The sequence below is a fragment of the Stenotrophomonas sp. 1L-E-5-B-C3 genome, assembly GCF_057292075.1.
Genome location: NZ_JBXAWS010000014.1, coordinates 1 through 112,184 on the forward strand (window position 1 = coordinate 1; position 112,184 = coordinate 112,184).

The window sequence follows — 112,184 nt, forward strand, 5'->3', positions numbered from 1 at the left end:
GGGTGGGTGTGGGGGGGTTGGGGGGGGGTTTTGGTACCAAATGGAAGGGGGGCGCGGCGGGGTGGGGCTGGCCCCGTCGCTCCCACCCCCAGGGGGGCGTCCCCCCCCGCTACCCCAACATCAGAACGCCGGCAGCACCGCGCCCTTGTACTTGGACTCGATGAATGCCTTCACCTGCGGGCTGGTCAGGGCCTTGGCCAGCTTCTGCACGCGGGCGTCGTCCTTGTTGTCCGGGCGTGCGACCAGGAAGTTCACGTACGGCGAATCCTTGCTCTCGATCGCCAGTGCATCCTTGGTCGGGTTGAGGCCGGCATCCAGCGCGTAGTTGGTGTTGATCAGGGCCAGGTCGACCTGGTCCAGCACGCGCGGCAGCATCGCCGAATCCAGCTCACGGAACTTCAGCTTCTTCGGGTTGGCGGTGATGTCGCGCTGGGTCGACAGTGCGTTGGCCGGGTCCTTCAGCTCGATCACACCAGCCTTGTGCAGCAGGATCAGCGCGCGGCTGTTGTTGCTCGGGTCGTTCGGGATCACCACGTCGGCGCCTTCGCGCAGCTCGGCCAGCGACTTGATCTTGCGCGAGTACGCGCCGAACGGCTCGATGTGCACGCCGATCACCTTCACCAGATCGCTCTTGCGATCGCGGTTGTAGGCATCCAGGTACGGCTCGGTCTGGAAGTAGTTGGCATCCACCTGCTTCTGCACCAGCTGGTCGTTGGGCTGCACGTAGTCATTGAACACGCGCACGTCCAGGTCCACGCCTTCCTGCTTGAGGATCGGCTTGACCACCTCAAGGATCTCGGCGTGCGGCACGGCCGTGGCGGCCACCACCAGCTTCTGCGAAGGCTCGCCGGACTTGCCGCAGGCGGTCAGGGCCAAGGCAGCGGCGAGCAGGGGCAGCAACAGGGTCTTCTTCATGGGCAAAAGGGTTCTCGGGGGGAGGGTCAGGAGTTGTCGTAGTTGCTCAGGGCAAGCTCAAGCAGCGCCTTGGCCTGCTCGCGCAGCATCACCGGTTCGACGATCTCGGCATCCGAGCCGTAGTGCAGCACGTCCATCAGCAGTTCGCGGGAGACGCTGTACGGTACCTTCAGCTCATAGCGGCCGTCGGCCAGGAAACGGCCCTGCTGCTTGGAGTGCCAGTGTTCGTCGGCCACCCAGCGAGCGGCCTTGGCGCTGAACAGGATGGTCGCCCAGCCCTTCGGTGCACCGGAGAAGATGCCGTAGCTGGCGCCGAGCTGTTCGTCGAGCTCGCTGTCGGCAACGTCGCGGGCGGTGTTGTCGACTACCCGCGCCTTGTGGATGCGGTCCACGGCGAAGCTGCGCAGGGCCTCGCGGTCGTGGTCCCAGGCATCCAGGTACCAGTTGTCGCGATAGTGGGTCAGGCGCTGCGGCGAAACGGTGCGCTTGGTCGGCTCGTCGGTAGAGCGTGCGCGGTACTCGAACGCCAGCTGGCGGCGCTCCAGCACGGCCGAGGCCACGCTGCGGAAGCTGCCCTCGTCGAACTTGCGGCCACGGTGCGGGATCACCCGCACACGGTCCACCGGCCAGTTGGAGACGCCGGCCTGGGCCGCCAGCAGGCTCTCGATGCGCTGTTGCAGCGGTGCCAGCACCGAGGACAGCACGCCGCCGCCGGTCCGTGCCAGCAGGTGCTGCGAGGCCAGCAGGGCGTGCAGCTCCTCCGAGCTCAGCCACAGGCCGGGCAGCTCGAAGCGGTCACTCTCGTCGGCCTGGTAACGGAAGCCGGCCTCGCCGTCGCCCTCGATCGGTGCCATCAGCGCATCGCGCAGGAAGGCCAGATCGCGGTAGACGGTGGCACGGGAACAACCGAGCTTGTCCTGCAGGGTCGCCACCGTCACCGGATAGCGCGCGGACTTGAGCAGACGATGCAGGGCGGTGATGCGTTCGTATCGGTCCATACCCCCGATTATGTCCGAGTCGCGGGTCTTGTGTGGGACGTTTGGGCTATCGTGGGCGCCCCGCCCCATGGAACACCCGATGCGCCGGTTGCCTGCCCTGCCCCTGCTGGCCTGCCTGCTGCTGGCCGCCTGCGATCGCGCACCGGCTCCGGCCGGCACTGAAGCCGCCGTCCCAGCCGCCGTCCCTGCCTCCGATCCGGCGCAGGCCGTGCTGGCGGCCAGCCAGCGCTTCGCCGCCCTGCGCAGCTTCCATGCCGAACTGGAGGTTCTGGGCGCGCCGCAGCCGGTACGCAGCGCCATGGACTTCGTTGCCCCCGACCGATTCCGGCTGCAGACCGCGGCCGGGCCGCAGACGATCATCGGCGACACCATGTTCCTGCAGGCCGACGGCGGGGTCCGCCAGGTCCCGACCCCGCCGGGCCTGCTCGAGCAATGGCGCAACCCGCTGCCGGCCGATGCCCTGCCCGCCGACCTGCAGGCCGAAGACCTCGGCGGCCAGTCGCTGGATGGAGTCGAAACCCGTCACTACCGGTTGCGCGGCACCCAGCCCGGCGAACGCCTGGAGTACTGGGTGGACGCACAGGGCCTGCCACGGCAGATCGTACGCAGCGGCAGCAGCAACGGCCGCAGTTTCCAGCTGCGCCTGCGCTATTCGCGCTTCAACGACCCGGCATTGCGCGTCGATCTACCCTGAATGGGCGGTGGCAGGAACGTTTCCTGAAGCGGGTTTTGGATCGATTCGGACCGCCATCACGCTTCCAGTATCATCACCGGCTGTCAACCGCTTCGGAGAAGCCCCGATGTCCCTGCGTGTGTCCCTGCTGATCCCCCTGCTGCTGTGCGCGCCGCTTGCGTATGCGCAGGATGCCTCCGAACTGGCGGCGATGTCTTCGCCGTGGAGCGGCAGCGGCGGCGAGCTCGGCTTCGCCTCGGCACGCGGCAACAGCAGCACCGAGAGCTTCAACGGCCGCCTGCGCCTGCGCTATACCGACGGCGACTGGGTGCACAGCATGGACCTGGCTGGCCTGCGTTCCAGCTCCAAGGTGACCGAGACCCGCGACGACGGCTCCACCAGCCGCCGCAACAACACCACCGCCAACCGCTACACCGGCAGTGCCGGCAGTGCGCTGCAGCTGGGCGAGCACCGCCAGCTGACCGCGACGGTGCGTACCGAGCGTGACGACTTCGCCACCTACGACCGCCAGAGTTCGTTCGGTCTGGGTTACGGCACCCGCCTGTGGAACACCGAGCGCTTCTCGTTCGACGCGCAGATCGGCCCTGGTGTGCGCCGCACCCACAGCACCGAGGACGACCGCACCCGCACCGGCATGATCGGCCGCGGCCTGTTCGACATGAAGTACTCGCTGACCGACAACACCGACCTGGTCAACACCCTGCTGGTCGAATCGGGTTCGTACAACACCTTCGGCCAGAACGACTTCGGCGTCTCGGTGAGCATGAACGAACATCTGGCGCTGAAGGCCGGCTGGCAGGCGCGTTACAACAGCGACGTAGCCGCAGACAAGCGCAAGACCGATACGCTGACCACGATGAACGTGGTCTACAAGTTCAAATAAGAAACGGGCGCCAAAGGCGCCCGTTCTTCTTTCGGTAGTGCCGGCCGCTGGCCGGCAACTGCATTCAATCGGGGCACGAGGTTGCCGGCCAACGGCCGGCACTACCTGCGATGCCTCAGACGTTCAGCAGTTCGCCGGCACCGGCATCCAGCAGCATCTTCGCCACGCGCTGGCCCAGTACTTCCGGGTCACTGGCCGGGCCGACGGCCTCGGCGCGCACCGCGCGGCCATCACTGGCACTGCCCACCAGTCCCTGCAGGTGCAGATCCTGCCCCTGCCACTGCGCGATCGCCGCCACCGGCACGTGGCAGCTGCCATGCAACGCACGGTTCATCGCCCGCTCGGCTTCGACGCAGGCACGGGTCGCCGCGTCATCCAGGCCGGCGAACAGCGCCATCAAGCGCGCATTGCTGCCATCACATTCCACCGCAACCGCGCCCTGTGCCGGCGCCGGCAGCCACTGCGGCGGTTGCAGGCGGGCAACGATGCGCTCGCCCAGCCCCAGCCGTTCCAGCCCGGCCACGGCCAGCACGATGGCGTCGTAGCCGCCGTTGTCGAGCTTGGCCAGGCGGGTGTTGACGTTGCCACGCAGGTCCAGCAGCTGCAGGTCCGGTCGCAGCGCGCGCAGCTGCGCCTGCCGACGCAGCGACGATGTGCCAACCCGCGCACCGATCGGCAGCGCATCCAGCGAGGCGTACAGGTTGGAAACGAAGCCATCGGCCGGATCGTGGCGGGTCAGCATCGCCGGCAGCGCGAAGGGTTCGTCCAGCTCCATCGGCACGTCCTTCAGCGAATGCACGGCGCAGTCGGCCTCGCCACGCAGCATCGCCAGCTCCAGCTCCTTCAGGAACAGGCCCTTGCCACCGATGGCGGCCAGCGAACGATCGAGCACCTCGTCACCGCGGGTGCTCATCGGCACCAGTTCCACATGCAGGCCGGGGTGGGCCTGGCGCAGGCGATCGGCGACGTGTTCGCTCTGCCAGAGGGCGAGCGGGCTCTTGCGGGTGGCGATGCGGACGGTTTCCATCCGGTCATTATCGCGCCTTCGGCGCGGATACGGCCAACGGCGGAGCCCCTCGTGGATGACCGTCGTGAAAGCAACAGCCGCGCTTGGCCGGGTGGGTGGGTCGCGCAGGGGACGCTGCAAGTACGTCCTTGTAAGCTCGTAGGCGCCATCCATGGCGCCTGCGCCCCTGCGCAACCCACCCACCCGGCCCCTGACAGTTTCCGTGTGCGCCAGCCACGGAAGATCAAAAAAAAGAGCAGAAGCAGAAGCAACTGCCGACGGCTTCCGGGGTCAGATCCCTTTTCCGCAGGAAAAGGGATCTGACCCCTCTTCCCAAGCCGATAACAACAATGCTTTTGCTGTCCGATGCAGTGGAGAACGAGAGGGTGGGGCCGGGGTGGGGTTGCGGGACCGTTGGCGCCATGGATGGCGCCATCGAGCCCCCATGGATGGGTTTACGGCGTGTCCCGCCACCCCACCCCGTTCCGACCCAGCACGTAAGAACAACGAGCCGACCAACCTGCTGTTGATGTTGATGTTGATGTTGCTGTTGATGTTGATGTTGCTTCAGACGTTGCTCGTCAGCAGTCGCGGCCGCAGGCCGCGCGGAACCTACAAATGCCGCAGTTCTTGCTTCAGCGTCGCCACGCAGCGGCGGCTGACTTCCAGCGGTTGCTTGCCATGCCGCAGCACCGCCTGCACCTGCCCACCCGTGCCACGGCGCAGCTCGACCAGTTCGTGGCGCGCCACCAGGCAGTTGCGATGGATGCGGATGAAGCGGCTGGCGAACTCTTCTTCCAGCGACTTCAACGACTCCTCGATCAGGTCCTCGCCGCGCGCGTGGTGCACCACCACGTACTTCTCTTCGGCCTGCAGGTAATGGATGTCGTCCAGCGGAATCAAGCGCAGGCTGCCGCGCAGGCGCGCGCACAGCATGCTGCGGGCCTGCTGCCCGCGGTGGTCCTGCGGCTGGCCATCACGGCCGGCCAGGAACGTGCGTGCACGTGCGATCGCTGCCGCCAACCGCTCGGCACGAACCGGCTTCATCAGGTAATCAATCGCGGCCGCCTCGAACGCCGACAGCGCATGCGCATCGTAAGCAGTGCAGAACACCACCGCCGGGCGCGGCTCGAAGCTGGCCAGGTGGCGGGCGGCTTCCAGGCCATCCAGCCCGGGCATCGCGATATCCAGCAGGACCAGGTCCGGCTGCAGTTCCGCGCACGCGTGCAGGGCCTGCTCGCCGTTGCCGGCCTCGGCCACCACATCCACGCCGTCCTGCGCTGCCAGCAGGCTGCGCAGGCGCTCGCGTGCCAGCGGTTCGTCATCGGCGATGACTACCCTCACGATCGTCCCCTCACTGGATCGGCACTGTCACCTGGCAGGCATAGTAGCCCTCGCTCCAGCCGGCCGTCATCCGCGCGGTGCTGCCGAAGCGCCAGGCAAGGCGATGGCCGATGCTGTGCTGGGCATGACCCGCGCCCCGCGCCAGGGCCAATCCCGGGGCCTGCGGGTCGGGCGCCGGATTGCGCACACGGATCTGCAGCTCATTGCCCTCGCGGACGAGCTGCAGTTCGATGGTGCCGCCCTCGGGCAGGCGCGAGATGCCGTGCAGCACGGCATTCTCCACCAGCGGCTGCAGTACCAGCCTCGGCAATGGCAGGTCCCAGGGCAGCGGCTCGTCGCGCTGCCAGCGCACCTGCAGGCGCTCGCCCAGGCGCAGCGATTCAATCGACAGGTAGCGCTCGGCCAGCTCGCATTCGTCGCGCAGGGTGGAATCACCCTCGCCCGCCCCCAAGGCTGCGCGGAACAGATCGGACAGGTCGAGCACCGCGCGCTCGGCCACTGCCGGGTCGCGATGCAGCAGGCTGGCGATCAGGTTCATGCTGTTGAACAGGAAATGCGGGCGGATCCGTGCCTGCAGCGCATCGGCCTGCGCGCGCGCGTTGGCCTGCACCTGTGCGGCCCAGCGATCACTCACATAGAAGTAGCGCAGGGCCAGTGCGGTGATCAGTGCGGTGGTTGCGGCGCTGCCGAGGGTGAAGCGCCAGAAGCTGATGCCATGGGCGAAGTTGTCCCCCAGCACCGCATACAGGGCGTGCACGATGCCGGCGCAGACCACTGCGATCAGCGCCGCCAACGCAATCGCCGCGACCGCGCCCAGCAGCTGCGGCAGCTTCGACAGCGCCTGCCGCAGCAGGCACAGGCTGGCGGTTACCGCCAGCGCCAGCCACAGCGCGAAGCCACTGGCCGACAGCAGTTCGCCAAAGGTCCAGTGGCGGCTGCCGTCGGGCGCCAGGGCCAGCACCACCACCACCAGCTCGGCCAAGCCGAGCATCGCCGCCAGCCGTGGCAGGCGGCACAGTTCCGGCATCCACGGCGGTGTGCTGGCCGGAGGCATGGCTCAGGCGGCGCCCAGGCGTTCCTGCAGCCAGTCACCCAGCGCCTGGATTTCTTCGGCGCAGATCTGGTGGGCCATCGGGTAGCTATGCCATTCCACCACCAGGCCCAGCGACTGCAGTGCCTGCGCGCTGTGCGCAGCCACTGCCTGCGGAATCACCGGATCGGCGCTGCCGTGGGCCATGAACACCGGCACCTGCACGGCACCTTCAATACGCTTGGCGGTCTCGGCTTCGGGCAGGTAGGTGGACAGCGCGATCAGGCCAGCCAGCGGCGCGGTACGCGACAGCGCGGCGGTGAGGATGACGGCACCGCCCTGCGAGAAACCGGCCAGGAAGATCTTCTCCGGTGCGATGCCACGTTCGATCTCGCGGGCGATCAGCGCATCCAGCTGCAGCACCGATTCCTGCACGCCGGTCATGTCGGCACGCGATCGGAAATCCATGCCGACGATGTCGTACCAGCCGCGCATCGGCACGCCGTTGTTGATCGTGATCGGCCGCACCGGTGCATGCGGGAACACGAAACGCAGCGCCGGCCAGTGCGGGCGTACCAGTTCCGGCACGATCGGCGCGAAGTCATGGCCATCGGCACCAAGGCCATGCAGCCAGATCACCGACCACTGCGGCGAAGCGCCGGTTTCCTGTTCCACCGTTTGCAGCATGATGCGGCTCCTTCAAGTTCGAGCCGCATTATGCCGCTGGCGCAGAGGAATCAGTACAGCGGCGGTTGCTCGGCCGCTTCCCGGCGCAGCTGGGCGGCGCGCACCAGTACCGGTGGCGGGATGTTCTCCTCGGGGATATCGAGCAGGCCAAGGCGGTGCAGGAAGGCGCCCGGGCCACGCGAGGACGTAAGTGCCACCACCGGAATGGCCAGCACCATGCCGATCACCACCGGTGCCATCCACGCCGCCAGCGATGGCGACACCGCCCACGCCAGCACGCCCATGAAGGCACCGAACACGCCCAGGCCACCGTAGCCGCGGATCAGCGCCATCCAGGATATGCCGCCGTCGTCGCGCTGCTGGGCGTCCCAGCCCGAATCGCGGCCGGACAGCACTTCGGCCACGCCACGCGACTGCACGTACATCACCACCGGCGCCATCAGTGCGGCCAACACGGTCTCCACCAGCATCGACACGAATGCACGGATCGCGCCGCCGCAGCCGCGCCGGTCGACCGGGTCCAGCAGCATCGCCAGGTACCCCAGCACCTTGGGCATCAGCAGCACCGCCATGGTCGCGGCGAACAGGCGTACCACCTGTTCCTCGTCCTGGGCGCGCCAGTACACGCTGGGCGACAGGTGCAGCAGGGCGTTGAAGTCGATGCCCTCCTGGAACAACGGGATGGCGATGCCGATCAGCATCAGCATCGCCCACATCGGCGCGGTGAAGTAATGGCCGATGCCGATCAGCATGTGCACGCGGCTGATCCAGTGCAGGCCGCGGCTGCCCACCACCTTGCCGTGCTGCAGGTTGCCCTGGCACCAGCGGCGGTCGCGCACCAGCATGTCGGTCAGGGTCGGCGGACCTTCCTCATAGCTGCCGCCCAGGTACGGCACCATGTGCGCGGCCCAGCCACCCCGACGCATCAGCGCCGCTTCGACAAAATCGTGGCTGAGCACATGGCCCCCGAACGGCTTGCGTCCCGGCAGCGCCGGCAGGCCGGCCTGATCGGCGAAGGCGCGCGTGCGGATGATCGCGTTGTGGCCCCAGTAGTTGCTCTCGGCGCCGTGCCACCAGGCCACGCCGCGGGCGATCACCGGCCCGTACACGCGGCCGCCGAACTGCTGCATGCGGGCAAACAGGGTGCGGCCACCGATCACCGAAGGCAGGGTCTGGATCAGGCCAACGTCGGCGTTGTGTTCCATGCCGGCCACCAGGCGCACGATGCTGTCGCCGGTCATCAGGCTGTCGGCATCCAGGATCAGCATCTGCGGGTAGGCGCCGCCGAAGCGGCGCACCCAGTCGGCGATGTTGCCGGCCTTGCGCGCGCCGTTGTCACTGCGGCGACGATAGAACAGCCGCCGCTGGCCGTCGGGCACGCGCTCACGCAGCTCGGCGAACACCTGCTCCTCGGCCCGTGCAATGTCCTCGCGGCGGGTATCGCTGAGCACGAAGAAGTCGAAACGTTCCAGCTGCCCGGTGGCCGCCACCGATTCGTAGATCGCCTGCAGGCCGGCCAGCAGCCGGCGCGGGTCCTCGTTGTAGGTCGGCATCAGCAGCGCGGTGCGGCTGTGCACGGTCGGCAGCGGTTTGTCCGGGTCGATGCCGAGGCGGTAGCCACGGTCGAACACGGCGGTCAGGAAGCCGGCCACGGCGCTGGCGAAGGACAGCGCGATCCAGGCGAACAGGCCTACGAACAGCACCAGCAGGCACGCTTCCAGCACGCTGATGCCGTTGCCCGACAACACCCGCCACATCATGCGCGTGGCCACGGTGGTCATCACCGCGGTGCCGCCGAGGATGTACAGCCGGCGCAGGCCGATCATGCGCGGCGAGGTGCGATGCCTGCGGACTTTCAGCTCGCCTTCGCGCAGGGTCTGCTCGGGCATCTGCAGCGGCGATTCAGCAGGCAGCAGCGCCCAGCCGGCGTCAAGCCGGGGCGTATCCGCTTCCGCGTGGATGGTCTGCACCCCCATCGCCGCCTACTCCGCGCAGTCGGCACGGCCGGCCATCCCGGCCGGGCTGCATGCACGAAGGTTCCCGGCGCGCCTTCCCGGCGCCCGCACTTGTCCTGGCTGTGCCGGCCTGTGGCCGCACAGTCGATGTCTGTCACTACCGGAACCCACACGATCTCCAACGGGGCGGAATCGAAAATGCGGCGCCAGTCTAGGGCGCTGGATGTAAGCCGCGCGCGAAGGTGTACGCCGGGATTTACCCCCATTCAGCAAACAGCAGGCGATCTCCGGGCGGGACAGCCGGATGTCGCTTGATCGCCCCAGGTACTGGATCGTAACAAACGCGAACGGTTATCATTTCATTAACCAGGCAGGTCACCGTCCTCACACGGTCGAGACCCACCCAGCTGCGCCGGTCCAATCCGCGCGCCCAACGACCCATGGAAGGGGGCTGCCTGCTGTCTGCGTGCGCCTGCTGCTTCCACCGGGTCTCCCTCCTCCGATGGAAGCCGTCATGTCCCTGTCGTCCCACCTCCGTAGCGCGCGCCTGTCGCGTACCCGCCTGGCCACTGCCCTGTCTGCCGCCTGCCTGCTAGCCCTGCCCGGCCTGGCCGCCGCCGAAGCCAGCGCCGATGCCTCCACCAAGGACCTGGATACCGTGGTGGTCACCGCCTCGGGCAACCAGCAATGGATCAAGGATGCCCCGGCCAGCATCAGCGTGATCAGCCGCGAGGACATCGCGCGCCAGCCGGTGCATGACCTGGCCACCCTGCTCAGCCGCGTTCCGGGCGTGACCGGTGGCCTCAGCGCCGTTGGCGAACAGTCCAAGATCAAGCTGCGCGGCATGCCGTCCAACTACACGCTGGTGCTGGTGGACGGCAAGCGGATGGGCAGTTCGGCCTCGACCAACTATCGCCCCGATCTGGGCCGCCAGGATCTGAACTGGATCTCGCCCGACCAGATCGAGCGCATCGAAGTGGTCCGCGGGCCGATGTCGTCGCTGTACGGCTCCGACGCCATGGGCGGCGTGATCAACATCATCACCCGCCGCATCGGCGACGAATGGAACGGCAGCGCCACCCACAGCTACACCCGCCCGGGTGACGGCAAGCGCGGCGACACCCAGCAGATCGGCGCGACCTTCTCCGGCCCGCTCGGCGAGCGTTTCGGCCTGCGCATCGGTGCAAACAGCATGCGCCGCGATTCGGACCAGTCCAATGGCGGCGTCTACGGCAATGCCTATGCCGGCGAGAAGGACCGCAATGTCGACGCACTGCTGCAGTGGAAGCTCAGCGACGCGCAGGAACTGTCGCTGGAAGCCGGCCACGGCGTGCAGCAGTCCTTCATCGATGCCTCGCTGGAAAAGCAGGACGAAGGCGCCTGGGGTGCCAGTGAACTCAAGCGCAGTTCGCTGGCGCTCAACCACGATGGCAAGTGGAACTTCGGCAACTCGAAGATCAGCGCGTACTGGACCGAGTACAAGAATGACATCGGCGCCACCGGCCGCTCCGAGGCGACCGACACGATCATCGAAGGCAGCCTGACCACACCGTTCACCCTGGGCGTTGAACACCAGTTCGCCGTGGGTGGCCAGTGGAAGCGCCAGGAACTGACCAACACCGATACCATCGGCCGCGCGCCGATCGACTACGCCGGCAACGCGGTCAACGGCTCCGACCTGCAGGTGGATACCTGGGCGCTGTTCGTCGAGGACGAGCTGAAGCTGCACCGCACGCTGGCCCTGACCCTGGGCGCGCGCCTGGACCACCATGAGAAGTTCGGCGGCCACGTCAGCCCGCGTGCGTACCTGGTCTGGCATCCGGCCGAACAGTGGACGATCCGCGGTGGCGTCTCCAAGGGCTTCCGTGCGCCCAGCCTGACCGAGAACTCGCCCAGCGCGGCCACCCAGTCCGGCGGCCGTGGCTGCACCTCGCTGATCCCGCTGGGCTATACCCGTGGCGGCTGCTACATGGCCGGCAACCCGGACCTGGATCCGGAAACCAGCACCAACCGCGAGATCGGCATCAGCTTCGACAACGACCTGGTCGATGCCGGCCTGACCTACTTCCATACCGACTTCAGGAACAAGATCGAATACGCACCGCTGGGCAAGTTCAACGGCATCTGGTGGACGCGCATGAGCAACGTGCAGCGCGCGCGTACCAGCGGCATGGAAGGCAACCTGAACTTCCGCTTCGGCGAGCACTGGCGCTGGCGCACCTCGGCGACCTGGATGAAGGAAGCCAAGAACCTGACCACCGGCAGGAACCTGATCGATACCCCGGAGTTCTCGGGCTACTCGTCGCTGGACTGGACGCCCAACACGACGTTCTCCAGCAGCCTGTCGGCGCAGTACACCGGCAAGCAGACCGGCACGGCGACGACCTTCCTCAAGGCCTACACCCTGTATGACCTGACCGCCGCCTGGAACGTCAACGAGGTACTGACCCTGCGTGGTGGCGTCAGCAACCTGGCCGACAAGAAGCTGTACGCGGAGGGCTCCACCGACTACTTCGTGGCCGGGCGCAGCTACTTCCTGAGCATGACCGCGCGCTTCTGACCGGCGACGCGCGCCGCGATCGCGCTGGCGGCGGGCCAGCGCGATCGGCGGTGTTGCGGGTTACTCGCTTTCCAGCGCGGCCGGTGCCGCGTTCTGCGTGGCCGCCGTGCGCGCACGGTCCATTGCCACCGCCAGTTGCTGGCGTGCGAGCAGTTGTTGTGCCTGCACCACTTCAGGTGTCGGCAGGAGCACCGGTCCCGGTGCGTTTTCCGGTGTAGCAGGTGTGGTCATGCAACCTCCATGGACATCCCGCCGCTGCCCGGATCCAGCTGGGGCGGCGGCGGAACTGCGCACCCTATCCTAAAAACAAGGCGGGTGGGTGACGGTGCGGCGCCCCGCCGCAGGCCCATACATGCCGGACGCGTCACATTTTTGACGGCCAAGGGTAGTTTCCTGAACCGGCGGCCTCGTATCATGTAATCGTTTTCCTACAAGGACGTAATCGTCAATGAACGCAGTCGACCTCACCCGCTTCAGCCCGAAGTGGCAGTTCCGCTTCAACTTCTTCCAGCAGCACGGCGCTCCCAAAGAGCCGGGATTCAAGCAGGCCTGGAAGGCGCTCTCCTTCGGCGACCGCCTGAAGATCAACATCAATTTCTTCGCGTTCTTCTTCGGCTTCATCTACCTGCTCATCCTGGGCATGTGGCGCAAGGCGCTGGTGGTGATCGGCATCGGCATCGTGCTGGGCATCGTCTCCCTGTTCCTGCCGGACGTCGTCGCGCGTCCACTGTTCATTGCCATGAACTTCCTGGTCGCCGCCAGCACCAACTACAGCTACTACCTGGAGCAGGTGAAGGGCAAAGCCAGCTGGAACCCCTTCGAAGGCATGTTCTGAGCGATTGCGGTTGCCGGACCCGGTTCCGGCATGCCAGCAAGCTGAAACAAGGACGCCCGGCCTTTGCCGGGCGTCCTCATTTGTGCGGGCTGTGGCTCAGGCCGCGTAGCGTGCCACGGCTACCGGCTCGGCCTGCAGACGGAAGCGCGATACTGCCACCGCCAGCTGTTCGGCCTGCTCTTCCATCGCGCGTGCAGCAGCACTGGCTTCCTCCACCAGCGCAGCGTTCTGCTGGGTGGTCTCGTCCATCTGCACTACGGTCTGGTTGACCTGCTCGATGCCCGCCGACTGCTCGCGTGACGCCGCCGAGATCTCGGCCATGATCTCGTTCACTCGACCGACCTGGCCGACGATTTCCTGCATGGTGCGGCCCGCACCGTGCACCAGCTGCGCACCGGCACCGACCTGTGCCACCGAGACGTCGATCAGCTCCTTGATCTCCTTGGCCGCGCCTGCCGAGCGCTGGGCCAACGCACGCACTTCGCTGGCGACCACGGCGAAGCCACGGCCCTGCTCACCGGCGCGCGCCGCTTCCACTGCCGCGTTCAGTGCCAGGATATTGGTCTGGAACGCGATGCCATCGATCACCGAAATGATCTCGGCAATGCGCTGCGAGGAGGCCTCGATCTGTTCCATGGTCTGCACCACCTGGCTGACCACCTGCCCACCCTCACTGGCGACACCTGCTGCGGAGCCGGCCAGGGTGTTGGCCTGAAGCGCGTGGTCGGCATTTTGGCGCACGGTGGAGGTCAGTTCTTCCATCGAAGCGGCGGTTTCTTCCAGGTTGGCGGCCTGCTGCTCGGTGCGACGCGACAGGTCACTGTTGCCGGCGGCAATCTCACCGGCGGCCAGGCGGATGCTGGCGGCCGACTGCTGGATCTGGCCGACGATCCGGGTCAGCTGCTGCACGGTACTGTTGGCATCGTCGCGCATCACTGCGAACACGCCGCGGAAGTCGCCCTGCATGCGCGCGCTGAGGTCACCAGCGGCAATCGCGCGCAGCAGCGTCGACAGCTCGGCCAGGTTGTGGTCGCTGACCTCCATCATGGTGTTGAGGGTTTCGACCATGCGGCGGAAATCGTGGTCGAAGCGCAGGGCGTCGCCGCGCACCGCGAAGTCACCGGCAGCGGCTGCAGCAGCCAGCTGCTGGATCTGATCGTTGATCGCCGCCAGATTGCTCTTGGTGGTGGCCATCGCGGCGCTGAACACTGCCTTCTCGCCCGGCAATGCTTCCATGTCCACGCTGAGGTCGCCCACTGCGTAGCGCTGCATCACCTCGACCAGGCGCTGGGTGACCGCATTGCTGGAGGCCACCAGCTGGTTGCTGTCGGCCACCATGCGGCCGTACTCGCCAGGGAATACAGAGGCGTCCATGCGGTAGCTGAGCTCGCCGGCATCGTGGCGACGCGCCATTTCGGACTGCGCGGCCATCACCGACTGCAGCTGGCCGCGCATGCCCTGCATCGCCTCCAGCAGGCGCCCCACTTCGTCATTGCTGCGCGTCGGCAGCGCACTGTCCAGCTTGCCGGCGGCGACGTCAGAGGCCACGCGCACCGCTTCGGCCAGCGGGCGGATCGCCAACCGGCGCAGCAGCACGTAGACACCTGCGCTAAGGGTCAATGCGGCCACCACGCCGACCAGCAGGGTCAGCCACAGCAGCTGGCGCGCCTCTGCCACGATCACCGCATGCGGCATCACCACGCCCAGCGCGAAGCGCTGCGGGGCATCGCCCACGCGCAGCGGCACGTACACACGCACATTGCCGGCTGCGTCCGGGGTGAAAGCTTCGAAGCGACGATCGGCAGCGATGTCGGCCAGCATGCTGCGGGTCAGTGCATCGCTGCGCGGCTTGCCGATTTCAGCGGCATTGGCCGAGGCCAGCACCACGCCATGGGGTGAGAGCAGCTCGACGCGGCCGGCGCCCATCGGCGTCAGCGTGGCGAGGTGCTTCTGCAGCGCGGCCAGCGAGAAGTCGACGGTAAACACGCCGAGGAACGTACCGTTTTCGACGATCGGCGTGCTCAGCGTGCTCATCAGCACCTGCTGGCCGCCGATGTCATAGGCATAAGGCTCGCTCACCTTCGCCAGCTTGTCGCGGCTGGGCACCATGTACCAGTCGCCGGAGCCGCTGGCGGTCTCGGTGTAGTCGGTCATCGTCGACTGCTGCGGCTTGCCATCGTGCCAGGCCCAGTAGCTCATGTAACGACCGGTGGCATCGTGCGCCTCGGTGTCGACGAATTCGGCATCCTTGCCATCAAACGCATCGGCTTCCCACATGGTGCTCTTGCCCAGCCATTCAGGATGGGTACGCAGCTGTTCGCCGAGCACGGCGGCCAGGCTGGCGCGGTCGGGCGCGTCACCACGCGCACGCTGGGCCAGCACGGCCTCGACCATGGCATCGTTGCTGGCGAAAGCCGTGCCAAGGTCGGCCGCGACCTGGCGTGCCTCGGCGGTGGCTTCGCTGGCCATGGTCTGGCGCGAGGCATTGACCAGGCTGGCGCTGGCTTGGCGATAGATCAGGAACGCGGTCAGGCCGAAGCACAGCAGCGCGATCACGGCGGTGCCGAGCATCAGCTTGTGGGCGATGCTGCCCGGGCGGCGGGCGGCGACGGAGCGGGAAGAAGGCATGGAAGGATCCGCAAGGCAGTTCAGGACGACCGGCACCGCGAGGGCACCGCGCAGGCGCGCGATCCATCGCGCAGGCCACCGGTCGCCGGGCCGGGCCCAGCGCAGGAAGCGCACCGGGTTAGCGGCCGCCCGCCAACGAGGTTGAGGTGGCCCGCCCGCACATTCCTGAACGCACTCAGGAACAGCTCAGCAAGCTGTCAGCTGCCGCCTCATTCGGCCACGCGGTCCTTGATCCACTGCGCCCTCGGCAACACCTCGATGCTGCCGGCGGCGTACTGCTGCAGCACGTCATCGGGGCCGAAGCGCGGTTGCCAGCCCAGCAGGCTGCGGAGGCGCGCGCTGTCGTAGACGCGGTCGATGCTCAGCGGCAACGGCCAGCCCCGGCGTTCGAACTCGGCCAGCAGCTGCGGCGCACGCCGGGCCAGCACCCTGCGCGGTTGGGTCGCCAGCTCAAGGCAATCCTCGCGCAGGAACGGTGTGGGTGCGCAGGCAATGTAGCGCGCGAAGGCAGCGCCCTCATCGTGCAGCAGCGCGGCATGCGCACTGGCGACATCCCGTGCGTCGATGCCGCGATGCAGGCGGAACATCGCCATACGCTCGGGCGGCTCCGGAAAGCAGCGACCCATGCGCAGTACACGCACACTGAAGTCCGCGCTCGCCGCCGCTTCGGCCAGCGCCTCGGCCTGCAGCTTGCTGCGGTGGTAGATGGTGCGTGGCAGCGGCTCGGTGTCTTCATCGATCCAGCGGCACCCACCAGCCACCACCGCATGGCCGTACAGCGCGGTGGTACTGGTCAGCACGAAGCGACGGGCACCGGCCTCCCGGGCCGCCGCCAGCAGGTGCCGGGTCGCATCCACGTTGATCTGCTGGAACACCGCATCCGGCACCAGGCCCACGTGCGGCGCATGCAGGGCGGCGGTGTGGATCACCGCGTCGACACCCTGCACCGCGCGTACGACCGCCTGATGATCGGTGACATCGGCGATGATGCGCGTCGTTGCGAACGGGCTGCGATCCAGCCCCACCACTTCATGGGCAGCGGCCAGGGCGCCGAAGATCGCACGCCCGATCCGCCCGGAACTGCCGGTCAACAGAATCTTCATTGAGTCCATTCACTCGAAGCGCCCGGGAACTACCGGGATGTTTCGATTCTAGGCACCCCGCATGTCGTCTGCGATAGGGCACGGTTGCAATTGTGCGTTCATCTTGACGATGTCGACGTGGCCAGCAACTGCCGTGCGACGAACAGTGGATCGTCTCCGCCGGCGACATCAGGCGTGACCCCGGCGCGTTCCCAGTTGCCGCCGGTACGGAGATTGATCGGTTGCCGGTCCGGAATGCTGATCTGATAGCCATCCGGCAGCAGCACAGGATCATCGAACATATGTGCGGCACCGCCACTGCGGCTGCCAACGATGCGCGCGCGACCCAGCGCCTGCAACGAATAGGCGACGTATTCGGCAGCCGAGCCGGTACGGCGGTCGATCAGTACCACCAGCGGCTTCAGGTACGCCGGCAGGCTCGCCGGTGGCAACGGCACCGGCGTACGTCGGCCACGCTGATCCAGTGCCTGCACCTGGGTGATGTTCGCCTCCAGCAAGGTACGCACCAGCAGGTCGGCGCTGCCGTCATCACCACCGCCGTTCTGGCGCAGGTCCAGCACCAGGCCATCGGTGTCGGCCAGCAGGGTGAAGGCAGCCTCCAGCTTCGGACGGGCCAGATCGAGCGGATAGAAGGTACTCAGCCGCAGGTAACCGATATTGCCCTCCAGCACCTTCACCTCGCGCACGCCGGCACCGTTGGCGCGGGCGTCGGCGCGCCAGGCCATCAGCCAGTCGTCCTGTCCGGCGTGGGCATCCACCCGCTCGACGTGGAAATGGCCATCGAATACGTCCAGGTCCTGGTTCAGGCGCGCGCTGAAGGCCTTCGGATCCGCACAGGTATCGGCGTAGCGCTGTTCGTTCGACCAACCACGCAGGGCATCGGCGATGCGGGCACCTTCCACCGCGTCCAGGTACTGCGCCTGTATCGCCGTGGCCGCCGCCTGCAGCACCGCATCCTGTGCCGGGCAGGAGGCTGCAAGCAGTGCGCCAAGCATCCACGAAACCGCCATGCCCCACCCCGCATTGATGATATGTAAGTGCTTATATATCATCGCGACCATGGATCTCCAACATGCCACCCTGGGCACCCTGCTGCGTGCCCTGCTCGATCAGCTTGACCCGGCCGTCGAGCAGGCCTATCGCGATCTGCAACTGGACTACCGACCCCGCTACACCCCGGTACTGCGCACGCTGGTGGCGCAGGGGCCCTGCCGGATCAAGGACCTGGCACTGGCCTGCGGGCTCAGCCATTCCGCACTCAGCCAGACGGTTTCAGCGATGGTGCGCGACGGCTGGCTGCACTCCGCCGTTGGCGAAGACAGCCGCGAGCGCATCCTGCAGCTGAGCCCGCATGCACTGCAGGCGCTGCCGGCGCTGCAGGCGCAGTGGCAGGCGACGGCGCGCGCGGCACGCAGCCTGGACATCGATCTCGGGCAGTCGTTGGAGCAGGTGCTCCGCGACACACTGCAAGCGCTTGAGCAGCGGCCCTTCGCGCAGCGCCTGCGCGATGGGCGCGTGCGCTGACGCGCTTACTGCTCCGCCGCCATCTCGATCTCACTGAGGAAGGTCCAGCTGCCATTGGCCCACCGAAGCTCCAGCGTGCGGCACTGCGCGGCCAGCGGCGCAGCGTTGCCCAGCACGTATTCCTCTTCGGTCGAACCGCTCAGCCCGGCCTGGGTGAATGGCGCCGACAGCATGCCGATCTTCACGGCGGCGGCGCCCGGCTCGGCACACATCACCTCCACGGCTGTCGGCGTGACGATGCCCCACCCCGGGCGGGTCATCGTATGCAGGCCGATCCAGTCCACCCGCCGGCGCTGGCCAAGATCGATGGTGATGGCGACGTTGCCATGCACGCCCACCCAGCCGGCATCCATCGGATTGCGCGGGTCGCCAACCCGGCGATCGAACAGCTCGTGGCCTGTGCTGTCGGGATAGTTCGCATCCGGCGCCACGCTGTAGCTGTAGGTGGTATGCACCGGATCGACGACGTATGAGGCACCCAGGCCGTACAACCCGCGGTAAGTGTTCATCATCCGTGGCGCTTCGGCATGGCCCTGGCCAGGGCCAACCACCTCGGACATGTGGAACTGGCTGAGCCAGGCAACGCGCTTGCCAGCCGAACGTGCACTCCACAACTGCTGGTTGATGCGCTGCACCGAGGCAGACCGGTAGGCGCCGGACAGCCCGTTGCCGGTATCCAGGAACAACGGACTGCCATGGTTGAACAGTTCGATGTCAGCCCACAGACCGCTGGCACCCAGCGCCGCCGACAGCGCCTGGTAATACGCCTCGGTGGAATGTCCCGGACGATCCCACTGGAACAACCTGGCATGCGAGGCCGCACCGATGCCGTCCTGCCATATCTGCACGTCCACGCCGGTGGCCGTGCGGAACTTCGCCGCAGCGCTGGCCACATTGGCCGGATCGATGCTGGATGACGCCAGGTAGGGCGCGACCATCACTGGCCTGGATGGCGTACTGGCTTTGAGGGCAGCAACGATCGCGCGGTAGAAGGACGCGCGGTCGGCAGGTACCTGTGCAGGCTCATCGGTGATGTACCAACCCGCGAAGGCCGGATGCGAACCGTACTGCTGGCCCAGCTGGGCCAGCGACTGCGCTGCATCCTGCGCCACCGCCGTCGCGTTCTGGCCCTGCCAGAAGGTGGCGCATTGCCCCGAGCTGTAGGTGGTGCCGACCACGACCTCCATGCCGCGCGCCGCCGCAGCATCGAGCACTGTGCCGAGTTTGCCGGGGAATCCAGCGATCCATTCGAAATCCTGCGCGCCGCTGGCGCATCCCACGCCAGCGCGCGTGGCACGGGTCTGGCCGAGGATGATCGTGTCGTTGCCCAGGTCCTGCAGCTCGTCCAGGAACAGCGGCAACTGCGCGGCCGGCAGCTGCTCATCGCTGGCCGAATAGCCAACGTGGACGAAGCTGCCGGTCAAAAGGTTACTGCCTGCATGGGCCGGCGCGGCACATGCGAGCAATACGATCAATCCAATCCTGTTCATTCTGTACGTCCCTGTCGTGGCCAAGTGAGTGGCGTCGTTGCCCATCCTAGCAACAGCGGCCGGCACCCCGCCGCGATCACCGGCACGGCTGCGCAATCGCCTACTTCCGCTGCGCCCGCGGCAGCGCGCGCCCAACGCCATTTCAAGCGGTTGATTCATTCAGCTGCGTGATCGAGCCTGCGCGCACCTTCCCCTTGGAGTTCCTCTCATGCGCACGCCACCGGCACCACTGAGCCTGGACGAACGCAACCGCCGCTGGGCCCTGGCCCGCGACATCATGGCCAGTGAGCAGCTCGATGCGCTGGTCGTGCATGGCGATCGGGAAGCCGCCGCCCCCGCCGGCTTTTCCCCGGACTGCTATTTCACCAACGATCGCCCAGGCTCGATCGTGGTATTCGTCGGCGACGAGCCGCCACGGGTATTCACCTTCGCCTCGTTGATGATCGCCGACCACCTCCAGGCCGGCCTGCGCGGCGACCTGCAATGGATCGCGCCCGAGCAGCTGTGGGTAGGAAAGTCCGGTCAGGAAGTCGGCCGCTGGCTGCAGCACTGTGGCCTGCACAACGCCCGTATCGGCGTGCTCGGGCTGGAACCATACCCGCCGTTCTACTTCGATGGTGCCATGCCTGCCCGCACCCTGCAGGGCATGCAGGCCGCAGTACCGGCGGCGCAGTTCGTACCGGTCTACCGTGCGTTCTTCCAGCGCGCCTCGGTGAAGAGCCAGGAAGAACTGGCACTGATCGCTCATGCTGCCTGGATCGGCGAATCCATGAGCGAGGCACTACGCGCCACCGCCCGCCCGGGGGTCTCCGAAGCCGAGCTGGTCGCCGCAGTCACCGCCACCTGCTTCGCGCTGGGCGGCTACACCGCCGAAGTACTGCTTGGCTCCGGGCCCGAGTATGTCGGCTGGGGGCCGCCCGCCTGGCAGTACCGTGCACAGGCGCCGCGCGTGCTGCGCGATGGCGACCTGGTGCTGTCGGAGATCTTCGCGCTGTATGGGCTGATGGAAACGCAGCATCAGGCTGCCGTCGCGATCGGCGAAGTACACGATGACATCCATCGCGCCGCTTCCGTGGCACGGACCAGCTATGAAGCCGGCCTGTCCACACTGCGTGTGGGCAACACCTTCGGCGATGTCGTCGATGCGATGGAAGCACCGCTGCTGGAAGCAGGAGGCTGGCATGTGCACCCGCTGGTCCACAGCCTCAATCCCTACGGGCCCGTTGGCTTCGGCCGTGCGCCAGGCATCGAGGTGTTGCCGGAGGCCGCGCGCTATGCGCACATCACGCCACTGCCGACGGTGGGGCGCGAGCTCCCGTTGCAGGCCGGCATGTGCTTCGCCTTCGAACCCAACTGCGCGTTCGGCCGGCACATGGCCAACATCGGCGGCACGGTCATCGTCGGCGAGCACGCCGGCGTAGCCCTCAACGACAACTCCACCTGGTTGATGCAGGCCGATGCCTGAGTTCATCGCGCACCTGCAGACACCGGCGCGACGGCGGGCGGCTGAGACACGCAGCGAACAGACCCGGACCCGGTTGCTGCAGGCTGGACTGCAGTTGTTCAGTGCACTGGGAGTGGAAGGCGTGCGCACCCGTCAACTGGTGGATATTGCAGGCTGCAGCCAATCCGCCATTCCCTACCACTTCGGCGGCAAGCTGGAACTGTATGCCGCCGTACTCAGGCGCGCCGCACAGGCCATCGCTGAACAGCTGCCGCTGCCCGCGGTACCACCCGCCGGTCCACGCCAGGCCGCACAGCAGCTGCAGCGGCTGATGCGGGCATTCGTGCACGCGCTGCTGGCTGCACCCGATGCAAGTGCGCGGACCCTGTTGCTGGCCCGCGAGCAGATCCAGCCGACGGCCGCGTTCGCCCGTGTCCACCATGAGCTGTTCGGGCCTCTGCATGCGGCATTGGCCGAATGCGTCGCTCATCTTCGAGGCGCCGATGCATCCAGCATGGAGACGGTGCTGCGTACCCACGCACTGCTCGGCCAGGCGATCGTCTTTGCTGTCTCGCACGGCGCCCTGCAGGCGCGGCTTGGAGAAACGGCAGCGGCAGCCGACGTGGAGACAATTGCAGCCATCGTCGGCGGTATGGCTCTGGCCGCAGCCCGGGCGGCGCCAGCCTGAATGGCCATAACCGTCAACCGGATGCGCAGGCCAGGTGAAGGTGGCCTCGAGAATGGCGACCTGGACTTAGCGTGCCATGCCCAAGGATGGGCACCGTCGCCGACTGCGGCGACGCCCACGCAACGGGAGACGTCACATGGCTGACCAGCAACACGGCACCTCCAGTCGGGGTTTCGCCTCGATGGACCAGGGCAAGCAGCGTGAGATCGCTGCCAAGGGTGGACGCGCTGCGCATGCGTCCGGCAACGCACATGAGTTCAGTCCCGCTGAAGCGCGCGTCGCAGGTCGCAAAGGCGGCGAAGCGATCAGCCGTGATCGACAGCACATGGCTGCGATCGGTCGCGAAGGCGGGCATGCGCGCCACGCCAATACGCGGCAGCAGCAGCAAAGCGAGTCCACGACAACGGCAGATGACCCGAAGCGTCAGCAAGGATGAGTAGCCCGTAGTCAGGCCTGCAACCGCCGCCGATGCAGGCCGATGGCCGCCAGCAGCGCCATGGCACCCGCCACGGCCATCGCCCAGCCGAAGCCACTGGCCATCGCGCTGCGGTACCAGGCCAGCATCTGCGGCGTGGACACCATCGAGGTGGGCCGCAGGATCAGCGCGCGCGCCTGCTCGGCTACCCCTGACTGCCCTGCGGCTCGCGCGGAGCTGGCGAACTGCTGCACCGCGCGCACACTCATCAGGCTGCCCAGCAAAGCGATTCCCAGGCTCATGCCAGCTTGGCGCAATGCGTTCATCGTGGCCGAGGCAATACCCGCGCGCTCGGGGGGTACGCTGGCCATGACCGCCATGCCGGTGGCCGGCACCGCCAGGCCCATTCCAACCCCAAGCAGCATCAGCAACGCATTGGCGCGACCCTGCGACGTATCCGGTTCGAACGTCGTCATCGCCAACAGCGCCACCCCGGTCAGGACATAGCCCAACACCAGTGCGGTGGCCAGGCCGATATGGGTGACCAGCCGGCCGAACAGCAGCGACACCGCGCCCATCAGCAGGAACTGCGGGACCAGCTGCGTCCCCGCCAGCACCGCCTCATGGCCCTGTGCCTGCTGGAAGAACAGCGAGAGGAAGAACAGGCTGGCATAGGCGGTGAAGCCCAGCACGAACGAAGCCAGGTTGAGCATGCCGAAGCGCCGGCTGGCGAACAGGTCCAAGGGGAGCAGAGGGCGCGCCACACGACGTTCGACGACGCCAAACGCCATCAGCCCGGCAATGGCGATACCCAGGGCCAGCAGTGTCCCTGGCACCATCAGTCCGTGTTCGCCGATGGCGATCAGGCCGTAGCTGAGCGCGCCCAGGGCAACGATGCTGAGCATCTGCCCGGCCGGATCCAGTGCAGCGTGCTGCGGATGCCGCCGTTCTGGAATGGCCCAGGCCCCCAGCACGAGCGCCAGCAGGCCCAGCGGCAGGTTGATCAGGAAGATGCTCGGCCAACCGGCACGCTGCACCAGCACGCCACCGAGCATGGGTCCCAGTACCAGGGCCAGCGCACTGAACGCCGACCAGCCACCGATCGCGCGCGCGCGCTGGCGCGGATCAGGAAATGCATGACTGAGGATCGGCATCGCGCTGGGAATCAACAGCGCACCCGCGACGCCCTGCACCGCGCGCCCGACCACCAGCATCGACAGGCTGCCGGCGCAGGCGCAGAGCAACGAGCCCAGGGTGAAGGTCGCCACGCTGAGCAGCCACATCCGCCGATGGCCATAGCGGTCACCGAGCGGACCGGCCGACAGCATCAGCGCTGACAGCGCGATCGCATAGGCGTTGATCACCCACTGCAGGCCGGCCATGTCGGTCCACAATGCCAGCTGCAGGGTCGGCAGGGCGACGTTGACGATGCTGATGTCCAGCGAGGCGAGGAACGTGCCGAGATAGGCCGCCAGCACCAGGGCCGGCCGTTGGAAGCGATGCATGTACGGATCCCGCGGAGGATGTGCGCGCATCGTAGCCACTGACTGACCGTCGGTCAATGACTGACGGTCAGTCGCCTGCACAGGGCAGCTAGAATGGTGGCCGCCGCACCCGGATCACGCCCACCATGCAGACCCCAGCTGTCGCCAGGCCGCGCACCAAGCCCGCCGAAACCCGCCAGGAAGAACTGATGGACGCCGCGCAGGCGCTGTTCCTGTCGCAGGGCGTGGAAGCGACCACCATCAGCGACATCGTCGCTGCCGCCGACGTGGCCAAGGGCACCTTCTATACCTACTTCGCCTCGCGCACCGAAATCCTGCAGGCGCTGGCGCAGCGCTATACGCGGCAGTTCATGGAGGAGGTCGACCTGGCCGTGCAGCAGCAGCCCGCCAATGATGGCGTGGCGCGCCTGCGTGCCTGGATCCGCGCCAACATCGAGCTCTACGTGCGTACCCACGCGCTGCATGATGTGGTGTTCGCCAACCACCACCATCACCAGCGCGGCAATGCCGAACGCAGTGCGATCCAGCAGCAACTGCTGGGCATCCTCGAAGCAGGCAACGCCGCAGGTCTGTGGCAGCTTCCAGCGCCCAAGGTCACCGCCTCGTTGATCTATGCCGGTGTGCACGGCGCCACCGACGACCTGATCGCTGCACCGGCACCGGATGCCGATGCCTTCATCGCCGCCGTGCAGGCCGATTGCCTGCGCATGGTCGGCGTGCAACCGACCGGTGCCAAACGGCGCTGACGGACTTTCTGCCGCTCAGGTGTGGGCGAGGATGTTCAACAACCGCCCGAACGGATCGCGGACGAAGAAGCGGCGCACGCCCCAGGGTTCATCGGCGGGGCCGTACTCCAGCGCAATGCCGGCCGCGTGCATGCGATCCAGCACCTCCTGCAGGTTGTCCACTTCGATCGACAGGTCCGGCACCGGGGTTCCGGCGCCGCCTTCGCTGGCGAAGCTGACCTGTGCCAGCGCACTGCCCTGGCCGCCATGGGTGATGATCCAGCCGTGGTCCATCAGCACCGGCATCCCAAGCAACTCGCCATAGAAAGCGGCCGCGCGCGATGGATCGGGCGTGGCAATGTTTGCGACGACGCGTTTGACGGCCATGACACGCTTCCGTTGGAAAGGACGCGTCGAGACTGCCCGACCTTGCACCCAAACAGAAGAGCCCCGTCGGTGACGGGGCCCCACGCACGGCTCAAACGGCGCGACTCACACGCCCATGCACAGGTCGACCACGCAGGTGTTGTACGCCTGCTGGCATTCACCGGCGTCGGCACCACTGGCCAGGCACATCTGATACGCCCGCCAGCACGGCTTGTCGCAGGGCTCGACCGGTCCTGCCACCGCCACCGAACCGGTACATGCCAGCGCGAACACCGCTACTGCGATCATTTTCCTGAAAGCACGCATCGACATCACTCCTTGATAAGCCTGGTGAGCCCAGGCCGGCTCACGGTAGCGAGGCGGCCGAGAGATGGAGTGAACGCTCACGTCACGAAACATTAATCTGTTCATTAAATTTCCTTCACATCACTGGGGGTGATCGTCGCACTGCGGGGTTAACGGCCTTGTTGTCCGTCAATCAAGGAAGTTGTCTGATGAATCACCCGCTGTATGGCCGTTCGTCCCACTCCCGTTCCCCGCGCAGCCGCTTGGCGCTGGCAGTTGCCAGTTGCCTGTTGTTGGCTGCTGCCACGCCCGCCACCGCCAGCGCATCACTCGACACCTGGCAGCAACAGCGCCAGTTGCAGGCAGCTTGGGCGCAACCGGCCACTTCGGCGATCCCTTCCTCAACGGCTCAGTTTCCGGTTGCAGCACCCACAGCGGCAACCAGCACCACGGCGACCCTCGGCAATCCGGGCGACCCGGCCAGTTGGCGCACGGACGAATTCAACGCCGACTGGGGTTTGGCTGCGACCAACGCCGACCATGCCTATGCGCGTGGCCTGACCGGTACCGGCATCCGCCTGGGCGTTTTCGACAGTGGCACAGGCCTGGACCACCCGGAGTTCGCCGGCAAGAACCATCGCGGCCTGCGTCTGGCCGATGTGCTTGCCGATGGCAGCCTGTGCGACCGCGAGGTACTCGACGGCCCGGATGCCTGCTTCACCAGCGACGGCAACCAGGTTGCTATCGATTACACCCTGATTGATCCGGCCTACAGAGACCTGCTCAATCGAAACGGCTACTTCGAGGGTCCGGGCTACAACGTGCACGGCACCCATGTATCCGGAACCATCGCCGCCAACCGCGATGGCAATGGAATGCACGGCGTCGCGTTCGGCGCTGACCTCACCGTAGCCCGCCTGTTTGCCAACAGCGTGAACTACCTGACCGTCGTCGAGCGGGATGGCGGACTGTACCTGGACAGTAAGTCGGTTGCCGCGCTGGGAGCCTCCGATTCGATCTTCCCGCAGCTGTACGCACAGCTCAACGAACAGCACGTACGCGCAGTCAACCATAGTTGGGGCCTGACCAACGAACCGGACACCGCCGAGAAACTCGACTTCTATCTGTCGCATCCGGATCTTGCGGACAGCCTCGGCGCGATAGCAGAAGGCTCACGTGCCCGCGGCCTGATCCAGGTATGGGCTGCGGGAAACACCGACTCGGTCAATCCCTCACCAGAGCAGGCACCGATAGCAGGCATGTATGCATCGATGCCACGCGCCTTCACTGACATCGAGCCGTACTGGTTGGCCGTAGTCAACGTCAACCAGGCCCTGGAGCTGAGCAATCGCTCGATGCGCTGCGGCCTGGCCGCAAACTGGTGCCTGGCCGCGCCGGGTTCGAACATCAATTCGACCGTCTATGGCGAAGACTCGGTCATTGATGCCATCCCCCGCGAGGACAATGGCAATGTGATCCTCGAGGTCTCCGGTCAGGCCCCAACTTATGCCTACGGGAACCTGAGCGGCACCTCCATGGCGGCACCCCATGTAACCGGCGCGCTGGGCCTGCTGTTCGAGCGCTTCCCCTATCTGGACAGTGCGCAGGTCCGCGACGTGCTATTGACCACCGCGCGCGATCTTGGCGCACCAGGCATCGATGAGATCTATGGCTGGGGCCTGATGGACCTGCGCAAGGCCATCGAAGGCTACGGCTCGCTGCGCGTGGATACCAACGTGGTGATGAACCAGAAGGCCGGTGGCCTGAAGGTGTGGGAAGGCGACGCCTGGGATGACTGGACCAACGACATCGGCGGCGCTGGCAAGCTGACCAAGTCCGGCATCGGCTGGCTGCGCCTGAGTGGCGACAACAGCTTCAACGGCGCGGTACTGCAGGACGGCACGTTGGAATTGAACGGCACCAACACACTCACGTCAGCGGTCGAGGTCCAGGGTGGCCAGTTCCTGCTCAACGGTTCGCTGGTTTCCACCGCCTTGAACACCACTGGAGGCGTGAGCACGGTCAGCAGCAGCGGCCTGCTGAAGGACAGCAACCTGACCGTCGATGGCGGCGTGGTGTCCTTCAACGGCACGCAGACCGGCGGCACCACCACGGTCGGTTCGAACGGCCTGTTGAAGGGCATCGGCACACTGGGCAACACCCGTGTGGACGGCATCATCGCGCCCGGCAATTCGATCGGCACGCTGACCATCAACGGCAACTACGTGCAGGGTGCAACCGGCGTCTATGCCGCCGAACTTGCCCCGGGCGGCCGCAGTGACCAGTTGCACGTAACCGGCACCGCCACTCTCGGCGGTACCCTGGTCGCACTGCCGGAGCCGGGTACCTACTACCTCGGCGAGCAGTTCAATTTCATCCGCGCCGACGGCGGTGTCAGCGGCCAGTTCGCGAAAACCGATTTCAGCGCGTTCTCGCCGTTCCTGCAGTTCAGCCTGGCCTACGGTGCCAATGGCACCCGCATCGACGTGGCACGCGGCGCCTCTCTGGCCAGTGCTGCTGCCACGCCGAACCAACGCGCAGTGGCCACCAGCGCCGATGGACTGGCGATCAACCAGGGCCTGCCCAAGCCGCTGACCCAACTGTTCCCGCAACAGGTAGGTGGCGTGCTCGACGGTCTCAGCGGCGAACTGCATCCGGCCACGGCACTGGCCCTGGTCGAGGGCAGCCGCTACGTGCGTGATGCCGCGCTGTCGCGCCGTGCCGGTACCACCGCGCCAGGTGCCGACGCGGGCGATGCCACCGGCGCCTGGGTGCAGGCACTCGGCGGCAACAGCAAGCTGGATGGCAACAGCAACACCGCCCGCACCGAAGCCAACAGCAACGGCCTGTTGATCGGCATCGACCGCGAGTTCTCCGGCTGGCAGGTGGGCGTGCTGGCCGGTACCGGCCGTACCGACGTGAAGCAGCAGGAGCGTCGTGCCAAGTCGAAGATCGACAACACGCACTTCGGCGCCTACGCCAGCCACAACTGGGGCGGCTTCGGCCTGCGCGGCGGTGTGGCCTGGAGCAAGCACGAGGTGAAGAGCACGCGCGACGTGGCGTTCGCTGGCTTCAGCGACAGCCTGAGCGCACGCTACGACGCCCGCACCCGCCAGGCCTTCATCGAAGCCGGTTACCGCTTCGGTGGTCCGGAAGCCGGGCTGGAACCGTACCTGCAGGTTGCGCGCGTGGAAGTGGACCTCAAGCGCATCAACGAACGCGGTGGTGCGGCCGCCCTGCAGGGCAAGGTGGATGACACCGCAACCACGATCGCTACCGCTGGCCTGCGCTTCGACAAGGGCCTGAAGGCCTCGTTCCAGCAGGACAGCTGGCTGCACCTGCGCGGTGGCGTGGGCTATCGCCGCGCCTCTGGCGACCGCAGCCAGGTGGCCAACCTGGCCTTCGCCAACAGCAGCAGCACCTTCGCGGTCGAGGGCGCACCAATTGCCGACAACGCCGTGGTGGCCGAGCTGGGCCTGTCGGCATGGCTGACCCCGCGGCAGCAGCTGGAGCTGGGTTACAGCGGCCAGTTCGGCAGTGAAAGCCGCGACCATGGTGCCAATGCACGCTGGTCGGTCCGCTTCTAGTTCAAGGCACGTGTTCTCTTGATGGATTGGGGCGGCCTTGCGGCCGCCCCTTTTTTGTCCGCCGCCGGCCGCTATGCGCCACGTGGCAGGCAGCTTGCGGCCAGCAGGCTGGCCAGCGGCAACAGCAGCCCACAGGCCACCAGCGGCCACACCGTGTCTCCCGGCAGCAGCACGGTAGCCAACGTCCCCACGCCGGCAACGATCACGCTCTGCAGGGCGTAGTAGAGCGCCACCGCCATCCCCGAGGCATCGGCGAAATCACGCAATGCGCCGTTGGCAGCCACCGATACCACCATCACCAGGCCCACTGCGATGCCCCACATCGGCAGCACCACGCTGGCGAACGACGGTGGCGACAGCGTCGCCAGCGCCATCAACAGCGCGCCGCCGATCATCACCCACAGCCCACGCAGGAAGGTCCCGCGTACCTGCCAGCGGGCGATGAAGCGCTTCGCCAGCCGCGCGCTGAGAATCATCACCAGCGCCACCGTTGCGAACGCCAGGCTGAAGGACAGCGGCGAGTACTGCATGCCTCCGACCAGGATGCGCGGGGCGATCGAGAAGAACACGAAGAAGGTGCCCATGCCCGCACTGAACCCCAGCGTGTACACCCAGAAGCTGGTGCTGCGGAGGATGCGCTGCAGCACCGGGCCTGGCGCGTGACTGCACGGCGGACGGGTCTCCTGCCAATGGCGTTGCGCGCGCAGGCCGGCGATCAGGCCGAGCACGCCCAGCAGTGCGAAGATCGCGCGCCAGCCGAATGCGCCTGCCACCAACGCACCAAGGATCGGACCGAGCGCTGGCACGAAGGCCAGCATCGAGGCAAACAGCCCATACAGCGAAGCACCCTCCGGCGTATCGGCATAGACATCACGCACGGTGGCAAAGGTCGCCACCAGCGCCGCCGATGCACCGATCGCCTGCACGGTACGCCAGGCCAGGAACGCCGCACCGCTGCTGGACGCCGCCAGCGCCAACGACGCGACAGTGAACAGCAACGCCCCCAGCAACAGCACTGGCCGTCGCCCGATGCGATCGGACAGTGGACCGAACACCAACTGGCCCACGCCGAGCGCCAGCAGGTAGGCACTGAGCGTCAGTTGCACCAGCACCGGCGAGGTGCCCAGCGCGCGTGGCATTGCAGGAACCACAGGCAGGTAGATATCCATGGCCAGCGAGGCCAGGAGATCGAAGGGGGCCATCAGCGCGATGGCCGACGGCAGGGAATGGGCCCAACGTGGGGCCTGTCGATTGAACATGGGGAGTCTCCGCCCAGAGTGAATCCGGCGGTGATCCATCCACTTCGCGTGCATCGCAGGGATGATCACCGCAACAACGTCTGCATCGTTGTTGCGGCTCAGCGAACTGTCTGCGGACCGTTCCCGTTGTTCATGGCGCCATCGAATACCTGTACAGGTGGCGCAAGTGTAGCAACCACCGGCAAGCGGCCGCAGCGGTCAGCCCAGCGGCAGCATGTCGATGCGCCTGCATGGCGTCTGTTTCACCTGTTCGATCAGGCGCCGCACCACCGGCGAGGTCTCGGCCTGGCGGTACTGCACGGCAATGGTCGAAACGATGGTCGGCCCGGCCAGCGGCAGATAGACCATGCCCGGCAGCACCAGCGTGCGTTGCAGCACCGATGGCACGATCGCCACCGAACCGACACCGACGGAAACCTCGGCCAGCACCGCTGCCAGATGGCCGGGCTGCGAACGGATGCGTGGAATGAAGCCGCCCCGTCGCGCGACCTCCATCGCGCCGGCCGGCTGTTCCGGCATCACGAACCCTTCCCTGGCCAGCGCCGCCGGTCGCACCGGACTCCGCGCCTGCGCCAGCGGATGGGTTTCCGGCAAGGCCACGCAGAACTGGTCCTCGACCAGGGTGTGTTCACCGAAACTGTCGGGCACATCCATCGGCGGCCGGCAGAACACCACGTCCATCCGGCCTTGCTGCAGCAGCTCCGGCAGCACGCCCATCGGCCATTCGCTCACCTGCAGGTCAACGCCGGGATAGCGGTCGCGGAACCGGCTCAGCTGGTCCTGCAGCGCGCCGGCATACAACGCCGAGCCCACATAACCGATCTCGATCTTGCCGATCTCGCCGCGGCCAGCCCGCCGGCCCACGGTTTCGGCCTGCTCGAACCGGCGCAGCACGTCACGTGCTTCGGCCAGGAACACCTCGCCTGCCGAGGTCAGCGCCGCCTCCCGACGTCCGCGCTCGAACAGGCGGGTCCCGAGCCGGCGCTCGATGTCCTGGATCTGCACGCTCAGGGTCGGCGTGGCGATCCCCAGCCGCAGCGCCGCGCGGCCGAAGTGCAGCTCCTCGGCCAAGGTGACGAAGTACTCCAGGTGACGGCGTTCCATGGGCGGCGCTTCGTTAGGCAAAACCTAACGTACCGGGAAAACACCGAGAATGAAACAAACACCGATCGCTGCTGGAATGCCTGTCCTCTCCCTCTTGAGAGCGACCGGTGCCGCCCTCCCCTACCCCTTCCCCCGTGCCACGCAGGCTGCCCGACCGGGTCCTGCTGGTGGCCTCGCTGGGCTGCACGATGACCGTGCTCGAGACCAATGCAGTGGCGGTCGCACTGCCCGGCATCGCGCGTGACCTGCATGCCGGGTTCGCGGATATCGAGTGGGTGATCAGCGCCTACATCCTGTCCTTCACTTCGCTGCTGCTGCCGGCCGGTGCCATCGCCGACCGTTGCGGCCGCCGCCGCGTGCTGCTGATCGGCATCACCGTGTTCGCCCTCACCTCTTTGCTGTGCGCGTTGGCGCCGACCGCAGCATCGCTCTACCTCGCACGGGCGCTGCAGGGCGTGGGTGCCGCATTCCTGCTGGCGCCGTCGCTGTCGATCATCGGCCACACCTTCCACGAGGGGGCCGCCAAGGACAACGCGTGGGCATTCTGGGGCACGGCGATGGGCATGATGATGGTGCTCTCGCCGTTGATCGGTGGCGCGCTTTCCACACTGTGGGGCTGGCGCGCGGTGTTCATCGCAATCCTGCCGTTCCTCGCCCTGCTCGGCTACGGCGCGCTGCGCTGGATACCGGAATCCTCCGACAGCGTGCTCCGCCCGCTCGACCCGCCCGGCATCGCCACCTTCAGCCTGGCGATCTTCGGCATCGTGCTGTTCCTGGTGGAAGGCCTGGCGCAGGGCTGGGGCGCTGCAACGGCGTTGACCGGGCTGGCCCTGGCCTTCGTCATGGCGACCGCCTTCGTCATCGTTGAGCGGGCACGGCCGCATCCCATGGTGGATCTCGGACTGCTGGCCAGCCCGCGCTTTGTCGGCGCGCTCATCGCCATGGTCGGCTACTCGGTAAGCGCCCAGGTGATGGCCTCGATGCTGCCGCAGTATCTGCAGAATGGCATGGGGCTGGGCGCGTTGGCCGCCGGTGTCGGCATGCTGCCGTTTGCTGCGGCGATGCTGCTGTTCCCTGCGATCGGCCGGCGGCTGGGCCGCCACCTGACGAGCCCAGCCGTGCTGGCCATCGGCCTGTCGATCACCGCCGCCGGCAACGCCGTGGCCGGCCTCGCCGCGTGGCAGCAACGGCCATGGCTGGCATTGCTCGCGATGGTTGTGATCGGTGCCGGTGGCGGCATCCTCAATGGCGAGACCTCCAAGGCCATCATTGGTGCGGCACCGCGCGACCGCGCCGGCGTGGCCTCCGGCATCAGCGCCACCACGCGCTTCGTCGGCATCCTGCTGGGCTTCACCATCCTTTCCAGCGCACTGAGCCTGGGCATCCGCACCGCGTTGGCGGCGGCGGTGCCACCCGGCGACGTGCGGCCGATGGCCGATGCGATCGCCACCGGTACATTCGCCGGCTCACACACCGCGACGTTCGCACAGGCGATCTACAGCCACGGCTTCGCCAGCGCCCTGTGGACCTCGGCTGTCGCCGCAGCGCTGGCCAGCCTGGCGGTGGCACTGCTGGGACGCCCACAGCAGAGCCGCGCAGCACGCGCCTCTGCTTCACGCCGGGAGCCACACACATGCGACTGAACCTTCCACTGATCCTGCTTCTGATCGCACTGCCGGCCACCGATGCGCTGGCGGTGCCAGCCCCGCCCCTCGGTACACCGCCGCGCGATGCACTGCTCAAGCAGATCGACATGGGCATGGCCAATGCCGTGGCGTGGGAATACGCGTTCAATGCCGTTGCGTCCTGCGATGTCGCTCGGCTGGACCACGCGCTGCGCGAGCTGCATGGCAACCACCCCGTGCAGATCCAACCGATGCTGGACGCCGGCTACACCGCAACCTATCGCTCGGCCGAGCCCTATCCCCGCCTGCAGGACCGGCTGGCGGCACTGCGCGATGCCGAAATCACCTGCATGGCCATTGCCAACAGTCGCAGCCATGCCAGCGTCGTCGACAGCGCCGCTGCGCTGCTGGCGTACATCGCCGATCAGCCGCTGTAGCGACGCGATCGATGTCCAGCGGTGTACGCAACAGGAGCCTTTCCCCACGTGCAGCACGCGGCCATGATTTCCGCCGCCGCTACCGCCTGACCTGCGCAGCACTGGTCGCGATGGGCGGCCTGCTGCTGGCACGCGCGGCCGATGTACAGATCATCCACCATCGTTTCTACCTGCGGCAAGCCGAAGCGCGGATGCTTCGGCACCATCCCCTGCGTGCCCATCGCGGCACGCTCTACGATCGCCATGGCGCCGTCATCGCCGGGTCAGCGCCGGTGGCTTCGCTGTGGATCGACCCCAGGGAATTCTTCGATGCATCCGGGTCGGTCGAAGCACTGGCAACGGCACTGGACGCTGATGCCACCGCGCTGGCCCGCCTGCTCGCGCGCGACCGAAAGCGGCGCTTCGTCTACCTGCCCGGCTTCCGCCGGGGTGATCCAACGAGCTTCGAAGCTCTGCTCGCCAGGGCTCCCGCCGGAGTGCACCTGCAGCGGGAGTTCAAGCGCTTTTACCCGCAGTCGGATCTGTTCGCGCAGGTCATCGGCATCACCGATATCGAAGGCCGTGGTGTGGAAGGACTGGAACGGATGTTCGAGGCGCGATTGGCGGGCCGGGCGGGCTACCGCGACGTCATCATCGACCGCAAGGGCCGCCCGGTGGAGCTGCGCGACCGCGGCCGTCCTGCGCGCGCCGGCGAGGACATCGTGTTGTCGCTCGACAGCCGCATGCAGTACACCCTCCATGCAGGCCTGGGGCCGGCGGCCCAACGCCACGGCGCTGCGGCCGCCAGCGTGGTCGTGCTGGAAGTCGGTAGTGGCCAGGTCCTGGCGATGGTCAACTGGCCCACGTACAACAGCAACAATCCCGGCGCGGGGCCGATCGACGCCCACCGCAACCGCGCCGTCACCGATGTATTCGAGCCCGGCAGCACGGTGAAGCCATTCACGGTGGCTGCGGCGCTCGATGCCGGCGTGATCACCACAACCAGCACGTTCAACACCCATCCCGGCTGGATCCGCAACGGACGCTTCACCACTCGCGACTACCGCGACCTGGGTGTACTGGATACGACCGAGGTACTGAAGAAGAGTTCAAACGTCGGCATCTCGTTGATCTCGCGTCGCCTCAGCAGCGACCAGCTTCACGACATGTTCGCGGCCCTGGGGGCCGGGCACCCGACCGGTAGCGGCTTTCCCGGAGAGCGCAGCGGTACGCTGGCCGATACGCACGCCTGGAGCGGCACCAGCAAGCAGACCATGGCCTATGGCTACGGCCTGTCGATGACCACGCTTCAGCTGGCCAATGCCTACGCCACGCTGGCCAACCATGGCGTGCGTGTGCAACCAACGTTCGAGCTAGGGCGCTCACCGGTCCGCACACGGGCGATGCCTGCACATGTTGCCGAGCAGGTACTGTCGATGCTGGCAACCACCTCCGGACCGGGCGGCACTGCGACCCGTGCGCGCATCATCGGCTACCCGATCGCGGGGAAAACCGGCACCGCGCGCAAGGCCAGTGCCGGCGGCTATGCACGCCGCTATACATCGCTGTTCGCCGGCCTCGTTCCCGCAGACCATCCGCGCTATGCGGTCGCCGTGGTTGTTGACGATCCGGATGCGCGGCTGGGGGGCTATGGCGGCGGCGCCGTCGCTGCACCGATCTTCAGCGAGCTGATCGGCCGCTTACTGCATTTGACGGACATCGCACCTGAAACGCGGGATTGAGCCGCCTGCTGCAAAGATGGCCGGAGCGGCAATGCCGCCCCGGCCGTGACGGCCCCGGGGAGAAGGCCGCCAGTGAGCGTCAGGCCGCCTTCATGGCGTGCTTGCGGGCGCGCATGACGTTGTGGCATTCCTGCACTTCCGGAAGTAGCTGGGTCACTTCCTGGCGCACGGCCGGCGGCAGCTCGTTGTCCTTCAGCACATCCTTGAACGCGCCAAGCAGACGATCTTCGGATTCTTCCAGTTCGGCCACATAGCCGTAATTGGTGTCGCCGAAGGCCGCACGCACCTTGCCGTAGAACTGCTGCATCGAACCGACCATGGTGCCGTGCTCGGCCGGCTTGCCGCCGCTGGCAGCAACCGAGCTGCTCAACGCCGAGACGATACGACCCTTGACGCCGGCGATGCGGGTGAACAATGCCGACAGCTCGGCATCCTTCACCTTGGTCGCGGCTTCTTCATAGAACGACTTGCCGTCGCGGGCGATCTCGATCAGGTCGTTGAGGCGATGTTCAATGGTGGACTGGGTGCTCATGGAGTCGCTCCTGTGTGCTCGAAAATCTGTGGGGAATGGCAGCGCGATTGCGTTGCCTTCGACCCCACTGTGGAGGGTGTGCCGTGGCTGTCGGGTGAGTACGGATTGATGTGCACATCACCACGTTCAACGCGCGCTGACTTCTTCATGCGCAGGCTCATTTCCATTCACGGGGAATGAGCGAATCGACGTCGATTCACCAGGGCGCGATGATGATGACCAACGCGACCAGCAGCACGATCGCCAGTACAAGCAGCAGCACATGCCTCTGCCGCCAACTGGGTTTTGGCTTTCCAGGGGTATTCACTACGCGTCTCCTTCGATCTGCAAAAGGTGCGCAGACACACTGATGCAAAGCAGCATGTGCACGCGTAGAGATTTCGTGCAGGGCCCGTGCATGAATGCAGGATCCCGCGCGCGACGATAACGCGTCCATAACGTAATCAGGATGTAAACGGAGTGTTAGGTTCCTTCCGATTCCGCACAGCGGAGTTTCAGATCGGTTTCCACGCAGCCATGCACGAAACCCATTCAACTGGATTTGGAGAGAGCCAAATGCATTACAAGTACACCCTGCTTTCACTGGCAGTGGGCACCGCCCTGGCGGCCACCTGGTCGCCGGCCGCACATGCCCAGGATGGCAGCGAGAAAACACCGAAGAACCTCGATCGCATCCAGGTCACCGGCTCGGCCATCCGCAGCGTCGACATCGAGACGCAGCAGCCCATCATCGCCATCACCCGCGCGATGATCGAACAGCAGGGCTTCACCACCATTGCCGACCTGCTGCAGAACCTCACCTCCACTGGCGCCCCGACCATTTCGCGTGCGCGCGCACTGGCTTCCGGCGAGAACGTCGGTGGCTACTACGTGAACATCCGCAACCTGGGCGCCACCCGCTCGCTGGTACTGGTCAACGGCAAGCGCCTGGGCGCCACCACCGGCGGCTACCAGGATCTCAGCCAGATCCCGATGAGCGCGGTAGAGCGCATCGACGTACTGAAGGACGGCGCCTCTGCGCTGTACGGCTCGGATGCGATCGCCGGCGTGGTCAACATCATCACCCGCAAGAACTACGAAGGCCTGGAAGTGTCCATGCAGCATGGACAGTTCAGCCAGGGCGACGGCAAGGACAGCACCTTCTCGCTGGTCACCGGTGCACGTGGTGAACGCGGCGGTTACACGCTCGCGCTGGAGTACCAGAAGTCGGACCCGGTGTTTGCCCGCGACCGTGAGTTCTCCCGGTACGGTGGTGCTGGCCCCAACTACCCCGGCGCGGACTGGAGCAACATCAGCCAGAACGGTTCGTGGTGCGATCCGGCCCTGTACAAGTGCAACACCGGTGATGCGGTGTTCAAGACGCTCAATCGTGGCGGCAACCCGAAGAACCCGAACGACTACCATCCGATCACGCCGGCCGAGTTCGCCAACGGCAACGAGCAGATGCACCTGCAGACCGGCATCGAGCGTCGCTCGCTGTTCCTCAGCACGGACTACGCGCTGACCGAGCAGATCAAGTTCACTGCCGATATCGGCTACAACGAACGCACCACCGACCAGCAGATTGCAGGTTACCCGTACCAGTCGACCAAGTTCGGTACGCCGCTGGATGCGGCCAGCGTGTTCAATCCCATCGACCACAGCATCGCGTTCAATCGCCGCCTGTGGGAGGTGCCTCGCACCACCGAAAGCAAGCTGAAGTCCCTGCGCGTCGCGCCCAGCCTGTCCGGCTACTTCGAGCTGGGAAGCAAGGCGTACGACTGGGAAGTCGGCGCGCTGTTCAACCGCAATGAAGTTACTAAAACGGGCCGTGGCGACATGAGCCTGATCGCTTCCCGGCAGGCGTTGGGGCCCTCCTACCTCGACGCCAATGGTGTGGCCCGCTGTGGTACGGCGGCATCGCCGGTCTCGGGCTGCCTGGCTTGGAATCCTCTGCTGCCGTTCGGGGTCGCGGGGGCTGGCTCTCTCTCCGATCCCGAGCTGCAGCGCTTCCTGTTCCCTACGTTCAACGATACCGGCATCACCAAGACCCGCAGCTACTTCGCCAACATCTCAGGACCGGTGATCGAGCTTCCCGCCGGCGACCTGTCCGTCGCCCTGGGCTACCAGTACCGCAAGGAAGAGGGCCGCTTCGTGCCCGATGCCTTCGCGCAGTCGCGGCAGAGCACGGCGCTGGGTGCCTCCACCACCGCCGGTGATTACAGCCTCAACGAGTTCTTCGCCGAAGTAAACGTGCCGGTGCTGCGTGACCTGCCGTTCGCCAGGGAGCTGACCGTGAACCTGGCCACGCGCTATTCCGACTACAGCAACTTCGGCAGCACCACCAATTCCAAGGCCAGCTTCGCCTGGCGCCCGATCGAAGAGCTGATGATCCGCGGTACCTTCGCCGAAGGCTTCCGCGCACCGAGCATCTCCGATCTGTACGGCGGCCTGGGCACCAGCTTCGAGACGTATGTCGATCCCTGCGGTACCGGCGCCACCAACAGTGTCAACGGCAATGCCGCCTGCAACGCGGCGGGCGTACCGCTGGGCTACCAGCAGCTGAACCAGAGCCTGAAGCCCTGTGCCAGCTATCCCTGTGCCACCCCCGACGAGTTCACCACCGGCTCCAATCCGAAGCTGCGCCCGGAGGAGTCCAAGAGCAAGACGGTGGGCGTGGTCTGGAGCCCGCGCTGGGTCGATGGCCTGGACATCAACCTCGACTGGTACAGCTACAAGATCACCAACATGATCATCCAGGACAGCGTCGACCGCATCCTGCGTGACTGCTACGTGCTGGGTAATGCCTCGCGCTGCGGAAGCGTAAAGCGCGCCGGTGATGGCCACATCACCAGCATGTTCTACGGCCTCGCCAACCTGGGCTCGATGGAGACCGAAGGCTGGGATCTGGGCATCCGCTATCGCCTGCCCGAGTTCTCCTTTGGCCGGTTCACCATCGACCTGCAGAACAGCTACGTCTCCAAGTACGACGAGCAGAACCAGAACTCGGCTGGCGACACGATCATGATGGGCCGGATCGGCCAGCCGGGCATTTCCCGACTGCGCTCGAACCTGGGCGTGAATTGGCAGCTCGGCAACTTCAGCACCCAGTACACCGTGCGCTACTTCTCCGGCATGGTTGAAAACTGCGTGCCGAACCGGCCCTGCACCCTGCCCGACCGCTACGCTTACGGCGAGCCGGATGCGCTGCGCAAGGTGGGTTCGAACACCTTCCACGACATCCAGGTCAGCTACAAGCTGCCGTGGGATGGCACGGTGGCCTTGGGCTCGAACAACGTATTCAACCACCAGGGCCCGATCATGTTCTCCAAGCCCTCCAGCTCGTTCCCCTACTACGGCGGCTTCGACATCGGCCGCACCGTGTACGTGAAGTACTCGCAGCGCTTCTGATCGACAGGTACGTGCTCGTGGCCGGCGGAGGGGGAGTCCGCCGGCCACGATGCACACAACCTCCACTCGATCTCCATCGTTCTTCGACGGAATCTCCAAGGTTCCCGGCAACACTGATGTCATGACGGCATGGGAGCAGGACCGCATGGATCGCCACGCGCCTCGACACTGCACGCCCGTCTCCAGGTTCACCACTGAACGCGACGGTGTGGCCCGGTCCCGATCCTCCGGACGTGCCGCCGCAAGGGAAGTACGAGATGACGACGGCAGTTCGCACTGGCCTGACCGACCTGGTCACTGACGCGCAGCGGTACCTGCGCAGGATTCTCCCCGGGCTCGCCTCTGCGGTGCACCCGCTTGCCTCATCACATGCCATTCCACGCGCGATGTCCTCGCGCTACCACCTTGCCGAGCTGATGCTGTATGGGGAAACCCCTGCGATGCTTGCCGTGGCCCGCGAGCCCAGCGAGTCCAGCAGCCGCGTCATCCAGGACGTCCGCTGCCTGCGCGCTGCGGCAAATGCACTGGTCCTGTATGTCTCTCCCTATCTCACCCCGACCCAGCGGCGGTTCCTGGTGGAGGCCCATATCGACTTCGTGGTTCCGCATGCCCAGCTGTTCGCGCCCAGCCTGGCCATCGAGTTCCGCGACGCGCCCGATCACGAGAAGAAGGCCATCTCGCTGCTGCCCTCGGCACAGGCCGTGTTGATCCACGTGTTGTTGTCGGGGCAGCCGCGATGGTGGTCTCCCCGCGAGATCAGTGCGGCCGCCGGCTACACCTCCATGACAGCATCGCGCCTCTCTGCCGAACTGGTCGAACGCGGCCTGGTCGAACGCTCCACCGGTGGCCGCGAGCGCTTCCTGAAGCTGGCCGGCAACCGCGACGAGGTCTGGGCCCGGGCACAGCCATTCCTGCGCTCCCCCATCCTGAAGGAAGTGGATGTCTGCTGGGGCCCGACCGCCGAGATGCTCCGCGATGCCGGGCACCCGGCGCCGACGGCAGGCCTCGATGCACTTGCTGAAACGTCACCGATCTGCGGCACCCGCGCGCTGCACATCGATGCGTGGCGGTTGTTGGGTGCACTTCCCATGCCCGGTCCGGACTGCGTGCAGACCGCACGGCTGCAGGTCTGGGCCTATCCGCCCGCGTTCACCAGCATCGGCGATGTGGTGGACCCGCTTTCGCTCCATCTCAGCCTTCGGGGCAAACGCGGCCACGATGCGGACGCGCTGGAGCAGCGGGTGGAACAGGCGCTTGGCGGGGACACATACCCCGCATGACCGAAGCCCTATGCGGGTTGCTCGCTCGACACTGCAGCGGCGCGCCTGGCGCTGTACTCAGCGAACACCACGCCGGACACCGCCAGCAGGCCACCGCCCAGTACCCAGCCACTGAGCGATTCGCCCAGCAGCATCACCGCCAACGCTGCGGTGACGATCGGCACCAGGTTGAAGAAGCCGGAAACACGCGCTGCGCCCAGCCGGGAGAGGCCCGTCATCCAGGTCAGCGGCGCGAGAATGGATGCACAGACCGCCGCGAAGCCGATACAGCCGACCGCCGTCAGGTTGTCCACCCCGGTCCCGATCAGCAGCTGCAACGGTAGCAGGATCAGCGACGCCGCCGTGGCCTGCAGGAACAGTGACTCCAGCACCGACAGCGGGATCTTCCAGCGTTGCATCAGCACGTTGTAGGCGGCGAAGGCCAACGCGCCGACCAGCATGATCGCATCACCGCGGTTCAGGCCCTGCGTAGCCAACCGCGCCAGGTCGCCCTGGGACACCACCGCAACCACGCCGATGCTGGAGATCACCGCTCCGAGGATGGAGGTGCCACGTACCGGATGGCCCATGAACACGCGTGACAGCGCCAACGCGATCAGCGGGATCAGGGCCTGGATCACCCCCATGTTGGTAGCCGAGGTGAAGTGTGCCGCGTAGTAGGCCAGGCACTGGTACATCACGCCGCCCAGGCAACCCAGCACCAGGAAGCGGCCGAGGTTTGCACGTACGGTCGGCAGATTCTGGCGCAGGCGTGGCAGGGCAAACGGCAGCAGCAGGATGGCGGCCACCAGCCAGCGGAAGAAGCCGATGTCGATCGGGCCCACTGAACCGGAGGCAAGCTTGGTGACGATGGTGTTCGCGCCCCATAGCAGGCACGCAAGGATCGGGAAGAGATAGTTCAAGACGGCAGCTGTACGCAGGGGAATGGCCAGCGTACGCTTGGCGCATATCGAGGACATCCCGAAAATGCGCCATTCCGCCTCTCGCTTGCGGCAACCGCTTGAGCCCATCCCCACCTTCAGCCAGCTGCCCGGCCCGATCTACTTCCGGCAGGGCGCAATGGAGCCCACCAACTGGGGCACGCACAGTCATCCGTGGGGACAGTTCAACTTCGTCGCACAGGGCGTCATGGAGATGAAGATCGATGGTGAGTGGATGGTATCTCCGCCCCATTACGCCATCTGGATTCCACCCGGCATGGCCCACTACTCACGCAACCGGTCGGCACTGGCCTATCGTTCGGCCTACCTTTCACCCGCGTTGTCACGCAGGTTGCCCGTGCGTTGCCATGCGTTGGAGGTGAGTCCATTGCTGCGTGAGCTGCTGCACGAACTGGCGCAACAGGGCGTGACTGATCCGAAGACACCCGCGCAGAAGCGCATGGCCGCGGTGGTGATCGATCAGATCGTCAATGCCGCGGTGCTGCCCAGCTTCCTGCCGGTCGCCAGCAGTGATGTGCTGAAGCAGGTGATGGTGCATGTGGAGAAGCACCTGAGCGCCGCCGAATCGGTGGCCGATATTGCGCGCCGCCACCACATGAGTGTGCGCAAGCTGGAGCGCCTGGCACGCAGTGAACTGGGCATGTCGCTTGGCGACTGGCGTGGGCGGGTGAAGTTCGTGCGCGCCACCGAGGCGCTGTGCACGCGCCGACCGATCAGCCGGATCGCCGAAGAGCTGGGCTACTCCGGCGTCAGCGCCTTCGCCGAGATGTTCAAGCGGCACGCGCAGTGCACGCCGGATCAGTACCGGAAGCTGCATCGGGTTGGGTGAGGGCTCGAATCGGGCGATGTCGATTTCCCACCCCGTCGTTCGTCGGAACAGGAAAGGCGGGCCCTTCGGCCTGCAGGAGTGCCCCGATGTGCCCCATCCTCACCGCCTTCGCCACTTCCCCGGACCGCGGCCAGGGCCTGGCCCGTGACATGCGCGTGCGCTGGGCGCTGGAGGAGCTCGGCGTGCCCTACGACGTGCAGCTGCTCAGCTTTGACGAGCTGAAGCAGCCCGCGCACCTGGCCCGCAACCCCTTCGCGCAGATCCCCACCTGGCAGGACGGCGGCCAGATCCTGTTCGAATCCGGCGCGATCGTCCTGCACCTGGCCGAGCAGCATCCCGGTCTGTTGCCGACCGATCCGGATGCGCGCATGCGCGCCATCATGTGGGTGTTCGCCGCGCTGAACACGGTGGAGCCGCCCATCGTCGAGCGCTCGATGGCCTGGGTGCTGGAACGCGAGCAGCCCTGGTATGCGCAGCGCCTGCCGATGCTCGATGAGCGTGTGCGTATGCGGCTGGTGCAGCTGTCAGCGTGGCTGGGCAAAACCCTGTGGCTTGAGGGCGACTTCAGCGTCGGCGACCTGATGATGGCCTCTGTGCTGCTGCGCCTGAAGAGCAGCGGCCTGCTCGATGAGTACCCGCAGGTGGTGGCCTATGTGGGCCGTGCAACGCAGCGCCCCGCCTACCAGCGTGCGTTCGCTGCGCAGCTGGCGGTGTTCCAGAACGCCTGACGCTACGCCCGTGGGCAGCCCTTAGTGCAGACTGCGCCGGCATGCGGCCTGCACCAGCATCAGCTGCGCCACCAGGATCAGCATCGCGCAACCTGACAGCAGCCACGGGTCGATATACCACTGCGCGTTGAAGCTGAAATCCCCGGCGAAAATGCGCTTCCAGCCGTTGAAGTGCTGCATCGCCGCGACCACGAACGCGAAGCCCCCTGCGGTGTACGACAACCAGGGCACGATGAGACCGCCCGGTCGCGCGAACAGCATCAGCATGCCCAGCACGCCGATGACCGTGCGCTGCACGCGGCAGTACGGGCAGACATAGGCCATCCCACTCCATTCCACCGCCCAGGCCAGCAGGCTGACCAGCACGGCCGCGCCTGCGGCTGTGTACAGGACTTTCGGCGTGATCGTCATGCCACCCTCGTGTGCCATCCCGTGCTCCTTGGTTGAAAGACCCGGGCAGGGTAGCAGTGCCGCAGCCTCATCCCTTCTTGATGACGGTCCGCTTGCCGATGGTGCTGGTCTTGCCAGCGGTCGGCCTGGCCAAGCCAGGAATCAGGAAATCGGTGGCCTTGTGGCCCATCGACACCTTGGACGCCAACCAGCGCGGCATGCGCCCGCGACCGGTCCAGGTCAGGCGCTTGTATTCCGGGTCGCGATACTTGGGCGCGACTTTGCCGGATTTACGGCGGGCGGATTTGCGGGCGGGCGCAGGTGTTTCCGAGGCTTCGCCACCGAAGAGTTCTTCGAGGGTGTAACCGGCTTCGGCCGCGGCGGCCTTCAACATCCGCCGTACCGCACTGGCCGGACGGCGGCTGGAAATCAGCTGTTTCCGCCGTTCAGCGGCAACCACCAAGGCGCCCAGCTCCCGAAGGCTGAGCGATTCAATATCAATCGTCATGGGAGAAAGGTCTCCTGCGGACGGCCAGCTGTCAAGGCGTTGCCCTTGGCGTAGACACGGGCTTCACTGCCGGTGGTCTCCGATCGCCTTCGCCGGCCATCTCCGAGGACACCGACGTGAGCCACTCATCCCATTCGCTCGCTTACCTGCTTGCACGCATCCTGCTGATGGCGCTGTTCCTCATCTCCGGCCTGGGCAAGCTCGGTGATCTCAGCGGCACCCAGGGCTACATGGAAGCGATGGGCGTGCCCGGCATCCTGCTCTGGCCCACCATCGCCTTCGAGATCGGCAGCGGACTGTGCATCCTGTTCGGCTTCCAGACCCGGCTGGTGTCGGTCGTGCTGGTGGGTTTCAGCCTGGTCACTGCCTTCATCTTCCACCACAGCTTCGCCGACCAGACCCAGCAGATCATGTTCCTGAAGAATCTGGGACTGGCCGGTGGCTTCCTGCTGCTGGCCTGTACCGGCGCCGGGCGCTACAGCATTGACGGCAGGGGGCGGCGCGGGTAAGCGCCGATCGGCGACCCGCACGCGCTAGCGCCGAAGCTCAGCCTCCGGCGCCAATGTGTGGAGCACCTTGCCCTGCGCATCGAGGAACTCGATCGCGCCGTAGCCTTCCGCAGTGACAGTCAGCCGCAGTCGCGTGCGGTCTGCCTTGTCGTTCAAGGCAATGGCCGGCGTGCCGTCAGGCCCGACCACCAGACCGATGCGGGTCGGTGCTTGCACCCCAGGAATCAGCTTGTTGCCCAATGCAGGCTCACGGATCAGTTTCGGCGCCTGGTTGATCGAAAAACTCACCGCGCCGTCCGGCGATACCCGCCAGCCGATCGCATCCATCGCCGGATGATCCAGCGCAAGCACCGCCATGCCGCCGTCGACATCGGCGGTGCCGAAGCCACCGCGCTCGCTGCCCTGGTTGTCGTACAGCACCATGCCGGCAACGTTGAAGGCGCGCTTGTACTGCAGGCCATCGATGATCGGTGCCGGTGTCTTGCCGGACAGCGTCATGCGGATCACCCCCGTGTCATCGACGATATCGATGCGCCTTGCGGTGATGCGCTCGTGGTCCGGTGTTGCTACGCGCGTCTGCGGTGCCTTGTCGACGATCAGGCGTTGCAGGGTGTCAACCGACGGGCGCCTGGGTGAGTCGGACGGCTCGGCAGCGGCAGGCAGTGCCGCAAGGGTAGTCAGGGCGACGAACATACGGGCACTGCGCTTCATGCGGGCTCCTTGTCGTACGGATCGGCGGAAGCCGCATCATGCCACCCTTGCAGCGCCCTCTCATGAGGGAGGCGGAATTTCCGGCAGCTGGAGCCCCTGCGCCAGGGCGAATGCACGTGACGCGCGCCAGTACGCCTCAGGCGGCCTCTGCAGTTCGGGCCGGCTCCAGTAGTCATTGATGTGCAGCACGCTCATCACGTCGCCCCATGCAGCGCGCGCATCGTGGACGCACATGCGCCAGCGATGATGCGGCGGAAAGTACGCGTAGTACTCAAGCGCCTGCCGCTGTGCCTGCTCTTCGTCAATCCCTGCCTGATGGATCAACGTCCACGCATGCATATGGCGCGCGTGCGCAAGCGCACCGAGATACTCATCCTCATCCAGCAAGGGAATCGGCTCGCCGCGCGCCAGGCACAGCGCGTCCAATTCGGTGTCGTATTCCAGCGAAGGCTGCGTCAGTTCCGGGTGCTGGTGCCAGTACCCTTCGCCCAGCACGTGCAGCATCGCCCAATGCCAGGGCTCGTCGTGGAAGAGCAGTTCGTGCTCGTATTCGTGGCCGGCGGTCTGGTCGGGATAACGTTCGCGTGCCTGTTCGATTGCCAGCGCTTCGGGAATCTGGCCGTAGCGCACCAGGCACCAGGCGAACAGATGCCGGCTGTCTTCGATTTCAGTGGTGAAGTCTTCCACCGGGGCGCGGGTGTCGGGCATGTTCGATCCTTGCGTGTGGATCAGATGTTGCCTTGAAGGCAGTGCGCGCGGGGAAGAGGAGACCAGCAGCCGATCATGCACGCTGAATTGGTGGGCCCACCAGGACTAACACAATCCCCGCGATTCATTGTTCTGCAATGCTTTCGTGATTAGCATCCCCCTTGTTACCGCCAAAGTTACCGCCATGGAAAGTTCCTTTAGGAGACGACAATGCGAGCCAGTGGACAGGGGAACGTAATCACGCAAGTACTGACATTCGAGGACCTGCGGAATCTGTGTTCGCCCAACGGTCCGTCGCCACGATTGTCTACGGTAGAGCGTTGGGCCCAAGCACAAGGTATCCGGTACAAGTACGATGGCCAAGGTGGGATATGGACAACCATCGACGCTCTGAACGCTGCATTAGGTCTGCAGCCGGCAAGAGAAGACGAACAGTACCTAATCGACCTGATCTAATGCACTTGAGGCATCCGCCATTTGGTGGAGCCTGCCGGTTTCGGCCGTGACACGCATCTTTGGCCGACCCGCACGGTAAGACCGGCAACCCGACTGAGTTCATGTATCAGCTGGTGCGAATCTGCGAGGAAGACGGTCACACCCTCGATCCATTCGTTGGCTCGAGCACGATGCATGTGGTCGCGGGTCTTGCAGGCTACAGCTGGACCGGCATCGAGATGACCCGCCATTACTTCAAGGTTGTCTCGCGTCGGCTGCTCGCAGACTAATCAGCCCGCTGCCCAATGCAAGAAGGCCGCCTAGTTGGCGGCCTTCTTTGATTTCAGCTTAAACCATCGCAAGCATTTCCTGAAGGATAGCTTGACGCTTCAATCTGTCGCTTGTTACATCGCCCAAATTTCTACAGATTCGGGCAGCGCTTGTAAAGACGTCGTTGGCGGCCGACCCATGCTGACCCATCACATCGATGATCGACTTGGCCTGCGCCTCAGCCTGCCTGGAATTCAGGTGAGGCGTTCCGGCTCCATGCATCATTGCCCGAACGAGCGGCAGGATGTGCCACTTAAATCTCTTGAGGTTCTGTGGAATTGTGCTGTTCGAAACAAGCAAAGAGAATCTATACATTGTGAGGCATGAGGCATAGAAGACGATCTCGCGCGTGTCGTCCGCAAAAACCTGTTCCGCAAGTTCCTCATACATCTGCTTGGGGTAGCGTGCTGCTAGCTCCGGGCGTCCACAGAACATCGCAGCGACGCACTTCGTCGCATTATGAAGGGAGAAGATGCGGGTGTTTGGTATGTCCTGACCCACGTACTGCCGGTCCCTTCGTTCAAGGTAAAGGCGTCCCTCCGCACCGTCGAACGTATTGAAGTACTGTTCCACTTTCCGCACGATTGGTCGAAGTGACAAGAACTGAATGTCGCCGACTTCGGTTTGACTGTTGGTCGCCCTAACCAGATCGGAGAAAACATCCTCGAGCTGTGTCTCGACGATTTTCACGTTAACCATCACATCTCCGAGAGATGCCCGATTCTCAAAGAGGACGTTTGACGTCTGGCAACCGTTTACGATCTGGAAGTTGGTCAAATGAAGCGTATTTCCCTGCAGCTTTACATCCGGACTGACAATGGTGATGCCGTTGTTCAGGACAGGAAATCTGCTCGATATGTCGGACGTCAAGGTAGCAGCAATGGAGCGATTGACCGGGTTGTCAGCACCTAGGAAGGATCGGACGTTCTCCTCGAACACTTGGGTGCGAAGATTGCCATCCTCCGTCGTGAGCACGTTGTCCACAAAGTCGCTTGCTCGAACTACGGCAAGGTAGGCCTCATCAATTCCTACAATGTTCGGCAGCGCAGCATACGTAAATGCTGGAAGGCTCGCGTTTACGCTCGAATATGTGCCGACCCAAAGCCGCGTCAACTCATCCCGATCCACGAACTTGATATCGATTTCGTGGAATATTCCAAGAGCTGCCACCTGATTCTTGAAATCAACCAGTGCCACCTCTAGGGCGTCTGGCTTTTGATACAACCCTGTCGACACGTACCTCGCTATCAGGGAGGGCCGACCGTTGCGAACCTTCGGAACTTGCTCCAGGACTACGTCGAAGATGCCACGGGCCTCCGCGAGAACTTCATCTGCGGGCGCGTATGGGGATGAGGTCAGGAATCGAAGTACGCCTTCCTTGAACTTAAGGAAGTCACCCAAATCGAAGCCCTCGGAGCGTTTTGCTTGTACGAAGACGGCATCCACATCGTGATTTCGTCTCGCCGGAGCGAATGTAGCTTGAGCGTCCTCAATCGATGTACAGCCTGTCTCATCGATCATGATCGAGATGGCGTCAATGCCATCGTCGTTCTCACCCGTGACTACTTGGTCAAGGTCAAAAGAACCACTGAAGCGGCTGGCGATTACCGAATACGCAGCGAATTTTTCGAACTGCTTCGCTTCGTCTTCGGCTTCAAGAGAAAAGCTGGACACGAAGCTCTGTAGATGCGCCTTGATGATCCGATGCACTGCAATCCTTCCTGGTTTGTAGTTGGGTTCGCATTGAAGCGTCTGCTCCCCTACGACGCTGTAGTTGGCCGGCGGGCGGCCGTACTCTCGCACGTCTCCACCCCGTACCGCGAGCATAAACCGTCATTTGCCTGGCAAAGAACCCCTTCCAGCAACCGCGTGTAGTGGGTTGTACACGGATCATGCCAACCCCAGGCACGTGGCAAAGATGAGCCAACGACCTTACGTCTCTCACGGCTCCGGCCGAGGCAGGCCCGGCCATCGGATGCGCACTCGTCTCCCCGCCACGCCTGCACACTTCATGGGGAGCCTCTTCTGCACTGTGAGGAAGGCCGCCCACTGGGCGGCCTTCTTTCATTATGCAGTGAGTGAGTGATCAGCGACGTCGTACTCGACTTCAACATTGACGGATGTCACCGCCGTCCAGACTCTAGCGTCGGGCCACTTCAGCTCGTTGCTTTGCGGATCGTGCTTCACGCCTGTCACGCGGAGGACGAGTCGAATGCCGACTGTGCCATCTGCAAGCATCGCGGCGAGGCGATCAAAGGCCTGTGCCGAAGCAGAGTAGGTCACAGCCATGCACTCCGGTTTTCCTGCATGCGGATGGCTGCCCGCCGAGCCACGGTGCTCTGGAGGGTCATCGATCTGCTTGCGACTTTCATCCTCATCCAGACGCTCGATAGTGATATCCCATGGCAGCTGGGTCAGATGCTCGCCCGAATCACCGGTCAGTGTACGGCCGTTATCAAGCTCTCCCTTGAGATCCAATTGGGGTTGTTCGCCCGCCTCCAAAGGCATCAGAAGTGAGGCGGCGCTGATCCTTACGGCGAGTGGGTGGTCCAAAAGTGAGGTGTCCATGCGGCTCCTTGCCGGGTGAGAGCGTCCATCCTACGACGACGTGCCCACTGCCGGCATGAACTGTACGAAAGTCAGCGCGAGCGTATGTCGGTGACGACCAGCATCCTGCGCGCGCACTCGTCTCCCCACCACGCCTGCGCACTTCATAGGGTGCTTTTTCTGCGCTACCTGCACACGGGCCAGTGGCAGGCCCAGCAAGGCTATTGGGGGCACTGAGGGGTCGTGCGGCCACCTGCGAATCCCTGCACCAAAGGGGGTGATTGGTGAGGAGTTGAGGGGGTCGGATGGATGCCAGACGTGCAGTCGCCAGAGAATGGAGGCAAGAGGCCATCCAATAGCGTCCAAGAAGAAAGCACCACTACTTACAGTGTTTCAGGAAAGCTATGAAATGGGGTTGTGGAACACTTTTTTGGTTACAGCCCCTGTCCGGGCACTGTCGCTCCTCCCCCGCTGCCGCTTCTCCTGTCTCCCAACGGTCTTGCCGGTATCACTGCTGCCTTGTCGCCTGCCATTTCCTGCTTGAGAATTCTGACTCACTGTTATTGCTGGTTACATTGGTACGCTGGTTACAGCGCGATTGCAACTCATACATATCAATAACTTACGCGTGATTGAAGAGCGTACCAGTCGTTGAGCAAGACTGGTTGCACTGGTTACATCCATCGCCGTAGAAGCCCATGACCTGCCGGTGCGGCCCAGGCATCGCACTGACGGAATGACGTGACGAGCCGTTCCCCCGGCACAGCGTCACTACGGCTGCACCCATCACGAATTGCTCCCTCGAAACGCAAGTAGGCCGCCCCTGGGCGGCCTACTTGGTCAGCTCGGATCGGCGCCAGCTCACCTGGCAAGCCGTCAGGGTGCTACAGGCACCAGGTCAAACGGGGCGAACGTAATGACCTCCTCGCCGAGCCACTCGTTGACCATGGCCATCCGCGATTGCAGGGGTGCCAGTTCCATCGACGCCCAAACCGTGGCCGCATCCCGAATCGAACCGAATCCACCCGCATTTTGGGGGACGATACCCAGCAGCTGCGGGGGGATACGCAGCGCGGCCAGAATGTCATCACGGGTCACGCGCTTGATTCCGGTGAACTCATCCTTTGCGGCCACTTCGCTGATCGGGATCAGCTGCAATCCGTCCTTCTTGCCGTTGGGCGAGTGCACGAACAGGTTGCGGAAATTGCCCGGCCCACGCGAGTCTCGCAGAGCCTCACGCAGCGCATCCACGTCCATGCCCTCTGGCTGCGGGTCGGTCATGTAGAGGATGAACCCAGCGTGCGAGCCGTTGGTGTAGTACCTGCGGCGGAACAACGTGGCCGATTCGTTGAGCAGCGCCGACTGAACCACGGCCAGCCACTCCGGCAACCCGTAGATTTCCTGATCAGTATCGGCCTCGCGCAGCTGGTGCACAGAGCTAGGTGCAAATTCATACTCGGCCCGTCCGGCTCGCACCTGAAAGAACTCACCGGGTTGCACACCACGACGCATGTATTGCGCCATCAGCGGGTGCAGCTGCAATAGCCGCCCGGAGTGCGTTGTTTCCCGCCCTAGGTAGGCCATGCCGAACACCAGGTAATCCAAAGCCAACTGCGAGAACGCGGTGCGGTCCAGCAGTCGATGTGGCACGAAGGTACGCACCAGCATGTTGCGCTTGAAAATCAAGCCACTGTGCAGGAACGGATTGGAGCGCGTGGTGCGCGACAGACCACTGAGGGTGATCGGCGGTTCGTAGTAGCGCCCTTTACGCCAGCACTCCAGATAATCGAACAACCCGCGCGAGTCCAGCACGGGCATTGGATCGCCAAAGGAAAAAGTCGTGACTGCCCCCGCAGTGCTCGCGCTAGGCGCGGGCACAACCTCTCCGATAGCGGCATAGGCATGCAAATCAGTCACGCCGCGCCTCTACATTGAGTTCGGCGCGCCGCCGGATACGGGCGGCAACACTGCCCGCCAGCTGCATATCCACCTCGCTCATATCCATCGCCGGAAATGCCAAGCGCTCCGCAACCTGCTCAGTCACCGTGGCATCGTCAAGACGCTGGCGCGCCGCATTGCCAAGGCGACCGAAGAACTTGCTGGCCAGTTCGTCAGCATTCGCCGACTGCCGCCAGTTCACGCCCGCGTTTTCCGCCTTCGAGAACAGCGCGAAGGCCACCGCCAGGCTGTCGCCAAGGTTCACGAGCAACTGCTCATAGGCCTGACTGGCAGCCTCGCTGATGACACCGTTCGCCGTGCTTAGACAACGGTCCGCCACCTCGGCCAATTCCAGCTCCAGGCGCGGTAGCTCGGCCGAAATCTCACCCTCCATTGCCTCATATTCCTCAGCCAACGAGAGCGCCGAGCGCTCATTCGCGCGAAGCTTCTGAATATCACGGGTCAGCGTGCCATCGCTCTCACGCAGCTTGGCACCCCACTGCTGGCGGGCAGCAGCGGCATCGCCCTGTGCAGCCTGCTTGGCGCGCTGCATCGTATCGACCTTACCCACCAAGGCGCGCTTGCGCCGCACCGCGCTGGCCAGCTGCTGCGCCAGCTCGTTCAGTCGCTGCCTGTTCTCCGATACCGGCGCAGCCTCGCTCCCTTCGCAGGATTGAATAGCCAGGTCGGCGGTGGTGGTGTTGATGCTCTGGTTGTCGCTCATATTGAATCTCCATTGAAAAGATTTGGCGGGGGTAGGCTCACCCGACACTGTGTCGGCGAGCTGTATGAAAGACAGCGCTGCTCACAGGCCGCTGTCGTGAACCTTGCGAGGGTCGAAGACGAAGACACGGATGGCCCCCAAGCCGGGGACACGTACGGTTTGGGACGGCCTGCCGTCAGCACTGCGCTTAAGCCAGCCGGCCTCAGCCAGCATGCGTGCGGCCAGGCGCACATCGAAGCCCGCACATAGCTCCCGTCTGAACGCCTCCTGCAGCACCAGGTATTCCGTCAATCCAACTTCATCAAAGCGTCGGAAACCTACGCGGTCGCGCACCGGCACCGTACCTTCAGGGCTGCGCAGCGGCTCCAGGCGGCTTTCGCCATGCGCCTCAAAGAACGCACGCACGCGCGAGAGTAGTTCGTCGGTGTCGGCACTGGCCGAGCCACCCCGACGTTGCAGCCAGGCCTTGAAGCACGTCGCCACGCCCTGGGTAGCTTCACCCTTGGGCCAGCCGGTAATGCGGTGACGACAGCTGCTGGCCAACTCCCCGGCAAAGGCGACAACAGCAAAGCGCTCGGCCACCCGGCGCACCTCCCCGGAGGCATCTTCGGGTACGTAGGTGGCCAGGAATCGGTCGGTGGATTCGCGCAGCTGGGCGGTCAGCGTCGGGCTGTCCTGCTGGGTGAGGTAACCCATCCAGAGCGGCCATGGTGCGCCGTAGGTGCGTGCGGCGGCGTCCTTGAGTAGAGCCGACAGCGCCGCTCCGTCGCTGGCATCGTGTAGGCGCTCAAACACGCCGTGCCCGCCCTCGGCCTCGGCTGGTACGTCGGCTAGGCGCACGGACTGGCCCGCCCGTGCCTGCTTGCCCACCTCGGCCATGTGCTGGGCCAGTCCGACCTCGCCGGCCGACAGGATCAGCACCCGCCAGCGTGCTGCCGCACGGGCCTCACCGGCCCGGTTGGCGCGGCTCTTGCCATTACCGTTGGCCAGCAGGTAGGCGGCATCACCGGCCTGCTTGGGATCGATCTGCGCCAGTTCATCTAGAATGAGCGTGGCATCGTTGTGCAACACCGCCACGCCTTCCAGACCGTTGGCCGTGCTGCGCCACTCGCGGGCATATTCCGGGGGACCGACCACGCTGGCCGCCACGCGTAGCGCGGTGCTCTTGCCGCTGCTGCTGCCGCCGACCAGGTGGAACCCACCGCCTGTTGCGCCGGTGAAGTGCAGCAGCGGCCCGGCGAACATGGCTGACACCGCCAGCACCAGACGCGAGTTGTCCTGACAACGTCGGGCCACGCCGCGTCGCCAGTCATCCAGCGAGCCAACGGCCGCATAGTGATGCTGCAATCCACCGCTGTGCTGATAGACCAGCCGCTCCACGCCATTGCCGTAGCTTTCGCCATTGGGCAGTACGTAGCGGCCCTCATGCCAGCCCGGCACGGCGACGTTGCGCGCGCGGGTGTCGATGCGCTCCTGAATGATGTAGGCCAGCAGCCGCTGCATCGTGTTGCGGTGGGCTGACATTTCCACACCACCTGCGGCCAGCTGGCGCACGAACTCGCGCGGATCGCCCACCAACATTTCCGCAGGTGCCGCCCACTGGTGAGGATGGCCATCGGCGTCGGTCCAGGTCAGCAACCTCCCCCATTCCTCGCTCTGGCTGTTACGAGTCTTGGCCTCGACCTTCAACGGCGAGCAGACAAACACTGGCTCGGCCAGGTCACCATCCTCGGTGACGCCGACGTAGTACACGCCGCTCTCGTTGAGCTGGTAGTGCGCTCGCGCCGCACCGCCACTGGCACTGCCACTGGTGCAGTCAGCGGCGTCCTTGTTGCTCTTGGTCTTGCCCTTGGCGCCCTTGCGCACGGCACGCTGAATCGAGCCGCGTACGGCGCCGGTACCGGCGTCCTTGGCGGCATCATTGAAATCGACAGAGGTGACGTTGCTCATGTACGGGGCTCCGGTGCCGCGTCGGCGCACTGCGCCTTCGGGATAAAGAGAGGGATCATCAGGAAGTAGCCTCATGGCGTGGCCGCGGCGGCATGGCCACGACCCCGCCCACGGCATCGGCAGCGCGCTGGGCGTTGGCTACGCCCGGATTGATGCCCAGCCGCGCGGCGGTGGCCGCGTCGTCATCGGCGCACACCACGATTACTGCCGTGGGGAATTTGGCGCGCAGCGCACAGGCCACCGGCTCCAGATTCCCTGCATCGAAGGCCACGGCGGTGGGATGGCCAGTGGCCTCATGGATGCTGGCGGCAGTGGCATAGCCTTCGGCGATACACACCACGTCGCTGATCGTGCGGCCCACGGCGTAGTACAAGCCACGCTTACGGCCACCGGCCAGGAAGCGCTTGCTGCCATCGGCGGCGATGGTTTGCAGGCTCCACAGCCGTCCCTGTGCATCGCGCAAGGGCACCAAGAGCAGGCCATCCAGCTGCCGCAGACCGTGAACGCCCACGCCCTTGGCCATCAGGTAGGGATGATCGGAGGCAGCGGCGCTGGCGCGCTGCCAGCGCTCTCGCGCCTGCTGCCGGGCCAAAGCCTGGCGCTGGGCACGCTCGGCCTGCTGCTGCCGCTGTGCGCGCATTGCGGCCTCGCGCAGCATCGCGCGGTCTGCCTCGCTTAGCGACTCGCTTCCAACTTCGCACCAGGACTCATTGAGTCCGGTCTTCCAGTTGCCGTAAGCACCGGCCTGCGGCGGGCCTGCGTGCAACACATACCAGCCGCTGCGCTGACCGCTTCCATCGCCCTCGGCGCGTACGCGCCGCAGACGGCCATCTGCCACCGCCGTATCTAGCATCAGCCCTGCCGCGCGCAGGGTCGCCAGGAAGCCATCAGGCTGCATCATCGTCGGCCTCCAGCTGGCTGCGGTGCTTGGCGCTGGCCACCACAGTGGCCAGATCCTCATGCACATAGGCGGCGCTGAACGCTACAGCGTCAAACGGCACCGCCATGCGCTCATCAACGCTTGCCAGCAGCAGCGCGGCCGAACATGCGCGCTCCAGGCGATTGAAGCTGTCCTCGCTGATCCAGTAGCCAAAGGGCATGCGTGCGGACCTGGGCGCGAGCGCTCGCGGCGGCTCAGCAGCAGCCGGCTTTGCTTGCAGATCCTCCAGCTGCAAGGCCATGCCTCGATCAAACTGCTCCTGCGACTGCGCAGGTGCAAACAACGACAGGCGCACGCGCATCCGCGCCGCAACGGTGGCCAGCTCCACGCAATCGCGCTCCAGCGGCCTCAGCAGACGCTCGCGCAGGCGGTCCTCCAACGGATGGCCTTCTAGCGCTTGATCCAATTCGTCACTGAGAGCGGCAAGACGACGCGACGCCTTGCTGTGGAGCCGCTCAATGCGACGGGCTGCCTCGACAATAGTGGCGGTACGCTCGGCATCGAACCAGGTATCGGTGATGGTGGCGCTGAGCACCCCATCGGCCAAACCCGGCACGCCGGATACACTCACGGTATCGAGGTTCATGCAGCCACCTCCGCATCACGGACCATGGCCAACAGCTGACCTACGGACAGGGATTCCAGTGCACCAGGGCAGCACTCAAGTGCGCCTACCAGCTGCGACAACGCGGCCATCGGCATCGTATGGATGCGCTGCAACTGGCGCGCGGCGCTGAACAGGTCATGCGTGGCCGCATCGTCATTGACGGCGACGATGTTCAGGGAGAGAGCGTTCATCGCGCAGCCTCCTGCACGGTTGCCGCAATGGCGTGCTGCAACTCGCCCAGCGTCAGCGCATCAGGCGCTTTGCCGGTGGCCTCCAAGCGCGCAGTCAGCGTCAGCCAGCGGCAATGGTCCCAATCAAGGGTGTCGGCGATTTCGCCGAGGTGGTGAGCAATACGGGCGGCAAAGCGCGACGGCGCGGCCAGGGTGTCATGAGACATGGCAGGGTCCTCAGGTAAGTTGAGGTCCACCACCGCGCTGCTAAACGAGGTGACGGACGGTACGCGGTTAGCAGACCGGCCTGAGGACCGGCAGACCTTTCGGTCTCCGCGCACCGCCCGCCATAGAACTGGCAAGCAATCGCCCGCGACGACACAGCAGGCAATAAAAAAGCGCCGTGCATCGGTCGATGGGCGCTGGTGCGCCTCAGGGTTCGGGCTGCTAAACCCGGTCGCCGATTGTGCGGCGACGGGGCAATGCTGCATCGTATGAGCCGGTGCTGTCAACACGCGCGTCATCGCCGCGTGCTGCGCTTGGCGCGCGGTGCTTCAGTGGCGTTCTCACTGAGCGCGCGGCGTTCTGCCGAATCGCTGAGGGGCAGGCAAATCTCGGCACTCGGGCAGACGCTTGGCACATGCGTGCGCACGATCTCGGTGTAGGCCGAGAACGTGTGACCGCACAGCGCATTGCGGCACTGGAGCACGGATTCGCGCAGCAGTTTGGAATGCAGCACGCTGGTGCGCACGATGGCAGGCGTATCGCAATGCGGGCAGCGCAGGAAGGCTCTTGAACTGGTCATCGCAATGCCTCAGCAGTCAGTGGTGGAACGGCTACCCGCGACACCGCGCGAGAGTGCAATGCGGCCGCCTTGCGCAGTCCGGCTCTGGGAGAAGTTCAGCGCGAGATTCGGCTGTGCCACAGCCGTTCGCAGATGCTCAGCCAGGAACTTGGCTTCTGCCCGGCTCAGGGTGAACTTCTGATCGGAGATGGTCAGGACGATGGTGTCTTTCATGGCTGCGCTCGCAGGTGGGTATCGGGAATGTGGGTGGCAATCCACGCGTCCACGTCCGACTCCAACCAGACAGTTACGCGCGGGGAAAGGGGGATCGATGCGGGGAACCGGCCGCGCTTCATCAGCCAGTACAGGTGCGAGCGGGAAATGCCGGTGCGACTGAGCACTTCGGGCTTGCGCAGGAAGCGTTCACCGCGTGCGGCGTCAGGCCGGGAATGATCGGCAGGCTGACCAGGTGCGGTCGCCTGAGGGGCTGGGGAACCAAGCATGTGAAAGGTCGCGGGGCTGACGTTTCGTCAACCGCCGCCCTGTGTTGTGGGCTTGGTTAGAAGGCTAGAGACAGCTGCCGCTCAACTCACGCAGCTCGATGTGTAGGAAAGATTTTTACAGTATTTTGTAAAATTACACATGACGAATCCCCCTTGACGGCGAAACCTTGCGCCGTTCCAGCCAACTGGCGGGAGATGACAAGCGAGCGCAGCAGTCAGGCCGCTCGATGGGTTGCGCAGGACAAACGGACGCGCCTGGCAATCTGCTGATCCAGGCCAGTAGCGCAAAATGTGCGACGAGCGAACTATCGTCTACTGGCGGGTTGGGTCTGGTCATCGGCCGTCATGGCGACCGCTCGGCGACCTTCAAAGCAACCCGCTGGCCGGAAAGAGGCTGCGGCAGAGCCATTCAATCGGCGCGCGCCATCGACCCGCATGTGTCTAACACGGATCGATAGGGCGCCGATGTAACCAGCGTAACCAGCTGTAACCAGTGAATGCGGCGCTCCGACGATGGACGCAACCGAATGATTTACAAGACATTTCGCAGCGGTGTAACCAGTGTTACCGCTGTAACCAGAAAAAACAGTAAGTCAGAAATGAAAGATGGAAGAACGGGAGGTCAGCGGGAGGTCCTCAGCCCGTCCAGATAGTCCGCCCAGGCCTGCATCATTTTCGCCCGTTCGACCAGGTGAGCCGTACGGTTGTATGCCCGTCCGTTTGGATCACGCACGGCGTGTGCTAGCTGGTGCTCGATGTAGTCCGGACGGAAACCCAGCACCTCATCCAGCACAGTTCGCGCCATAGCGCGGAAGCCGTGCCCGGTCATCGTGTCAGAGTCGTAGCCAAGGCGACGTAGCGCTGCGTTGATCGTGTTCTCGCTCATCGGGCGCCCCTTGCCGCGCATACTGGGGAACACGAACTCTTTCCGTCCTGTCAGCGGGTGCACCGACCTAAGTATCGCTACAGACTGCGAAGCCAGAGGAACAACGTGCGATTGGCCAGTCTTGCTTGCCGTAAAGCGCCATTCGCAACTTTCAAGGTCGATATCCGCCCATCGCGCACGACGAAGCTCACCGGGACGCACGAAGACCAGGGGCGCCAGGCGCAATGCAGCCATGACAATCGGCGAACCTTGGTAGCCGTCCATTGAGCGCAACAGGTCAGCAATCAGTTTGGGCTCTGTCATGCTAGCGAAGTGGCGCGCCTCGGGTGGAGCAAGTGCGCCTTTCAGATCTTCTGCCACATTCCTGTCTGCGCGGCCTGTCGCTATCGCGTATCGGATTACTTGGCTGACCAGCATCCGCGCCCGATGTGCTGTTTCGACAGCCCCCCGCCCTTCGATCTTGCGCAGCGTCTCCAACAGTTCACGTGCTGTGATCGCTGCAATGGGTCGTTGGCCGATGTAGGGCGTCAGATCCTTTTCGATCAAGCGTGTCTCTCGCTTCACCGACCCGGCAGACAGCTTCTTGGCTCTCATCGCCAGATGTTCACGCGCCAGCGCCTCAAACGTGTTGGTGGCCAGTTCCAGGCTGGCCACCTTCTGCGCCTTGCGCTGCTCACCGGGATCAACACCTTCCGCCAACAGCTTTCGCACAGCAGCATGGCGCTCGCGCACAGATGCCAGGCTGACCTCTGGATAGGTGCCAAGCGACAGCGTGTTGCGCTTGCCGGTCACAGGACGCCGATAGTCCCAGCGCCACCATCTGGCGCCATCAGGTTTCAGCAGGAGGTACAGGCCTCCACCGTCTCGCAGCTTCTGCACGACAGCGGTTGGCTTGGTCTTGCGAATGGCGGTATCGGTCAATGACATGTTGGCGGTAGCTAAGTTGGCGGTAACAGGTATGTAGCGGGTGGAGGTTACCGCCAAAGATACCGCCAGAGAAGTCTGGATTCTGCTGGATCAAGTAGGACTCAATCAGACGCAAAAAAGGCCGAAACCCCTGTTTTTTCAGGATATTTCAGCCTTCATAGGACGACATAGGATCATCAGTTGGTGGGCCCACCAGGATTCGAACCTGGAACCAAGGGATTATGAGTCCCCTGCTCTGACCGTTGAGCTATAGGCCCGGCGCAGCGTCACAGTGTAGTGGAGCCTGCGCTCAACCGGCTACCCGCCGGCGCCAAGACACACTGAAAAACCCTCAGCCATCGCTGCGCAACGCCACGCGCCTAGGCTTGCGCAACAGCTGGCTCACCCAAACCGCTCGCCCATCTCCCGCACCCGCTCGGCGTTCGCCCCCGCCAATGACCGCATTGCTGGCGACTGGATCCGCCCGTCAACAGCCACACACTGCCAGAATGCTTCAGCCACCGGTGCCGCCCAGCGCAGATGCTGCAGATCACCACTGCCCAGCGGCGCGACCGGCGACAGCGGCTCGTCCGCGCGCAACACGCCCAGCTTTGACGGCGCCAGCGACATCGGCAGCATGTCGTAGACCGGCGCCAATGGCAGCGGGCCGCGATCAATGAAGTGGAAGGCGATGTTGCCGTGGTGCATGTCGCTGTTGCCGATCAGCCGCCCGAACGCGTGGCGTCGGCCCATCGCCTGCACGGTGTCGGCCGTCAGCCAGCCTTGATCACGCAGTTCGGCGCCTGCAACCGGCCACGCTGGGGTGACCTCGCCGGTGAACGCTGACGATAGCGACAGCAGCGAGACCAGGCCTCGCCGCCCCAGCAGATCGGGCGTGCGGTCGAAGCGCTCGATTTCCAGGAAGGTGTGCGTGGGCGACTGCAGCAGTTCGCTGGACGCCGCGGCTTGTCCGGACTCGCGCAGGGCCTCAAGCGCCAGATGTTCGCAGACCAGCAGATCGCTCCAACGCTGGGCGGCGGCGCCTTCATCGGGTTGCGCGAACTTGACCAGGACCGAGCGGCGCCTGCCGTAGGCCTCTACGGTGGCGGTGAACTTGGGTTGCTCGCCACCCGGCGAGGAGCCCACGTCCTCTCCGTCCAGCGCAGCACGCGCACGCTCGCGATAATGTGCAAGACGATCGTCGGCCGCAACCCGATCGATCGGCACCTGCAACGTCTCCATCGCCGCCTCCACGGCGGCGGTACCGAGCAGCAGATCGCCCGCTTCAGTCCCGCCAGCGGTTACCAGGACCATCAACACATCGTCCGGTTGCCAGCTCTTGAGGTCCTTCGGCAGGCCGAGCGCCTGCGCACGGCCATGGGCGAAGCTGCGACCAAGAAAGCCCTGCGGTCGCAGGTCATCCAGGTACCACGGCAAGTCAGGAAAGAAGGCGGCAACGTCACCTTCGGGCGCGCGTCGCAGGTTCGGGCAGTCAGGCCCGGCATCGACGTGGAAGCCGCCTCCTACCAGCGCAATTACCCGCCCCAGCTCCTCCAGCGTCGCATCTTCGCGCAGCCGGTACAGCGGCCATTCGCTGCCGACCCGGGTGGGCCGCCGCAGCGCATAGGCGGTTGCCCGGGTGCTGCCCATGCGCACCACCTGCGGGCCACTGGCGGCCACCAGCCGGCTGAGCGCCATCCGGTCCACCCCCAGACGCTCGGCCAGCGCCGCGGCAGGTAGCGGCTGGCCGGGGGCCAGCTGAGCGATCAGATCCAGTACCTGTGGGCGTTGAGCGCGTGGCATGTGCATTACGTAATACGAAATTTGTTACGTAATTAGCATCAAAAAAGCGGGACTGCAAGCGCGGTCGTGCACCTATGAGCTTGAAAATAATGGACATATTCACGAAGAGCCAGCTTCGACGCGGGCCTTTGTTACATTATTTGTTACGTAACTATAAGTCTCAGCCAAGCAAAGGCTCGGCTTTACAGGGATGTGGTGGGCAAAGAAAAACCCCGCCGAAGCGGGGTTTCTCTCAAGGCTTCAACAGCCGCTGGAAATCAGTCGATATCCAGGAAGCTGCGCAGCTGCTCCGAGCGGCTCGGGTGACGCAGCTTGCGCAGGGCCTTCGCTTCGATCTGGCGGATGCGCTCGCGAGTCACGTCGAACTGCTTGCCGACTTCCTCGAGGGTGTGGTCGGTGTTCATGTCGATGCCGAAGCGCATGCGCAGCACCTTGGCTTCACGCGGGGTGAGGCCGGCCAGCACGTCGCGCACGGTTTCAGACAGGTTGATGTTGGTGGTGTTCTCGATCGGGGACTCCACGTTGGTGTCCTCGATGAAGTCGCCCAGATGGGAATCCTCGTCGTCGCCGATCGGGGTTTCCATCGAGATCGGCTCCTTGGCGATCTTCATCACCTTGCGGATCTTGTCTTCCGGCATGTCCATTTCCTTGGCCAGCTCCTCCGGCGTAGCCTCGCGGCCGTACTGCTGGAGCATCTGGCGGGAAATGCGGTTCAACTTGTTGATCGTTTCGATCATGTGCACCGGGATACGGATGGTGCGCGCCTGATCGGCGATCGAACGGGTGATGGCCTGGCGGATCCACCAGGTCGCATACGTGGAGAACTTGTAGCCACGACGGTATTCGAACTTGTCCACGGCCTTCATCAGGCCGATGTTGCCTTCCTGGATCAGGTCGAGGAACTGCAGGCCGCGGTTGGTGTACTTCTTGGCGATCGAGATCACCAGGCGCAGGTTGGCCTCGACCATTTCCTTCTTGGCCTTGCGCGCCTTGGCTTCGCCGTAGGCCATGGCACGGCTGAGTTCCTTCAGATCGTCCAGGTCCAGCTGGGTCAGCTTCTCGATGTCGATCGTCGCCTGCTGTTCGGCGATGATCTGGTCCTTCACTTCACGCAGGGCCGAAGACCACTTCTGCTTGCGCTTCAGTGCGTCTTCCACCCACTCCAGGTTGGTCTGGTTGCCTTCCCAGGAGCGGATGAAATCCTTGCGCGGCATGCGCGCGGTGACGGTTGCCAGGTTCAGCACGCGGCGCTCATGGGACTTGATGCCGGCCATGGTGTCGCGCAGCTGCTTGGTCAGCACGTCGGTCAGCGGCAGCGGCAGCTTCAGGGTGACGAACACCGCCGACATCTCCTCGCGGAGCTTCAGCAGGCTCTTCTTGTCGCCCTTGGCCACAGCCTTCTTGAAGGCATTGAAAGCATCGCTCAGCGCCTGCATGCGCGCAGCGACTTCCTCCGGGTCCGGACCGGTCGGTGCGGCTTCTTCATCGCCGCCGTCGACATCATCGTCCTCTTCCTCGTCAGCGTCGGCGCCTGCGTCGTCACCGTCATCGGAGGCAGCGGGCGCGGCCGGCGCGGCAACTTCTTCGGCCAGGTCGTTGAAGCCGACGATCACTTCGGCCAGGCGCTTCTTGCCTTCCTTGTGCGCTTCGTAATCGTTCAACAGCGATTCGACCGACACCGGGAACTGGCCCAGTGCGGCCTGCACCTGCGAAAGGCCTTCCTCGATGCGCTTGGCGATGGCGATTTCGCCTTCGCGGGTCAGCAGCTCGACGGTGCCCATTTCGCGCATGTACATGCGCACCGGGTCGGTGGTACGGCCACCTTCGGTGTCGAGTGCGCTCAGCGCGGCGGCAGCTTCTTCGGCCGCGGTGTCATCGACTTCGCGGTTACCGGTGTTGCCGTCATTGAGAAGCAGGGTTTCGACATCTGGCGCAACTTCATGGACATCAATGCCCATGCCGTTGATCATGCCGATGATGTCTTCGATCTGTTCCGGGTCGACCATGTCGTCCGGCAGATGGTCATTGACTTCGGCGTAGGTCAGGTAGCCCTGTTCCAGGCCCTTGCTGATCAGTTGCTTGATTTCGGATTGGGCAGGACGTTCGTTGGCCATGTAGTGCTCGCGCCACCGGCTAGGGAGAAATAGGGAACGTAGCATTATACCAGCCCGGGGCCCCGCCTGCCGGGCGGTGGTCCCGCAGGCTCAGGGCCTGAGAAGGAAGGTCACAGGACCGTCATTGACCAGGCTGACGACCATATGGGCACCGAATCGACCCGTTTCCACCCCTGGAGCGTGATTTTCACGACAGATCTCGACAAATCGATTGAACCCCTGTTCAGCCTCGGCCGGCGGTGCCGCACTGGTGAAACTCGGGCGCATGCCCGAACGGGTATCTGCGGCCAAGGTGAACTGACTGACCAGCAGCAGGCCGCCACCGGTGTCGCGCAACGACCTGTTCATCTTTCCGGCCTCGTCGGCGAACACCCGGTAGCCCAACAGGCGCTCGGCCATCCGCTGCAGCTGGGCTTCGGTATCGCCCGGCTCCATCCCCACCAGCGCCAGCAGGCCAGGGCCGATCTGCCCCACCGCTTCGTCATCGACATGGACGGCGGCCTGGCTGACACGTTGGATCAGGACGAGCATCTGCGGGCTTCCAATGAACGGGCCGGCCACGATAGCAGCGCCCTTGGCTAAACTGGCGCCGATGAATCCGCAACGCAAAGCCCGGCTGGTCTACCGCGCCACCACCCTGTTCGCCCGCCTGCCCTGGCCGCTGCTGCGGGGATTCGCGCGCGGCCTGGCGTGGGCGTGGATCAATCTCAACGCCCGCGAGAGCCGCGTCACCCGGCGCAACCTGGAACTGGCCTATCCGGAACTGGACGGCGCCGCACGCGACCGCCTGCACCGTGAACTGCTGCGCTCCACCGCCCTGCAGGCCATCGAGACCCTGCGCCTGTGGAGCCAGGAACCCGCCGACAACCTGCGCCTGCACCTGAAGCAGCGCCACGGCGAAGCCCTGTACGACGCGGCGCTGGCCAGTGGCAAGGGCGTGATCGTGGCCGCGCCGCACTTCGGCAACTGGGAACTGTTGAACCAGTGGCTGGCCTCGCGCGGGCAGATCGCCATCGTCTACAAGCCGCCGGAGGACGAGGCCAGCGACGCCTTCCTGCAGATCGTGCGCGGCGGCCAGAACGTGCAGCAGGTGCGCGCCGAAGGCCCGGCCGTGCGCCAGCTGTTCAAGGTACTCAAGGACGGCGGTGCCACCGGCATCCTGCCCGACCAGCAGCCCAAGGCCGGCGATGGCGTGTTCGTGCCATTCTTCGGCGTGCAGGCACTGACCATGACCCTGGTCAACCGCCTGGCCGAACGCACCGGGGCCACCGTGCTGTACGGCTGGTGCGAGCGGACCGGCCCGGACATGGAATTCGCGCTGCACATCGAGCCGACCGACCCGGCCGTGGCCGACCCGGACCCGGCCGTGGCCGCCACCGCGCTCAACGCCGGCATCGAGCGGATCGCCCGCCGCGACCCGGCGCAGTACCAGTGGACCTACAAGCGCTATACCCTGCGACCACCGGGCAGCGACGAGGAAGACCCGTATGCGACCGAAGAGCATCCGCACTGAAAGCCGCTCCCGCCGGCCTGCGACAGACCGCCGCAGCACGTTGAATACGACGCTGGCGCCCCCATAGAGACACCGATGTCTGCCTCCCCCGGTCCTGCCATGTCTGCTTCTTCCCTGTTCGGCGATCCGGCCGCGATCCGCTGCGAGCGCGCGGTGGCCGAACTGCGCGCCGGTCGCCCGGTCCTGCTCCATGATGGCCAGGGCCAGCGCCTGGCGGTGATCGCGCTGGACAGCGCCACCGCCAGCAGTTTCGCGGCCTTCGCCACTGCCGCGCGCGAGCGCCACTACCTGTTCCTGACCGCCACCCGCGCCCGCGTGCTCGGCGTGGAAGCCGCGGACGGCGCGCGCCTGCCGCTGGCCGGTGTCGCCTTCGATGCCCTGCCCTCGCTGGGCTACCTGCGCGAGCCGGGCCCGATGCCGGACGGCTGGAGCGCCGGTGACACCTTCGATGCCGGCGCTGTTGAACTGGCCCGGCTTGGCCTGCTGCTGCCGGCGATGGTGGCGGTGCGCCTGGACGCCGATGACCGCACCTTCGATGGCGCGGCCGAAGTCGCGCTGTGCGACCTGGCTGAAGGCGCGGCGCATGCCGCCCACGATTACGAACTGGTGGCACGTTCACCGGTGCCGCTGCGCGACGTCGGCATGACCACCTTCGCGGTGTTCCGCGGCGGCGTGGCCCAGCGCGACCAGGTGGCGATCATCGTCGGCGAACCGGACCTGTCAGCCGTGGTCCCGGTGCGGGTGCATTCCTCTTGCCTGACCGGCGACCTGTTCGGTTCACTCAAGTGCGACTGCGGCGACCAGCTGCGGCGTGGCCTGCGCAAGCTGAAGGAACTGGGCGGCGGCGTGCTGCTGTACCTGGACCAGGAAGGCCGTGGCACCGGCATCGCCGCGAAGATGCGTGCTTACGGCTACCAGCACGACGGCCTGGACACCATCGACGCCGATGCACAGCTGGGCTTTGGTGCCGACGAACGCCGCTACGGCAGCGCGGTGGCAATGCTGCGGGGCCTGGGCATCGCGCGCGTGGCCCTGCTCAGCAACAACCCGACCAAGGCGCAGCGCCTGCGCAACGCCGGCATCGAGGTGCTGGACTGTATCCCGGTCACCGGCGAGATCACCGCCGAGAACGAACACTACCTGCGTACCAAGGCCGATCGTGCCGGCCACATGCTGGATGTCGACGCGCTGATCCAGGCTGCCCAGTAATTCGGCCGACCTGCTACCGTCTGCGCGATGCGGCCGTCGCCGCCATCGCCTGCCCTGCTGCCTGACGGAGCCCGCGTGACCGAAGCCTCGATACCTGCACTGCTCACCTCTGACTGGCAGGCGCTGCCAGCACGCGCCGCGCGCCTGGCAGCACTGGAAGGCGCGTTCGGCGGCCTGTTCGTGCCAGGCCTTCCGCTCGCAGCGGCCTGGTGGTTCTTCGATCTGCCCGCCGGCCTGTGGGGCGCTGCGGTCGGGCTGCTGGTGGGCATCGTGTTCGGCGCCTGGCTCGGCCGCCGGCGCCTGACCCGCACCCGCTGGCGCCTGGATGCGCAGGGACTGGGCCTGCGCCGCGATCTGATGTGGCAGCTGGAAACGCGCATTCCCATTTCGCGCGTACAGCACCTGGACCTGCGCCGTGGTCCGCTGGAGCGCCGTGCCGGGTTGGCCACGCTGATCGTGCACACCGCCGGCACCCGCATGAGCGCGGTCACGGTGAGCGGCCTGGACGAGGCCGATGCCGAGCGCCTGCGCGACACCCTCTCGCACCAGCTCGACCAAGACGCCGACGCCCTGTGAGCCAGCCGCCCCCCCTGCCCGCGTCGCTGCCCAACGGTGGCGAGGATCATCGCCTGCACCCGTGGTCGTGGCTGTTCGTGCTGCTGATGCAGCTGCGCCACTACTTCCTGCCGCTGGTGGCGCTGCTGGTGTTCGGCCAGCGCGGTGACCGCGATCCGATGTGGGCCCAGCTCATTCCGCTGTCGGCGATTGCCGTGCTGGTGCTGGTGTCGGTGCTGCAGTACCTCAGCTACCGCTACCGCATCGGCAGCGATGCGATCACCGTGCGCAGCGGCCTGCTCGCGCGCAACCGGCGCGAGATTCCGTTCGCCCGCATCCACAACGTGGAAGTGCGGCAGAACCCGCTGCACCGCCTGTTCGGCGTGGCCGAGCTGCGCCTGGAATCGGCCGGCGGCGTGCGTCCGGAAGCGGAGATGCGGGTACTGAAGCTGGACCAGGCACTGGCCTTGGAACGGCTGGTGCGCCAACGCGGGCAGGCGCCACAGGCTGACGACGTGGCCACATCAGGGCAGGTGGCCGACGCTGACAGCGAACACGTGTTGCTGCGCCTGTCGAGCTGGGACGTGGTGCGCATGGGGCTGCTCTCCAACCGCGGTTGGGCGCTGGCGATCGCCGCGTTCGGCGTGCTGTTCCAGACCGTGCCGCGGCCGGTGATGGACGACGCCCTCCAGCGCGGCGGCCGCGAGGCCTTCGGCTATGCCAGCCACCTGCACCCCGGCGTGGCCGGCGCCTTCCTGCTGCTGGCCGCGGCCTTGCTGCTGGGGTGGCTGGCACTGCGTGCGCTGTCGGTGGTGCTGACCCTGCTGCGCTACCACGGCTTCACCCTCAGTGAGCAGGAGCGCCGCCTGACCGTATCGGCCGGCCTGCTCAGCCGCACCCGCAGCAGCGTGGCGCGGCGCCGCATCCAGGCCTGGACACTGCGCGAAAGCACCCTGCATCGCTGGTTCGGCCTGCGCCAGCTGCGCATCGACAGCGCCGCTGGCGGGCCCTCGCGCGATGAGGACCGCGCCCTGCGCGAACTGGCGCCGCTGGCGTCCCGTACGCGTTGCGAGCAGCTGGTGCAGCACCTGCTGCCGCAGCTGCAGTGGCCGCCGCTGCAGTGGCAGGCCATTCCGCAGCGTGGCTGGTGGCGGTTGTGCCTGGGCGCGCTGCTGGTGGTGCCCCTGCTGGCCGTGGCCGGGTACTGGCGCTGGGGGCCCTGGGGCCTGGTAGTGCTGGCCTGGCTGCCGGTGGCACTGCTGGTCGCGCACCGGCAGATGGCGCGCATGGGCTGGTACCTGGACGATCATTACGTCGCGGTGCGCGGCGGCTGGTGGAAGCGCTGGTGGCGCTGGGCCGAACTGGACAAGGTGCAGGGCCTGCGCCTGCAGCGTTCGCCGCTGGACAAGCTGCTGGGCACCAGCAGCCTGCAACTGGACACCGCCGGTGCGCATGGCGACGTGGCGCTGACCCTGCACCACCTGCCGCGCGCGCAGGCGCAGCAGGTGATGGAGCAGTTGGCTGCGGCGCTGGCACGGCGCAAGCTGCGCTGGTAAGCACTACAGGTAGTGCCGGCCGCTGGCCGGCAACTGCAGACATTTCCCGGGTTGCCGGCCAGCGGCCGGCACTACCTCAACGCTGCGACGGGCCCCAATACCCCAGGTCCTTGCGGATCTGCAGATCGCGCAGCCAGGTGCCGAACGGCTTGCGCCGCAGCGCGCCCATTTCGCCGGACAGGAAATCCTCGGTAGCGGTGATCACCCGCTCGCTGGACAGGCCATCGCGATACGGGTGGATGGCATCGGCGTAGCGCACGATCTCCGCCTGCAGCGCGGCGTCCGGATGCAGCGCGCGCTGCAGCATTGCCGGCAGCTGCGCCGCATCGTCGAAGTCAATCATGTGCGGTTTGGGCACGCGGTTGCGGAAGGTCACCACCGGCTTGTGCTGGACGATGAACTCCGAAACGATCGACGAGGTATCCGACACCAGCACATCGGCAGCACGCTGCGCGGCCATCACCTGCTCAGGCTCGATGAAACGGGCATTGGCACCGGCCAGCGCGCGGTAGCGCTCGAACAGCTCCGGCGGGCACTTCGGGTGCAGGGTCAGCAGCCAGTAGCGCTCACCGGCGGCGATGTCGGCGGCAATGTGAGCATGCAGGTGCGGGGCCGCGCTGAGCCGCTCGGTGAAGGTCGAACCGAACAGGATCACCGGGCGCTCGCCCGCCGGCGCGCGCAGCGCAGCGCTCTCGCCGCCATCGTCGCGGAACAGCGGGTCCAGCTTCGGCCAACCGGTCTCTGCTACCGCGAAATGGCCCTGCAGGGCGGCGATCTCGCGGAACGGCGCGGTGGTGGCCGGGCCCTGGGTGCAGTACAGGTCAAACATGCCGCGCACCCGGAAGTGGCCGCGCGCACTGTCCCGCTTCTCCACATTGAACCCATGGAACAGCTGCACCTTGGCCCCCGAAAGGAAGGTCGGCACCCAGTTGGCGGCGCTGAATACCGCCCGCGGGCGCATCGCCAGGGCCTGCTTCAAGCCGACGTTCGGCACGCCCGGCAGGGCACCGCCCGCGGCGCCGCCTTCGAACCAGGCTGCCACCTCCTGCCCGGAGGCGTGCAAGGCCTGCGCCAACGGGGCGAGAATAGGCAGCGCATAACGCTCCGTCGCAAACAACAGGTACCCGGCCATCATGTCCTCCACGACCGCTCCCACCGAACGGCCTCGCATCTCGGCCTGCATTATCGCGTTCAACGAGGCCGGGCGCATCGGCGACTGCCTGGCCTCGCTGTCCTTCTGCGATGAGATCGTGGTGGTGGACTCGTATTCCAGCGACGCCACCGTGGCCATCGCCGAGGCCGCCGGCGCCCGCGTGCTGCAGCGCACGTTCGAGGGCTTCCGCAGCCAGAAGGCGTTCTGCGTCGAGCAGGCCAGCCACGACTGGGTGCTGTGCCTGGATGCCGACGAACGCATCAGCCCGGAACTGCGTGCGGCCATCGAACAGGCCCGTGACGGTGGCTTCAGCGGCCATGCCGGCTATCGCTTCGCCCGCCTGTCGGAGTACTTCGGCAGGTTTCTGCGCCATGGCAACGCCTACCCGGACCGGGTGATGCGCCTGTTCGACCGCCGCCAGGGCGGCTGGCGCGGCAAGCGCGAGATCCACGAGGCGGCCAGCGTCGACGGCAGCGTCGCTACCCTGCAGGGCGACCTGATCCACTACCCCTACCGCTCATTGCAGCAGCAGCTGGCCAAGACCGAGAAGTACGCGCGGATGATGGCCGAGCACGAATTCGCGCGCGGCAAGCGGGCCACCTTGAGCAAGCTGGTGCTGGCGCCGGCCTGGCGGTTCTGGCGCGGCTTCCTGTTCCGCGGCGGCTTCCGCGACGGCTGGCATGGCCTGGTCTACGCCTATGTTCGCGCCAATTACGTGCGACAGAAGTCCATCATGCTGTGGATGCTGGGCAACGGTCAGGCGGTGGCCGACCCCGTGGTCCGTCCGGACCGGCCCTGAGCCGGCTGTGTCACACTGCCCGCGCGTTGCCTGAAGATTCCCCCATGAAAATCCTGTACACCAACTTCCACTATGGCGACGGTGGCGGCCACACCACGTACATCGTGTCGCTTGCGCGTGCCCTGCATGGCCAGCACACGCTCCACGTCGCCGCGCCCGCCGACAGCCGCCTGCTGCGTACCGTTGCCGAGGAAGGCATCGCCACCGCCGTGCCGATGGCCTTCGGCAGCGGCCTGCCAACCCTGCCGCAGCAGCTGGCCGAACAGCGCGCGCTGCGCCGGCGGGTCCGCGACGAAGGCATCGATCTGGTCCACGTCAACGGCGCGCGCGATCATCGCTTCGTGATGCAGGGCCTGCTCGGCATGCGTCGCCCGCCGATCGTGCTGACCAAGCACAACAGCAAGCCCACCAATACGCTGGGCAATGCCTTCCGTGCGCGCTGGGCCACCGACCGCGTGATCGCGGTGTCAGCCGACACCAAACGCCTGCTGGAACAGGGGCCGTACCGGCGCTGCCCGATCGACGTGGTCCGCAACGGTGTCGATCTGGAGCGCTACTCGCCGCTGCCCGCCGGAAGCGGCCACGCACTTCGCCAGCAATGGACGCGGGACCCGCTGGCGCTGGTGCTGGTCAGCAACGCCGGTACCGACGACTACAAAGGCTGGATCGACCTGGCTCAGGCCATCGTCCTGCTCCCCGACGCGGTCCGGCCCCACGTGCACATGGCGGTTGCCGGCCATCTGCCCAGCGCACAGCAGCGCGAACAGGTGCAGGCCCTGGGTGAGGTCGCCGCGCAGGTGCACTTCACCGGCCTGCTGGGTGATACCCGCGCGCTGATCGCCGCCGGTGATGCTGGCTTCGTGCTGTCCAACGACATCGAGACGATTTCCTTCGCCTGCCGCGAGATGATGGCCAGCGGCAAGCCGATGCTGGTCAGTGACTACGCCGGCCTGCCGGAGAACATCGAGCAGGGCGTGGACGGCTGGGTCGTACCCACCCGCGATGTCGCTGCGATCGCAGCGCAGGTGCAGGCAATGTACGAACAGCGGCACGCCCTGCCGACGATGGGCATGGCCGCGCGTCGCCATGCGCAGGCCGAATTCGGCCTGCAGACCTTCGCCGAGGCCACATTGGCCAGCTACGAGGCGGTGCTGGCGGCGTCCTGAGTTCCACTGCGCGGTTCGGACAGGGCCAGCAGCAGGGCCACCCAGGCGGCGTAGAACGAGGCGGTGCGCATGTCACGCAGCATCATCTCGGTGACGCCGAAGACGGCAAACGCCACGCAGATGCTCAGGCCCGCCGCAGCATGCAACCGCGATCGTTCATCACCACGCCACAGGCGTGGCAGGAACACCAGGGCGGGCGCCAGGTACACCAGCACCAGGCCCAGCCCACCCAGCACACCGTAGGTGGCCAGGAAGTACAGCAGGTCGTTGTGGGTCTCGCCGAAGTCACGCGCGACCATCGCCGAGACCTTGCCCTCGGCGGCCAGCCGCTCCAGCTCCCTGCGGAAACGATCGCCGCCACCGACACCGAACACGGGCTGCTCGCGGATCATGTAACCCGCCGCGGTCCACAGCTGCAGGCGGATGCAGACCGAGGTGTCGGCCAGATGGTCGGCACTGCAGTCGCCATACTCGTTGACACCGGCATCGATGCGATCACGCAGCGCGCCATCATGGGTGGCCATGACCCCCACGCCGGCCGCCAGCACCAGGCCCAGCAGGATCTTCATGCGGCCCAGCCGACGGCCCATCACCAGCAGCCCGATCAGCAGGAAGCAGGGAATCGCCAGCAGGCCGCCACGGGTCTGGGTCCACAGGAATGCGATCAGGCCGAGGATACCGGTAAGCAGCTTCAGCGTTGCCTCGATCCTGGTGAAACGGGTCACCGGCAGGCCCAGCGACAACAGGCTCAGCACACCGAACAGCAGGGTCAGATCGCCGTAGGTCACCGCGTTGAACTGCTGGGTCGCAGGCCGCACGCCGGTTTCCAGCGCCAGCCAGCCGATGATCGCCGCTGCCGACCACACCGCCGGCAAGGTTCCCAGCAAAGCGCGGGAGAGAATCGCGCGCGGCACCCGCAATGCAGCGAACAGGATCATCAGCATCGACAGCAGCCGCGCCGCCTTCTCCACTTCCGAGCCCTTCCAGATGCCGTGAACCGCCAGGCTGGTCAACACGCCGATCAACATCACCGCCATGCCCGCAGCCATCCAGCCATAACGCCTGGCTGAGCCGGGCAGCAGGGCCGGCGATGCCGAAGGCGTCAACAGCAGGATGATCGACAACAGGATCGCCAGGTAGAAGCCGGCGCTGCCGCCCTCCATGGTGATCATCAACAGCGTCGGCAACGCACCCAGCACCAAGGTGTAGGCGCCAGCCAGAAGGCCGGTGGTGCGGGTGTTGGGCGGGGAAAGCGGGATCACGTGATGCGGTCGGCGGGTCGGTAGCGGAAAACCGGCACGGTGCCGGGAGCGGTGCCCATTCTAGGCCAGAGCGCCCTGCCGGTTGCCGCATTCCCGCCCTGTTTATGCTTCATTCGTTCAGTCCTCATCGGGCGGGCCCTGCAGGCGATACTCACGCGCCAGCTCCGCCCTCGTCGGCGTGCACGAGCCAACCACCGCCCCGGCGGGGACCAGCCACCAGCGGCGACGATTGGAGATACCGGCCACCGCGGCCCGCGAACGGTCGACGCACCCCTGCAGCGCGTCTTCATTCACCAGCAGCCAGCGACGATGCGGCGCCAGTCGCTGCCAGCGCACGGCGGCCTGCAACTGCGCGTGCCAGCGGTCCTCGAAGCCGAAGGTCGCCGCCGGGCGATCGGCCATCAGCAGATTCTGCTCCTTCCAGGCCACCAGCCCCAGTTGCGCCTCCGGACCGATGCGCACACCGACCTCGCGCATCAGACCGCGCGCGGAGCTTGAATCGTTCAGCAGCGGGTAGCCGATCAGGCTGTACAGCACCCAAGCCACGGTCAGGGTCGAAACCAGAGCGAGATGGGCACGACGTCGCCCGAACACCCACACGCTCAGTGCCGCCCAGATCCCCATCGCCAGCACCGCCCATGCCAGCGCATCGGTGGTACCGGTCAGCAGCCCGCGATCCAGGGCCAGGCGCAGCTCGTAGCCCGGCCCGCCCAGCAGCGCCAGCGCCCCGACCAGCGCCAGGCCTGCCGCCAACAACACGGTGAACACGCCAAGCACGGCCTGCACATCGCGCCGTCTCAGCAGCCCGGGCAGCAACGGCGCCAGCGCCAGGCAGAACATCGGCAATGCCGGCAGGATGTAGACATCGCGCTTGCCATGGGGAATCGAGAAGAACAGCACGACCAGCAACCACCAGGCCAGCGGCAGCAGGTAACGTGGATCACGCCGCCGCAGGCGCCGGCGCCAGGCGGGAATCGCCCATGGCAGCGCCAGGAATGCCGGGATCCACATCGACGGCATCACACCGAAGAAGTACCACCATGGCTGGTGATGGTCCCAGGACTGCGTGTAGCGACGCGCCGTCTGCCGGAACAGGATGTCGTCAATGTAGGCACGGTACTCGTCCGAGCCGGTGCCCAGCCCGGCCAGCAGCATCGGCACCAGCCACAACGACACCGCCAGCAGGAAGGCCAGCGGCGCCAGCCAGAAGCGCCCATCGCGCGCGTGCAGGGACACACGGGGCCAATGCAGGGCCGAGGCAATGGCGGCCGGCACGATCATCAGCAACGCCAACACACCCACGCCCTTGGTGATCACCCCGATGCCGGCGAAGAACCAGCCCAGCCACCACCAGCGCCAGGCCGGGCCCAGCAGCAGGTGGCGCAGCAGGCCATAGTTGGCCAGGGTGATGAACAGCATCACCAGCGGATCGATCTGCGCCTTCTTCGCCTGGAAGGTGAAGTGCAATGCGAACAGCAGGGCCCAGCCCGCGTACAGCCCGACCTGCCGCGTCCACAGGCGGCGGCCGAGATCGACCACGCACCACAGCGTGCCCAGCGCGGCCAGCAGCGAAGGCAGCAGGAACGCCACCCGCCAGTGGCCGACCAGGCCGTACAGCGTGGCCTGCCACCACATCAGCATCGGCGGCTTGTCCGCGTACAGTTCGGTGCCGCGATGCGGGAACAACCAGTAACCACTGTCGACCATCTGCCTGGCCACCAGCGCGAAACGTGGCTCATCCGATGGCCACGGATCACGGAGGCCCAGGCCAGCCCCCAGCACCAGCAGGGCCATCACCACCAACAACCACGTCTGGCGCGACGCGTGGGTTTTCAGCATGAGACTCGAAACGGCAGCGGGGGTCAGGCTGTTTTTAGCAGACGCGCGTAGAAGAAACCGTCAGCGTCGTTTTCACCCGGCAGCCGCTGGCGTGCCACCCCTTCGCAATCCACGCCGAACGCGTCGCCGAGCGGCTGCGCCACGGCATCCGGATGCCACTTCAGGAACGCGCGCACCTGATCGATGTTCTCGGCGCGCAGGATCGAACAGGTGGCATACAGCAGCACGCCGCCCGGGCGCAGCATCGACCAGCAGGCTTCCAGCAAGCGCGCCTGCACGCCGACCAGCGCGTCGATGTCCTCGGCACGGCGGTGGAACATCACATCCGGCTGGCGGCGGATCACGCCGGTGGCCGAGCACGGCGCATCCAGCAGGATCGCGTCGAACGGCACGCCATCCCACCATGAACCGGGATCACTGGCATCTGCGGCCAGGGTCTGTACGTGCTCACCCACGCCGGTGCGGATGTAGGTATCGCGTGCGCGCGCCAGGCGGCGGGCATCGATATCCAGTGCCAGCAGGCGCAGGCTCGGATCGCGTTCAAGCAGATGCGCGGACTTGCCGCCGGGTGCCGCGCAGGCATCCAGCACGCGCGCACCAGACGCCGGCGCCAGGGCATCGGCCGCGCATTGCGCCGACAGGTCCTGCACCGACAACGCGCCTTCGGCGAACCCCGGCAGCTGGTTCACCGCAACGGGAACCGCCAGCCGCAACGCATCTGCACTGAGCGTACTTGCTTCGGCAGCGATGCCGGCTTCGGCCAGCGCTGCCAGTGCCTTGTCACGGCCGCCCTGCTGGCGGTTGGCGCGCAGCCACAGGGGCGCCGGTTGCAGGCTGGCGCTGAAGATCGCGTCGGCCTGTGCCGGCCAATCGCGTTCCACCGCATCGGCCAACCATTCCGGGAAGGCGTCGCGTGCGGGCTGCTCCGGGAAACCCTCGCGCTGTGCGCGGCGCAGGATTGCGTTGACCAGGCCGGCCTGGCGCTCGCGGCCCAGCGCGCGCGCGGCATCGACCGTGGCCGACAGTGCCGCATGCGCAGGCAGCTCCAGCACGTCCAGCTGGGCGAACCCGACCATCAGCAGCGTGCGCAGGTCGGCATCGCGGGCCGACAGCGGCTTCTGCATCCAGCCCTGCAGGGCAGCGTCATAGGTGCTGCGACGGCGCAGGACCGCGAAACACAGCGCTTCCAGCAGTGCGCGGTCGCGGCTGTCAGCCAGCTTGGGCAGCGCCCAGGCCAGTTCGGCCTTCAGCGAACGGCCACGGGTGAACACCTGTGCCAGCACGCGTGCGGCCAGCATGCGCGTGGCCGCGCCCGGCGCCGCCTTGGCGACGGAGAAATCGTTCTGCTTCGACACCGCTTATGCCCCCACGCGCAGGTCGCGGCGGGCGTTGAGGTAGTCGGCGGCGGTGATCGCCTTGCCACCCTCACGCTGCAGCACGCGCAGGCGCAGCGCGCCCTGGCCGCAGGCGATGTCGATACCGTCGCGGCTGGCCGCCAGCACCGTGCCCGGCGCCTGGCCATGGGCCAGATCCAGCGCCACTGCGCCATGGATGCGCACGCGTTCGCCAGCCAGGCTCGCCTCGGCGATCGGCCACGGGTTGAACGCGCGCACGGTGCGCGCCAGCGCGCCGGCATCCAGTACCCAGTCCAGCCGGGCCTCGGCCTTGTCCAGCTTGTGCGCGTAGGTCACGCCCTGCTCCGGCTGCGGCCGCGCGACCGGCTTGATGCCCGCGCGCAGCAGGCCCAGGCCATCAGACAGCACCTGCGCGCCGAGTTCGGCCAGCTTGTCGTGCAGCTGCCCACCGGTATCGGTGGTGGCGATCGGGAGCTCCTGGTGCAGCAGCACCGGGCCGGTATCCAGGCCAGCCTCCATCTGCATCAGGCACACGCCGGTCTTCGTATCGCCGGCCTGGATCGCACGCTGGATCGGCGCGGCACCGCGCCAGCGCGGCAGCAGCGAGGCATGCACGTTCCAGCAGCCATGGGTCGGAATGGCCAGCACCGCCTTGGGCAGGATCAGGCCGTAGGCCACCACCACCATCAGATCCGGTTGCAGGTCGCGCAGCTGCTGCTGGGCGGCCTCGTCCTTCAACGACTCGGGCTGGTAGACCGGAATGCCACGGGCCACGGCTTCAAGCTTGACCGGCGACGGCGCCAGGCCACGGCCACGGCCGGCGGGGCGATCAGGCTGGGTGTAGACAGCGACGACCTCGTGATGGCGCGCGGCCGCGCGCAGCGACGACACCGCGAATTCCGGCGTACCGGCAAAGACAATCCTCATGGCTACCCCACTTGCAGGATGGATTCGTGCAGGAAAGAAAACGGCGCCGTCGGCCGGCGCCGTACAGCCCGCGCGTGCCGCGCAGGCACGGGCCACCCCAAGGGCGGCCCGGATTGGCGATCACGCCACGTGCTTGCGCTGCTTGGCCAGCTTCTTGCGCACCATCTCGCGCTTGAGCGGCGACAGATAGTCGATGAACAGCTTGCCGTCCAGGTGGTCCATCTCGTGCTGGATGCAGGTGGCCAGCACTTCGCCGGCCTCCAGCTCCTGCTGCTGGCCATCACGGTCCAGGTACTTCACGGTGATGGTGTCGGCGCGGGTCACGTCGGCGAAGATGCCCGGCACCGACAGGCAGCCTTCCTGGTACACCCGGCCCCCGTCCTTGGCGACGATTTCCGGGTTGATGAACACATGCGGTTCATTCTTTTCTTCACTGACATCGATGACCATGAAGCGCTTGTGCACGTCCACCTGGGTGGCGGCCAGGCCGATGCCCGGTGCGTCGTACATGGTCTGGAACATGTTGTCGACCAGTTCCTGGAAGGCCGGCGTGGTGACTTCGGCAGCGTCGATCAACGCAGCCTTGGTACGCAGGCGCGGATCGGGGAACTCGAGAATGGGGAGAAGAGCCATGGCAGTTTCCGGATTGGGGGCCGGCACGCCGGCATACGTCGCAGATTCTAGCTGCAACGCTTGCCTTGCGCCCCGGTTTCTGGACTATAGTGCGCGGACCTGTTGGGGAATCAGGGCTTCACACCTATGTTGCTTCGTTTTCGTACGGTCGTCGCCGCGGCGATGCTGACCGTGGCTGCCTATGCTACCGCCGTGGAAGTGAATGGCGGGCACCCGGACACCTATGTGGTCCGAAAAGGGGATACGTTGTGGGATATCGCCGCACGTTTCCTGCAGAAGCCGTGGCTGTGGCCGGAGATCTGGCAGGCCAATCCGCAGATCGCCAATCCGCACCTGATCTATCCCGGTGACGTGCTCAGCCTGGCCTATCTGGACCGGGTGACCGTGGCAGCCCAGCCCGGCCCGCGCCAGGAGGCTCCGATCGACGCCATTCCGCTGGCCCAGGTCGAGCCGTTCCTGAAGCAGCTGAGCGTGGTCGACAGCATCGAGCAGCTGCCCCAGGTGGTCAGCCTGGAAGACAGCCGCCTGCGCGTTTCCGGCGGCGATACCGCCTACGTGCGGCTGGCTGACGCCCAGCTGGGCCAGCGCTGGGCCGTGGTCCGCCCGACGGTACGCTATGCACAGCCCAAGCCGACCGAGGACCTGTCTGCCAATGGCGACGTCACCCCGGGCAGCGGCAACCTGTGGAAAGCCTACAGCGCACCGAACGCGCGTCGCGGCGTGCTCGGCTACGAGCTGGCCCAGCTTGCCACCGGCACCATCACCCGGGTTGCCGACGGCAAGGTCGAGGCCTCCACCCTGGTGCTGGACAAGAACGTGGGCGGCCGCGAAGTGCGTGTCGGCGACCGACTGGTCCCGATCGAGGCGAAACCGTACGACCTGCAGTTCGTGCCGCATGTACCGGCTGCGGGTGTCGAAGGCGTCGATGTGCGCGTGCTGGCTGTCACCGACATGTTCACCGCCGGGGGCCCGCGCGACGTGATCGCGATTTCGGCCGGTCGTGCCCAGGGCGTGGACAACGGCACGGTGTTCTCGCTGTGGCGGCCGGGCCGCCATGTGGCGCACCGCATGAAGTACCCGACCTCGTCACGCATGGACGACTCGCTCAGCAGCGGCGCCGGCCGGGTCTCGCTGCCAGACGAATATGCTGCGCACGCGATGGTGTTCCGTACCTTCGACAACGTCAGCTACGCGCTGGTGATGCAGGGTGTGAAGCCGGTGCGCGTGGGTTACAACGCCCTGCACCCGGACGCGAAGTAACCAGTCCCGGGTTGCCCGGCCACTGCAGGTAGTGCCGGCCGCTGGCCGGCAGACACCTCCGGCAAAGTCTGACAGCCACATGCGAAGGCGCCCTAGGGCGCCTTTGTTGTATGCACTCGATAGTGGGGGGATGACCAACCAAGCTGACGAGGCGCTGCTGCGCCTGTTGATGGCAGGCGGCGCGCTGGCGCCACGGCGGGCCCTGCTGCAGGCCGCAGGCAGCGCGGAGATTGCGATCGCGCAGGGCGCCGCGAACTGGCGCGCGCACGGCTGCACGCCGGAACAGTGCGCGGCACTGGAGCGCCCCGATACGCGGACCTGGGCGACGGGCCTGCGCTGGCTGCAGGGCGACAGCCAGCATCTGCTGGCCTTCAGCGATCCGGCCTTTCCTCCGTCCCTGCTGGACGTCCCCAACCCGCCGCTGGCACTGTTCGTGGCCGGCGACCCCAGCCTGGCCTGGCGCCCGTCGGTGGCGCTGGTCGGCAGCCGCTCGCCGACACCGGGCGGACGCGCGCTGGCAGCCCGGTTTGCCGGCTGCTTCGTCGAAGCCGGGCTGGCGGTGACCAGCGGGCTGGCCGCGGGTATCGACGCCGCCGCCCACCTGGCCGCGCTGGAGGCCGGCGGTTGCACCGTGGCAGTGATCGGCACCGGCCCCGACCGGGCCTACCCGGACAGCCATGCCCGGCTGCAGGCGCGGATCGCCGCCGAAGGCGCGGTGCTCAGCGAGTACCTGCCAGGCACACCGGCTCGTCCAGGTCACTTCCCTGCGCGCAACCGGCTGGTGGCCGGGCTGGCGCTGGCCACGGTGGTGGTCGAAGCAGCGCAACGCTCCGGCGCACTGATCACGGCCCGCCTGGCCGCCGAGGCCGGACGCGAGGTCTGCGCCCTGCCCGGCTCGGTGCTCAACCCACGCGCGGCGGGTTGCCACCGCCTCATCCGTGAAGGTGCCGCGCTGGTCGAGCGCCCCGAGGAAGTGCTGGAGCTGCTGGCCCCGGCCCTGCGCCAACAGCTGCCGGGCTTGCAATCGCGGCTGGCCACCCCCACTGAACAGGCACCGCCGGCGCTCCTGCCGGCGCGCTGGGCCGACGACCCTGACTACCAGTGCTTGTGGCGGGCCCTGGACCACAACCCAAGCGGTATGGATTCACTGATCACGCGCTGTGGATTGACGGCGTCACAGGTGTCCTCCATGCTGCTGGCCATGGAACTGGCGGGAATCGTGGTGTGCGTACACGGCCGCTACTGTCGAACTCCCTAGTTTCTTCACCTCCACAGCGTCGCGCGACGCAGGCCGAGGGGCAATGAAAGAGAGCATCCTGGACGTACTGCTGTACCTGTTTGAACACTATTTCAGCGAAGATGCGGACCTGATCCGTGACCGCGATTCGCTGCAGAACGGCCTGATCCAGGCCGGTTTCAGCCCAACCGAGATCAACAAGGCGTTCGACTGGCTCGACGCCCTGGCCGCGCAGCGGCCGAGCGTGGCCCAGGCGAGGGTCGATGGCCCCGTGCGCGTCTATCACGGTCCCGAGCTGGACAAGCTGGACGTGGAATGCCGTGGTTTCCTGCTGTACCTGGAACAGCACGGCATCCTCGACGCCGACCAGCGCGAGCTGGTGCTGGACCGGGCCATGGCCCTGGACCAGGACGAACTGGACCTGGATGACCTGAAATGGGTCGTGCTGATGGTGCTGTTCAACCAGCCCGGTTCCGAAGCGGCCTATGCCTGGATGGAAACGCAGATGTTCATGGACGAGCCAGAACCCCTGCACTGACCGTACACTTGGGGGCATAGCGCATTCAGGAGCGTCCCCGTGAGCGAGTGGTTCCACGCAGAAGGCAACCGGCAGCAAGGCCCGCTGCCGGCGGAACAGTTGGTCGAGTTGTTCCGCAACAACCAGATCTCCCTGGACACCCTGGTCTGGCGCGACGGGCTGCCGCAATGGCAGCCGTTGCGCACGGTCGTCGACGAACTCGGCCTGATCGTACCGGCACTGGATGTCGCTGCGGCCGCCGCCGAACCCGAGCCGGAAGCGGAGGCGACAGCGCCACCTCCGCCGCAGCCGCCCGTGCTGCCGCCGTCCACACCCTATGCCACCAGCACGGCGACGACGGCCCTGCCGCCTCCGAAAAAGAAACTCTCCGGCTGCGCGCTCACCGCCATCATCGGCGGCGGCCTGCTGCTGGTCCTTGTGCCGATCATTGCGATCCTTGCCGCGATCGCCCTGCCGGCCTACAACGACTACACCCTGCGTGCCAAGGTCGCTGGCGCGGTGACCGTGCTGCAACCGCTGAAGGACCAGGTCCAGCATTTCGCCGATGACGAAGGTCGTTGCCCGGGCGCCAACGACGCCGGCTTCCCGGCACCTGGCGACTTCGCCCATGCCGGCCTGTCGGCGGTGAACATCGGCCGCTTCAACAACGGCCATTGCGGTATCGAAGCCACCCTGGCCGTGCCCGGCAAGAGCATCGACGGCGACCTGCTGTGGCTGGAATACGACCGCGACAGCGGCCGCTGGGAATGCACCGGCGAAAGCGACGACAAGTACCTGCCGCCGTCGTGCCGCGGTTGAGCCGCACGCACGCCAGCCCCTCCAAGGACGACCCAACAGGGAACATGCAATGACTGAGTGGTATTACGCCGAAGGACAGCAACGCCAGGGCCCTCTGCCGGTCCAGGAGATCCGCCAGCGCTTCCAGCGCGGCCAACTGAACCTGGACACTCTGGTCTGGCATGAGGGCATGGCACAGTGGGCCGCGCTGCGCCAGGTGGTCGACGAGCTCGGACTGCAGACGCTGGCCGATGCCAGCACTGCCACCGGCAGTGGCGGTTTCGACCTGCGCGGCGACTATGCCGCCATCGACAACGGCACCGCGCCGCTGCCCGGCACCGGCGCCATCAGCAGCTCGCCGTACAACGCGCCGGCCGCCGCCGGTACCGCCGGCCATGTACAGCCAGTGATGGGCGGCGAAGTGATCTACGCCGGTTTCTGGAAGCGCGTAGCGGCCTACATGATCGACTACTTCGTGCTGGTCATCCCGGGCAGCATCATCGGTGCCATCCTCGGCGTGGTCCTCGGCGCCAGCATGGGTGCGGTCGGCAGTGGCGAATCGTCCATCGAAATCGTCGCGCAGCTGGCCAGTGCGTTGATCAACCTCGGCATCGGCATGGCCTACTACACCTGGTTCCATGCCTCGCGGGGCGGTGCCACGCTGGGCAAGATGGCGGTCGGCATCAAGGTCGTGCGCGGCAACGGCGAGCGCCTGACCAAGGCCCGCGCCTTCGGTCGCTACTGGGCCATGCTGCTGAGCAGCTTCACCCTCGGCATCGGCTTCCTGATGGCAGCGTTCACCGAGCGCAAGCAGGGCCTGCACGACATGATCTGCGACACCCTGGTGGTCGACCGCTGGGCCTATACCGACCAGCCGCAGCTGCAGCGTCGGGAACTGGGCACGGTCACCATCCTGGTCCTGGTCCTGACCGCCCTGCTGTCGCTGGCGGGCCTGGTCCTGCTGGTGGCCGCGGTCGGCTTCATCGCCAAGATGGCCTCATGAACGACCATCCTCACGCCTCGCTGCTTGACATGGGCTGGCCGGGCGTGATTCCTCTAATAAGGTGAAACCTGAACGCCCGGCACACTACCGGGCGTTCAGTTTATGGATTTGCCCGTGGCCGCTTCACTAATGCGGCCGTTTGCTCCACCCTAGCGGCCCCTTCCCCCGGTCCGCCCACAGACCTTTCCCGACATGCCCAAGCACCTGCTCATCGTCGAATCGCCGGCCAAGGCCAAGACGATCAACAAATACCTCGGCAAGGACTACACCGTCCTGGCCTCGTATGGGCATGTGCGTGACCTGATTCCGAAGGAAGGCGCAGTCGACCCGGACAACGGGTTCGCCATGCACTACGACGTGATCGACAAGAACGAGAAGCATGTCGATGCGATCGCCAAGGCCGCAAAGAGCGCCGACGACATCCTGCTGGCGACCGACCCGGATCGCGAGGGTGAGGCGATCAGCTGGCACATCGCCGAGATCCTGAAGGAACGCGGGCTGGTCAAGGACAAGCCGATGCAGCGCGTGGTCTTCACCGAGATCACCCCGCGCGCCATCAAGGAAGCGATCAGCCAGCCGCGCGCCATCGCCAGCGACCTGGTCGATGCCCAGCAGGCGCGCCGCGCGCTGGACTACCTGGTCGGTTTCAACCTGTCCCCGGTGCTGTGGCGCAAGGTACAGCGCGGATTGTCCGCCGGCCGCGTGCAGAGCCCGGCGCTGCGCATGATCGTCGAGCGCGAGGAGGAGATCGAAGCCTTCATCGCCCGCGAGTACTGGTCGATCGCCGCCGAGTGCGCGCATCCCTCGCAGCACTTCAACGCCAAGCTGATCAAGCTGGACGGGCAGAAGTTCGAGCAGTTCACCGTCACCGATGGCGACACCGCCGAGGCGGCCCGCCTGCGCATCCAGCAGGCCGCGCAGGGTGCGCTGCACGTCACCGACGTGGCCAGCAAGGAGCGCAAGCGTCGCCCGGCACCGCCGTTCACCACCTCCACGCTGCAGCAGGAAGCCTCGCGCAAGCTCGGCTTCACCACCCGCAAGACCATGCAGGTGGCGCAGAAGCTGTACGAAGGCGTGGCCATCGGCGACGAAGGCACCGTCGGCCTGATCTCGTACATGCGTACCGACTCGGTGAACCTGTCGCAGGATGCACTGGCCGAGATCCGCGACGTGATCGCCCGTGACTATGGCATCGCCTCGCTGCCGGACCAGCCCAACACCTACCAGACCAAGTCGAAGAACGCCCAGGAAGCGCACGAAGCGGTGCGCCCGACCTCGGCACTGCGCACCCCTGCGCAGGTCTCGCGCTACCTGACCGATGACGAGCGCAAGCTGTACGAACTGATCTGGAAGCGTGCAGTGGCCTGCCAGATGATCCCGGCCACGCTCAACACCGTCAGCGTCGATCTGTCGGCCGGTAGCGACCACGTGTTCCGCGCCAGCGGCACCACCGTGGTGGTGCCCGGCTTCCTGGCCGTGTACGAAGAAGGCAAGGACAACAAGAGCGCCGAGGACGAGGACGAAGGCCGCAAGTTGCCGGCGATGAAGCCCGGCGACCGCATTCCGCTCGAACGCATCGTCGCCGACCAGCATTTCACCCAGCCGCCGCCGCGCTTCACCGAAGCAGCGCTGGTGAAGGCGCTGGAAGAGTACGGCATCGGCCGTCCTTCCACCTACGCCTCGATCATCCAGACCCTGCTGTTCCGCAAGTACGTGGAAATGGAAGGCCGCAGCTTCCGCCCGTCCGATGTCGGCCGCGCGGTGTCCAAGTTCCTGTCCAGCCACTTCACCCGGTACGTGGACTACGATTTCACCGCCAAGCTTGAGGACGAGCTCGACGCCGTCTCGCGCGGCGAGGAAGAGTGGATCCCGCTGATGTCGCGCTTCTGGGAACCGTTCAAGGAACTGGTCGAAGACAAGAAGGAATCGGTCGATCGCGCCGAGGCCAGCGGTGCCCGCGAACTGGGCACCGACCCGAAGACCGGCAAGCCGGTCAGCGTGCGCCTGGGCCGTTTCGGACCGTACGCGGCCATCGGCAGCACCGCCGAGGACGCCGAGGAGAAGCCCAAGTTCGCCTCGCTTCGTCCGGGCCAGTCGATGCACACCATCACCCTGGAAGACGCGCTGGAGCTGTTCCTGATGCCGCGTGCCCTGGGTGAGGACAAGGGCGAAGACGTCAGCGTCGGCATCGGTCGTTTCGGCCCGTTCGCCAAGCGCGGCAGCACCTATGCCTCGCTGAAGAAGGAAGATGACCCGTACACCATCGACCTGGCCCGCGCCGTGTTCCTGATCGAAGAGAAGGAAGAGATCGCGCGCAACCGGATCATCAAGGAGTTCGAGGGCAGCGACATCCAGGTGCTGAACGGCCGCTTCGGCCCGTACATCAGCGACGGCAGGATGAACGGCAAGATCCCCAAGGATCGCGAACCGGCGTCGCTGACCCTGGCCGAAGTACAGCAGCTGATGGAAGAAACCGGCAAGCCGGTGCGCAAGGGCTTCGGCAAGAAGGCCGCGGCCAAGAAGGCACCTGCGAAGAAGGCGGCGGTGAAGAAGGAGGCGGCACCGAAGAAGGCCGCCGCCAAGAAGGCCCCTGCCAAGAAAACGGTGAAGAAGGCTGCCGCGAAGAAGGCGCCAGCCAAGAAGGCCGTCAAGAAGGCCGCGAAGTAGATCCACGCCCTGCGTGGATGAGGGATAGTGCCGGCCGCTGGCCGGCAACCCCCAGAAGCATCAGATGCCGGCCAGCGGCCGGCACTACCAGGGTGCCTGGTTCCACCCCATCTGCACGCAGCGGGGGGATAATGTAGGCCCACGCCGGGCCGGTCGCCGCCATGAAAGAACTCACCCTGGACTCCGCTGTCGCCTCGCTCCGCGCAGGCGGCGTGATTGCCTATCCGACCGAAGCGGTCTGGGGCCTGGGCTGCGATCCCTCGCACGAAGCCGCCGTGCACATGGTGCTGCGGCTGAAGCAGCGCCCGATCGAGAAAGGCATGATCCTGGTCGCCGCCGAGCTGGCGCAGCTGGAAGGCTGGGTGCGCCTGCAGGCATTGCCCGATGCCCGCCAGCGCGCGGTGCTGGCCAGCTGGCCCGGCGCCAACACCTGGATCCTGCCTGCCGGCCCACGCGCCCAACCGTGGATTACCGGCGAGCACAGCGGCATTGCCGTGCGCATCAGTGCCCACCCGCTGGTGGCCGCGCTATGCCGCGCCTGGGGTGGCCCGCTGGTGTCCACCAGCGCCAACCTGGCCGGCGAACCACCGGCACGCAGCCGCGAGGAACTCGACCCACGCCTGTTGCGCCTGCTCGACGGCATCCTCGATGGCGAGACCGGCGGCCTGGCCCAGCCGACGCCGATCCGCGACGCGCTCAGCGGCAACGTGCTGCGCTCCTGAGCCGGCGATTGCACAGCCACCGACAATCGCGCACCCTGCCGCCATGAACCTGCTGCGTGCCACCTTGGGCCTGAGCCTGCTGCTGCCTTGGACGGCACCGGCCGCCGAGGACGTGCGCGTATACCGCTGCGTGGCCAGCAACGGTGCCGTGGCGCTGCAGGACACGCCCTGCAACAGCGGCCGCCAGGAAGTGCGCGACCTGCAGCGTCCGCGCGATCCTGCGCCGCGTGTGGTGCGCAGTGACGCCACGCCATTGCCGCCCAGCGAAACCCCGGTCATCCGCGAGCGCGAAGTACGCCACGTCTACATCCAGCCGCCGCAGCCGATGTACGAGTGCGTGGCCGAGGATGGCCGGCGCTATACCAGCGACAACAACGACGGCAATCCGCGCTGGGTCCCGTTGTGGACCAGTGTCTGGCTGCCGCATGGGCATCGTGGCCCGGCCTATCCCGGACCGCGCCCGGCCTTCGGTACACCGGTCGGGACCCCCATCGGTGAAGGCGCGGGTTATCGTCCGCCCTCGGTGGGCATGGGGGTACAGGTTCCGGCCGGCAGCGTCCTGGTGCGCGACAGCTGCCATGCGCTGCCACCGCAGGAAGTCTGCGCGCGCCTGCGTGACCGCCGCTGGGAACTGGACCACCGCTACAACAGCGCGCTGCAGAGCGAGCGTACGGCCATCAGCAACGAACAGCGCGGCATCGACGCACGCGTGTCGCGCGACTGCCAGCGCTGAGCGCCAACCACCTTCGCAGCCTGTACGCTGTGTGCATGAAAAGAGTGATCTGGCTGGCCCTGGTGCTGCTGCCCGGCAGCGCACTGGCCGAAGAGGGCGTGATCTACCGTTGCACTTCCGGCAGCAGTGACGTCCCTACCCTGCAACGCACCCCCTGCCCCGCCGGCAGCAAACAGCAGGTGCTGCGCGTGCCCGATCCGTCCAGCACGCAACCGGCGACGGTTGCAGCGTCCCCTGCACCTGCACCGGCCCTCATCGAAGCGCCCACGCTCGCAGCGTCCGACCCCATCGCGGCGCCTGAGGCCACAGCAGCCCCGCGGCGCGCCGACGAAGGGCGCACGATCATGGAAGCGGGCATGGTCGAACGCGAAGGCGGCGACCTGATTCTCGACAGCGCCACCTTGCGCCGCGATGCCGATGCCCAGGCCGCCAAGGACGCGTCATCCAAACCACCACCGCCATCGATCTTCCAGTGCAACGACAACCAGGGGAGTGGCTACCTGCATGAATATGAGGCTTCACCCGGGCGTTGCGAACTGTTGACGGTGCAGGGTCTTGGCGGGGTCACGCCGGAGAATGCAGCCAGCTGCGAAGTGGTACGCGACCGCTGCGAGGAACTGCCTGAAGCGCAGCGTTGCGGTGGCTGGCAGCAGCGCTTCCGCGATGCGCGAGGCCGCGAGCGTTTCGCCGCACCGGAGAACCGCGACGGTGCACGCAGCGAGCGCGAGCGGCTGCAGGGCGTGCTGGAGGCCAGCAACTGTCCTGTGCCGGGGTGACGGCCACCCGGTAGTGCCGGGCGCTGGCCGGCAACCACAGGATCTTCAGATGATTGCATTTGCCGGCCAGCGGCCGGCACTACCACCTCATGATCAGAACCCGTAGCGCAGGAAACCACCATCCACCGCGATGCACTCGCCGGTGACATAGCTGGCGGCCGGCAGGCACAGGAAGCCCACGGCCGCAGCCACTTCCTCCGGCTCCCCGATGCGGCGCATCGGCGTACGGTTGATCACTTCCTCGTAGTAATCCGGGTCCGACAGCGGGCCGGACGTACGCCGCGTGCGGATGTACCAGGGCGCCACCGCATTGACCCGGATGCCATCCTCGGCCCACTCGACGGCCAGGTTGCGGGTCATCTGGTGCATCGCCGCCTTGCTCATGCCGTAGACCACGCCGCTGCGCACATGGGTCAGGCCGGACACGCTGCCGACGTTGACGATGGATGACGAGGCATGGCGTGCCAGCAGCGGGTGCGCGTAGCGCGACAGTTCAAATGCCGAGAACAGGTTGGTCTCGAAGATGTTGCGCCACTCGTCCTCGGAATACTCGGTGGCCGCTTTGCTGACGTTGCCGCCGGCGTTGTTGACCAGGATGTGCAAGCCATCGCTGTGGTCTTCCACCCAGTCCAGGATCTGCCGGCGGTCCTCGTCATCGGAAACATCCGCGGCCAGCGCGTGCACCTGCATCTGTGGATACACGTCCAGCAGCTCGTCGCGCGCGGTCTCCAGCATGTCGATATCGCGCCCGACGATCATCAGGTCGGCACCGAAGCCAGCCAGTTCATGCGCGATCGCAAGGCCGATTCCGGCGCTGGCGCCGGTGATCAGGGCGGTCTGGCCGTCCAGGCGCCACCGTTGCTGGGTCATGTGTCCTCCGGGGCCGCGCCCGCTGTGTTTCGATGCGGCAAGGATACGCGCTCACGGCAGCTCCCTGCCCGGAATGCGACACTGCACGCACGCCCACTGCGGAGAGCCGCCATGCGCATCCTGATCGTGTCCACGTCCCTGCTGGCCGCCGTGCTGCTGGCGGCGTGCCAACGGCCGCCGACGCCCAACCCGGAGAAGCCACCGGCTCCGCAGGCAATGACCCGTGCGATGCATGAGCCGCTGGACCGCGCCAAGAGCGCGCAGAAGGCCGTGGAGGATGCTGCAGCACGCGAGCAGAAGGCCGAGGCCGACGCGACGCAATGACCTGTGGGGTCAGAGCCCTTTGCGGAGCAAAGGGATCCGACCCCATGAACGAGAACGCCCGGCCGGGGCCGGGCGTACTCAGTCGATCCACGCCATGCGTGGATGGACTTCCGATCAGAACCCGCAGAAGCAGTACGCCAGTGCCTTCACCGGCGCGCCGTTGCCCTTGTCGCGGGCCGCGTTCTCGACGAAGCGCAGCTGCGTATCCACTTCCGGCATCGCACGCGCCAGCATCATCCGCGCCATGCCCGAGTCGGACAGCATCCAGGCACCGGCACGGCTGCCAGCGAAGCCGCTGACGAACTGCGCGAACGGCGTTGCCGCCTTCTCGATGTAACGTACGCGATAGGCATCGGCCTTGCCCAGCTTGGCACGGCTGGCGGCATCGGCCACCGCATCCTTCAGGCCACCGAAGGCGTCGACCAGGCCACGTTCCTTGGCCTGCGCACCGCTCCACACGCGGCCACGGGCCACTTCGTCGACCGCCTCGACCGGCTTCTTGCGGGCGTCAGCAACGCGACCGGTGAAGTCGGCGTAACCCTTGTTGATCACCGACTGGATGACCTGGCCCACCGCCGGGTCCATCGGGCGGGTGACGTCGAAGGCACCGGCGAAGCGGGTCGTGCCGACGCCGTCGGTGTGCACGCCGATCTTGTCCAGCGCGCGGCTGAAGTTCGGCACCATGCCGAAGATGCCGATCGAACCGGTGATGGTCGACGGATCGGCGTAGATGCGGTCGGCATTCATGCTGATCCAGTAACCACCGGAGGCGGCCAGGTCGCCCATCGACACCACCACCGGCTTGCCGGCAGCCTGCAGGGCCACCACTTCGCGACGGATCTGCTCGGAGGCGAACACCTCACCACCCGGCGAATTGACGCGCAGCACCACGGACTTCACGTTCTCATCGTCACGCGCGGCACGCAGCAGTGCCGAGGTCGACTCGCCACCGATGCGGCCGGCCGGCAGGTCGCCACCGCTGATCTCGCCGGCGGCCACCACCACCGCCACCTGCGGACGCGAGTCCACCGGGTTGCGGCGCGCATCGAGCTGGCCCAGGTAGCTGCCGAAGTCGACGTTGCGGAAACCACCGTCGGCATCGTCGTCAGCCACGCCGCGCTCGATCATCAGATCCTCGAACTCCTCGCGGGTCTTCAGCGACGTCACCAGCTTCTGCTGCAGGGCGAACTTGGCCAGGTCGCCACCGGCGGCGGAGATGCCTTCCGGCAGCGTGTCGATGCCGGCGGCCAGCTGTGCCGGATCCAGGCGGCGGGCCTTGGCGATGTCGCCCAGGTAGCGCTGCCACACGTCGTTCATCCAGAACAGATCGGCTTCCTTGGATGCCGGCGAAGCGGCGTCGAGCACGTACGGCTCGGCGGCGGACTTGTACTCGCCCACCTTGAACAGGTGCACGTCCACGCCCAGCTTGTCCTGCAGGCCGGTGCGGAAGTACTGGCGGTAGCGGCCCAGGCCCTCGAGCACCACCGACCCCATCGGGTCCAGGTAGACCTCATCGGCCTGCGCGGCCAGCAGGTACTGCGCCTGGCCCATGCTCTCGCTGTAAGCCACCAGCTGCTTGCCGGATGCACGCAGGTCCTGCAGCGCAGCGGCCACTTCACGCAGCGACGCGAAGCCCGACGGCTGCAGCTTGTCCAGCTCCAGCACCACGCGCTCGATCTTCTTGTCTTCCTTGGCCGACTCGATCACCCGCAGCAGGTCACGCAGCTGGATCTCTTCGGCACCGTTGTCGCCCACCGCTTTGGCCAGTGCGCGGCTGACCGGGTCAGCGCTGAACTGCTCGACCAGGCGGCCTTCCGGCGCGATCACCAGGGTGGTGCGGTCCTGCAGCGATTTGCTGGCACCGGCACCCATGCCGGCGGCGATGACGAACATCACCAGCAGCAGGAACAGCAGGCCGAAGAACACCAGGTTGAGGATCAACCGGCGGGTGAAATTCATGACGTCCCACAGCCCGATGAAGAAACTGGCGACGGGGTTGCGACGCGCCGGGGGCAGCGGGGGCACGGGTTGATTCATGGAACGCTCCGGAAGGCTTCTTGCCGTACTGCCAGCATAGCCGGTGCCGCGTGATGCGGCATCGGACACAAGTCAGGGGATCGCCCGCCACGGGTCGCCGGGGCGGGCGGGACGGATCAGGACAGGCTGGACTGCCCGATGCGCAGGCTGCTGCGGCGCAGGCGCCAGCCCATCAGGATGGCGGCGGCGGTGAGGCCGACGATCAGGCCGATCCACATGCCCTGCGGGCCCATGCCCAGGCCCAGGCCGAGCCCGGCGCCGAGCGGCATGCCCAGGCCCCAGTACGCGAACATGGCGATGAACATCGGCACGCGGGTGTCCTTCAGGCCGCGCAACGCGCCCGCCGACAGCACCTGGATGCCATCCGGGAACTGGAAGGTGGCCGCGTACAGCAGCAGGGTCGAGGCCAGCCCGGCCACTGCCAGGTCGTTGGTGTAGACACCGACGATGGCGTCATGGCCGAACAGCAGCACCGCCGCCGACAGGGTCTGCGTGCCCATGATGATCGCGTAGCCGGCCCAGGCCGCACGGCGCACGCCGAAGCCATCGCCACGGCCGACCGCATGGCCGACGCGCACGGTGGTGGCCTCGGCCACGCCCATCGGGATCATGAAGCACAGCTGGGCGACGTTGATCGCGATCTGGTGCGCGGCCGCTTCATTGGCACCGAGGCGGCCGATCAGCAGCGCGGTAACGATGAACAGGCCGCCCTCCATCAGCACGGTGATGCCGATCGGCAGGCCGGTGCGCAGCAGGTCCCAGATCGCCGGCCAGCGCGGGCCTTCGAAGTGCGAGAACAGCTGCAGATGGGCGAAGCGCTTGGTGAACCACAGGTAGGTGGCGAAGGCGATCGCCTGCAGCCACATCATCACCGCCGAGGCGATGCCGAGGCCTTCGGCACCCATTTCCGGGAAGCCGAGCTTGCCGTTGGCCAGCACGTAACCCATTGGTGCCAGCACCAGCAGGCCGCCGAAGCCGATCAGCATGGTCGGCAGGGTCCAGTGCATGCCCTCGCTGAGGTAGCGCATGCAGAAGTACAGGGTCAGTGCCGGGCCACCCCAGCGCACCGCATGCAGGAACGCGGTCGCCCCCGGCACGATGTCCGGCGCGATGCCGAACGCAGGCAGCAACGGCGGCACTACGGTGAGGAAGGTGAACATGATCAGGCCCAGGCCCAGCGCCAACCACAGCGCCTGGCGGAACAGCGGGCCGATCTCGCGTTCACGGCCAGCGCCATGCAGCTGCGACACCGAGGCGGTGAGCGAGATCAGGGTACCGATCGGGATCAACATCGGCAGCCACAAGAGCGCCGTGCCGATGGTCACCGCGGCCAGGGTCGCTGTGGCGTGGTGGCCGGCAATGACGTTGTCGACGAAGGAGATCAGACCGGTGGAGACATGCCCGAGCACAAGCGGCAGGGCGAGCAGACCGGTGGCGCCGACTTCCTTGCTGAAGCGCGGCGTGGAGGTTGCAGTAGACATAAGGTGCTTGACGCGAACTGCGGTTGCGCGCGAAGGGCACAGGCACCGGGTTGCGGCCGGTCATCTTACGCGCGCAGCGCGCGCATTCCCATGACATGGCGTGAATGCTGGGTTTCAGCAGCCCCCGGCATCACGCGTTGCGATCGCGTTACGAACAGAAAAAGGGGACGGAGGGAATTAAGTCGTTTCAAGCCCGACTGTGCCGAATACGACTTAATCCCCTCCGTCCCTTTTCTTTCTACTGCCCGGCCTGGCGCTTGAGCCAGCTGTCGCGCTCGGCGGCGGGCACGGCGAGGAAGGCGCTGCGCACCGCGTCGCGTTCCTGCGGCGGCGTGCGCTGCGCGACCAGGGTCAGCTGGGCCAGCTGCGCCGGGCTGAGCTGGCGCAGCACGGCCAGCGCGGCCTCGCGCTGTTCCGGCGGCACGAAGCCAAACAGACCATGCAGCTTGGGGAATTCCAGGCCCAGCTGCGGGCCCAGCCGCCAGCCTTCGCGGAATGCCTGGTCCTGCGCCTGGAACTGCTGGCGCAGGCGCTGCTGCTGATCGGCCGGCAGCGCACTGAAACGCGCTGCAGCCTGGCGGATACGCTCACGCTCACCTTCCGGCAACGCCCGCCACGCCTCGTAGTCGGCACGGCGCTGGCGCTGCTGCTGGGCATCCAGGTGGGCAAACGCCGGCGGTGCCGCGGCGGGCGTCGGCGCCACCGTCGGAATCCCGGGCGACGGCGGTGGCAGCGGCACGTTGACGGTCTGCGGCGTGGCCGACAGCGACAGCGGCAGGGCCAGCAGCAGGCTGGCGAACACGGTCTTATTCATCGGCAGCAGCGGTTTCCAGCGTGGCGCTGGCCGGCTCCGGCCGGCTCGGCTTGGATTGCGATTCGTCCACCGGCAGCGGGCCGCCAGCGGCCGTCCACGCATACAGGTCGGCATCGGCCACCAGCGGATAGTCGCGGTCGGCCAGCATCGTGGCGTCGTCGGCAGCCTGGGCCGGGGTCGCATCCGGCGCGGCGTTGACTTTGCTCGGCGGCAACGCCTCCACCGTGACCGGACCGGCATCGCCCACCACGCCTTCCGGCAGCGGTGCATCGCTACCGAGCGCACGGCCCTGCCAATGGCGCCAGCCCAGCGCGGCGGCCAGCAGCACCGCCACGGTCAGCAGCAGGATCAGCGGACCGCGCCAACGCGGCTTGGCGTTCGCACGGCGGCGCTTGCCATTGGTGGCGGCACGCTCATCCCGCTGCGGTGCGCGCCAGCTGGAGGCAGGAGCTTCATTGTTGGTGGCCGGTGCGGCCGGTTGTTGCAGCTGCTGCAGGCGCTTGGCCGGCAGGTCGCGGATGCGCAGCTGTACCTGCTCGGCCAACTGCCGCCAGGCCGAGGCATCGGGCTGGCCGTGGGCATCGCGCGGACAGGCATCGGCCAGCAACTGCTGGTAACCGGCCTCGTCCTGGTCGAGCACGCGCATGGCAATGCCCTCCTCCAGGCTGCCGCCCACCCGCAGCAACAGCGCCAGCCGCGGCAGCGGCCCCATCTCGCCCAGCGCGGCCAACGGTGGCGCCCACTGTCCGCCCAGCGGTTCGCGCAGCGCCTGGCGCTGGCCCAGCAGGGTCCAGAAGCGGGTCGGCCACTGCGCCATCGGCAGGTCGCTGGCGACGGCGGCAAAGGCGCGCATCACCGCCACCAGGGTCTGTTCGGCACGGGCGGCTTCGCCGCACTGCAGTTCAGCCACCACCAGGGCACGGCGTTCGACGCCACGCAGGAACGCCGACAGCGCGCCGGCCGCGGTCGAGGAAACAGGGGCGGGCACAGCCGTCATCGGTCACTCCAAAGGTCTGCCGGCATGATAGCGGCAGGCCATCGACGCCCGGCAGGACTTGCGCCCGCAGGTACTTCGTGCTGCAGGTTGTGCACAGCACCACGGCCCTCGCACGGGAAACTGCGGCATCCAGCTGAATTCACTCTGTTTCAGCAATGTTTCACACTTAAGTTATTGATTTTGATTGATTTTGAAGTGTGGCGATTTTTTGACCAACCCAAGCGTGAGGCCGTCGCCATCGGCCTCCTGCGCGCCCGCCGACCGTTAACGCACAGTCTTATCCACAGAACATGTGGATAAGACTGAATCTCCAATGGACACCGATATTTAGGTGACATTTATGATTCAACGGGCGTCGCCCGGCCGCCCTCGCGCCTGCCATCCGCGTGCGCATGGCCCGTTACACTGCCCCGATGCTTTCACCGATTCCGACCCTGCAGGTCGCCCTGCCCGTCCCGTTGCCCCGCCTGTTCGACTACCTGTCGCCGGAGGGCGAGGCTCCCGCGGTGGCGGTTGGCTGCCGCCTGAAGGTGCCGTTCGGCAACCGCGAGCTGGTTGGCGTGGTAGTCGGCCATGGCCAGACCGATGACGGTCAGGGCCTGCGCCAGGCGCTGGCGTGGTGCGACCCGCAGCCGCTGCTGCAGGGCGAGCTGTGGCAGAGCCTGCAATGGCTGTCGCGCTATACCCATGCGCCGCTGGGCGAGGTGCTGAGCACCGCACTGCCCGGCCCGCTGCGCCACGGTGAAGCCCTGCCCGACACCCATCACTGGGGCTGGCAGCTGACCGCAGAAGGCCGCGCCCAGCGCGATAAGCTGCGCGCCGGCAGCCGCCCGCGGCAACTGGCCGAACTTCTGGCAGAAGTCATCGTGGATGAGGACGTGCTGGGTGAACGCATGCAGGACTGGCGCACCGCCGCGCGCAGCCTGGCCAAGCGTGAGCTGGCCGAGCGCGTCGCCCTGAGTGTGGCCCCGCAGCACGCGCAGCCGCTGCCCGGCCCTACCCTCAACCCGGACCAGGCCGAGGCCGTGGCCGCGATCAACGCCGCCGAGGGTTTCCAGCCGTTCCTGCTGGATGGCGTGACCGGCAGCGGCAAGACCGAGGTCTACCTGCAGGCGATCATCCATTGCCTGGCACAGGGCAGGCAGGCGCTGGTGCTGGTGCCGGAAATCGGCCTGACTCCGCAGACCCTGGCACGCTTCCGCGGCCGCCTCGGCATCGCCGTGCACGCGCTGCATTCGGGCTTGAACGACAACGAGCGCGCACGCGTCTGGGCGGCCGCATCACGCGGTGAAGCACGCGTCATTGTCGGCACCCGCTCGGCGGTGTTCACGCCATTGCCGCAAGCCGGCCTGCTGATCGTCGACGAGGAACACGACGGCAGCTACAAGCAGCAGGACGGCATCCGCTATCACGCGCGCGATTTCGCTCTGGTGCGCGCCAAGGCACTCGGCATCCCGGTGCTGCTGGGCAGCGCCACGCCCTCGCTGGAAACCCTGCACAACGCCTATGCCGGGCGCTACACCCACCTGCGCCTGAAGCAGCGTGCCGGCGATGCACGGCCACCGCGCGTGCGAATCCTGGATGTACGCAAACGGCCGTTGCATGACGGCCTCTCGTCCGATGTGCTGGCCGGAATCGGCGAACACCTGCAGCGTGGCCAGCAGGTGCTGGTGTTCAAGAACCGTCGCGGCTACGCGCCGGTGCTGCTGTGCCATGACTGCGGCTGGACCGCCCCCTGCAACCGCTGCGATGCACCGATGACCGTGCATGGTGGCGGCCGTCGCCTGCAGTGCCACCACTGCGGTGCGCGGCAGCCGGCACCGCTGGCCTGCCCGGCCTGTGGCAGCCTGGCGCTGCAGCCGCAGGGTATCGGCACCGAACGCCTGGAAGAGCACCTCACCGCGGCCTTCGCCGATTTTCCGGTGGTGCGCATCGACCGCGGCACCACCTCGCGACGTGACGCGCTGGAACATCAGCTGGCGAAACTGGGCGACCAGCCCGGCATCCTGGTCGGCACGCAGATCCTGGCCAAGGGCCACGACCTGCCCAAGCTGACCCTGGTGGTGGTGGTGGGCATCGACGAAGGGCTGTTCTCGGCCGACTTCCGTGCCAGTGAAAAACTGGCACAGCAGCTGATCCAGGTCGCTGGCCGCGCCGGCCGTGCACGCGATCCCGGCGAGGTCTGGCTGCAGACCCACCATCCCGGGCATCCGTTGCTGGAAACGCTGGTGAGCGGCGGCTACCACCCATTCGCGCAGGCCGAATTGAACCAGCGCGAGGCCGCCGGATTCCCTCCGTTCGCGCACCTGGCGTTGATGCGTGCCGAAGCCCAGCAGATCGAGCATGCCAATGCCTTCCTGCTGGCCGCGCGGCAATTGCTGGGCGAACAGAACGTGGTCGAGGCCTACGGGCCGATGCCGGCGCCGATGCCGCGCCGCGCCGGCTACCAGCGCACCCAGCTGCTGCTGTCTGCGCTGCAGCGGCCGCCGTTGCACGGTGTGCTTTCGCACTTGGTGCCGCAGTTGTACGCGCTGCCGGAAGCACGCAAGGTGCGCTGGTCGCTGGATGTGGATCCGACGGACCTGTATTAAGGGCACGCGCAGAACCCGCCGGGGGGGCCGACCCCGATGGCCTGGGGTCGGATCCCTTTTCGCAGAAAAGGGCTCTGACCCCGAACGCCTTCGCTTACGTCAGCGGCGACATCACGCCGCGCTGGTAGGCCGGCCGCTCGCGCAGGCGGGCGTACCAGTCGGCCAGGTGTGGCAGTTCCGGGCGCTGGATCGGCAGTTCGAACCAGGCATAGATCAGCGAGCCCAGCGGGATGTCACCCATCGCGAACGTCTCGCCCGACAGCCACGGCTGTTTGGCCAACGTGGCGTCGGCCATCGCCAGGTAGTCGCCGGCGCGCACGATGGCGGCATTGATCCGCGCTTCGTCGCGGTCAGCCGGGGCGGTGCGCATGATGCCCCAGATCAGGTCACTGTAGATCGGCGCCATCCGCGAAGTGCTCCAGTCCATCCACTTCTCGGCCTGGGCGCGTTCCATCGGGTCCTCGGCGTACAGCGTGCCCAGCGCGTAACGCGCGCTCAGGTAGCGCACGATGGCGTTCGATTCCCACAGCGGCAGGCCATGGTCCTCGATCACCGGCACCAGGCTGTTGGGATTCATCGCCTGGTACTCCGGTGTCTGCGTGCCGCCATGGCTGCCACCGACTTCGATGGATTCATACGGCAGGCCGATCTCCTCGGCACACCACAGCACCTTGCGGACGTTGCTGGAATTGCGACGGCCCCAGATCTTCAACATGCGGGTTTTCCTTGCTGGCAATGCGAGCGGCAACGATACGCCTGATCGGAGTGGGTATGTGGGTGGCGGATGTGGAATCGGGCATCTGGGGCTTGCCGGCCAGCGGCCGGCACTACCGGTTCTTCTTTGGCCAGCAGCCGGAGCTACCTGTTCTTTTTCGGCAGCGCGCGCACGTAGGAGGACTTGCCGTCCTTCTTCAGCTCGAACAGGCCAATCGCTGCCAGCAGGTCACTGAGCTTGCCGTAGCCATAGTTGCGCGGGTCGAACGAGGCCTGGTTGCCGATCTGGCTGCCGACCGGGCCCAGGTGCGACCAGCCATCCTCGCCCTCGGCCGAGGACACCGCACGCCGCAGCATCTTCACCAGCCGCGTATCGCTGCGCATTTCCGCGCCGCTCTTGCGCGGTCGGGCATCGTCATTGGCCACCGGTTCGTTCGGTGCCTGCTCGTTCGATGATTGCTCGACGTCCTGCACGCTGGCATGGGTCTGGCCCAGCGCTTCCAGATAGGTGAACTTCGAGCAGGCGTTGACGAACGGTTCCGGCGTTTTCTTTTCACCGAAGCCATAGACCTTCACGCCATCGGTCAGCAGGCGCATCACCATCGGGGTGAAATCGGCATCGCTGGACACAATGGCAAAACCATCGAGGTTGCGCGCGTACAACAGGTCCATGGCATCGATCACCATCGCCATGTCCGAGGCGTTCTTGCCCTTGCTGTAGGCGAACTGCTGGATCGGGCGGATCGCGTACTCGTGCAGCACCGCCTCCCATCCCTTCAACCGTGGGCTCTTCCAGTTGCCATAGGCGCGGCGCACGTTGGCCACGCCGTAGCGGGCGACTTCAGCCAGGACCTCGTCGATCTTCGAGGCCGGCGCGTTGTCGGCATCGATCAACAGGGCGATGCGCTTTTCCGGTTCGCTCATGGATTCCTCGCGGGCGGTTGCCTGAACCCGAGTATCGCCGATCCGCGCGGGCGCTGACGTGACAACCGCCTGCCGTGCGAAGATGCCAAGCGCTTCCCCCATGCCCCCACTGGAGTGAGTCGATGAGTCGCGAGCGCGTTCCCCACCTGGTTGTTGTCGGCGGCGGTTTTGCCGGTCTCTGGGCCACCCGTGCCCTGGCCCGCGAGCGCATACGCATCACCCTGGTCGACCGCCGCAACCACCATCTGTTCCAGCCGCTGCTCTACCAGGTGGCCACCGCCGGCCTGTCCGCCCCGGATATCGCCGCACCGCTGCGCCACATCCTTGGCCACCAGCGCAATGTGGAAGTGCGCCTCGGCGAAGTGGTCACCATCGACAAGCAGGCCCGGCAGATCCGCATGGCCGATGGCAGCACGCTGGACTACGACACTCTGCTGCTGGCCACGGGTGCCACCCACGCCTACTTCGGCAACGACCAGTGGGCCGATGATGCCCCCGGCCTGAAGACGCTGGACGATGCCATCGCGCTGCGCCGCAAGCTGCTGCTGGCGTTCGAACGTGCCGAGGCCGAACCGGACCCGGCGAAGAAGGCCGCGTGGCTGAGCTTCGCCGTGGTCGGCGGCGGCCCCACCGGTGTCGAACTGGCCGGCACCCTGGCCGAAATCGCGCGGCATACGCTGCGCAACGAGTTCCGCCATATCGATCCGGCCAGCGCCAAGGTGCGGCTGGTCGAAGCCGGCCCGCGCGTGTTGTCTTCGTTCCCGGAAGTGCTTTCGCTGAAGGCACGGCGGCAGCTGGAAAAGCTGGGCGTGGAAGTGTTGACCGGTACCCCGGTGAGCGACATCGACAGCCAAGGTTTCAAGCTCGGTGATCAGTTCGTGCCGGCCCGCACCGTGGTCTGGGCCGCCGGCGTGGCCGCCTCACCGTTGGCGCGAACACTGGATGTACCGCTGGACCGCGCCGGCCGCGTGCAGGTGCAGCCGGACCTCACCCTGCCTGACCACCCGGAACTGTTCGTGGCCGGCGATCTGGCCGCGCTGAACCAGGCCAACGATAAGCCGGTGCCTGGCGTGGCACCCGCCGCCAAGCAGATGGGCAAGTACGTGGCCGAGGTGATCCGCGCGCGCCTGCATGGCAAGGCAGTCCCCGGACCGTTCAAGTACGCAGACTTCGGCAACCTGGCCACCATCGGCCGCATGGCCGCGATCGTGCACCTGGGCAGGCTGCAACTCTCGGGCGTCCTCGCCTGGTGGTTCTGGCTGGCCGCACACGTGTTCTTCCTGATCGGTTTCCGCAACCGCGTCGTGGTGCTGCTGAACTGGGCGGTGGCGTACTGGAGCTACCAGCGCAGCGCGCGCATCATCTTCGGTGATGACCAGGCAGACCGGCGACCCCGACGGTAGTGCCGGCCGCTGGCCGGCTGTTGCGCGGTCGGATCCCTTTCCGCAGGAAAGGGCTCTGACCCCGTCAACACCATCCACGCATGGCGTGGATCTACCGGTTCATCGGGCCGCCCGGCACCCGCCGTTCCGACCAGGTGCGGCAGAAATCCTCCTTCCTCGCGGTGTCGGCAATCTGCGTGCTACTCCAATGCCGGGTGATCCAGATTGTCAGTACGGTACTGCTGAGATGCCAGCGCAGCATGTCGTGCCTTGGCTGCCGCATCAGGTGGCGGCGTGCAACCCAGAACGCTTCGCGCTCGACATCAGTCGCCTTCTTCAACGCTTCAGGATCGAAGAACCGCGTCATGAAGCTCCATGGATTCATCGGCTGGAATCCCGTGCGCTGCTCACTGCTGCACGCAGCCACACCACTGGGTGCGCGGTCCGCCGGCTGCGGCCGGCCTTCCACCAGCGCCAGCCCGAGCAGGTACAGCAGGCCAGGCAGCAGCGCGATACCGGCGACCAGTACGACGACGGATATCCATGCTTTGCCGGCGGCACGCATCGCTCTACAGCGCCTTCGGCTTCGGATACCACAGTGCGTTGACGATGACCCAGCGCTGGTCGAAGCGCCCCATGTGGAAGTAGTCGACGAACCACGGGGTTTCCAGCCGCACCGAGGCCGCGTTGCCGGTCACGTCCAGCACCGTGCAGCGGCGGTTCCATTGATCCTTCGGGGTCTTCAGCGCGCCCTGCTTCGTCAACGAGACCAGCTCTTCCTTCGACATGCGGCGCAGGCCCAGTCGTTCGTCGGGTGTATCGCCGAGGACCGCGCGCTTGGCCAGGTCCGGGTGCAGGGAGCGGGCGACGCGTTGCGGGTCGGCCTCCAGCTGGCCGTCGACGTAATCGTGGCAAGTGGCTTTGATGGCCGCGATCGTGGCCGGGTCGGCGGCGGGGCTTGTCGCACCAGCAACAGCGAGCAACATGGCAAGCGTGGACATCCTGGTCTCCAAGGCTGGGGCGGGATGATCATGGCATGGGCGGCGTACTTACCCACGCGTGGCGCGGATCTATTGCATCAGGCCCATTTCGTCGACGCCCAGCTGCATGTACATGAACGCGGCCGCTTCGTCGGTCATCGGCTGGCCCTTCGGGAAACTGTCGAGCCAGGCGGTGATGCGCGCATGCCGATGCTTCAGTGCATCGGCCATCGCGCGCTTTTCCGCGTCGGTGGCACGTTCCTGCATCTCGTCGCGCAGCAGGTCATCGCCGATGCCCCATTTTTCGGCCAGCGGAATCAGGTCGACCAGATCGGGCGGCACCCGGTCACGGCGCAGGTGGATGGGGTCAGCAGTGGCCGGGCCACGCTGCGCGGCCAGCTCTGCGGCGGTTCCGATCTGCCCGTGCTGCAGTGGCGGCGAGGTCGGCGCCTGGGCGCAGGCCGGCAAGGTCATGCAGGTGGTGAACAGCAGCATCCAGCAGGTCTTCATCGGACCAATCCTATGTCCATGGCTGTGGCGATCATGGCATGGGCGGCGTCTCCATCCACGCAAGGCGTGGATCTACAGGACCGGTGCCTGCAGCCAGGCCAGTTTGCGTTCGCGCGGCTGCTGCTTGAGCTGCCATTCGGCGCGCGAGGCGGCGGCCCGGTCCGGGTACTCGCGCACGGCCAGTACGCGCAGCGGCGGCCGCGCCCGGGTGTAACGCGCGCCCTTTCCGGCCTGGTGGGCAGCGAAACGCGCGTCCACGTCGGTGCTGATGCCGGCGTAATAGCTGCCATCGCGGCATTCGAGCAGGTACAGGAACCACGGGCGCAGGGACGAGGCCATGGCCGGATTATGCCGTGTTGCACTGCAGCGGATATACTGGCGCCCGAATGCAGGAGAGAGGCGCCGCGCTGGCGCCCGCCGAAGGCGCAGGCTCCCATGATCGCTCAGGCCGGTGGGCTGGAATCCCACCAACCATGCATTCGACTCGCCGAGCTGGAGAGAGGTCACCGGGCTTGCCCGGCACGATCCGCCGAAGGGGCACGCGGCCCATGCCGCTGAACTCTCAGGCAAAAGGACAGCGGGAGCGGCACCGGTCATCGTCATCCCGTCATTGCGCAGGCAGTGGCGGTACACGCGCATGGCCGGCCCCACCGCGCCCGGAGCCTGTCCCATGCTGCTGTCCATCATCTACCTGATCGCCATTTCCGCCGAAGCCATGACCGGCGCGCTGTCCGCCGGCCGCCGCCGCATGGACCTGTTCGGTGTGATCATGATCGCCTGCGTTACCGCCCTCGGCGGCGGATCACTGCGCGACATCCTGCTCGGTCACTATCCGCTGGGCTGGGTGAAGCATCCCGAGTACCTGGGCTTCACCGTGTGTGCGGCGCTGATCGCCACCTGGGTCGCACGCTGGATGCACCACTTCCGACGCACCTTCCTGGTGCTCGATGGACTGGGCCTGATCGCCTTCACCCTGATCGGCTGTTCGATCGCACGTGAGGCCGGCCATGCCATGCCGATCGTGCTGATTGCCGGCATGCTGACCGGCGCCTTCGGCGGCGTGCTGCGCGACATCCTCTGCAACGAGGTGCCGCTGATCTTCCAGAAGGAGCTGTACGCGATCATCGCGCTGCTGACCGGCGCGGCCTACCTGTTGCTGCTGCACTGGGGCGTGGCCGACGCCACCGCGATCCTGTGCTGCCTCGGCGGCGGCTTCGCGCTGCGCCTGCTGGCGATCCACTACCGCTGGGAAATGCCGAAGTTCGTCTATCACGACGAAGTGCATTGATTGTTTGACGGTAGTGCCGGCCGCTGGCCGGCAACACGGCACGCGCCCGCAGATTCCGGCAGGTTGCCGGCCAGCGGCCGGCACTACCGAATGCGTTGCATGACCATGGTCATGCGGCATTGGCCGGGGTGATTGGCTACCATTGTCACCCCGTCGCTGCCGCGACGGCATCCAGCCACGCCGCGCCCGCGGCCCCGCCAGACAACTCCCTCCCCGCTGCCCGTGGTGCCGTGAACGCGCCGACGGGCCCGCATGTCCCTGCGCGCGCAGGGCGCAGGATGCCCCATGTCTGTCGCCGAAAATTCCCGCTTCCGTCGTGCCCGCCTGTTGTGGGCGGTGCTGGCCATCGCCCTCGTCGCCGTTCTGGCGTGGTGGCTGTGGCCCCGGAACGGCGCCGGCAGCAGCGACGATGCGCCGGGCAAGACGGTGCCGGTACGCGTGGCACGCGCCAGCGCCGAGCCGCTGGTGCTGCGCCTGAAGGCGGTCGGTACGGTCACCCCGCTGCACAGCGTGGTGGTACGCAGCCGCGTGGATGGCGAACTGCTACGGCTGCATTTCCAGGAAGGCCAGCAGGTGAAGGCCGGCGATCTGCTGGCGCAGATCGACCCGCGCCCGTATGAAGTGAAGCTGGCACAGGCGCAGGGTACCCAGCAGCAGAATCTGGCCGAGCTGGAAAACGCCGAGCGCCAGCTGCAGCGCTACCGCGAACTGCAGAAGCAGAACTACGTGTCCGGGCAGGAACTGAGCGACCAGCAGAGCAAGGTGCGCCAGCTGCAGGGCCGCCGCCTCAGCGATCAGGCGTCTGTTGATGAAGCGCGCCTGCAGCTGCAGTACACCCGCATCACCGCGCCGGTCAGTGGCCGCGTCGGGCTGCGCCGGTTGGACGTGGGCAACCTGGTGCGCGCCAGCGATGCCGAAGGCCTGGTGACGCTGGCGCAGACCGCGCCGATCAGCGTGCTGTTCACCGTGCCCGAACCCGAGCTGCCTGCGCTGCTCGATGCCGTGCAGGCGCAACCGGCACTGGCGGTGGAAACCTGGGACCGCGAAGAACGCCGGCAGCTGGCCCGCGGCTCGCTGTCCAGCGTCGACAACCGCATCGATACCACCACCGGCACGTTGAAACTGCGTGCGCACTTCGACAACCACGATCTGGCGCTGTTCCCCAACCAGTTCGTCAACGTCCGCCTGCAGCTGGGCGAGCAGCCCGCGCTGCTGATTCCCGATGCCGCCGTGCAGTTCGGCAGCCAGGGCAACTACGTGCATATCGTCGACAAGGACAGCAAGGCACAACGCCGCACCGTGGTGCTCGGTCCAGCCGATGATGGACGCGTGGCCGTGCGCTCCGGGCTGGCCGCAGGGGACAAGGTGGTGATCGAAGGCATCGACGGGCTGGAAGACGGCACGGCGGTGGAGATCATCACCGAGGAGGCCGCGACCAAGGCCGGCGCATGAACCTCTCGCGCTCGTTCATCCTGCGCCCGGTCGCAACGACTCTCCTGATGGTGGCGCTGCTGCTGTCCGGCGTGCTGGCCTATCGCCTGCTGCCGGTGGCGGCGCTGCCGCAGGTCGATTACCCGATCATCCAGATCACCACGCTGTATCCGGGTGCCAGCCCCGAACTGACCACACGCACCATCACCGCACCGCTGGAGCGCCAGCTCGGCCAGATTCCCGGCCTGAAACAACTGTCGTCGACCAGTTCCGGTGGCGCCTCGGTCATTACCCTGCAGTTCGGGCTGGAGGTGTCGCTGGGTGTGGCCGAGCAGGACGTGCAGGCCGCCATCAACGCGGCGGGCAGCTTCCTGCCCGGGGACCTGCCGGTGCCGCCGGTGTACCGCAAGGTCAACCCGGCCGACACCCCCATCCTGACCTTGGCGGTGACCTCGCAAGGCCTGTCGCTGCCGCAGGTGCACGATCTGGTGGATACGCGCATCGCCCAGCGCCTGGCGCAGTTGCCCGGCGTCGGCCTGGTCAGCCTGGCCGGTGGCCAGCGCCCGGCGGTGCGCATCCAGGTCAATCCAGCGGCGCTGGCCGCCAACAACCTGGGCATGGACCACATCCGCACCGCCATCGCCGCCGCCAACGTCAACCTGCCCAAGGGCAGTTTCGATGGCCCGATCCGCGCGGTGATGCTCGATGCCAACGATCAGATGCGCAGCGTGGATGAGTACCGTGCCCTGATACTGGCCTGGCGCGACGGCGCGCCGCTGCGGCTGGGCGATGTAGCCACCATTACCGATGGCGCCGAGAACCGCCAGTTGGCTGCGTGGAGCGGTACCACGCCGGCAGTGCTGGTGAACATCCAGCGCCAGCCCGGCGCCAACGTGATCGCCGTGGTCGAGCAGGTGCGTACGCTGCTGCCGCAGCTGCAGGCCACGCTGCCCGCCGGCGTGCAGATGAATGTACTGAGCGACCGCACCGAATCGATCCGCGCGTCGGTGCGCGGCGTGCAGAAAGAACTGGTACTGGCCATCGGCCTGGTGGTGCTGGTCACCTGGGTGTTCCTGCGCAATCTGCCGGCCACGCTCATTCCCAGCGTCGCGGTGCCGCTGTCGCTCATCGGCACCTTCGCGGTGATGCTGCTGGCCGGCTATTCGCTCAACAACCTCACGCTGATGGCGCTGACCATCGCCACCGGCTTCGTGGTGGACGATGCCATCGTGATGCTGGAGAACATCGCCCGCCATCTGGAGGAAGGCGAAAGCCCCCGCGATGCAGCGCTGAAAGGCGCAGCCGAGATCGGCTTCACCCTGGTGTCGCTGACTGTTTCGCTGATCGCGGTGCTGATCCCGCTGCTGTTCATGGCCGACCTGGTGGGTGCACTGTTCCATGAGTTCGCAGTGACACTGGCTGTAGCCATCGGCATTTCGCTGGTGGTCTCGCTGACGCTGACGCCGATGCTATGCGCGCGGTTCCTGAAGCCGCACGCGAAGACTGCACATGCGCCCGATGTCTTCGACCGCGTCATCGGCCTCTACGACCGCCAGCTGCGCTGGGTGCTGCAGCGCCAGCCGCTGATGTTGCTGGCCACCGTTGCCACCCTCGCACTGACCGTGGCGCTGTACTTCGCCGTGCCCAAGGGTTTCTTCCCGGTGCAGGATGCCGGCCTGGTGCAGGGCATCAGCGAAGCGCCGCAGGCGATCTCGTTCCAGGCCATGCGCGAGCGCCAGCAGGCGCTGGCGGCGGCCATCGAAGCCGACGAGGCGGTGGCCAGCGTCTCGTCCTACATCGGCGTGGACGGCAACAATGCCACGCTCAATACCGGCCGCCTGCTGATCGAGCTGAAACCGCACGGCGACCGCGATGGCGCCGCCGTGGTGATGGCGCGCCTGCAACAGCGCGTGTCGAAGATCCCCGGCATCACCCTGTACCTGCAGCCGGTACAGGAGCTGGGCATCGAGGACCGCATCAGCCGCACCCAGTACCAGTTCACCCTGGCCACGCCGGATCTTGAAACACTGGAACGCTGGACCCCGAAGCTGCTGCAGGCGCTACGCCAGCAACCTGCACTGCGCGATGTCGCCAGCGATCTGCAGATGCAGGGCCGGCAGGCGCGCGTGGCGATCGACCGCGATGCGGCGGCGCGCCTGGGCGTGAGCGTGGAAGCAGTAGCCGATGCGCTGTACGACGCCTATGGGCAGCGCCAGATTTCGACCATCTTCACCCAGGCCAGCCAGTACCGGGTGGTGCTGGAGGCCGATCCTTCACGACAGCCCGGGCCGGAGGCGATCACGGGCCTGCGTGTGCGCAGCAGCAGTGGGCAGACCGTGCCGCTGGGTGCGGTGGCGCGGGTAGAGGTGGGTCCGTCCGCACTGCTACGCAATCACGTGGGCCAGTTCCCGGCGGCCACGCTGTCGTTCAACCTTGCCCCGGGCGCTTCGCTGGGCGAAGCGGTGGAGGCTGTGCACGCCGCGCGCGCACAGGTGAACCTGCCGCAGAGCATCGAACTTCGCCTGCAGGGTGCCGCAGCGGCCTTCAGCAGCTCGCTGTCGTCCACACTGTGGCTGATCCTGGCTGCGGTGGTGGTGATGTACATCGTGCTGGGCGTGCTCTACGAGAGCTTCATCCACCCCATCACCATCCTCTCCACCCTGCCCTCGGCCACCGTCGGTGCGCTGGCGGCACTGTGGGTAAGCGGACGCAGCCTGGACCTGATCGCGGTGATCGGCATCGTGCTGCTGATCGGCCTGGTGAAGAAGAACGCGATCATGATGATCGACTTCGCACTGGACGCGCAGCGCACACGCGGCATGTCACCGCGCGAGGCGATCCATCAGGCCGCGCTGCTGCGTTTCCGGCCGATCCTGATGACCACGCTGGCCGCGCTGTTCGGCGCAGTGCCGCTGATGCTGGCCAGTGGTTCCGGCGCGGAGCTGCGGCAACCACTCGGCTGGGTGATGGTGGGCGGGCTGCTGGTCAGCCAGGTACTGACCCTGTTCACCACGCCGGTGATCTACCTGGCCTTTGATCGCCTGCAGCGTGGCCGTGCGACGTCCCCGGTGGCCGTTGACGAGGCGCGCGCGTGACCCCCATCGCGCGCCTGGCGCAGGCCTGCGTGCAGCGCCCGGTAGCGACGATCCTGCTGGCGGTGGCGCTGGTGCTGGCCGGCCTGCTGGCATTGCGCCTGTTGCCGGTGGCGCCGCTGCCACAGGTCGATTACCCGGCCATTGAAGTCAGTGCCAGCCTGCCCGGCGCCTCGCCCGAGTCGATGGCAGCCACCGTCGCCACGCCGCTGGAGCGCGCACTGGGCAGCCTGCCCGGCATCTCACGCATCGACTCGGCCAGCACCCAGGGCCAGACCCAGATCGAACTGAAGTTCGTACTCGGCCGCGACATCGATGAGGCAGCGCGTGAAGTGCAGGCCGCCATCAATCTTGCACGCGGGCAGTTGCCCAGTGGCATGCCCGGCATGCCGCAGTACCGCAAGGTCAATCCCTCACAGGCACCGATCCTGGCGCTGGCACTGACCTCGGACACGCGTTCGCCAGGCCAGCTGTATGACCTGGCCTCCACCGTGCTGGCGCAGAAGCTGTCGCAGGTGCCGGGCGTGGGCGAAGTGCAGGTGGGCGGCAGCGCCTTGCCCGCCGTGCGTGTATCGCTGGACCCGAATGCACTGAACCATGCAGGCCTGGCGCTGGAGGACGTGGCCCAGGCCATCGGCCGCGCCAACGCCATGCGCCCGCTGGGTGCCGTGGGCGATGACCGCCAGCAGTGGCAGCTGGAAGCGCCGCTGCAGCTGCGCCAGGCCGCGCAGTACCGCGAACTGGCATTGAAGGTCAGCGACGACCGCACGCTGCGGCTGGGCGATGTCGCCGCCGTTGCCGATGGCGTGGAAGACCGTTACGCCAGCGGCTTCCACAACGAACGCCCCGCCGTGCTGCTGATCGTCAGCCGCCAACCCGGCGCCAACATCATCGCCACCGTTGATGCCATCCAGGCGCAGCTACCGCAACTGCATGCGCTGTTGCCCTCCAGCGTGGACATGCGGCTGGTGATGGACCGCTCGCCGGTGATCCGCGCCACCCTGCACGAAGCAGAGCTCACGCTGGTGCTGGCGATCGTGCTGGTGGTGCTGGTGGTGCTCGGCTTCCTCGGCCACTGGCGTGCAGCGTTGGTGCCCAGCGTGGCGATTCCGGTGGTGCTGTTCGGCACGCTGGCGCTGATAGCGCTGATGGGCTTCTCACTCAATACGCTTTCATTGATGGCGCTGATCGTCGCCGCCGTGCTGGTGGTGGACGATGCCATCGTGGTGCTGGAGAACATCGCCCGCCATCGCGAACTGGGCGCCGACCGCTGGCAGGCGGCAGTACGGGGTGCATCGGAAGTCGGTGCCACGCTGCTGTCGATGAACGTTGCACTAGCCGTGGTGTTCGTCTCCATCCTGTTCCTGGACGACTTCGTCGAACGCCTGTTCCGCGAATTCTCGTTGACCCTGGTGGCGGCCATGACGGTCTCCGTGCTGGTCGCGCTGAGCCTGGTGCCGATGCTGTGTGCACGATTGTTCGTGGATGCCGCGCAGCAACCCTCGCGCTGGCAGCGGGGCAGCAATGCGCTATTCGAACGTGTGCGCAGCGCCTACCTGCGCACGCTTCAGGCCAGCCTGCGCCGGCTGCGCTGGCCGTTGCTGGCCTTCGTTGCAGTCATCGCGCTTAACACGTGGCTGTTCCAGCAGGTGCCCAAGGGCATCGTGCCCAAGCAGGACACCGCGCAGCTGCGCGGCTTCGCGCGCGGCGATGACGGCCTGTCCTTCCAGGCCATGCAACCGAAGATCGATGCGTACAGGAAGCTGTTGCTGTCCGATCCGGCCATCGAGGACATCATCGGCTACATCGGTGGCAGCAACGGGGTCAACAACGCCTTCATCATGATCAAGATGAAGCCGCTGGCCGAGCGCAAGGTGTCCAGCCAGCAGGTGATCGACCGCCTGCGCGCGCGGCTGCCCAAGCTGCCCGGCGGCAATCTCTATCTGTGGGTGGACCAGGACATCCGCCTGGAGGGCGCCGGCAGCAGCGGCAAGTACGAGTTCCAGCTGCTTTCAGCCGATACAGCGCCCCTGCGCGAATGGGCACCGAAGGTGGCTGCCGCCCTGCGTGGCCTGCCCGAACTGGTTGACGTGGAAGCACAGGGTGAAGCGGGCATGCGCCAGGTGGTGCTGGATATCGACCGCGAAGCAGCCGCGCGCCACGGCGTGGACCTGCGCACGGTGGCCAATATGCTCAACAACTCCTTCAGCCAGCGCCAGGTCGCCACGCTGTACGACAGCCTCAACCAGTACCGCGTGGTGATGGAGCTGGACCCGAAGCACACCCAGGACCCGGGCACGCTGTCACGACTGCAGGTGATCGATGGCAACGGCCAGCGCATTCCGCTGTCGAGCATCGCCAGCTGGCGCTATGGCATGGCACCGGACCGGGTGTACCACAGCGAGCAGTTCGCCTCGATCTGGATCGAGTTCGCACTGGCACCGGGCGTAGGATTGGAACAGGCCACACAGGCGATCGATGGTGCGATATCGAAACTGATGCTGCCACGTTCGGTACAGGGAAAACTGTCCGGCGAAGCCGGCGGCCTGGAGCAGCTGCGTTCGCGCCAGCTGTGGCTGGTGCTGGGCGCCACGCTGGCGGTCTACCTGGTGCTGGGCATCCTCTACGAGAGTTTTCTGCAGCCGCTGGTGATCCTGTCCACCCTGCCCTCGGCCGGCATCGGCGCACTGCTGGCGCTGTGGCTGTTCGGCAACGAACTGAACCTGATCGCGTTGCTGGGGTTGTTCCTGCTGGTGGGCGTGGTGATGAAGAACACCATCCTGCTGGTGGACTTCGCGCTGGCCGGCGAGCGGCGCGGGCTGAGCGCGCAGGATTCAGTGATGGAAGCCGCGCGGTTGCGCCTGCGGCCGATCCTGATGACCTCGCTGGCGGCGCTGCTGGGCACGCTGCCGCTGATGCTGGCCAACGGCGAAGGCTGGGAACTCCGGCAACCGCTGGGGATCGCCATTGTGGGCGGGTTGCTGGTCAGCCAGTGGCTGACGCTGTACACCACGCCGGCGATGTATCTGGCGTTGGCGAGGCTGCGCGCGAAAAAGGCCATGTAGCGTCGAGCCATGCTCGACGCTACAAAAACCGGCATCACCACCCCGGCGATGTACCTGGCGCTGTCGCTCATGCGCAGCGCCAGGCGCATCGCCGGTGCGGACGGGCCGGTCTCCAACTCCGACCGGCCCTGATCGCGGCCGCACCCCCGCAGGCGCTGGCCGCCATCCACACACGTGCCGCACTCAGGCGGCTTCGGACACCTTCACCTCGCGACGGGCGCGCACGGCCGCAGCCAGTCGCTCCAGCACCGTCACGGTGGTGTCCCAGTCGATGCAGCCATCGGTGATGCTCTGCCCGTAGACCAGCGGCTGGCCTTCCACCAGTTCCTGGCGACCACCGACCAGATGGCTCTCGATCATCACGCCAACGATGCGCTGTTCACCGTCTTCCAGCTGAACGGCGATGTCGTCGATCACCTTCGGCTGGTTCTCCGGGTTCTTCAGGCTGTTGGCATGGCTGGCGTCGATCATCAGACGCGTCGGCAGCTTGGACTTGGCCAACACCTGGCAAGCCTCGGCAACGCTGCCCGCGTCGTAGTTCGGCTGCTTGCCGCCGCGCAGGATCACATGGCAATCCGGGTTGCCGGTGGTCGACACGATGGCGGTGCCACCCTGCTTGGTGACCGACAGGAAGTGATGCGGGTTGGACGCCGCACCCACGGCATCGGCCGCAATCTTCACGTTGCCATCGGTGCCGTTCTTGAAGCCGACCGGGCACGACAGCCCCGAGGCCAGCTCGCGATGCACCTGGCTTTCGGTGGTGCGTGCGCCGATCGCGCCCCATGCCACCAGGTCGGCGATGTACTGCGGCGAGATCACGTCAAGGAACTCGACACCGGCCGGCAGGCCAAGCTTGTTGATGTCGCGCAGCAGGCCGCGGGCGATGCGCAGGCCCTTGTCGATCTTGAAGCTGCCGTCCAGGTCCGGATCGTTGATCAGGCCCTTCCAGCCCACCGTGGTGCGCGGCTTCTCGAAGTACACGCGCATGACGATTTCCAGTTCGCCGGCCAGTGCGTCGCGCAGCGGCTTCAGGCGCTGGGCGTATTCAATGGCAGCGTTCGGGTCATGGATCGAGCACGGGCCCACCACCACTGCCAGGCGGTCGTCGCGGCCGTGCAGGATCTGGTGCAGGGCCGCGCGCGAGGCGCTGACGGTGTCGGAGGCTTCATCGTCACAAGGCAGCATCGCCAGCAGCTGGGCAGGCGGTGTCAGCGGTTCGATGGTGCGGATACGCAGGTCGTCGGTGTGCGGGGGCATTGCAGGAGATCTCCGGAACGTTGGGGGTCCCCAGCGTGGCGGCATGAAAAAAGCCGCCAGGTTCGCTGGCGGCTTTCGGGAATGCGTCTGAAGCTTTCTTCAGGGTGAGCGCAGTCCTTCCTCCGCCAGTGGCTTCGGAAAGTAATACCAGTAAAAGCTGGTGGGGGCTGCGTTCATGGGATCTATTGATAGCACAGCTTTTGCGCAGTGCAAAATGTTTCATCCGCAACTGGGGATGCGGTTCAGCGATGTGCCCGCTTGAGACGACTACGCGGCGGCACGCATGCAAAGTCGCTCATCTGCCATGCACTTCCACATCCAGCAGCAGGCCTTCATGGATGTCCGCCCAGCGCTCCAGCACGCGGTCCAGCTCCTGCCTGGCTTCGTCCAGCTGCTCGGGGTTGAGCAGGGAGCGCGCGGTGTAGAGATCGGAGACCAGCTGCCGCAGGGTCGCTTCCGGAATGGCCACCGACGGCCCCTCCTGCCCCGGCAACTGCAACGCCGGGCTGTCGCCAAGAGGGCCGAACAGCGTGACCTGGAGCTTGCTCTGCATGATCAACTTCCCTGCGGACGGACATGGGCAATGCACTGTTTACCGTGTCCGGGTGACAGGCGCATGTGCCACCCCTGCTGAGGACCGGGATCTGCCTGCGTCTGCCGCCCCGCTACAAGGCGGCCAGGTCGGCCAGGTGCTGGGCCATGCTGTCCACCGCGCCCACCGCATGGGTGGTGGTGAAGTAGTCGTGCCAGCCGGTCGCGGCAATGCCTGCCACCAGCGCGTCGGCCTCCTCGCGACTGGCGCAGCGCCAGACCGCATAGAACTGCTCATCGCTGCCGTGCGGTACGTCCGTGGCAATGCGGCCCATCGCCAGCGGCGTGATGCGGGCTGGATCGAACTGCTGCATGCCGGCGCCGATACGGGCGAAGAAGGCATTCCGCTGCTCGGGCGGGAGTGTGGTCCAGGCAGGTGTGGCGGTATAGAGCTCAATGAAGGTGTGCGGCATGGTGGTCTTCCCTGAGGTGGTCGATTGGCGTCCGCCGGGCATGGCCCGGCGCTACCGGGATTGCAGCGAGCGCAGTGCGCGCTTGCGGATGTAGGCGTTGGCGGCGCTGTCGTGTTCGCGCTGCCAGCGTGTGCAGAGATCACGCAGCCACTGTGGCTGCGTCTTGCCAGCATCGTTGAGCCAGTTGCCAACCGAATCCTGCACATAGCGCACGGGATCGTTGGCGAGTGCTTCCAGCACCGGCAGCGCATGTTCCGGATGCTGCTTGAACAGCGCGATATGCGTGGCCCAGACGCCGCGCGGGCGCAGCGCCTCGCAGGCGAAGCGACGCAGGTATGGCGATGCGTCCTGTGCCCACGGCTGCAGGTACTCAAGCGCCTGCATCGGCGCAGCAACGATGTCGGCACGCAATGCCAGCCACGCCCATTCGCGCACGCCGAAGTGCGGGTCATCGGCCAGCGGTCGCATCGCCTGCAGCTTCGTTGCCAGCGTTGTAGAGGCATCGCTGCCGATCAGATAGCAGGCCCAGCCACGCACGGTGTCGGAGCTGTGAGCCTGCCAGAGCGCAGGCGCGCCCTGCCCCGCCCCGCGCAGCAGCTGTGCGGCCAAATCCATGCGCTGGGTGATGCCCTTGTCCGCAGCGTCGCGCATGCGTTGCAGCACCTCCGGTGCAAGCGCGGGGGCTACCACCTGCAGCAGCGCAGCGAAGTCCACTGCAAGGCACTCGGCCAGATGGGTCGTCGCGACGCTGCCACTGTTGAGCGCACACAGGCGCTCTGCGGCGATGGCACCGCTCATGCCGCAGTCTGACGCCCGGCGTCGGTGTGCTGCCAGACCTTGTGCAGCAACTGCGAAAGCTGCCGCTGTTCACTCGCCTCCAGGCCATTGAACAGTCCACCGATCCATTGCGTGTGCTGGTCGAACAATGACTCGGCCAGGCGCGCGCCCTTTGCGGTCAGCACGATCTGCAGGCGGCGACCATCCTCGGCATCGCTGCGACGCTGCAGCAGGCCTTCGCGCTGCAGGCCATCGAGCAGGCCGCTGATGGTGGCGCGGGTGACGCCTGCACGCTCGGCAAGTTCATGCGGCGGCAGCGTGCCACCCGCACCGTGCAGCAGGAACAGCACGATGAAGCGCCCCTCGCTGAGACCCTGTGGCGCCAGACGTGTGGCGCAGTCGCGATCGATCGACGATGACAGCGACAGCAGCTGGAAGCACAGGTGCAGCTGCGCGACGTTGGCATGGCCTCGTCGCTGTGCCTCGTCCAGCAAGGCATGGTGCTTGGCTTCGATCATCATTCATATCCATATACTTAGGCGCCTAATTATAAATCAGGAAGATGATGTCCAGTCAATCGACATGCGATGTCAGGAGGCCGATCCCAGCACCAGGCGTGCGATCAATCCCCCTCCGTCACGCTGCAGCAGCTGCAGTTCACCCGCATGCCGTCGTGCCACGTTGGCGGCGACGGCCAGACCGAGGCCGGTCCCGCCGGTGGCACGACTGCGCGAGCTTTCGCTGCGCTGGAAGGGTTGCAGCAGGCGCACGCGATCGGCCTCGGCGATGCCCGGTCCGCGATCCATCACGTCCAGCTGCACGCGATTACCTACCATGGCAACCCGCAGGTGCACGGCACCGGCATAACGAGCGGCGTTGTCGATGAGGTTGTCGATGGCCCGCCGCAGCAGGAGCACATCCCCCTGCCACGGCAGCACGTCCGGTCCCTCTGCAGAGATATCGACACCG

The 112,184-nt window shown here is 66.3% G+C and carries 105 protein-coding genes, 1 tRNA gene and 2 riboswitches (1 of these 108 running past the window's edge); of the genes, 43 read left to right on the forward strand and 63 right to left on the reverse strand.

Annotated features, from left to right (window positions below; translation table 11 throughout):
* Positions 1–120: 120 nt before the first annotated feature.
* Positions 121–915 carry a MetQ/NlpA family ABC transporter substrate-binding protein gene (locus AC0Z6F_RS16480; protein ID WP_006394939.1) on the reverse strand — a complete coding sequence of 265 codons (795 nt, stop codon included), beginning with the start codon at positions 913–915 and terminating at the stop codon, positions 121–123.
* Between the two features lie 26 nt (positions 916–941).
* The gene (locus tag AC0Z6F_RS16485) at positions 942–1,913 is read right to left on the reverse strand and encodes a helix-turn-helix transcriptional regulator (protein WP_012512177.1); all 972 of its coding nucleotides are present in this window, start codon (positions 1,911–1,913) and stop codon (positions 942–944) included.
* A 79-nt stretch (positions 1,914–1,992) separates the two neighbouring features.
* Between AC0Z6F_RS16485 and AC0Z6F_RS16490 the strand changes: the two genes are divergently transcribed.
* Positions 1,993–2,607: a LolA-like protein gene (locus AC0Z6F_RS16490; protein WP_012512178.1), complete on the forward strand. Its 615-nt coding sequence runs from the start codon at positions 1,993–1,995 to the stop codon at positions 2,605–2,607.
* Between the two features lie 106 nt (positions 2,608–2,713).
* On the forward strand, positions 2,714–3,490 hold the full coding sequence (locus tag AC0Z6F_RS16495; protein WP_012512179.1) for a DUF481 domain-containing protein: 777 nt from the start codon (positions 2,714–2,716) through the stop codon (positions 3,488–3,490).
* A 115-nt stretch (positions 3,491–3,605) separates the two neighbouring features.
* Here the strand turns inward: AC0Z6F_RS16495 and hemC are convergent, their stop codons facing one another.
* The 5 genes from hemC to mdoH form a co-directional block, all read right to left on the reverse strand.
* Positions 3,606–4,517 carry a hydroxymethylbilane synthase gene (hemC, locus tag AC0Z6F_RS16500; protein WP_012512180.1) on the reverse strand — a complete coding sequence of 304 codons (912 nt, stop codon included), beginning with the start codon at positions 4,515–4,517 and terminating at the stop codon, positions 3,606–3,608.
* A 591-nt stretch (positions 4,518–5,108) separates the two neighbouring features.
* The gene (locus AC0Z6F_RS16505) at positions 5,109–5,840 is read right to left on the reverse strand and encodes a LytR/AlgR family response regulator transcription factor (RefSeq protein WP_006395075.1); all 732 of its coding nucleotides are present in this window, start codon (positions 5,838–5,840) and stop codon (positions 5,109–5,111) included.
* A gap of 10 nt (positions 5,841–5,850) precedes the next feature.
* Entirely contained in the window at positions 5,851–6,894 is a 1,044-nt protein-coding gene (locus tag AC0Z6F_RS16510; RefSeq protein WP_198283146.1) for a sensor histidine kinase, read from the reverse strand.
* A gap of 3 nt (positions 6,895–6,897) precedes the next feature.
* Complete coding sequence (locus tag AC0Z6F_RS16515; protein WP_485617861.1) at positions 6,898–7,557, reverse strand: alpha/beta hydrolase; 660 nt, start codon at positions 7,555–7,557, stop codon at positions 6,898–6,900.
* Positions 7,558–7,607: 50 nt separating this feature from the next.
* Positions 7,608–9,533, reverse strand: a complete 1,926-nt coding sequence (gene mdoH / locus AC0Z6F_RS16520) for a glucans biosynthesis glucosyltransferase MdoH (protein WP_065724628.1) — start codon at positions 9,531–9,533, stop codon at positions 7,608–7,610.
* Positions 9,534–10,026: 493 nt separating this feature from the next.
* Between mdoH and AC0Z6F_RS16525 the strand changes: the two genes are divergently transcribed.
* The gene (locus tag AC0Z6F_RS16525; protein WP_012512184.1) at positions 10,027–12,072 is read left to right on the forward strand and encodes a TonB-dependent receptor domain-containing protein; all 2,046 of its coding nucleotides are present in this window, start codon (positions 10,027–10,029) and stop codon (positions 12,070–12,072) included.
* Positions 12,073–12,132: 60 nt separating this feature from the next.
* Here AC0Z6F_RS16525 and AC0Z6F_RS16530 read toward each other — a convergent pair whose 3' ends face one another.
* Positions 12,133–12,303 (reverse strand): hypothetical protein, encoded by a 171-nt coding sequence (locus AC0Z6F_RS16530; RefSeq protein WP_169050326.1) that lies wholly within the window; start codon positions 12,301–12,303, stop codon positions 12,133–12,135.
* Positions 12,304–12,520: 217 nt separating this feature from the next.
* On the opposite strand from AC0Z6F_RS16530, the gene AC0Z6F_RS16535 reads away from it, so the two are divergent.
* On the forward strand, positions 12,521–12,907 hold the full coding sequence (locus AC0Z6F_RS16535; RefSeq protein WP_006395308.1) for a DUF2628 domain-containing protein: 387 nt from the start codon (positions 12,521–12,523) through the stop codon (positions 12,905–12,907).
* 96 nt (positions 12,908–13,003) lie between these two features.
* Here AC0Z6F_RS16535 and AC0Z6F_RS16540 read toward each other — a convergent pair whose 3' ends face one another.
* From AC0Z6F_RS16540 to AC0Z6F_RS16550, 3 genes are all read right to left on the reverse strand, one after another.
* Complete coding sequence (locus AC0Z6F_RS16540) at positions 13,004–15,535, reverse strand: methyl-accepting chemotaxis protein (protein ID WP_012512185.1); 2,532 nt, start codon at positions 15,533–15,535, stop codon at positions 13,004–13,006.
* 209 nt (positions 15,536–15,744) lie between these two features.
* Positions 15,745–16,638, reverse strand: a complete 894-nt coding sequence (locus AC0Z6F_RS16545) for an NAD-dependent epimerase/dehydratase family protein (protein ID WP_012512186.1) — start codon at positions 16,636–16,638, stop codon at positions 15,745–15,747.
* 98 nt (positions 16,639–16,736) lie between these two features.
* Positions 16,737–17,648, reverse strand: coding sequence for a S41 family peptidase (locus tag AC0Z6F_RS16550; RefSeq protein WP_100435285.1), 912 nt, complete (start codon positions 17,646–17,648; stop codon positions 16,737–16,739).
* 49 nt (positions 17,649–17,697) lie between these two features.
* Here AC0Z6F_RS16550 and AC0Z6F_RS16555 point away from each other — a divergent pair, with 49 nt between their 5' ends.
* A complete protein-coding gene (locus AC0Z6F_RS16555; RefSeq protein WP_006395482.1) occupies positions 17,698–18,162 on the forward strand; it encodes a MarR family winged helix-turn-helix transcriptional regulator in 465 nt (154 codons plus the stop codon).
* A gap of 5 nt (positions 18,163–18,167) precedes the next feature.
* Here AC0Z6F_RS16555 and AC0Z6F_RS16560 read toward each other — a convergent pair whose 3' ends face one another.
* Positions 18,168–19,652, reverse strand: a complete 1,485-nt coding sequence (locus AC0Z6F_RS16560; protein WP_006395484.1) for a DUF4434 domain-containing protein — start codon at positions 19,650–19,652, stop codon at positions 18,168–18,170.
* Positions 19,653–19,860: 208 nt separating this feature from the next.
* Between AC0Z6F_RS16560 and AC0Z6F_RS16565 the strand changes: the two genes are divergently transcribed.
* The 3 genes from AC0Z6F_RS16565 to AC0Z6F_RS16575 all read left to right on the forward strand — a co-directional run bounded on the left by AC0Z6F_RS16565 (position 19,861) and on the right by AC0Z6F_RS16575 (position 22,220).
* Positions 19,861–21,117 (forward strand): M24 family metallopeptidase, encoded by a 1,257-nt coding sequence (locus AC0Z6F_RS16565; protein WP_006395487.1) that lies wholly within the window; start codon positions 19,861–19,863, stop codon positions 21,115–21,117.
* On the forward strand, positions 21,110–21,784 hold the full coding sequence (locus AC0Z6F_RS16570) for a CerR family C-terminal domain-containing protein (RefSeq protein ID WP_006395489.1): 675 nt from the start codon (positions 21,110–21,112) through the stop codon (positions 21,782–21,784). The genes AC0Z6F_RS16565 and AC0Z6F_RS16570 overlap by 8 nt, the downstream gene beginning before the upstream one ends.
* 136 nt (positions 21,785–21,920) lie before the next feature.
* Positions 21,921–22,220 (forward strand): KGG domain-containing protein, encoded by a 300-nt coding sequence (locus tag AC0Z6F_RS16575; protein ID WP_006395495.1) that lies wholly within the window; start codon positions 21,921–21,923, stop codon positions 22,218–22,220.
* An 11-nt stretch (positions 22,221–22,231) separates the two neighbouring features.
* Here AC0Z6F_RS16575 and AC0Z6F_RS16580 read toward each other — a convergent pair whose 3' ends face one another.
* The gene (locus AC0Z6F_RS16580) at positions 22,232–23,704 is read right to left on the reverse strand and encodes an MFS transporter (protein ID WP_485617866.1); all 1,473 of its coding nucleotides are present in this window, start codon (positions 23,702–23,704) and stop codon (positions 22,232–22,234) included.
* A gap of 125 nt (positions 23,705–23,829) precedes the next feature.
* On the opposite strand from AC0Z6F_RS16580, the gene AC0Z6F_RS16585 reads away from it, so the two are divergent.
* Positions 23,830–24,450 (forward strand): TetR/AcrR family transcriptional regulator, encoded by a 621-nt coding sequence (locus tag AC0Z6F_RS16585; RefSeq protein ID WP_012512189.1) that lies wholly within the window; start codon positions 23,830–23,832, stop codon positions 24,448–24,450.
* Between the two features lie 15 nt (positions 24,451–24,465).
* Here AC0Z6F_RS16585 and AC0Z6F_RS16590 read toward each other — a convergent pair whose 3' ends face one another.
* Positions 24,466–24,816 (reverse strand): VOC family protein, encoded by a 351-nt coding sequence (locus AC0Z6F_RS16590; RefSeq protein ID WP_006395500.1) that lies wholly within the window; start codon positions 24,814–24,816, stop codon positions 24,466–24,468.
* A gap of 105 nt (positions 24,817–24,921) precedes the next feature.
* Positions 24,922–25,122, reverse strand: a complete 201-nt coding sequence (locus tag AC0Z6F_RS16595; protein WP_006395502.1) for a hypothetical protein — start codon at positions 25,120–25,122, stop codon at positions 24,922–24,924.
* Positions 25,123–25,310: 188 nt separating this feature from the next.
* Here AC0Z6F_RS16595 and AC0Z6F_RS16600 point away from each other — a divergent pair, with 188 nt between their 5' ends.
* Positions 25,311–28,688: an autotransporter domain-containing protein gene (locus AC0Z6F_RS16600; RefSeq protein WP_485617868.1), complete on the forward strand. Its 3,378-nt coding sequence runs from the start codon at positions 25,311–25,313 to the stop codon at positions 28,686–28,688.
* Between the two features lie 71 nt (positions 28,689–28,759).
* Here the strand turns inward: AC0Z6F_RS16600 and cml are convergent, their stop codons facing one another.
* Together cml and AC0Z6F_RS16610 are read right to left on the reverse strand one after the other, a co-directional pair.
* On the reverse strand, positions 28,760–29,947 hold the full coding sequence (gene cml, locus AC0Z6F_RS16605; RefSeq protein ID WP_485617870.1) for a CmlA/FloR family chloramphenicol efflux MFS transporter: 1,188 nt from the start codon (positions 29,945–29,947) through the stop codon (positions 28,760–28,762).
* A 198-nt stretch (positions 29,948–30,145) separates the two neighbouring features.
* Positions 30,146–31,051: a LysR substrate-binding domain-containing protein gene (locus AC0Z6F_RS16610; protein WP_485617872.1), complete on the reverse strand. Its 906-nt coding sequence runs from the start codon at positions 31,049–31,051 to the stop codon at positions 30,146–30,148.
* A 107-nt stretch (positions 31,052–31,158) separates the two neighbouring features.
* On the opposite strand from AC0Z6F_RS16610, the gene AC0Z6F_RS16615 reads away from it, so the two are divergent.
* The 3 genes from AC0Z6F_RS16615 to AC0Z6F_RS16625 are packed head-to-tail and all read left to right on the forward strand — an operon-like array spanning position 31,159 to position 34,834.
* Positions 31,159–32,694, forward strand: coding sequence for an MFS transporter (locus AC0Z6F_RS16615; RefSeq protein WP_485617874.1), 1,536 nt, complete (start codon positions 31,159–31,161; stop codon positions 32,692–32,694).
* Positions 32,685–33,113, forward strand: a complete 429-nt coding sequence (locus AC0Z6F_RS16620) for a hypothetical protein (RefSeq protein ID WP_032973152.1) — start codon at positions 32,685–32,687, stop codon at positions 33,111–33,113. The genes AC0Z6F_RS16615 and AC0Z6F_RS16620 overlap by 10 nt, the downstream gene beginning before the upstream one ends.
* Before the next feature lie 11 nt (positions 33,114–33,124).
* Positions 33,125–34,834: a peptidoglycan D,D-transpeptidase FtsI family protein gene (locus tag AC0Z6F_RS16625; protein ID WP_448123455.1), complete on the forward strand. Its 1,710-nt coding sequence runs from the start codon at positions 33,125–33,127 to the stop codon at positions 34,832–34,834.
* A gap of 79 nt (positions 34,835–34,913) precedes the next feature.
* Here AC0Z6F_RS16625 and AC0Z6F_RS16630 read toward each other — a convergent pair whose 3' ends face one another.
* Positions 34,914–35,366 carry a PA2169 family four-helix-bundle protein gene (locus tag AC0Z6F_RS16630; RefSeq protein ID WP_006395575.1) on the reverse strand — a complete coding sequence of 151 codons (453 nt, stop codon included), beginning with the start codon at positions 35,364–35,366 and terminating at the stop codon, positions 34,914–34,916.
* Between the two features lie 555 nt (positions 35,367–35,921).
* Here AC0Z6F_RS16630 and AC0Z6F_RS16635 point away from each other — a divergent pair.
* Together AC0Z6F_RS16635 and AC0Z6F_RS16640 are read left to right on the forward strand one after the other, a co-directional pair.
* Positions 35,922–38,756: a TonB-dependent receptor plug domain-containing protein gene (locus AC0Z6F_RS16635; protein WP_006395577.1), complete on the forward strand. Its 2,835-nt coding sequence runs from the start codon at positions 35,922–35,924 to the stop codon at positions 38,754–38,756.
* Positions 38,757–39,013: 257 nt separating this feature from the next.
* Positions 39,014–40,036 carry a helix-turn-helix domain-containing protein gene (locus AC0Z6F_RS16640; protein ID WP_012512197.1) on the forward strand — a complete coding sequence of 341 codons (1,023 nt, stop codon included), beginning with the start codon at positions 39,014–39,016 and terminating at the stop codon, positions 40,034–40,036.
* A gap of 8 nt (positions 40,037–40,044) precedes the next feature.
* Here AC0Z6F_RS16640 and AC0Z6F_RS16645 read toward each other — a convergent pair whose 3' ends face one another.
* Positions 40,045–40,995: a DMT family transporter gene (locus AC0Z6F_RS16645; RefSeq protein ID WP_174238311.1), complete on the reverse strand. Its 951-nt coding sequence runs from the start codon at positions 40,993–40,995 to the stop codon at positions 40,045–40,047.
* 7 nt (positions 40,996–41,002) lie between these two features.
* On the opposite strand from AC0Z6F_RS16645, the gene AC0Z6F_RS16650 reads away from it, so the two are divergent.
* Both AC0Z6F_RS16650 and AC0Z6F_RS16655 read left to right on the forward strand, forming a co-directional pair.
* Positions 41,003–41,806, forward strand: a complete 804-nt coding sequence (locus tag AC0Z6F_RS16650) for an AraC family transcriptional regulator (RefSeq protein WP_012512199.1) — start codon at positions 41,003–41,005, stop codon at positions 41,804–41,806.
* Positions 41,807–41,892: 86 nt separating this feature from the next.
* Positions 41,893–42,534, forward strand: a complete 642-nt coding sequence (locus AC0Z6F_RS16655) for a glutathione S-transferase family protein (protein ID WP_012512200.1) — start codon at positions 41,893–41,895, stop codon at positions 42,532–42,534.
* Positions 42,535–42,555: 21 nt separating this feature from the next.
* On the opposite strand, the gene AC0Z6F_RS16660 is transcribed toward AC0Z6F_RS16655, so the two are convergent.
* Together AC0Z6F_RS16660 and AC0Z6F_RS16665 are read right to left on the reverse strand one after the other, a co-directional pair.
* A complete protein-coding gene (locus AC0Z6F_RS16660) occupies positions 42,556–42,963 on the reverse strand; it encodes a hypothetical protein (RefSeq protein ID WP_485617878.1) in 408 nt (135 codons plus the stop codon).
* 49 nt (positions 42,964–43,012) lie between these two features.
* Positions 43,013–43,432, reverse strand: coding sequence for an H-NS histone family protein (locus AC0Z6F_RS16665; RefSeq protein WP_100435293.1), 420 nt, complete (start codon positions 43,430–43,432; stop codon positions 43,013–43,015).
* A 116-nt stretch (positions 43,433–43,548) separates the two neighbouring features.
* On the opposite strand from AC0Z6F_RS16665, the gene AC0Z6F_RS16670 reads away from it, so the two are divergent.
* Positions 43,549–43,941 carry a DoxX family protein gene (locus AC0Z6F_RS16670; protein WP_100435294.1) on the forward strand — a complete coding sequence of 131 codons (393 nt, stop codon included), beginning with the start codon at positions 43,549–43,551 and terminating at the stop codon, positions 43,939–43,941.
* Positions 43,942–43,965: 24 nt separating this feature from the next.
* Here the strand turns inward: AC0Z6F_RS16670 and AC0Z6F_RS16675 are convergent, their stop codons facing one another.
* Positions 43,966–44,652: a hypothetical protein gene (locus tag AC0Z6F_RS16675; RefSeq protein ID WP_485617881.1), complete on the reverse strand. Its 687-nt coding sequence runs from the start codon at positions 44,650–44,652 to the stop codon at positions 43,966–43,968.
* A 60-nt stretch (positions 44,653–44,712) separates the two neighbouring features.
* Positions 44,713–45,360, reverse strand: a complete 648-nt coding sequence (locus tag AC0Z6F_RS16680) for a hypothetical protein (RefSeq protein ID WP_485617883.1) — start codon at positions 45,358–45,360, stop codon at positions 44,713–44,715.
* 210 nt (positions 45,361–45,570) lie between these two features.
* On the opposite strand from AC0Z6F_RS16680, the gene AC0Z6F_RS16685 reads away from it, so the two are divergent.
* Positions 45,571–45,816 carry a hypothetical protein gene (locus tag AC0Z6F_RS16685; protein ID WP_081284527.1) on the forward strand — a complete coding sequence of 82 codons (246 nt, stop codon included), beginning with the start codon at positions 45,571–45,573 and terminating at the stop codon, positions 45,814–45,816.
* 59 nt (positions 45,817–45,875) lie between these two features.
* Positions 45,876–46,085, forward strand: a complete 210-nt coding sequence (locus AC0Z6F_RS16690; RefSeq protein ID WP_065183203.1) for a DNA methyltransferase — start codon at positions 45,876–45,878, stop codon at positions 46,083–46,085.
* A gap of 58 nt (positions 46,086–46,143) precedes the next feature.
* Here the strand turns inward: AC0Z6F_RS16690 and AC0Z6F_RS16695 are convergent, their stop codons facing one another.
* The 17 genes from AC0Z6F_RS16695 to dtd all read right to left on the reverse strand — a co-directional run bounded on the left by AC0Z6F_RS16695 (position 46,144) and on the right by dtd (position 62,528).
* Positions 46,144–47,835: an AIPR family protein gene (locus tag AC0Z6F_RS16695; protein ID WP_065183204.1), complete on the reverse strand. Its 1,692-nt coding sequence runs from the start codon at positions 47,833–47,835 to the stop codon at positions 46,144–46,146.
* 357 nt (positions 47,836–48,192) lie between these two features.
* A complete protein-coding gene (locus AC0Z6F_RS16700) occupies positions 48,193–48,693 on the reverse strand; it encodes a hypothetical protein (protein ID WP_138970151.1) in 501 nt (166 codons plus the stop codon).
* Positions 48,694–49,548: 855 nt separating this feature from the next.
* Positions 49,549–50,490, reverse strand: coding sequence for a phage portal protein (locus AC0Z6F_RS16705; protein WP_485617941.1), 942 nt, complete (start codon positions 50,488–50,490; stop codon positions 49,549–49,551).
* Positions 50,491–50,581: 91 nt separating this feature from the next.
* Positions 50,582–51,334, reverse strand: coding sequence for a hypothetical protein (locus AC0Z6F_RS16710; protein ID WP_065183207.1), 753 nt, complete (start codon positions 51,332–51,334; stop codon positions 50,582–50,584).
* Positions 51,335–51,415: 81 nt separating this feature from the next.
* Positions 51,416–53,284: a DUF927 domain-containing protein gene (locus AC0Z6F_RS16715; protein WP_065183208.1), complete on the reverse strand. Its 1,869-nt coding sequence runs from the start codon at positions 53,282–53,284 to the stop codon at positions 51,416–51,418.
* Between the two features lie 58 nt (positions 53,285–53,342).
* Positions 53,343–54,185: a toprim domain-containing protein gene (locus AC0Z6F_RS16720; protein WP_065183209.1), complete on the reverse strand. Its 843-nt coding sequence runs from the start codon at positions 54,183–54,185 to the stop codon at positions 53,343–53,345.
* Positions 54,172–54,810, reverse strand: a complete 639-nt coding sequence (locus tag AC0Z6F_RS16725; protein ID WP_485617887.1) for a hypothetical protein — start codon at positions 54,808–54,810, stop codon at positions 54,172–54,174. Before AC0Z6F_RS16725 ends, AC0Z6F_RS16720 begins: the two co-directional genes overlap by 14 nt.
* Positions 54,807–55,022, reverse strand: a complete 216-nt coding sequence (locus tag AC0Z6F_RS16730) for a hypothetical protein (protein WP_065183211.1) — start codon at positions 55,020–55,022, stop codon at positions 54,807–54,809. The genes AC0Z6F_RS16725 and AC0Z6F_RS16730 overlap by 4 nt, the downstream gene beginning before the upstream one ends.
* The gene (locus tag AC0Z6F_RS16735) at positions 55,019–55,228 is read right to left on the reverse strand and encodes a hypothetical protein (RefSeq protein WP_065183212.1); all 210 of its coding nucleotides are present in this window, start codon (positions 55,226–55,228) and stop codon (positions 55,019–55,021) included. The genes AC0Z6F_RS16730 and AC0Z6F_RS16735 overlap by 4 nt, the downstream gene beginning before the upstream one ends.
* A gap of 293 nt (positions 55,229–55,521) precedes the next feature.
* Positions 55,522–55,806, reverse strand: a complete 285-nt coding sequence (locus AC0Z6F_RS16740) for an Ogr/Delta-like zinc finger protein (protein WP_080353451.1) — start codon at positions 55,804–55,806, stop codon at positions 55,522–55,524.
* Between the two features lie 9 nt (positions 55,807–55,815).
* Positions 55,816–56,019 carry a hypothetical protein gene (locus AC0Z6F_RS16745; RefSeq protein WP_485617889.1) on the reverse strand — a complete coding sequence of 68 codons (204 nt, stop codon included), beginning with the start codon at positions 56,017–56,019 and terminating at the stop codon, positions 55,816–55,818.
* Positions 56,016–56,288 carry a helix-turn-helix transcriptional regulator gene (locus tag AC0Z6F_RS16750; protein WP_081284528.1) on the reverse strand — a complete coding sequence of 91 codons (273 nt, stop codon included), beginning with the start codon at positions 56,286–56,288 and terminating at the stop codon, positions 56,016–56,018. Before AC0Z6F_RS16750 ends, AC0Z6F_RS16745 begins: the two co-directional genes overlap by 4 nt.
* A gap of 622 nt (positions 56,289–56,910) precedes the next feature.
* Positions 56,911–58,101, reverse strand: coding sequence for a tyrosine-type recombinase/integrase (locus AC0Z6F_RS16755; RefSeq protein WP_065183240.1), 1,191 nt, complete (start codon positions 58,099–58,101; stop codon positions 56,911–56,913).
* A 181-nt stretch (positions 58,102–58,282) separates the two neighbouring features.
* Positions 58,283–58,358, reverse strand: a tRNA-Ile gene (locus AC0Z6F_RS16760).
* Between the two features lie 124 nt (positions 58,359–58,482).
* Positions 58,483–59,883 carry a type II toxin-antitoxin system HipA family toxin YjjJ gene (gene yjjJ / locus AC0Z6F_RS16765; protein WP_229298160.1) on the reverse strand — a complete coding sequence of 467 codons (1,401 nt, stop codon included), beginning with the start codon at positions 59,881–59,883 and terminating at the stop codon, positions 58,483–58,485.
* Between the two features lie 257 nt (positions 59,884–60,140).
* On the reverse strand, positions 60,141–61,997 hold the full coding sequence (gene rpoD / locus AC0Z6F_RS16770; protein WP_012512211.1) for an RNA polymerase sigma factor RpoD: 1,857 nt from the start codon (positions 61,995–61,997) through the stop codon (positions 60,141–60,143).
* 90 nt (positions 61,998–62,087) lie between these two features.
* Positions 62,088–62,528 (reverse strand): D-aminoacyl-tRNA deacylase, encoded by a 441-nt coding sequence (dtd, locus tag AC0Z6F_RS16775; RefSeq protein ID WP_046983411.1) that lies wholly within the window; start codon positions 62,526–62,528, stop codon positions 62,088–62,090.
* A 61-nt stretch (positions 62,529–62,589) separates the two neighbouring features.
* Between dtd and AC0Z6F_RS16780 the strand changes: the two genes are divergently transcribed.
* The 4 genes from AC0Z6F_RS16780 to AC0Z6F_RS16795 all read left to right on the forward strand — a co-directional run bounded on the left by AC0Z6F_RS16780 (position 62,590) and on the right by AC0Z6F_RS16795 (position 66,830).
* A complete protein-coding gene (locus tag AC0Z6F_RS16780; protein WP_485617892.1) occupies positions 62,590–63,510 on the forward strand; it encodes a lauroyl acyltransferase in 921 nt (306 codons plus the stop codon).
* Positions 63,511–63,585: 75 nt separating this feature from the next.
* Positions 63,586–64,719 (forward strand): GTP cyclohydrolase II RibA, encoded by a 1,134-nt coding sequence (gene ribA, locus AC0Z6F_RS16785; RefSeq protein ID WP_485617894.1) that lies wholly within the window; start codon positions 63,586–63,588, stop codon positions 64,717–64,719.
* A 27-nt stretch (positions 64,720–64,746) separates the two neighbouring features.
* Positions 64,747–65,295, forward strand: coding sequence for a PH domain-containing protein (locus AC0Z6F_RS16790; RefSeq protein ID WP_012512215.1), 549 nt, complete (start codon positions 64,747–64,749; stop codon positions 65,293–65,295).
* Positions 65,292–66,830: a PH domain-containing protein gene (locus AC0Z6F_RS16795; protein ID WP_012512216.1), complete on the forward strand. Its 1,539-nt coding sequence runs from the start codon at positions 65,292–65,294 to the stop codon at positions 66,828–66,830. The genes AC0Z6F_RS16790 and AC0Z6F_RS16795 overlap by 4 nt, the downstream gene beginning before the upstream one ends.
* Positions 66,831–66,906: 76 nt before the next feature.
* On the opposite strand, the gene AC0Z6F_RS16800 is transcribed toward AC0Z6F_RS16795, so the two are convergent.
* The gene (locus AC0Z6F_RS16800) at positions 66,907–67,965 is read right to left on the reverse strand and encodes a CDP-glycerol glycerophosphotransferase family protein (RefSeq protein WP_032973195.1); all 1,059 of its coding nucleotides are present in this window, start codon (positions 67,963–67,965) and stop codon (positions 66,907–66,909) included.
* Between AC0Z6F_RS16800 and AC0Z6F_RS16805 the strand changes: the two genes are divergently transcribed.
* Positions 67,964–68,782 (forward strand): glycosyltransferase family 2 protein, encoded by an 819-nt coding sequence (locus tag AC0Z6F_RS16805; RefSeq protein WP_485617897.1) that lies wholly within the window; start codon positions 67,964–67,966, stop codon positions 68,780–68,782. The genes AC0Z6F_RS16800 and AC0Z6F_RS16805 overlap by 2 nt on opposite strands.
* Positions 68,783–68,826: 44 nt before the next feature.
* Positions 68,827–69,948: a glycosyltransferase family 4 protein gene (locus AC0Z6F_RS16810; RefSeq protein ID WP_012512219.1), complete on the forward strand. Its 1,122-nt coding sequence runs from the start codon at positions 68,827–68,829 to the stop codon at positions 69,946–69,948.
* Here AC0Z6F_RS16810 and AC0Z6F_RS16815 read toward each other — a convergent pair.
* From AC0Z6F_RS16815 to def, 5 genes are all read right to left on the reverse strand, one after another.
* Complete coding sequence (locus tag AC0Z6F_RS16815) at positions 69,921–71,210, reverse strand: O-antigen ligase family protein (protein WP_006395824.1); 1,290 nt, start codon at positions 71,208–71,210, stop codon at positions 69,921–69,923. The two genes, AC0Z6F_RS16810 and AC0Z6F_RS16815, sit on opposite strands and share 28 nt — an antisense overlap.
* 117 nt (positions 71,211–71,327) lie before the next feature.
* Positions 71,328–73,049 (reverse strand): glycosyltransferase family 39 protein, encoded by a 1,722-nt coding sequence (locus AC0Z6F_RS16820; protein ID WP_485617898.1) that lies wholly within the window; start codon positions 73,047–73,049, stop codon positions 71,328–71,330.
* Between the two features lie 23 nt (positions 73,050–73,072).
* Positions 73,073–74,404, reverse strand: coding sequence for a 16S rRNA (cytosine(967)-C(5))-methyltransferase RsmB (rsmB, locus tag AC0Z6F_RS16825; protein WP_012512221.1), 1,332 nt, complete (start codon positions 74,402–74,404; stop codon positions 73,073–73,075).
* A gap of 3 nt (positions 74,405–74,407) precedes the next feature.
* Positions 74,408–75,331 carry a methionyl-tRNA formyltransferase gene (gene fmt, locus AC0Z6F_RS16830; protein ID WP_006395830.1) on the reverse strand — a complete coding sequence of 308 codons (924 nt, stop codon included), beginning with the start codon at positions 75,329–75,331 and terminating at the stop codon, positions 74,408–74,410.
* Between the two features lie 120 nt (positions 75,332–75,451).
* The gene (gene def, locus AC0Z6F_RS16835; protein ID WP_006395832.1) at positions 75,452–75,964 is read right to left on the reverse strand and encodes a peptide deformylase; all 513 of its coding nucleotides are present in this window, start codon (positions 75,962–75,964) and stop codon (positions 75,452–75,454) included.
* A 126-nt stretch (positions 75,965–76,090) separates the two neighbouring features.
* Between def and AC0Z6F_RS16840 the strand changes: the two genes are divergently transcribed.
* The 9 genes from AC0Z6F_RS16840 (at position 76,091) to AC0Z6F_RS16880 (ending at position 85,677) form a co-directional block, all read left to right on the forward strand.
* The gene (locus AC0Z6F_RS16840; RefSeq protein WP_006395834.1) at positions 76,091–77,224 is read left to right on the forward strand and encodes a LysM peptidoglycan-binding domain-containing protein; all 1,134 of its coding nucleotides are present in this window, start codon (positions 76,091–76,093) and stop codon (positions 77,222–77,224) included.
* A 130-nt stretch (positions 77,225–77,354) separates the two neighbouring features.
* Positions 77,355–78,482: a DNA-processing protein DprA gene (dprA, locus tag AC0Z6F_RS16845; protein ID WP_012512222.1), complete on the forward strand. Its 1,128-nt coding sequence runs from the start codon at positions 77,355–77,357 to the stop codon at positions 78,480–78,482.
* A gap of 43 nt (positions 78,483–78,525) precedes the next feature.
* A complete protein-coding gene (locus AC0Z6F_RS16850; protein ID WP_005411195.1) occupies positions 78,526–78,999 on the forward strand; it encodes a DUF494 family protein in 474 nt (157 codons plus the stop codon).
* Between the two features lie 39 nt (positions 79,000–79,038).
* Positions 79,039–79,797 (forward strand): pilin, encoded by a 759-nt coding sequence (locus AC0Z6F_RS16855; protein WP_100435301.1) that lies wholly within the window; start codon positions 79,039–79,041, stop codon positions 79,795–79,797.
* Positions 79,798–79,846: 49 nt separating this feature from the next.
* Positions 79,847–80,779, forward strand: a complete 933-nt coding sequence (locus AC0Z6F_RS16860; protein ID WP_006395961.1) for an RDD family protein — start codon at positions 79,847–79,849, stop codon at positions 80,777–80,779.
* Positions 80,780–80,971: 192 nt separating this feature from the next.
* Positions 80,972–83,446 carry a DNA topoisomerase I gene (locus tag AC0Z6F_RS16865; protein ID WP_012512224.1) on the forward strand — a complete coding sequence of 825 codons (2,475 nt, stop codon included), beginning with the start codon at positions 80,972–80,974 and terminating at the stop codon, positions 83,444–83,446.
* A gap of 161 nt (positions 83,447–83,607) precedes the next feature.
* A complete protein-coding gene (gene tsaC, locus AC0Z6F_RS16870; RefSeq protein ID WP_032973219.1) occupies positions 83,608–84,168 on the forward strand; it encodes an L-threonylcarbamoyladenylate synthase type 1 TsaC in 561 nt (186 codons plus the stop codon).
* Between the two features lie 43 nt (positions 84,169–84,211).
* Positions 84,212–84,901, forward strand: a complete 690-nt coding sequence (locus AC0Z6F_RS16875) for a DUF4124 domain-containing protein (RefSeq protein ID WP_485617901.1) — start codon at positions 84,212–84,214, stop codon at positions 84,899–84,901.
* Positions 84,902–84,936: 35 nt separating this feature from the next.
* A complete protein-coding gene (locus AC0Z6F_RS16880) occupies positions 84,937–85,677 on the forward strand; it encodes a hypothetical protein (protein WP_485617903.1) in 741 nt (246 codons plus the stop codon).
* A gap of 93 nt (positions 85,678–85,770) precedes the next feature.
* Here the strand turns inward: AC0Z6F_RS16880 and AC0Z6F_RS16885 are convergent, their stop codons facing one another.
* A complete protein-coding gene (locus AC0Z6F_RS16885; RefSeq protein ID WP_006396102.1) occupies positions 85,771–86,547 on the reverse strand; it encodes an SDR family oxidoreductase in 777 nt (258 codons plus the stop codon).
* 111 nt (positions 86,548–86,658) lie between these two features.
* On the opposite strand from AC0Z6F_RS16885, the gene AC0Z6F_RS16890 reads away from it, so the two are divergent.
* On the forward strand, positions 86,659–86,871 hold the full coding sequence (locus tag AC0Z6F_RS16890) for a hypothetical protein (RefSeq protein ID WP_012512229.1): 213 nt from the start codon (positions 86,659–86,661) through the stop codon (positions 86,869–86,871).
* 114 nt (positions 86,872–86,985) lie between these two features.
* On the opposite strand, the gene sppA is transcribed toward AC0Z6F_RS16890, so the two are convergent.
* The 4 genes from sppA to AC0Z6F_RS16910 all read right to left on the reverse strand — a co-directional run bounded on the left by sppA (position 86,986) and on the right by AC0Z6F_RS16910 (position 92,200).
* A complete protein-coding gene (gene sppA, locus AC0Z6F_RS16895) occupies positions 86,986–88,908 on the reverse strand; it encodes a signal peptide peptidase SppA (RefSeq protein ID WP_100435306.1) in 1,923 nt (640 codons plus the stop codon).
* A gap of 116 nt (positions 88,909–89,024) precedes the next feature.
* Positions 89,025–90,389 (reverse strand): MATE family efflux transporter, encoded by a 1,365-nt coding sequence (locus tag AC0Z6F_RS16900; RefSeq protein WP_006396212.1) that lies wholly within the window; start codon positions 90,387–90,389, stop codon positions 89,025–89,027.
* Positions 90,390–90,627: 238 nt separating this feature from the next.
* Positions 90,628–91,203 (reverse strand): DUF3106 domain-containing protein, encoded by a 576-nt coding sequence (locus AC0Z6F_RS16905; protein WP_012512231.1) that lies wholly within the window; start codon positions 91,201–91,203, stop codon positions 90,628–90,630.
* Positions 91,196–92,200 carry a hypothetical protein gene (locus AC0Z6F_RS16910; protein ID WP_012512232.1) on the reverse strand — a complete coding sequence of 335 codons (1,005 nt, stop codon included), beginning with the start codon at positions 92,198–92,200 and terminating at the stop codon, positions 91,196–91,198. Before AC0Z6F_RS16910 ends, AC0Z6F_RS16905 begins: the two co-directional genes overlap by 8 nt.
* Before the next feature lie 413 nt (positions 92,201–92,613).
* On the opposite strand from AC0Z6F_RS16910, the gene AC0Z6F_RS16915 reads away from it, so the two are divergent.
* Positions 92,614–94,791: a primosomal protein N' gene (locus AC0Z6F_RS16915; RefSeq protein WP_041864688.1), complete on the forward strand. Its 2,178-nt coding sequence runs from the start codon at positions 92,614–92,616 to the stop codon at positions 94,789–94,791.
* 94 nt (positions 94,792–94,885) lie between these two features.
* On the opposite strand, the gene AC0Z6F_RS16920 is transcribed toward AC0Z6F_RS16915, so the two are convergent.
* Together AC0Z6F_RS16920 and AC0Z6F_RS16925 are read right to left on the reverse strand one after the other, a co-directional pair.
* Entirely contained in the window at positions 94,886–95,506 is a 621-nt protein-coding gene (locus tag AC0Z6F_RS16920) for a glutathione S-transferase family protein (protein WP_012512234.1), read from the reverse strand.
* A gap of 143 nt (positions 95,507–95,649) precedes the next feature.
* Positions 95,650–96,429, reverse strand: a complete 780-nt coding sequence (locus tag AC0Z6F_RS16925; protein WP_012512235.1) for an NYN domain-containing protein — start codon at positions 96,427–96,429, stop codon at positions 95,650–95,652.
* Between the two features lie 122 nt (positions 96,430–96,551).
* Between AC0Z6F_RS16925 and AC0Z6F_RS16930 the strand changes: the two genes are divergently transcribed.
* Positions 96,552–97,832: an NAD(P)/FAD-dependent oxidoreductase gene (locus AC0Z6F_RS16930; protein ID WP_485617906.1), complete on the forward strand. Its 1,281-nt coding sequence runs from the start codon at positions 96,552–96,554 to the stop codon at positions 97,830–97,832.
* 91 nt (positions 97,833–97,923) lie between these two features.
* Here AC0Z6F_RS16930 and AC0Z6F_RS16935 read toward each other — a convergent pair whose 3' ends face one another.
* The 4 genes from AC0Z6F_RS16935 to AC0Z6F_RS16950 all read right to left on the reverse strand — a co-directional run bounded on the left by AC0Z6F_RS16935 (position 97,924) and on the right by AC0Z6F_RS16950 (position 99,640).
* On the reverse strand, positions 97,924–98,376 hold the full coding sequence (locus AC0Z6F_RS16935) for a hypothetical protein (protein WP_485617908.1): 453 nt from the start codon (positions 98,374–98,376) through the stop codon (positions 97,924–97,926).
* Between the two features lie 4 nt (positions 98,377–98,380).
* The gene (locus tag AC0Z6F_RS16940) at positions 98,381–98,812 is read right to left on the reverse strand and encodes a nuclear transport factor 2 family protein (RefSeq protein WP_485617910.1); all 432 of its coding nucleotides are present in this window, start codon (positions 98,810–98,812) and stop codon (positions 98,381–98,383) included.
* A gap of 69 nt (positions 98,813–98,881) precedes the next feature.
* Entirely contained in the window at positions 98,882–99,301 is a 420-nt protein-coding gene (locus AC0Z6F_RS16945; protein WP_006396225.1) for a hypothetical protein, read from the reverse strand.
* Positions 99,302–99,373: 72 nt separating this feature from the next.
* The gene (locus AC0Z6F_RS16950) at positions 99,374–99,640 is read right to left on the reverse strand and encodes a GIY-YIG nuclease family protein (RefSeq protein ID WP_012512237.1); all 267 of its coding nucleotides are present in this window, start codon (positions 99,638–99,640) and stop codon (positions 99,374–99,376) included.
* Positions 99,641–99,680: 40 nt separating this feature from the next.
* A riboswitch (glycine riboswitch) is annotated at positions 99,681–99,770 on the forward strand.
* A gap of 13 nt (positions 99,771–99,783) precedes the next feature.
* Positions 99,784–99,889: riboswitch (glycine riboswitch) on the forward strand.
* 82 nt (positions 99,890–99,971) lie between these two features.
* On the opposite strand from AC0Z6F_RS16950, the gene AC0Z6F_RS16955 reads away from it, so the two are divergent.
* The 5 genes from AC0Z6F_RS16955 (at position 99,972) to AC0Z6F_RS16975 (ending at position 108,309) form a co-directional block, all read left to right on the forward strand.
* Positions 99,972–100,589 carry a trimeric intracellular cation channel family protein gene (locus AC0Z6F_RS16955; RefSeq protein ID WP_012512238.1) on the forward strand — a complete coding sequence of 206 codons (618 nt, stop codon included), beginning with the start codon at positions 99,972–99,974 and terminating at the stop codon, positions 100,587–100,589.
* A 285-nt stretch (positions 100,590–100,874) separates the two neighbouring features.
* Positions 100,875–102,041: an MdtA/MuxA family multidrug efflux RND transporter periplasmic adaptor subunit gene (locus AC0Z6F_RS16960; protein WP_012512239.1), complete on the forward strand. Its 1,167-nt coding sequence runs from the start codon at positions 100,875–100,877 to the stop codon at positions 102,039–102,041.
* On the forward strand, positions 102,038–105,115 hold the full coding sequence (locus AC0Z6F_RS16965; RefSeq protein WP_485617912.1) for a multidrug efflux RND transporter permease subunit: 3,078 nt from the start codon (positions 102,038–102,040) through the stop codon (positions 105,113–105,115). Before AC0Z6F_RS16960 ends, AC0Z6F_RS16965 begins: the two co-directional genes overlap by 4 nt.
* Positions 105,112–108,177 carry an efflux RND transporter permease subunit gene (locus AC0Z6F_RS16970; RefSeq protein WP_485617914.1) on the forward strand — a complete coding sequence of 1,022 codons (3,066 nt, stop codon included), beginning with the start codon at positions 105,112–105,114 and terminating at the stop codon, positions 108,175–108,177. The genes AC0Z6F_RS16965 and AC0Z6F_RS16970 overlap by 4 nt, the downstream gene beginning before the upstream one ends.
* 9 nt (positions 108,178–108,186) lie before the next feature.
* Positions 108,187–108,309, forward strand: a complete 123-nt coding sequence (locus AC0Z6F_RS16975; RefSeq protein WP_485617916.1) for a hypothetical protein — start codon at positions 108,187–108,189, stop codon at positions 108,307–108,309.
* 51 nt (positions 108,310–108,360) lie between these two features.
* Here the strand turns inward: AC0Z6F_RS16975 and AC0Z6F_RS16980 are convergent, their stop codons facing one another.
* The 6 genes from AC0Z6F_RS16980 to AC0Z6F_RS17005 all read right to left on the reverse strand — a co-directional run.
* Positions 108,361–109,434 (reverse strand): 3-deoxy-7-phosphoheptulonate synthase, encoded by a 1,074-nt coding sequence (locus AC0Z6F_RS16980; RefSeq protein ID WP_065723533.1) that lies wholly within the window; start codon positions 109,432–109,434, stop codon positions 108,361–108,363.
* A gap of 295 nt (positions 109,435–109,729) precedes the next feature.
* Entirely contained in the window at positions 109,730–109,987 is a 258-nt protein-coding gene (locus AC0Z6F_RS16985) for a hypothetical protein (RefSeq protein WP_006396514.1), read from the reverse strand.
* A gap of 112 nt (positions 109,988–110,099) precedes the next feature.
* On the reverse strand, positions 110,100–110,438 hold the full coding sequence (locus tag AC0Z6F_RS16990) for a DUF6616 family protein (RefSeq protein ID WP_100469684.1): 339 nt from the start codon (positions 110,436–110,438) through the stop codon (positions 110,100–110,102).
* Between the two features lie 51 nt (positions 110,439–110,489).
* Positions 110,490–111,236 carry a DNA alkylation repair protein gene (locus AC0Z6F_RS16995; protein WP_485617918.1) on the reverse strand — a complete coding sequence of 249 codons (747 nt, stop codon included), beginning with the start codon at positions 111,234–111,236 and terminating at the stop codon, positions 110,490–110,492.
* Positions 111,233–111,733: a MarR family winged helix-turn-helix transcriptional regulator gene (locus AC0Z6F_RS17000; protein ID WP_032973275.1), complete on the reverse strand. Its 501-nt coding sequence runs from the start codon at positions 111,731–111,733 to the stop codon at positions 111,233–111,235. The genes AC0Z6F_RS16995 and AC0Z6F_RS17000 overlap by 4 nt, the downstream gene beginning before the upstream one ends.
* 72 nt (positions 111,734–111,805) lie before the next feature.
* On the reverse strand, positions 111,806–112,184 hold the end of the coding sequence (locus tag AC0Z6F_RS17005) for a sensor histidine kinase (protein ID WP_485617921.1). 920 nt of this gene lie beyond the right edge of the window; 379 of the gene's 1,299 nt are visible here — the last part of the coding sequence; its start codon lies off the right edge, out of view; its stop codon occupies positions 111,806–111,808.

Bases quoted from the DNA above. Each gene is read 5' to 3' on its own strand.
- AC0Z6F_RS16630 (WP_006395575.1), bottom strand. From the start codon at position 35,366: ATGAGCACCCAGTCCACCATTGAACATCGCCTCAACGACCTGATCGAG.
- dtd (WP_046983411.1), bottom strand. From the start codon at position 62,528: ATGCTCGTCCTGATCCAACGTGTCAGCCAGGCCGCCGTCCATGTCGAT.
- AC0Z6F_RS16985 (WP_006396514.1), bottom strand. From the start codon at position 109,987: ATGCAGAGCAAGCTCCAGGTCACGCTGTTCGGCCCTCTTGGCGACAGC.
- AC0Z6F_RS16685 (WP_081284527.1), top strand. From the start codon at position 45,571: ATGCGAGCCAGTGGACAGGGGAACGTAATCACGCAAGTACTGACATTC.
- AC0Z6F_RS16510 (WP_198283146.1), bottom strand. From the start codon at position 6,894: ATGCCTCCGGCCAGCACACCGCCGTGGATGCCGGAACTGTGCCGCCTG.
- AC0Z6F_RS16805 (WP_485617897.1), top strand. From the start codon at position 67,964: ATGTCCTCCACGACCGCTCCCACCGAACGGCCTCGCATCTCGGCCTGC.
- AC0Z6F_RS16995 (WP_485617918.1), bottom strand. From the start codon at position 111,236: ATGAGCGGTGCCATCGCCGCAGAGCGCCTGTGTGCGCTCAACAGTGGC.
- AC0Z6F_RS16715 (WP_065183208.1), bottom strand. From the start codon at position 53,284: ATGAGCAACGTCACCTCTGTCGATTTCAATGATGCCGCCAAGGACGCC.
- AC0Z6F_RS16965 (WP_485617912.1), top strand. From the start codon at position 102,038: ATGAACCTCTCGCGCTCGTTCATCCTGCGCCCGGTCGCAACGACTCTC.
- AC0Z6F_RS16645 (WP_174238311.1), bottom strand. From the start codon at position 40,995: ATGTCCTCGATATGCGCCAAGCGTACGCTGGCCATTCCCCTGCGTACA.
- hemC (WP_012512180.1), bottom strand. From the start codon at position 4,517: ATGGAAACCGTCCGCATCGCCACCCGCAAGAGCCCGCTCGCCCTCTGG.
- mdoH (WP_065724628.1), bottom strand. From the start codon at position 9,533: ATGGGGGTGCAGACCATCCACGCGGAAGCGGATACGCCCCGGCTTGAC.
- rpoD (WP_012512211.1), bottom strand. From the start codon at position 61,997: ATGGCCAACGAACGTCCTGCCCAATCCGAAATCAAGCAACTGATCAGC.
- AC0Z6F_RS16575 (WP_006395495.1), top strand. From the start codon at position 21,921: ATGGCTGACCAGCAACACGGCACCTCCAGTCGGGGTTTCGCCTCGATG.
- def (WP_006395832.1), bottom strand. From the start codon at position 75,964: ATGGCTCTTCTCCCCATTCTCGAGTTCCCCGATCCGCGCCTGCGTACC.
- AC0Z6F_RS16660 (WP_485617878.1), bottom strand. From the start codon at position 42,963: ATGGCACACGAGGGTGGCATGACGATCACGCCGAAAGTCCTGTACACA.
- AC0Z6F_RS16890 (WP_012512229.1), top strand. From the start codon at position 86,659: ATGCGCATCCTGATCGTGTCCACGTCCCTGCTGGCCGCCGTGCTGCTG.
- AC0Z6F_RS16940 (WP_485617910.1), bottom strand. From the start codon at position 98,812: ATGTCCACGCTTGCCATGTTGCTCGCTGTTGCTGGTGCGACAAGCCCC.
- AC0Z6F_RS16955 (WP_012512238.1), top strand. From the start codon at position 99,972: ATGCTGCTGTCCATCATCTACCTGATCGCCATTTCCGCCGAAGCCATG.
- AC0Z6F_RS16570 (WP_006395489.1), top strand. From the start codon at position 21,110: ATGCCTGAGTTCATCGCGCACCTGCAGACACCGGCGCGACGGCGGGCG.
- AC0Z6F_RS16600 (WP_485617868.1), top strand. From the start codon at position 25,311: ATGAATCACCCGCTGTATGGCCGTTCGTCCCACTCCCGTTCCCCGCGC.
- AC0Z6F_RS16935 (WP_485617908.1), bottom strand. From the start codon at position 98,376: ATGCGTGCCGCCGGCAAAGCATGGATATCCGTCGTCGTACTGGTCGCC.
- AC0Z6F_RS16625 (WP_448123455.1), top strand. From the start codon at position 33,125: ATGTCCAGCGGTGTACGCAACAGGAGCCTTTCCCCACGTGCAGCACGC.
- AC0Z6F_RS16515 (WP_485617861.1), bottom strand. From the start codon at position 7,557: ATGCTGCAAACGGTGGAACAGGAAACCGGCGCTTCGCCGCAGTGGTCG.
- dprA (WP_012512222.1), top strand. From the start codon at position 77,355: ATGACCAACCAAGCTGACGAGGCGCTGCTGCGCCTGTTGATGGCAGGC.
- AC0Z6F_RS16485 (WP_012512177.1), bottom strand. From the start codon at position 1,913: ATGGACCGATACGAACGCATCACCGCCCTGCATCGTCTGCTCAAGTCC.
- AC0Z6F_RS16735 (WP_065183212.1), bottom strand. From the start codon at position 55,228: ATGTCTCATGACACCCTGGCCGCGCCGTCGCGCTTTGCCGCCCGTATT.
- AC0Z6F_RS16640 (WP_012512197.1), top strand. From the start codon at position 39,014: ATGACGACGGCAGTTCGCACTGGCCTGACCGACCTGGTCACTGACGCG.
- AC0Z6F_RS16495 (WP_012512179.1), top strand. From the start codon at position 2,714: ATGTCCCTGCGTGTGTCCCTGCTGATCCCCCTGCTGCTGTGCGCGCCG.
- AC0Z6F_RS16620 (WP_032973152.1), top strand. From the start codon at position 32,685: ATGCGACTGAACCTTCCACTGATCCTGCTTCTGATCGCACTGCCGGCC.
- AC0Z6F_RS16525 (WP_012512184.1), top strand. From the start codon at position 10,027: ATGTCCCTGTCGTCCCACCTCCGTAGCGCGCGCCTGTCGCGTACCCGC.
- AC0Z6F_RS16705 (WP_485617941.1), bottom strand. From the start codon at position 50,490: ATGCCCGTGCTGGACTCGCGCGGGTTGTTCGATTATCTGGAGTGCTGG.
- AC0Z6F_RS16590 (WP_006395500.1), bottom strand. From the start codon at position 24,816: ATGGCCGTCAAACGCGTCGTCGCAAACATTGCCACGCCCGATCCATCG.
- AC0Z6F_RS16675 (WP_485617881.1), bottom strand. From the start codon at position 44,652: ATGAAGCGCAGTGCCCGTATGTTCGTCGCCCTGACTACCCTTGCGGCA.
- AC0Z6F_RS16725 (WP_485617887.1), bottom strand. From the start codon at position 54,810: ATGAACCTCGATACCGTGAGTGTATCCGGCGTGCCGGGTTTGGCCGAT.
- AC0Z6F_RS16990 (WP_100469684.1), bottom strand. From the start codon at position 110,438: ATGCCGCACACCTTCATTGAGCTCTATACCGCCACACCTGCCTGGACC.
- AC0Z6F_RS16540 (WP_012512185.1), bottom strand. From the start codon at position 15,535: ATGCCTTCTTCCCGCTCCGTCGCCGCCCGCCGCCCGGGCAGCATCGCC.
- AC0Z6F_RS16585 (WP_012512189.1), top strand. From the start codon at position 23,830: ATGCAGACCCCAGCTGTCGCCAGGCCGCGCACCAAGCCCGCCGAAACC.
- AC0Z6F_RS16780 (WP_485617892.1), top strand. From the start codon at position 62,590: ATGAATCCGCAACGCAAAGCCCGGCTGGTCTACCGCGCCACCACCCTG.
- AC0Z6F_RS16945 (WP_006396225.1), bottom strand. From the start codon at position 99,301: ATGAAGACCTGCTGGATGCTGCTGTTCACCACCTGCATGACCTTGCCG.
- AC0Z6F_RS16665 (WP_100435293.1), bottom strand. From the start codon at position 43,432: ATGACGATTGATATTGAATCGCTCAGCCTTCGGGAGCTGGGCGCCTTG.
- AC0Z6F_RS16720 (WP_065183209.1), bottom strand. From the start codon at position 54,185: ATGATGCAGCCTGATGGCTTCCTGGCGACCCTGCGCGCGGCAGGGCTG.
- AC0Z6F_RS16980 (WP_065723533.1), bottom strand. From the start codon at position 109,434: ATGCCCCCGCACACCGACGACCTGCGTATCCGCACCATCGAACCGCTG.
- AC0Z6F_RS16885 (WP_006396102.1), bottom strand. From the start codon at position 86,547: ATGACCCAGCAACGGTGGCGCCTGGACGGCCAGACCGCCCTGATCACC.
- AC0Z6F_RS16860 (WP_006395961.1), top strand. From the start codon at position 79,847: ATGACTGAGTGGTATTACGCCGAAGGACAGCAACGCCAGGGCCCTCTG.
- AC0Z6F_RS16650 (WP_012512199.1), top strand. From the start codon at position 41,003: ATGCGCCATTCCGCCTCTCGCTTGCGGCAACCGCTTGAGCCCATCCCC.
- AC0Z6F_RS16850 (WP_005411195.1), top strand. From the start codon at position 78,526: ATGAAAGAGAGCATCCTGGACGTACTGCTGTACCTGTTTGAACACTAT.
- AC0Z6F_RS16960 (WP_012512239.1), top strand. From the start codon at position 100,875: ATGTCTGTCGCCGAAAATTCCCGCTTCCGTCGTGCCCGCCTGTTGTGG.
- AC0Z6F_RS17000 (WP_032973275.1), bottom strand. From the start codon at position 111,733: ATGATCGAAGCCAAGCACCATGCCTTGCTGGACGAGGCACAGCGACGA.
- AC0Z6F_RS16790 (WP_012512215.1), top strand. From the start codon at position 64,747: ATGCGGCCGTCGCCGCCATCGCCTGCCCTGCTGCCTGACGGAGCCCGC.
- AC0Z6F_RS16975 (WP_485617916.1), top strand. From the start codon at position 108,187: ATGCTCGACGCTACAAAAACCGGCATCACCACCCCGGCGATGTACCTG.
- AC0Z6F_RS16950 (WP_012512237.1), bottom strand. From the start codon at position 99,640: ATGGCCTCGTCCCTGCGCCCGTGGTTCCTGTACCTGCTCGAATGCCGC.
- AC0Z6F_RS16745 (WP_485617889.1), bottom strand. From the start codon at position 56,019: ATGAAAGACACCATCGTCCTGACCATCTCCGATCAGAAGTTCACCCTG.
- AC0Z6F_RS16910 (WP_012512232.1), bottom strand. From the start codon at position 92,200: ATGACGGCTGTGCCCGCCCCTGTTTCCTCGACCGCGGCCGGCGCGCTG.
- AC0Z6F_RS16535 (WP_006395308.1), top strand. From the start codon at position 12,521: ATGAACGCAGTCGACCTCACCCGCTTCAGCCCGAAGTGGCAGTTCCGC.
- AC0Z6F_RS16635 (WP_006395577.1), top strand. From the start codon at position 35,922: ATGCATTACAAGTACACCCTGCTTTCACTGGCAGTGGGCACCGCCCTG.
- AC0Z6F_RS16680 (WP_485617883.1), bottom strand. From the start codon at position 45,360: ATGCCCGACACCCGCGCCCCGGTGGAAGACTTCACCACTGAAATCGAA.
- AC0Z6F_RS16545 (WP_012512186.1), bottom strand. From the start codon at position 16,638: ATGAAGATTCTGTTGACCGGCAGTTCCGGGCGGATCGGGCGTGCGATC.
- AC0Z6F_RS16655 (WP_012512200.1), top strand. From the start codon at position 41,893: ATGTGCCCCATCCTCACCGCCTTCGCCACTTCCCCGGACCGCGGCCAG.
- AC0Z6F_RS16750 (WP_081284528.1), bottom strand. From the start codon at position 56,288: ATGCTTGGTTCCCCAGCCCCTCAGGCGACCGCACCTGGTCAGCCTGCC.
- AC0Z6F_RS16880 (WP_485617903.1), top strand. From the start codon at position 84,937: ATGAAAAGAGTGATCTGGCTGGCCCTGGTGCTGCTGCCCGGCAGCGCA.
- AC0Z6F_RS16930 (WP_485617906.1), top strand. From the start codon at position 96,552: ATGAGTCGCGAGCGCGTTCCCCACCTGGTTGTTGTCGGCGGCGGTTTT.
- AC0Z6F_RS16925 (WP_012512235.1), bottom strand. From the start codon at position 96,429: ATGAGCGAACCGGAAAAGCGCATCGCCCTGTTGATCGATGCCGACAAC.
- AC0Z6F_RS16565 (WP_006395487.1), top strand. From the start codon at position 19,861: ATGCGCACGCCACCGGCACCACTGAGCCTGGACGAACGCAACCGCCGC.
- yjjJ (WP_229298160.1), bottom strand. From the start codon at position 59,883: ATGCCACGCGCTCAACGCCCACAGGTACTGGATCTGATCGCTCAGCTG.
- AC0Z6F_RS16920 (WP_012512234.1), bottom strand. From the start codon at position 95,506: ATGTTGAAGATCTGGGGCCGTCGCAATTCCAGCAACGTCCGCAAGGTG.
- AC0Z6F_RS16580 (WP_485617866.1), bottom strand. From the start codon at position 23,704: ATGCATCGCTTCCAACGGCCGGCCCTGGTGCTGGCGGCCTATCTCGGC.
- AC0Z6F_RS16480 (WP_006394939.1), bottom strand. From the start codon at position 915: ATGAAGAAGACCCTGTTGCTGCCCCTGCTCGCCGCTGCCTTGGCCCTG.
- AC0Z6F_RS16530 (WP_169050326.1), bottom strand. From the start codon at position 12,303: ATGACCACACCTGCTACACCGGAAAACGCACCGGGACCGGTGCTCCTG.
- AC0Z6F_RS16755 (WP_065183240.1), bottom strand. From the start codon at position 58,101: ATGTCATTGACCGATACCGCCATTCGCAAGACCAAGCCAACCGCTGTC.
- AC0Z6F_RS16490 (WP_012512178.1), top strand. From the start codon at position 1,993: ATGCGCCGGTTGCCTGCCCTGCCCCTGCTGGCCTGCCTGCTGCTGGCC.
- AC0Z6F_RS16800 (WP_032973195.1), bottom strand. From the start codon at position 67,965: ATGATGGCCGGGTACCTGTTGTTTGCGACGGAGCGTTATGCGCTGCCT.
- tsaC (WP_032973219.1), top strand. From the start codon at position 83,608: ATGAAAGAACTCACCCTGGACTCCGCTGTCGCCTCGCTCCGCGCAGGC.
- AC0Z6F_RS16740 (WP_080353451.1), bottom strand. From the start codon at position 55,806: ATGACCAGTTCAAGAGCCTTCCTGCGCTGCCCGCATTGCGATACGCCT.
- AC0Z6F_RS16905 (WP_012512231.1), bottom strand. From the start codon at position 91,203: ATGAATAAGACCGTGTTCGCCAGCCTGCTGCTGGCCCTGCCGCTGTCG.
- AC0Z6F_RS16555 (WP_006395482.1), top strand. From the start codon at position 17,698: ATGGATCTCCAACATGCCACCCTGGGCACCCTGCTGCGTGCCCTGCTC.
- AC0Z6F_RS16730 (WP_065183211.1), bottom strand. From the start codon at position 55,022: ATGAACGCTCTCTCCCTGAACATCGTCGCCGTCAATGACGATGCGGCC.
- AC0Z6F_RS16865 (WP_012512224.1), top strand. From the start codon at position 80,972: ATGCCCAAGCACCTGCTCATCGTCGAATCGCCGGCCAAGGCCAAGACG.
- AC0Z6F_RS16875 (WP_485617901.1), top strand. From the start codon at position 84,212: ATGAACCTGCTGCGTGCCACCTTGGGCCTGAGCCTGCTGCTGCCTTGG.
- AC0Z6F_RS16700 (WP_138970151.1), bottom strand. From the start codon at position 48,693: ATGGACACCTCACTTTTGGACCACCCACTCGCCGTAAGGATCAGCGCC.
- cml (WP_485617870.1), bottom strand. From the start codon at position 29,947: ATGTTCAATCGACAGGCCCCACGTTGGGCCCATTCCCTGCCGTCGGCC.
- AC0Z6F_RS16820 (WP_485617898.1), bottom strand. From the start codon at position 73,049: ATGCTGAAAACCCACGCGTCGCGCCAGACGTGGTTGTTGGTGGTGATG.
- AC0Z6F_RS16550 (WP_100435285.1), bottom strand. From the start codon at position 17,648: ATGGCGGTTTCGTGGATGCTTGGCGCACTGCTTGCAGCCTCCTGCCCG.
- fmt (WP_006395830.1), bottom strand. From the start codon at position 75,331: ATGAGGATTGTCTTTGCCGGTACGCCGGAATTCGCGGTGTCGTCGCTG.
- AC0Z6F_RS16595 (WP_006395502.1), bottom strand. From the start codon at position 25,122: ATGCGTGCTTTCAGGAAAATGATCGCAGTAGCGGTGTTCGCGCTGGCA.
- ribA (WP_485617894.1), top strand. From the start codon at position 63,586: ATGTCTGCCTCCCCCGGTCCTGCCATGTCTGCTTCTTCCCTGTTCGGC.
- AC0Z6F_RS16810 (WP_012512219.1), top strand. From the start codon at position 68,827: ATGAAAATCCTGTACACCAACTTCCACTATGGCGACGGTGGCGGCCAC.
- AC0Z6F_RS16610 (WP_485617872.1), bottom strand. From the start codon at position 31,051: ATGGAACGCCGTCACCTGGAGTACTTCGTCACCTTGGCCGAGGAGCTG.
- AC0Z6F_RS16710 (WP_065183207.1), bottom strand. From the start codon at position 51,334: ATGAGCGACAACCAGAGCATCAACACCACCACCGCCGACCTGGCTATT.
- AC0Z6F_RS16915 (WP_041864688.1), top strand. From the start codon at position 92,614: ATGCTTTCACCGATTCCGACCCTGCAGGTCGCCCTGCCCGTCCCGTTG.
- sppA (WP_100435306.1), bottom strand. From the start codon at position 88,908: ATGAATCAACCCGTGCCCCCGCTGCCCCCGGCGCGTCGCAACCCCGTC.
- AC0Z6F_RS16900 (WP_006396212.1), bottom strand. From the start codon at position 90,389: ATGTCTACTGCAACCTCCACGCCGCGCTTCAGCAAGGAAGTCGGCGCC.
- AC0Z6F_RS16560 (WP_006395484.1), bottom strand. From the start codon at position 19,652: ATGAACAGGATTGGATTGATCGTATTGCTCGCATGTGCCGCGCCGGCC.
- AC0Z6F_RS16840 (WP_006395834.1), top strand. From the start codon at position 76,091: ATGTTGCTTCGTTTTCGTACGGTCGTCGCCGCGGCGATGCTGACCGTG.